Source organism: Verrucomicrobiaceae bacterium (assembly GCA_016713035.1).
Classification (GTDB): Bacteria; Verrucomicrobiota; Verrucomicrobiia; order Verrucomicrobiales; family Verrucomicrobiaceae; genus Prosthecobacter.
In genome coordinates this window covers 1-115,343 of the sequence record JADJPW010000007.1, presented here as the reverse complement: position 1 = coordinate 115,343, position 115,343 = coordinate 1, and the positions used below count along the sequence as shown (strand labels likewise).

The following is a 115,343-nucleotide window of genomic DNA, read 5'->3' as shown; positions in this document are numbered from 1 at the left end:
GGTCGTGGCGCGGTCATCGCGGCGATTTCGGCGTTGTTGGTCTTGTGGTTCGGCCCCCAATGGATCGGCATTCCGCTTTCACACGGGCAGCCGCCAAAGAAATGTGCGGACACCTGGCAGCTCGGCACCGCCACCGCGATGCGTTCATCCAGAGCGGCGGTGAGGAAGGTCTGCGTGGCACCACCGGAGTTGCCGGTCATGCCGATGCGCTTGGGATCGACTCCTTCGATGGATGAAACGAAATCGAGAGCGCGAATGCAGTTCCACATCACCAAGCGCTGGATCTCCGGCACTTTGCCATGGTCCCAGCCCGCCTTTTTCGAGTCGCCATAGCCCACCATGTCATAGTGGAAAACCACCGCCCCCATTCGGGCCAGCACCGCGCAGCGAGTCTGCCGCGACGGCAGGAAGCGACCGCCATGCCCATGCGCGGACACGATGCCCGCATACGGCGGTTTCATATCGAGAGGCCGATACAGCGTGCCAGTGACATAGAAACCGTGCCAACTTCGGATATGCACGCTCTCTGCGGTGTAGCCTTCATAGGTCCGCTTGTTGGTGAAGACCGGATCAAGCGACGGCTTCTCCGGTGGATTCGCCAGCCGCGCCCCTTCGAGGATGCCCTGGCGGATCGCCGCCTTCCGCTTCTCCCAGCTCGCCAGATCCGGCGTAGCCTTTTTGAAGGCCTCCAGCTCCGCGATGGCCTCCTCCGGTGTTTGCGCATTCCCCATCCGCAGATGCCAGCCCTCAGGCAATGCCTTCGGCGTTTCCGCCCCGAGGAGTGACTGGCCCCACAAGCCACTCAGCAACGCGGTGCCTGACTGCGTGATAAAAGAACGCCGGCTGCGGGATGTCGGGGAAAGAGTTGGATGCATCAAAAGCGAGGGTTGGTGTGGATGATGGATGCTTGGCGAAGTTGAGTGCGCTGGGTTTCTACGGGCCGCACGGCCTAGTTCTATGGGCGAATTGGGTTGAGAAACTGGAGCAGTTTGCCTTCGCACAAGCGCTGATCGTTGCAGTGCATCCTGCTCCAGGACACGAGACCTACTGCAAGTTGTCCAGCACAGAATCGAATCTCCATCCGTGGAAACCTATCTGTCCAGAGATCAAGTAGTCTGGTACAACGACCTTCAGCACGTCAGCCCCATGCGTCATTGCATCTTCCATCATGCATTCCTCTTCGGCTGTCCGCTGATCAAACCAAGCGGGCGAGTATGCAGTGTTCTCACAACCTTTCACCACAAGTCCGAACAGTAGATCTTCAACACTCTGACCTCCTCTAATCGCAGATTGAAGTGTGGAAATAAAGTGACGGCACACATTGTCACTGGCTATATGCCATGCAAAAAGAAATGCCCAGCCCGCATCTGTGGGGGCAAACGAGAAAGTTAACAAGGCGCGACGTGTCGCTCGGTCCGCCAAATTCTGAATGGGTTCCCCGTTGAAGCCCCAGTCAGGGTAAATTTGACCGGAAAAAACAGCCGTGGGAGGCTGCGACTCTTCAAACATGACATACCGGATGTCGTCGAATTTCCCCTGTCGATATGACACATCGTAGTTTGCCTGTTCGCTCTTCAGTCCTGCAAGACCCAGTTGGTTCCCCTCTTTGCAGCCTTCGAGAAGATCTCTAGTAGCACTTGTCCCGCCAAAGACCTTGAGCTGCTGATCGAGGGTCTCGACCACACACTCTTTAGCGAAGCGTTCTTTGAGAATGCATCGATAAGCGTAAAGGAACACCTGTTCGTCAGTGGGCTTTAGTTTCTCCAAATCAATTGGACGAAAGATGAGGCTGTCATGGTGGTGACATAGGCCCCGAAAGACCGACATGGCATTGATGTGAGTTTTAGTCAGCGTGAGCCTGCCCTTGCTTCTTTTTATATCGGAAAATTTGGACGAGGTCGAATATACGTAGCCGTCACGAGCGATCATCGACAGAGCCCCGTTCTTCTGAATAGAGTGAGCGTCGATAACCTCACTGCACTTGTCAGTGGTTTGGTAAAATAAACATCGTCCTTGAGACCGAGCAGCGTGTTGTGCTCGAATGAAATCATGCAGATCAAACTCCTTGTGTCGTTTCTGTCGTATCGGCTCTGCCGTTTGAAGGTCCTCGGCTGGCGTATGTGCAACTGTAAACACAGCGATTCCGTGCTCTTGAGCTTCAAGAAAAGCTTTTTCGCCCAGATCTCGTTCACGAAAGTCTTCCAAACGCACTGGGATGGGCTCAGTCTCGAGTGCTTTGATAGCCCATCCACTCTGTTTAATCCGATAGGTTGCTTTCACCAAGGCCGAGATAGGGTCGTCTTCGACAACCCAGCAATGAGCCTGACCACCTACGATTCTGCTATCAACCAAGCCTTCGTCGCTTGGAGCGACTCCGAAAGATAAAAAGAAGGTTGTTGGCATTTGGGGATGTGGGCTGACTGGAGACAGAATCGAAGGAGTTTGCAATTTAGCCGATTCTTTAGCCGATTTTGACCGATTCCAGCTGGCAGAGCAATCGAGGAGGCTTTGTTGTTGATCCAAGGGCTACAGAACATCGAGCGCCTTGCTTCGCCTGTGCGGCACCGCCCACATCTACAAACGAACCGGGTCGAGCTGGTCCAGCCCGAGTTCAGCGATCTCGATGGGTGGTGGCTGCGGAACGGCGATTTCTGCGGTGATGTTCAATGTCCTGCCATACACCTGCTCGAAGAGGTCGAGGACGTTCAACTTGAACGAATTCAGCGTTCCATCGAGCGGAGTGCGCAAGTGGGCCTCACAGTTTTGGAGTTCGGCCACCATTTGTTCCGCGCTGGGATTCCCGTCGAGCATCTGACGGACCTTGCGGAAGGCACGCAAGTCTTTGGCCACCAGTCCAGACTGCCCTTCCACCCGCGAGCGGTGGAGCTTGGCCAGAAGAATGTCCATGAGATGAGGGATCACGATCTGGAGTCCATGCCGGGTCTCCACACGCGCACGCTGCAAGTAGTGCGGTGATGGGATGAAAAGAGACGGCGGGCAAACCTGGACATGATAGCGCCCGCGTTCGGATGAGGGCGTGTGGGCCAGGTTCCTCAGCGCCTGCACCTCCGTGAAGACCATCACATCGACATCCGCGCTCGCAAACTCGGCATCCAGACAGAGCTGAATGGGAGCCGAGCCAAAAACCGTCAGCGGTGAGCGGTAGTTGGGAAGCTGGTTGGAGACTTGTGCAAAGAACTCATCCAGCACACGGCCAGCGAGCGTGTTCCACCGGGGATTCGGAGTCTCAAACATGCTGGTTCCTCCGATCCAGCCAGTTCATCGCCTGCCGCACCAGCCTTGGCTCGACCATGCCATGAGCGGCGAGCGTTTTTGCCAAAGCACACCACTTGGCCCGCTGCCGAAGGCGACGGCTGACCAGCACACGCGCCACCATCCGCGCGAGCTGGTAGGGAGCCACCACACTGTCGGATACCTCCGTCTCCCTGAGCAAATGCAGGGCCAGCGGACTTTCAGAGGGAAGATGGTCAGCAGGTGAGTTCATGGCGGTGGTCGGCCTGAATCACCCAAGGCGAAGAAAAGCAAAAAACCAGCCCAAATTGGTGATCGCCTCGGGCCTCCGCACAGAAACCCCGACAAAAAGCCCGAAGCCGCAGGGTATTACCCCCATGCGCTTCTTTGTCCTCTCACTGCTCATCGTCTCCTCTGCCGCCATCGCTTCTGCCTCGGAGCTTCATGTGGGGGCGGCTACGGTGGACATCACGCCTGATCGGCCGGTGGCGCTGGATGGGCAGATGCATGTGCGCATCTCGGAGAAGCCGGAGACACAGATCTATGCGACCGCGCTGGCCTTGGAATCGCGTGAGGGCGACAAGGTGCTGGATCAGGCCATCATGGTCTCCTGTGACATCGTGGGCATCCGCACTGGGCTCATCGACCTGGTGCGCGAGAAGGCGAAGGACAAGCTGCCCGGATTTGATCTGAACAAGCTCGTCCTCAATGCCACGCACACGCACACCGCGCCGGTGACGATGAAGGGGGATCGTTACGCTTTGATCGGCAAGAAGGTGATGATGCCGATGGAATACACCGAGTTCATGGTGGAGCGCATCGTGGAGGCGATGGTGCAGAGCTGGAGCAACCGCAAGCCATCGAAAGCAGGCTGGGGCCAAGGACAGGCGGTGATCGCGCAGAATCGTCGTGCGACTTACGCGGATGGAACGGCCAAGATGTATGGTGCCACCAATGTGCCGGAGTTTCGCGGCATCGAAGGGTATGAGGATCACAATCTCGATGTGCTGTTCTTTTGGGACATGAATGACACGCTCATTGCCACGGCGGTGAATGTTCCGTGCCCCTCGCAGGAGGTCGAGGGCCTCAAAGTGATCCACGCCGACTTCTGGGACCCGGTGCGCCGCCAGTTGCGCGAACGACATGGCAAGGACCTGCACATTCTCGCCTGGACCGGAGCCGGTGGCGATCAGGTGCCGCGGCCGATGTATGGCAAAGCAGCGGACGAGCGCATGCGTCGTCTGCGTGGGCTCACACGGCTGGAGGAAGTCGCCCGTCGTGTCGTGCGTGGCTGGGAGGAGGCGTATGAAGGGGCCAAACTGGAGCCTGTGAGTGGTGCGGTGCTTCAGCACCACGCGAAGAAGATCGATCTACCTTGGCGGAAGGTCACCGAGAAGGAGCTGGCCGATGCGCAGAAGGCTGTCGCTCAATACAAAGACGATCCGAAGGAGCAGTGGAAGTATCTTTGGAACCAAAGTGTGGTGGATCGCTACGATGCTGAGAAAGCTGGCACTGTCGGTGTCTTCCAAATGGAACTGCATGCCCTGCGCCTCGGCGATGTGGCCATCGCCACGAATGAGTTTGAGCTCTACACCGACTACGGCGTGCAGATGAAGGCCCGCAGCCCGGCGGTGCAGACCTTTCTCATCCAGCTCACCGGCTCCGGCGGCTATCTCCCGACACCTCGCGCCGTGGCCGGAGGCAGCTACAGCGCCATCATCCAAAGCAGCCGCGTCGGCCCTGAAGGCGGCCAGGTGCTGGTGGATGAGACCGTGAAGGCCTTCAACGAGCTGTGGCCTGCACCAAAAAACACCGAGACCACGAAATGAAATCGCCAAACCATCACATCACCCGACGACAACTCCTCGGCACCGCGATCTCGGGCGCTGCCGTGCTGATGAATGAAAAACGACTGCTAGCCGCAGATGCTGATCCGCGAGTGCGCGGACCGTTTCCGATTCTCTCGACGCCGTTCACGGAGACGGGCGCGGTGGACTTTGAGGTGCTGGCGAATGAGGCGCGGTTTGTCGATTGGGGCGGCTGTCCCGGCATGATCTGGCCGCAATCGGGCGACAGCGTGGATCTGCTGACGATGGAGGAAAAGTTGCACGGCATGGAGGTGCTGGCGGAGGCTTCTCGCAGCTTCAAAACATCGGCGCTGTGCCTCGGCGTGCAGGGCAAGGACACGGCGGAGATGCTCGTGTATGCGCGACATGCCGAAAAGCTCGCGCCTACTGCCATCATCTCGCGTCCACCGGACTCGGGCCGCACGGAGGACGATCTGCGGCAGTATTGGCGTGAACTCGCGAAGGTGGCGAAGCGTCCGGTTATCTTCCAAACGACCGGCGGCGTGGCTTACAAAGGTCCGGTGCCGTCCGTGAAGCTCATGATCGAGCTGGCGAAGGAGTTCCCGCACTTCGGCTACATCAAAGAAGAAGCCGCGCCGATCATCGCCCGCACCAAGGAACTGTGCGCGGCGAAGCCGGTCATTCGCCGCGTCTTCAGTGCGCGTGGTGCTCATGGGTGGCTCTACGAGTCCCATCTCGGCACCGAGGGGCTCATCACCGAGCGTGCCGTGTATGCGGATGTGCTCGCGAAGCTCTGGCAGCTCATGGACAGCGGCAAAGACCCCGACACCGTGCGCGACATCCACGCGAAGCTCATACTTCTCTTCAATCTCGGCCAGCACCTCCCCGGCGGCGACCTGCGTGGCTTCCAGCTACACCTGTGGAAAAAGCGCGGCGTCTTCAAAAACATGATCTCACGCCAATACGGCCCGAATCGCAGCATCCCCGACAAACCCATCTTCTCCGAGCTCGCGCTCACGACCGATGAGCTCGCTGAGATCGACTTTCGCTTTGAAGCGCTAAGGCCGTATTTGAAGGCGGAGCGGAGGTAGCTGCTGTCACTTTTCCCTAAGATGTCATGGCGGCAGGCGTGCGAAGCATGAGATTTGGTAACATCAAAGCCCCTTCTGCTTGCGGAACAGGGAAGCTTGGCGGCGGGAAATTTCGATTTTGTCACCGGAGACGAGGGTGACTTGGAGGCCGCCGCTGAACCATTCGGAGACATCGGTGATGGCTCGGGTGTTGATGAGTTGGGCGCGGTTGGCGCGGAAAAAAATGGGGTGGCTCAATCGCTGCTCCAAGGCGGCTAAGGAGCGCGGCAGCAGGACTTTTCCGCCCTCAAAGAAGACGTGGGTGGAGTTGCCCTCGGACTGGAGCAGGTAGATCGAGCGCACAGGCACGAACCATGTTCGTTGCTCGCCTTTGAGCAGCACGCGGTCGGTTTCGCGGAGGGGCGTTTCGTCCTGCGTGCCTGTGTCGGATGGCGGTGTGTCGTGCAGTCGTTGAATGGTTGCGGCTAGGCGTTGGGGATCGACGGGCTTCAAGAGATAGTCCACGGCGTTGACCTCAAAGGCACGCAAGGCGTGGGCATCGTAGGCGGTGCAGAAGATGATCTGCGGGGAGTGTTCGCCCATGGCATTGACGAACTCGAAGCCGTCCATTTCGGGCATCTGGATGTCGAGAAAGAGCACGTCCGGTTTCAGCGATGGCAGCAAGCTGAGCGCGGCATGACCGCTGTCGGCCTCACCGACGATTTCGATCTCGGGATGCGCTTCCAGGAGGCGGCGCATCTCGCGTCGGGCCATGCGTTCGTCGTCGATGATGAGGGCTTTCATGGGTTCTGCGGGAGGATGACGGTTGCCTCGACTCCGTTAGCGGTTTGTTGGATGGTCATCGTTGCCTTTTCACCAAACAACAGTGCGAGCCGTTCCTGCGTATGCGCCAAACCGATGCCGCCTTTCTGCTGCCAGTCGGCGGTGAGTGTCCCTGAGTTTTCTACACGGAGGTACAGGCTGCCATTCTCTAGCTGAGCCGTATAGCGGAGGTGGCCAGGGCCGAGTTTGGCAGCTACACCGTGCTTCACGGCGTTCTCCACCAGGGTGACGAGCAGCAGCGGTGGCACGAGTGCTCTTTCGCAGCCTTCGCCCACCGTACGCTGCACATGTAGGCGATCTCCGTAGCGGATCAGTTCGAGGTCGAGCAGGGCATTCACCGCAGTGAGTTCGTCGCGTAGAGGGATCAGCTTTTGATCGCTGGAGGACAGGGAAGCCCGCAGCACGAGGGACAGTTGCGTCACAGCATCACGCGCCTGCTTGGGGCTTTCCTCAATGAGGGCGCGGACGGTATTGAGGGAATTGAAAAGGAAGTGTGGATTGAGCTGCGTGGCGATGGTTTGCAGACGCGCCTCTTTGATGGCGGAATCACTGCGCAGCGTGGTGATTTCCATTTGGTGCAGGCGTGTGAATGCGTGGCAGGCATAATAAAGCGCCGCCCACATGCCGAGTAAGAAGAACGTGATGATGCTGGTGGAAAACACTTCCATCAGCAGCCCGGTGCCCACTATCCGCAACCCAAAGCCGGGACCAGCGGAGAAAGCTGTAATGCTGTGGATCAACAAAGATATCGTCAGCGCGAGCATCATGCAGGCAACCATCACCACGGGCAGCAGGCGCCTGAGCGGCGACAGATCCCAGCGGCGCCGCAAGGTCAGAACATGCAGTAAATGTGTGGCGAGGATGCCGCAGATAGTCATCACCGCGTTGTGCATCCACATCACGGGTTGGAGTGAGGCGAACGCCTTCTTGATCGCCCCTTCCGACTCCTGCGGCATCTCATCAAAGGAGATGGAGGGCGGCCCTGAGAGGACCGTGACTGTCACGGTGAGCACGAACAATGCCCAGAAGCCCGCCTGCATGAGACGGTAGCCACGCCCGGCAAAGGGAGGGGTGCTATCAGCAGCTTTTTGGGCATCTTTCATCCACACAAGCTTGGGACAACGCTGTGAATTGTCAGCCAGGAAATGACAGACTGCCTGCTGGCATGATGAACGGCAGCAGAAGCCGATGAACGGTGATCGCCGCTCATCCGCCGCCAATACCGTTGATCACGGTGATCCATCCGCCGATCCCTATATCAGCGCGAGATGCGGGGAAGGAGTGAAAATGAAGCATGTCCCCCATAAAGCAGTTTCACTCATCGCCCATGACTAGGCGTGCGGCGCTGGCCCTTCTTGGCTGCCAGGTGCTGATCGGCTGCACGTTCATCCCAAAGTTGAACCTACCCGACGCACCCGTGAGTCCACGTTATCCTGGTAGCGGCAAAACGAGCGCGGCCAGCAGCGAGATCGCATGGCGGAAGGTGTTCAATGATGCTCGTCTAGTCCGGCTCATTGACATCGCGCTGGCAAACAATCGCGACCTGCGCATTGCCATGCTGCGAGTGGAGGAAGCTCGGGCGCAGTATCGCATCGAGCGCTCGGCGTTGCTGCCAAGCGTCTCGCAAAGCAGTGATTTCAGCCGGTCGCATCAGTCCGGGATGACGAGCAATCAATGGCAGCTCAATCTCGGCACCTCCTCGTATGAGCTTGATTTGTTTGGCCACATCCGCAGCCTGAGCGCGAAAGCACTGGAGCAATACTTTGCCAAAACCGAGGCCCAGCGTGCCGCGCAAGTGACGCTCGTGGCCGAGCTGGCCACGCAATACTACACGATGCAGCAGTTTGAGGAACTCATCGCCAACACGAAGCTCACGCTGGCAGCGGTCGAGGAAAGCTATCAACTGAATGACAACATCTTCAAAGCAGGCGGACTGCTGGAGCTTGATCTCCGCTCTGCCGAAACCCAGGTGCTCACTGCCAAGGCGAACTTGATTGCTTATCAGCGTCAGCGAGACCAGGCGGAGAACGGCCTCGTGCTCATGCTCGGCCAGCCGCTGCCGACCAACTTGCCTGCGGGCAAATCGTTGGCCGATGCACCCGTGAAAGCCGTATCCGCAGGCGTGCCGTCCGAGTTGCTCCAGGGCCGCCCGGATATTCAGGAGGCGGAGCGCACCTTACGTGCAGCGAATGCAGACATCGGAGCCGCACGAGCCGCGTTCTTCCCCAGCATCAAACTCACGGCTCAGGAAGGCACCGTCAGCACGGAGCTGACCAGCCTGTTCAGCAAAGGCACGGCTGCATGGAGCTTTGCACCGCAGATCACGCTGCCCATTTTCACTGGCGGACGCAATCGCGCCAATCTCGATGCCGCAAGAATCCGCACCCGTATTGAGATCGCAAACTATGAAAAAGCCATCCAGAGCGCCTTCCGCGAAGTGGCGGATGCACTGGCCGCGCAACGTGCGGCAAAGGAGCGAATCAGCACCTTGCAGGCGCTCGTGGCAGCCCAGCAGCGGCGCTATGATCTCGCCGCAGCGCGAGATCAGCGTGGCGTATCGAGCTATCTGAACGTCGTCACCGCGCAGCAGGACCTTTTCTCCGCACAGCAAAATCTCATCTCGGCCCGCTACGATGCCGTGACCGCCCGCATCAAACTTTATCAAGCCGTCGGAGGAGGTTGGAAATGAAAACACGCATCTTCGTTTTGTTGTCACTTGTTCTTCTATCAGCCTGCAAGCCTCCGGGAGCAGGCGTGGCACGCTTTGAAACATCACCTGTCACACGCGGCAATCTGCGTGCTGTGGTCACTGCCAGTGGCACGCTGGGTGCCGTGGTAAGCGTGGACGTGGGCTGCCAAGTCTCCGGGCGCATCATGAAGCTTAATGCCGACTTCAATACCCTCGTGAAGCGTGGTGATCTCATCGCGGAGTTGGATACCTCCATCTATTCTTCCAAGGTGAAAGCCGCTGAAGGCGAACTCGCCAGTGCTGGTGCCAGTGTGACGCTGAAGAAGCAAAACCTGGATCGCAAAAAATCCCTTCTTCCACTGCGAGCTGCCACTGAGCTGGATGTAGAGCAAGCCGTGGCTGAGCTGACGCAGGCTGAGGCCACCGTGACCATCAAAGAAGCGGCTCTCGATCAGGCAAAGACGGACCTCGGCTTCTGTCGCATCACCGCCCCCGTCGATGGCATCGTGGTTTCCAGGAAAGTCGATGTGGGTCAGACAGTCGTCGCAGCGATGAGCACGCCCGTTCTTTTCACCATCGCCCAGGACATCAAAAAGATGCGGATCACCGCCACGGTCTCCGAGGCCGACATCGGCGGTGTAAAGAAGGGAAACCAGGTGAACTTCACCGTGGATGCCTTCCCGGATGATGTCTTCGGCGGTGAGGTCGTGCAGGTGCGTATCGCGCCCACGACCACTGAAAACGTGGTGACGTATGAGACGCTCATCGACGTGGAGAACCCCGAGCAGCGACTCTTTCCCGGCATGACGGCGGATGTCTCCATCCTCACCGCTGAGCGAAACGACGTGCTCAAGGTGCCGAACACCGCCCTGCGTTTCACCCCGCCGGATGGCAGCAAGATGACCGGCACCACGAATGCCAAGCTGCAACGCAAACAGCAGCTTGTTTATGTATTGGAAGGCACAGGCAAAGAGCAAACGCTGCGTGCCGTCATTGTCACCACCGGCATCACCGACAATTCAGAGACGGAGATTCTCGACGGACTTGATGCCTCAGCGCTTGTTGTGACGGCAACGCTTGGCGGCACCAAAGAGGCTGCGGGCGGACCACCGCCATCCATCTAAGTCATGAACACGAGCGTCATCGAGCTGAACAACCTCCAGAAAATCTACCGCGCTGGCGATGTCGAAGTGCGTGCGGTGAACGGCGTGAGTCTGCGCATCGAGCGCGGGGACTTCGTCGCCATCATGGGCTCCAGCGGCTCCGGGAAATCCACGCTGATGAACATGCTGGGCTGCCTCGATCAACCCACCGACGGCCAATATCTCCTCGATGGCATGGATGTGGCCCGCCTTGGACGATCCGAGCTTTCACGTCTGCGGAATCTGAAGATCGGATTCGTTTTCCAGAGCTTCAATCTGCTCTCTCGCACCTCCGCGTGTGAGAACGTGGAGCTTCCCCTCTTTTACACCAGCCCCCATGTGCCGCTGCGTGACCGTCGTCAGCGGGCGATCGAGGCATTGCAAAAAGTAGGTCTGGGTGAACGCCTCAACAATCATCCCAATCAGCTCTCTGGCGGCCAGCAGCAGCGTGTGGCCATCGCCCGGGCCCTGGTCAACAAGCCCGAACTTGTGCTGGCGGACGAACCCACCGGCAATCTCGACACCCGCACCAGCATCGAGGTCATGGGCTTGTTTCAAGCGCTCAACGATGCCGGGATCACCGTGATCATGGTGACGCATGAGCTGGACATCGCTGCCTACTGCAAACGCATCATCGTCATGCGCGATGGCAAGATCATCCGTGATGAAGTCAATGAATCGCGCCTCTTTGCCAATGATCAACGGGCAGTGCTCGATGCCTCAGAACAACACGCCAGCCTCTCTTGATCATCATGATTCAAGCACTCACCTCTCCGCTGTTTAGTGTGGGCCTCACGGCCATGATCGCCTTCCGTGCCCTGCGCCGAAACAAGCTCCGCAGCACCCTCACAGCGCTGGGCATCATCATCGGCGTGGCATCCGTCGTCTCCATCATGGCGCTGGGACGCGGCACACAGCAGCGCATTCAAGACCAAGTGTCATCCCTCGGATCGAATCTGCTCATCGTCTTCTCCAAAAGCCGCCGCACCAATGCCGCCGCCGCTGGCAGCAGCCAATCCAGCAACCTCACGTTGGCGGATGTAGAAGCCATCCGTCGAGAAATCAGCAGTGTGAAGGCCCTGAGCCCCGAGGTCACGCTCACTGCGCAGGCTGTCGCCAACGGGCGCAACTGGAGCACCACCATCGCTGGTGAATCACCCGACTATTTGCACATCCGCGACTGGCCGCTCGCACGCGGCAGCATGTTCACCGAGCGCGAACTACGCACCTCTGCCCGCGTGGCGGTGATTGGTTCGCGCACATCGCGCGAGCTGTTCGGCCCACTCGATCCCGTGGGCCAGACCGTGCGCATCAAGAACATGCCCTTCACCATCATTGGCCAGCTTGAAAGCAAAGGCGCAGGCATGGGCGGAGCCGATCAGGATGACCGCATCGTCATTCCCTACACCACTGCCATGCGACGACTCACGGGTGAAAAATATCCGCGCCTCGTGACCCTGCAAATCAGCAGCGACGATCTCATGAGCGCCGCCCAGGAGCAGATCACCGCGCTGCTCCGCCAGCGTCACCGTCTCACCGAAGGACGGAAAAACGACTTCGACATCGTGAACCAGAAAGAGATCGCCGACACCGTGAACAGCATCACCACCACGCTCACCTATCTGCTCGGCGGCATAGCTGGATTGTCACTGCTCGTCGGTGGCATCGGCATCATGAACATCATGCTCGTCAGCGTCACCGAGCGCACCCGGGAGATCGGCACCCGCATCGCCGTGGGCGCACAGCCACGCGACATTTTGCTCCAGTTCCTCATCGAGTCCATCACCCTCTGCCTGCTCGGTGGAGCCATCGGCATCGCCCTCGGTTACGGCGTCAGCGCCGCCGCCACCATGATCCCGAACTTCCACCCCTCCGTCTCCTCCGGCAGCATCGTTGTTGCCTTTGGCATCAGTTTCGTCGTTGGCGTTTTCTTCGGCTTCTACCCAGCCCGCAAAGCTGCGAACATGAATCCGATAGCAGCACTGCGGTTTGAATAAAACCGTGAAAGTACCATCGACTGGACATCGAACTAATTCACGAGCGGCTTCTCCGGCATCGTCACCGCATCGACATCAGCGAGCCGCACTTTGAGCAGCTCGACGCTTTGTTTGCCGCCGGCGAAGGCAATGTAGAGGCTGTCGCCGTGCTCGATGACGTGCGGGTAGTCGATGTGACGGCCGCCGACGAGGTAGAGCATCTTCTTGAAGACGAGGCCGTCGTCGCTGATGGAGAGGGTGAGTGGATCGCGCTTCTTCGGGTTGGGATTTGAGATGAGGACGTAGCGGCCATCGCGGAGGCGCAGGCCGCTGATTTTCGAGGTGGCGTCGGGGAAATTGGTTTTCTCTGGCGTGCTCCAGGTGCGGCCGTCATCGGTGGATAGAGCACGATACAGGAAGCCGCTGCGGCGATTGTCGCGAAAGACGGCGGCGAGGGTGTTGTCGGGCAAGATCCACCAGTCGGGCTCCTCGGCCTTCAATTCGGCGGCGCTGCCGAGCACGGGGTAGGAGCGCCAGTCGCTGAGTGATTTCACGCCACCGACGAGGAAGTGCACGCCGCTCGTTTTGTAGTCATGCGGGCGGCGTGACATCATCCAGTCGCCCGTGCGCAGCTTCAGAGGAGGGAAGTTGTTGATGGTGTCGTCGAAGACGACGCCTGCATCTTGCCATGAGCCATCGCTTTGAAGGCGAAAGGCATGAAGTTCGAGGCTGGGGCCGAAAAAGCCTGCGGCTTCATCCAGCGAGGCGAGTGCGAGCAATTCGCCATCACGTTTCCAAAAACCACGCGAGATCCAGCGCATGCCTTTGTCCGTGCGGGTGCCGTAGTGCGGTGAATCAGGGCCGGAGCCCGGCGGGATGGGCGTGAGATACTGCGACGTGCTCCATTTCAGGCCATCGGGACTGGTGGAGAACTTCACTCGCTGGCCGACGCGATCCTCGATGCCGGGTCCATCACTCCACATGGCCCAAAAGCGGCCGTCGTGGTGCACGAGGTAGTTGTGCTGGTTTACGCCCTTGGTCGCACGCACGTCGTTGATGACGATGTGCTCGCTCTGCACGCGGGGTAGCGAGGCAAAGTCGAGTCGGTGCGTGTCCTCTGGCACCCACGGGCCAGAGAGCATCAGCGGTGCAGCGGCGGCGGAGCTGCATAGGAGTGAAAAAAGAAGCGAGGCTCTCATGCGGCGAGAGATGGGTGAGGTGGGCATCATCCCCAGTGCTGGGCGATTTTCTTTTTCAGGAAATCGACGCTGCGGGCGAGTTGGGCCATGCCATCGACGCCGTCTTCGATGCTGATCCAGCCGTCGAAGCCTTTGCTGCGTAGCTCGGTGAAGATGGCGTCGTAGTCGTTGAGCCCTTTGCCGATTTCGCCGTGGCGGAGGCGCTTGGCGTAGCCTTGGGCACCGCCTTCTTCGCGGCGGAGGTCTTCGAGTGTGCCCTCAGCGAGGTAGCGATCACTGGCGTGCATGGTGACGACGCGGTGGGAGACACGCTTCAGCAGCTCGATGGGGTCTTCACCAGCGAGGTAGGTGTTTGAGGGGTCGTAGTTCACGCCAAAGTGCGGATGATTCACGGCATCGACGAGCTTGCAGAAGATGTCCATCTTCTGGGCGAACTCGGGATACTCCCAGAAGTCGTCTTTATAATGATTTTCGATGATGAGGGTGATGCCGCGCTCCTGCGCATAGGGTAGGCAGGCATGGATGGAGTCTGCGGCGAGGCGCACGCCTTCGTCGATGCTGAGCTGGGGGCGCTTCTGACCACTGAGGACGCGGCAGTAGCTACCGCCGAGTGCGTGGGTCATGTCGATCCAGCGTTTTTGCTTGGCGATTTCGCGTTCGCGGAAGGCTGCATCTGGATGGGTGAAGTCCGGCGAGCAGCACATCATGGGGATGACTTTGCCCGTGTCCTCGACCTCTTTGCGAAAGCGCGGCCAGTTGCGCTCATCGGCCATTTCGAGGAAGCCTGCGTACCATTCCAGGCCCTGCACATCGAGCGTGGAGGCGAGATTGATCCATTCGGAGACGGTCATGCTGCCGTCTTTGCAGAGGGCGACCATGAAGGCTTTTGGGAAGGCGGCTAGGCGTGGCATGGGAAGAGGTAGTTTTGTGAGGTGCGGAGTTAAAAGCGCAGGTTCTATGGGACGTCACGATAAAGTGTGTGTGAATGAGGGTGGAGCGGCGTCTTGGAGTGACGGAAACTTTTTCTTCACGGAATGACTTGGACTCAAAATTACGACCCGCTCGGCAATCTGCTCTTTTCGTCGCTCGTGGCGGCGGTGCCGGTGGTGACGCTGCTGGGGCTGCTGGCTTTCTGGCATGTGCGGGCACAGATCGCAGCGGCGGCGGGACTGCTGGTGGCGCTGGGGATCGCGGTTTTTGTGTATGGCATGCCTGTGGCACTGGCGGGCACGGCGGCGGGATTTGGCGCGGTGTTCGGGCTGTTTCCGATCGGCTGGATCGTGCTGAATGCGATGTTTGTGTACAATCTAAGTGTGGAGACGGGACAGTTTACGGTGTTGCAGCGGCAGATCGCGAGTGTGTCGTCGGATCGGCGGATTCAGGCACTGTTGATCGCGTTTAGTTTTGGGGCGTTTATCGAGGGTGCGGCGGGTTTTGGTGCTCCGGTGGCCATTACGGGTGCTTTGATGATCGGTTTGGGCTTCAAGCCGCTGGAGGCAGCCAAACTGGCGCTGATCGGAAATACGGCTCCGGTGGCTTTTGGATCGCTGGGGACGCCATTGACGACTTTGGCCGATATTACCGGCCTGGACCTGCTGGAGCTGAGTGCGATGGTGGGACGCCAACTGCCACTTTTCTCACTGATCGTGCCTTTTTGGCTGGTGGCGGCGCAGGTGGGCTGGCGTGGCATGCTGGGTGTGTGGCCGGCGTGTCTGGTGACGGGTGCGAGCTTCGGGGGGATGCAGTTTGTGATGAGCAACTACCACGGTCCATGGTTGGTCGATATCGCGAGCGCGGTGGTGGCGATGGTGGTGCTGGTGCTCTTTATGAAAGTGTGGAGGCCTGCCGCTGCGGCGGCGGCGGCGGAAAAAACGCCTGGAGCATGGAAGGCGTGGCTGCCGTGGATTTTCCTCACGGGTTTTGTTTTCACCTGGGGGATGCCTGCGGTGAAAAATGGGCTGAATGGTGTTTTTAATACCGAGATCGAGGTGCCGCTGCTGCACAAGGCGGTGGAGAAGGTGCCACCCGTCGTTCTGCATGCAGAGGTGGAGAAGGCCGTGTTTAAACTCAATGCGCTGAGTGCCACTGGGACGGCGGCACTGCTGGCGGGTATGCTAGCGGGTCTCTGCCTGGGGCTGAGGCCGCTGCGAGTGCTGAAAATCTATGGTGCGACGATGTGGCGGCTGCGTGTGTCTTTGCTGACGATCTCGCTGATGCTGGCACTGGGCTATGTGACGCGATACAGCGGCACGGATACGACGATGGGGCTGATGATGGCGGGGACGGGCTGGTTGTTCCCCTTTTTCAGCCCGATCATCGGCTGGCTGGGTGTGGCGCTGACGGGCAGCGATACGTCCGCGAATGTGCTGTTTGGGAATCTCCAGCAGGTCACAGCGAACCAATTGCAACTCTCGCCGATCCACATGGCGGCATCGAATAGCAGCGGCGGGGTGATGGGGAAAATGATCGACGCCCAAAGCATCGTGGTGGCGAGTGTGGCGACGGGTGGCCATGCGGATAGCCCAGATGCGGGCACGGTGCTGCGCAGTGTCTTCTGGCATAGCATCGCCCTAGCGCTGCTGATGGGCGTGGTGGTGATGGTGCAGGCGTATGTGCTGCCGTGGATGGTTGTGAGGTGAGGTTCTCGGTTCGCTGTTCGCTGTTCCCGGTTCGCGGTTCGCGGTTCGCGGTTCGCGGTTGCACAAGTCGTGGGGGGGACTGAGCACTCAGCACTGAGCACTTTGGCGAGAAGCTCTCGAAAACAGCGTGAGGTGAGAATGGCGAACTACGCTCGCTTCTCCAAGCGCACGGAGCCCTCTGCCACCTTGACGACGCGGTAGAAGCAACTGGGGCGCTTGGTGTGGCAGCAGCCGCCGCCGTGCTGCTTCACGCGGAGGATGAGCGCATCCTGGTCACAGTCGGTGCGGATTTCGACGATCTCCTGGAACTCGCCGCTGGTGGCACCTTTATGCCAAATGGTCTTCCGACTGCGGCTGTAGTACACGGCTTGGCCGAGCTCGAGGGTCATGCGCAGCGTCTCTGCATTCATGTAGGCGAGCATGAGGGGCTCGTTCGTCTCGGCGTCGATGGCCATGGCGGCGATGAGGCCGTGCTCATCGAATTTGGGCGCGAAGAGCAGGCCCTCTTCGATGGCTTCTTTGGAGTCGCGTGGGGCGAAAGTGATCTGGGCGGACATGGTGGTAGGCTCTTCCTTTGGCAAAAAGTGCTGTGGGTCAAGAAATGGTCTGCTAGGGCGAGAGTGGTGGCTGCCGCTGCTGCCCTGTGGTAAGGCGGGCTCCCGGCGCATGGCCGGAGTGACTCATGAACGCTCAATCCCGCCGCATCTCCCTGCTCACTGCCACGGCTGTCGTCGTGGCCAATATGGTCGGCACGGGAGTCTTTGCCTCGCTGGGCTATCAGGTCGGTGGGCTGCCATCGGGCTTCGCGATTCTCGCACTTTGGCTGGTGGGGGGCGTGTGTGCTTTTTGCGGTGCGGTCTGTTATGGTGAGCTGGCGGCTGCCATGCCGCGATCTGGGGGCGAGTATCATTTTCTCGGTCGCATTTTCCATCCGTTCGTCGGCTTCCTCGCGGGCTGGATCTCGGTCACGGTCGGTTTTGCGGCTCCCATCGCGCTGGCGGCGATGGCTTTCGGGAAATACCTCAGCGGGGTGTTTCCGGGCCTGCCGATCACGCTTTGCTCCATCCTGATGGTCACCGCCGTCACGCTGGTGCATCAGTGTGGGGTGGGTGTCGCCGCACGGTTTCAGAACACGGCTACTTGGCTGAAAATCAGCCTCATCATCGTCTTCATCACCGCTGGCTTTCTCTTTGGTGAAGTGCAGCCTGTGAGCTTCCTGCCCGCAGAGGGCGATCTGGGCCTCATTCAGAGCCATTCCTTTGCCGTGAGCCTGGTCTATGTGATGTACAGCTACGCTGGCTGGAATGCGGCCACCTACATCGTCGGCGACATCCGTGATCCGCAGCGGAATGTGCCCCGCGCCATCGCACTGGGCACGCTGCTGGTCACGGCGCTGTATTTATTGCTCAATGCGGTCTTCCTCCGCGTCACGCCGATGGCAGAGCTCAAGGGAACGCTCGATGTCGGTCATGTCGCTGCGGATCACATCTTTGGCCTCACGGGTGGAAAGATCATGTCGGGCCTGATATGCCTGGGGCTGATCTCCTGCGTCAGCGCCATGACATGGCTGGGACCACGCGTGCTGGCCACCATGGGCCAGGATGTGCGCAGCTTGGCCATTTTTGCCAAAACGAGCCCCCAGGGCACTCCTACGGCTGGATTGATCATGCAGCTCCTCATCGTCATCGTGCTGATCGTGACCTCCACCTTTGAAAAAGTGCTCACCAGTGTGCAGTTCGGCCTCCAGCTCGCCTCCTTTGCCACCGTCGTCGGCCTCATCGTCCTACGCGTGCGTGAGCCCGCGCTAGCACGGCCCTATCGCTGCTGGGGCTATCCATTCACGCCGCTCATCTTCCTCATCATCAGTGCCTGGATGATGTTTTACATCATACGGGATAAGCCGCAGGAGACCGCCGCAGGCCTCCTCCTGCTCGCTGTGGGAGCGGTTATTTACCTCCTCGGTGGTAAGAAAGCCGCCGCGCAATGATGCGCGAGTCTGTTGTTTTCCATCTTGACCAAGCGCCTGCGAATCGTCCATCCTGACATTCCCACTGCCTCACGGATGAATTTACGCGAACAGCTCCGCCAACTCCCCCCAGATCTCCTCCCGGATGATCCGGCGGATGCTATCAAAGGCACGGAGCTCATCCGCCTCGTGCGTCTGCGACTCGGAGAGGGATATAGCGACGCCACGCTGCGCTACCACTTCTCCATCCTCAGCTACGATCCATCCTCACCCATCGCGAAAGTCGATCAGGGCCAGGGCTACTACCAGAGGCAGAAAAAAAGCACTGGTGCCTCCGCCTCCACACGCCAGGGCTTCTTTGATGAGGCGAGTGAGGGCGATCAGGTCTGGTCACGCCATCTACGCGTCGTCGCCATCTACGAGCGGCTCTGCCTCCTGCGTGGGCGCTACCCTTTCTTGCTCAATCGCACCACCAGCGGCGCACCCAGCATGGAGGGCGAGTGGGACGTGCCCGACCTCGTCGTCGCCGAGTGGGATCTCGATCCCGCAGCGGAGGAGGGCAGCGTGCGTTTTGATGACAGCATGCTGAATCTCCGTCGTCATCTCGGTGGTCCGGAAGTCGCCCTCAGCGGCGTGCAGCTCAAGCTCAGCCTCTCGCTGGAAAACTTCAGCGCCGAGTTCTTCCAAGCACTCAGCGCCACACGCTGGACACATCAGAGCGAGCTCGTCATCGCCGAGCCACTCGCGGATGAGGCCCTCGTCGATGCCTTGCGCAGCCTCGGGCATCAGTTTGGCGTGGGTATCAGCACTCTCGGCATCCAGCTCGGCCAGCTCGATGCCTTGCCATCCTCCAAAGAAATCCGCGCCATGCCTGCGGATGCCTTTGAGCATGTACACAATCGTCTCCGCATCCAGCGCATCACCATCGCCAATCCGCGTCACGCCATCGACTGGTCAGCCCTCTCTGCCCTGCGCAAAAAGCATGACTCCGCAGCCAATATGGTCCGCTGGCTCTCCGACTGCCTGGCCAAGCGCCAGCCCGAGTGGGCCAATGGTGTGGTGAAGTGAGGTGAATGAACGAAGCACGCTATCCACCTGCGTGCATCTCAGAGCAGCGATACGGGATCGACGTCCCATACCACGATGACTTCCTGCGGTAGATCCGTGCTGCGGATGGTTTTCTGAATGTGGCGGGCGAGGGGGCGGATTTTTTCGCTGCGCAGGAGGAGCTGGAAGCGGAACTGGCCGTGCGACTTCGCGAGCGCTGCGGGGGCGGGCTCTCCCATCACGGAGCCTTCTGGCAGTCCCTCCGCCAGGCGACGATGCAGGGTCTGGAGAGCGAATTCCGCGAGCGTTTGGTTTTTGCTGCGTGCGTGAATCAGCACGACGTGCGTGAACGGTGGGTAGTGAAAGGCCTGGCGGTGCTCGATCTCTTGCTGGGCAAAGCCATCGAAGTCGTTGTGCCGGGCAAACTGCACTGCGGGCGTATGCGGCGCGAAGGTCTGCACCATGACCTCCCCCTTCACCTCGCCGCGACCTGCGCGGCCTGCGACTTGGACGAGGAGCTGGAGTGTGCGCTCGGCGGCGCGGAAGTCGGGCATGTTCAATGCGATGTCGGCATTCAAAACGCCGACGAGGGTGACATTCGGGAAATCCAGGCCCTTGGCGATCATTTGTGTGCCGATGAGGATGTCGAGCTTTTGAGCGCGGAAGTCGCGTAGGAGGTCACGGAGCTGATTTTTGCGCTGGATCGTATCCGTGTCCACGCGGGCGATGCGGGCCTTTGGGAAGACCTCGCGCACGACTTCCTCCACACGCTCCGTGCCGTAGCCGGCGAACTGGATGGAGGGATCACCGCATGCGGGACATTTCTTCGGTTGGAGGCGGCGTGCGCCGCAGACGTGGCAGACGAGGCGCTGGTCTTTTTTGTGCAGCGTCATGGGGATGCTGCATTCCTGGCATTGCACCGTCTCACCGCAGGCGGTGCAGGAGACGGAGGTGTTGAAGCCGCGGCGATTGAGGAAAAGAATGGTCTGCTCGCGCTTTTCGAGCCGTGCATCGATGGCTTTGCGCAGTAGCTCACTGAGGATGCCTGCATTGGCGATGCTCGTCCCCGTGCCTTTGCGCCGCTGGAGCCGCATGTCGATGATGCGGATGTAGGGCATGGTTTTGCCATCCGTGCGGCGGGTGAGGCGCAGCAGCTCGTATTTGCCACGGCGGGCGTTTTCATAGCTCTCGAGGCTGGGTGTGGCGCTGCCGAGCAGGACCAGGCAGTGTTCGATTTTCGCACGCACCACGGCGAGATCGCGGGCGTGGTAGCGCGGTGTCTCATCCTGTTTGTAAGAGGGCTCGTGCTCTTCATCGACGATGATGATGCCCAAGTTCTCCAACGGGGCGAAAATGGCGCTGCGTGCTCCGATGACGATCTCTGCGCGGCCTTCCTGCACCTTGAACCATTCGTCATGGCGCTCGCCCTCGCTCAAATGGCTGTGCAGGACGGCGATGCGGTCTTTTTTAGCGGAGAAGCGTGCCTTGAAGCGCTCGATGGTCTGCGGTGTGAGACTGATCTCTGGAACCAAAACGAGGGCGGTTTTGCCCTGAGCGAGCACTTTGTCGATGATCTGGAGATAGACCTCCGTCTTGCCACTGCCGGTGACGCCGTGGAGGAGGATGGGGCGTGCCTCATCCGCCTTCGGGAGTGATGCGGAGATGGCGTCAAAGGCACTCTGCTGCTCCTCGGTGAGCTGGAGCGGCGCAGAGGGCATGAATTCTTCATTTTGGAAGGGGTCACGCTCCACGCGGACTTCACTGCGGGTGATCCAGCCGTTTTTGAGCAGGGATTTGATCACGGTGGTGGCCTGTGGCAGCTCGCGGCGCAGCTCACTGAGGCGCAGCTCGCCACCAGCGCTGCGTAGCATGTCGAGGATGCGGATTTGCAGGGGAGCGGTCTTTTGCAGCTTCTCCCATTTTTCCGCATCGGGCATCTGGATGAGCTGGAGGCGGCTATCGCTCAAAAAAGTCTCTGGTTTCGCCCGCACGGCCTGGGGGAGCATGGTGCGTAGCACCTGATGATGCGGCACCACATAGTAATCAGCGATCCACCGCGCCAGCTTGAGCAATCCGGGCGTGAACATCGGTCGGGTGCCGATGAGTGAGGCGATCTCCTTTAGCTTCCCGCGATGCGGAGAGTCAGCGAGCACGGCGATGACGACGGCGGCGACTCGCTGGCCCTGGAGTGGCACATTGACCCGGGAGCCGACGATGATCGCTGCATCCAGCCGCTCTGGGACGAGGTAATCGAGCTCGATCGCCGCAGAGCCCTCTAGCTGCACGCGGACGACGCGGCCGTGCTGCTCGCTGGCGGCAGCAGCGGTCTTTTTCTCCACCTTTTCCACAGACACGCCGAACAGATCGACCTGTGCGGTGGTGGTGGTGGATGTGGGCTGGGGCATGGATCGCTTATGGAGCTTTTTTGGCTCTCCGCGATTCTTTCTTCTGACCGGAAAGAGTGAGCTTACTCCGCTCCTTTGCAGGTAAACCCGCCACGACGAGCTGGTAGGAGTGCTCCACCAGCTCACGCACGAGGCGTGGCGGGACGCTGCCGTCGAGCATGATGGTGTTCCAGTGTTTCTTGTTCATGTGCCAGCCGGGGCGGATGCCTTTGTATTCATCACGCAGCTCCACGGCACGCTCGGGGTCGCACTTCAGATTGATGCGGGCGGGAAAGTCCTCTGGGATGGTGATGGCGAACATTTTGCCAGCCACTTTATAAACGAGCGCTTCAGGGCCAAAGGGCGTCGTCTCCTCTGCACTTGGCAGACTGAGGCAGTGAGCGATGACATCGGGCAAGTCCATGATGAAAAAGCAGGCTACCTCCGCGCCAGCATGCCGATGAGCAGCCGCTCGAGTACGAGCTTCGGATCGAGTGATGTGGTGACGAGCTTCACGTTCGCATCGAGACAGGCTTTGAAGGCCGCGTGGAGTTCATCGAGGCTGAAGTTGCCCGTCTCTGGCAGGGCTAAGAACATGGGATAGGCATTGAAGCCGGTGCCATCTTTTTTACGCGGCAGATGCGCCGTGGCGGCCTGTGGCAGGCCCTCCAGTGAGGCGCAGAAGCCCTGGTAGTTGAATTTATTCAGCTTGTAGCGGCTACCCAGATCTTTGATGAGCAGGAGGCTGCGCACACGCGGCACCACGGCTGCGAGCAGCAGACCGATGGCGTTTTGGCCCTGATACATCAGCGTGCCGAGCAGATCGAGCGCACGCTGGAGGTCACGCTTGCCGATGGCGTTGCCCAGATCCCAGAGCACGCCGGCGCGGCTCATGGAGACGAGGCCCTGCACGGTCTTCAGCCCCGCGCGGCGGCGCTCACCGAGGTAGAGGTCTATTTTTTCGAGTTCGTTCTCCATCTGCCGTGTGTCGTCACCTGCCATCTGCACCAGCAACTCCAGCGCCCCAGTTTCAAAGGTGATGCCGAGCTCTTTGGCCTTTTTTCCGGCGATGGCGATGACCGGGCCCTCCCAGCCAGCGCGGGAGGTATCTGGCTTGTCGAAGATTTCGATGTTGGCCAGCTTCGTGACGCGTTTGAAGGCGGTGCGGCGTTTGTCGATGCCATTGGTGCTGATGACGAATTTCACATCTGCGCCTAAACCGGCCTCCACGACGCTGAGAATGCGCTCAAAGCCCTCCACAGCAGCCTGCGCTTTGCCAGTTTGTGAATCATTGAGGAAGTTCGCATTCTTCAGCCACACGACTTTGGCACCGCCAAAGAAGGGCAGCGTCTGCAGCGCCATGCACACGTCTGAGCAGATGCGGCCGGCGTGGTCGGCATTGTCAGCGGTGCCTTCGATGATGTCGTTCGAAAAATCCCCCGCCTCAGGTGGCGTGAGCTGGCGCACCAGCATGAGCGCGGCCTCTTTCACCCGCGCCTCATCACTGCCCATGAAAACATGGACGGGTCCGGCTGGGGTGGTTTTTTGAGGGGCTGGCATGGTGCGGCGGGATGGATGCAGAGAAGGGGGCGCGGGGGCAAATGCTGAATGCCGAAAAGACAGACTCCGAGGCAGCACCAGTTTGAGCCGATATGAAACGAACAGCGGTATTGACTTCCAGGGTGCGATTTGGTGCAATCCGCCGCGACAACCCAAACAAACACTTATGAAAACGACGTTCTTCCGTGTCTGTGCCGTTCCCACGGCAGTCCTCATGATGATGGCTGCCTCTCCTGCTGCTGATGACCTCAATGCGATCTACCAGCAAGGCCGCGCCGCCTTTTACAAAGGTGATTTTGTCACTGCGAAGGAGCACCTATCCAGAGTGGCTGCCGCTGCGCCGAATCACGCCGAAACGCAGAATCTCCTGCGCTACATCCAAGCCAATGCGAAAAATACAGCTCAGTCCCCAGAGCGCAGTTATGCCGCCGTCATCCTCCCAAAGGTCGAAATGACCGATGTGACTCTGCCCGATGCGCTCGATGGTCTGCGCCTGCTCACCCAAAACGCCTCCCAAGGTAAAGTGACGCCGAACATCATCGTCAAAGGCACCCAAGTGAAGGAAAAGAAATTCAGCCTCACTCTAGCGAATGTCCCCCTCACCGAGGCACTGCAATACATCGCTCAACTCAGCGGCGGAAAGCTCACCTACGACAAAAACGCCGCCGTCATCAGCGACCCCGCCCAAGCAGAGGTTCCCAACGCCGCCGCTCCATCGCCAGCCAAGGCGAAGTAGTGAGCCTTTCTGTCATCCGCTGTTTCTATGTCACCATGCTGGACATGCGGTGTGCCAGAGAGCGATCCTGGGCTTCTCCAGTGGCGGACCTTTCATCACGCTCAAGGTTTCAGCGTGATTTCCACCCAGCCTTCTTGGTTGTCAGGTAGCAGCCAGTAGGTGCCAGGAACTCCATCCGTGAGCGTGGAACCGGCATGCTTGGGATTATTCTCCCAAACGGCGCTGGTTTTGACCTCCGCAAGTTTGGCGATGTTTTTGCCGCCTCGGATGAATTCGATCTCACTGAGGCCGCCACGGTCATTGACCGCTTCGGTGATTTCGACGCGGATTGTATCCGCTGTCAGTCTAGGAACAGAAACTTCCACAAAGCCTTCCTTGATTGCATCCCATTCGACTCTGACGGCTTTTCGACTCCAAACCTCACGACCTGCTGCAAGGAGGCTGATGTTCACTTTTTTGGTGCCACGGTCGCCTTTGCCGTTGTTGTTTTGGTTTCTGATCACGATTTTGTCGCTCTCGAAACGCTCGGAAGCTTTTGAAACAGCCGCGATGGCATCCATCTCCTTCTGCACGGCTAGAGCACCTTCTACATCACCTTTGCCCCCAAGCCGTCTTTTGAGATCGTCCAGAAAGCTGAGGTATCGGGCATTGATCGGCTCGGTGGCTGCCTGAATTTGTTTTTGGTAACTGGCCCTGACGGAGACCAGCTCCGCAGGCTCTTCACCAAAAGCGGCAGAAACCAAAGAAGCACACCAGTAGATCAGGAGAAACTTTTTCATATGCACAAGAGTGCTATCAAAACGCACCGTGCGCATCAACCGAGATTTAGAGAGTGGAATATCTCCGGGCTAAACCCGAGTCGGGCTTTCAGAGTTGGCTCTAGATCGCGAGTGCGCCGCCTTCGCAGAATTCGGCTTTACCGAAGGTCTGGATGTCGTGGCCCATGGCGTGGGCGACGCTGAGCCAGAGGCGGTTGTGGGCGGCTTTGTCGAACTGGAGACTGCGGCCCATTTTGAAGCCGAATCCGCCACCGATCATGACGTAGGGGATGTTATCGAGCGTGTGGCTGTTGCCTTTGCCGAGTTCATTCGTCCAGACGAGGAGGGTGTGGTCGAGCATGCTGCCGCCGCCGGGGCCGGGCTCAGGCGTCTCGGAGAGGCGCTTGGCGAGGTGGGCGAATTCGCCAGCGAACCAGGTGTTGATCTTTTTGAGCTTTTCGTAGCTGTCTTTTTTGTCGTCGGGGTCGTGGGAGAGGCTGTGGTGCCCTTCTTCGACTCCGAGCCAGCGCATCTGGGCCATGCCGACGCTGCGCATGTATTGCAGGGTGGCGACGCGGGCCATGTCGTTGGCGAGGGCGTTGACGAGGAGGTCGATCTGGATGCGGCTGATCTGCGGGGTGTTGTCGTTGACCAGCTCGATGCCGGGATCGACCTGCGGGACGGGGTGGCTGAGGGCTCCTTGCTTGTCTGCGGCGGCGAGATCCTGCTCCAGGCCACGCACGAGTGTCATGTGCTGATCGAGGAGGGCGCGGTCGCGTGCGGCGAGCTTTTTGGAGACTCGCTGGAGGTCGGTGCGCACTTCATCGAGGATGCTGACGAGGCTTTCTTTGTCCTTCATGCGCCCATAGAGCTTTTGGAGCATCTGATGCGGATCGTCGATGGGTGCGACGGGCTGATTGGCCCCCATGTAGGACATGCGTGTCCAGGGATCTGCACGGCGTGGCACAGCGACGCCGAATTCGAGTGAGCCAAAGCGGGTGCGTGTCTCTGGGCGTGCTTGGAGGAAGTTTTTCAGCTCTTGGTCGATGGAGATGCTGCTGGCCCAGCCTGCGGGATTGCCACCACCACCGACGATGTTGCCTTTGAGGAGCTCATCGCAGGTGAGGAGGCAGCTCATGCCGCGCATGTGGCTGTCGCCATCGCCGCGCACTTTGTTGGCGATGCCGTGGAGGACGAGCATCTGCTTTTTAAAGGGCTCGAGCGGCTGGAGGATGGATTTGAAGCTGAAATCCGCCCCTTGCTGATCCGGCCAGAATTCGCCGGGCAGTGTGCCATTGGGCGAAAACATGATGACGAGCCGCTGACGCGTGCGTGATGCTGCAGCAGCCGGTGCGGCCCTGAGGGAGGGCAAACCTGCGAGGAAGGGTAGGGCAGCGGCGGAGACGCCGAGATCACGTAGGAAGTCGCGGCGGTGGAGGGGTGTCATCATGTTCTCGGATGCAACGCCGCAACGTGGAGCTTGTTTGCAGCGAGTGATTTGTGTTTTCGTTAGCGTGGTGTTTCCGCCTAGCACGGGCAGAGGCGCAGCCTGCTGTCAAAAACGCAGTTTAAAGCCAGCATACGCTCCGGTGCTCATGGCGGGGAAGCCGGGGATTTCGGCATATTTTTCGCCGAGGAGGTTTTCGATGCGGGCGAAGAGCTCGAAGCGCTTGCTGAGGCGCCAGTTTGCACTCAGGCGGAGGGCGAGGTAGTCCTCCACGTCCTCGGGGGCGAAGCTGGTGGGATAGAAGTCCTCGCGGCCGAGCACCCAGTTCGCTCCGAGGCTGAGGCTGACATCACGATGTGGCTGGAGGGTCATGTTCGCGGCAATGGTGTGCTGCGGACGGCGGACAAGGCGTGCCATGTTCGTGTCATCATAGGCATGCAGCCAGGTGTGGCTGAGATGGAAGGCGAACTCGCGACAAGGTGTCCACGCGAGGCTGGACTCGATGCCGTAGGTGGTCGCTTCGCCGATGGCCTGGGGGATGAAGAAGGGCGGCGGGTATTGATAGGTGTCTCGTAGATCATTGCGGAAGCCGGTGATGGCGAGATGCAGCGTGTTTTTGAGCATGGGTTGCTCGATGCCGATCTCCCAGCCGCGACTGCGCTCTGGCTGGAGGAGGGCGGGATTGCCACCGAAGACGGGTGTGATGTCCTGCGGTGAGGGTGGTGTGAAGGCGGTGCCGTAGTTCACATGCAGCACGGTCTGGGTGATGGGCACGCGGTAGCTGATGCCGCCACGCCAGGTAAGGAGGTCTTCGAAGTCTGAGTAGCTATCGAAGCGTAGCCCGCCCGTGAGGTGGAGGCCGGGGAGCACCTCCGCCTGGCTTTGGAGAAAGAGAGCGAGGTTTGTCTGATTTTCGTCGATGTCGAGCCGGCCTGCGGTGTCATTGTAGCGGCTGATGGTCTGATCCTGGAGCCAGGCTCCGGCGGTGAGGCTCCATTTCTCCGTGAGGCGCAGGGTGCTCTGGTATTCCAGCCAGTCGGTGCGTGCGCTGACGCGATTATTGACCTGCGGTGGCGTGGTAAAGCCGGTAGCGACCTGGCGAAACTGCGTGTGGGAGTACGTGAGTGAGTGCCGCCAGCGATGGCCGTCATCATAGACGAGTCGCGGGCTGATGGACCAGAACTCGGAGAAGACGTGGTCGTTCGGGTCATTGGTGCCGGTGTCTCGCGGGGTGCCGATGCCGGTGGTGAAGTAGCGTGTATCGAGATCGAAGCGCAGCGCTTCACTCAGCGTGATGCCGAAGCGGCCTGCGGCGTTGTTTTGCTGGAGCTGGGTATTTTGGCGCTGGCCCTGCATGTCGGCGCGGCTGCCCTCTAGGCTCCAATCCAGCATGCCCGCGCTACCGAGCGTGCTCAATCCTTCGCGGAAAGTGCCGTAGCTGCCTGTTTCCGCGTACACGGTGCCCTGCGGCGTCTCGACGCCTTTGCCACTGCGGGTGATGATGTTGATGACGCCGCCGAGGCTGCGCCCGCCGTAGAGACTGGCCGCTGGGCCGCGCAGCACCTCGATGCGCTCCACATTGTCGAGAGCCATGCTTTCGAGATTGAAGGAGCCGGCGAGGTTGTTTGGCACGGGACGTCCATCGATGAGCAATGCGGTGTCCTTGGTGGTGGTGCCGCGTGACATCACGGTCGTGACCGTGCCTGGAATGCCTGGCGTGGCGAGGGTGAGGCCGGGGACTTGCCGCAAAGCTTCGGGGAGCAGGCGAAATTGGCCGTCTTCGATCTGCTGCCGCGAAATGACGGTGACACTGCTGGCGGTGTGCCAGCGCTCGGTTTCGGTCTTGGTGGCTGTGACGACGGTTTCGGCCAGTTCGTTGGTGGAGGCCGGTTCAGCGGCCTGGAGGCCGGATAGGGCGAAAAGGAGCACGGAGGCCCTTCCTCGCGATAGGGGGAGGTACATGGTTTTTTACGGGTTCATTGGTTCGATGAAGACTTCGCAGGGAGATGTTCGGACTCCGGGTTTCCCGGCTGCTAGGCAGCCTGCCTCGCCCCCGCCTTCACCGGGCTTTTTGAAGGCCCGATTGGCTTTGTTCCGTGCGAATGAGCACGAATGGAGGTCTGTAACCCGATACCGCAGCGCCACTGTGGCCGGTTCTCACGGCCTTCCCTGCATCTGCGAAGAAAAGAAAACGCGGAGGGTTGATTCTCCGCGCCATGCTCACGCCATAAGCGCGTGCGTGCTCGATAACAAGCAGAGAGATAGCCCCTCTCTGCTAGCGCTGCACCTGGAGTACGCCCGCAGCGCCCTCTGGCCATTTTGCGCCCTCGCTGACCCATTTTTTCAGGATGTCGTATTCATCATCCGTGAGTCGATCACCTACGGCGGGCATGACGCTGACGTTTTGGTGCCCGCTACGCACATGGGAGATGAGCAGGCTCTTTTCCGGGTGCCCTGGGACGATGTAGGCACCCAGGGTGCCGGTGCGCATGGCGGCGCGGCGATTTTCCAGGCTCATGTGGCCGGGTAAAGTAGCGCGGTTGTGGCAGATGGCGCATTTTGACTCCAGGACCGGTCGCACATGGGCGGCGAAGTCCACGGGCCCACTCTTCGCAGCGCGGATCTGATCGCGGGTGAGGGCATTTTCGCCCAGTGGCTTCGTTTCGGGGTCAGAGACTCCTGCGCAGGCAGCGAGCAGCAGGACGGTGGCGGTGCAGGTGAGGAGATGCTTCATGCAGTGCATGGAACGCATACCCGTCGTGGATGCAATGGCGGTGATAACGCCTCTTTTGCGTGTGTGGATCACTTCACCAGCTTGCGCAACTTCTGAGTCACCTCATCGCGGCTCAGGACTCCCGCAGCCACCGCGAGGGTGAGGTTTTCCCATTCATCGACATCAAGCTGCTCGTTTTTCAGGAGGCCGTTCTCGCTGAGAAAAACAAGGCAGGTGGCCAAAGCGGCACGTTTATTGCCATCCACAAAGGCATGGTTGCTGCAAAGGTAGAACAAGTAAGCGGCAGCGATCTCCATAGGATCACTGATCATCGGCACACCCATCATCGTGGCTTGCGGCGCGGCCACCGCTGACTCCAGCAAGTCACGCGAACGCAGTCCTGGGCTCCCTCCATGCGCAGCGAGGACTTCCTGGTGAATGGCGAGGACAGCGTCGATCGTCGGATGCAATAACGACTGGCTCATGACAGGCGGCGAAACAGTTCATCGTTCGTTTTGATCAGTCGTTTAGCCGTTTCAGCGGCCTTGGCGGCTTCAATTTTAAAAGGCTCCATCGGCGTAATGCTGATCGTGCCGCCGCTATGCACCTCCACATTGACCTTGTCGCCGATTTTGAGCCTTGTGAGCTGGAGCAGCACGGAGTCGATAATGATGCCTTGGGAATTGCCGATTTTGGAGATGGTCTTGATCATGGTAAAACTATGTATGACGGACCAAAGCCTGTCAATCACAGCCTCCCCGGATCAGCCCGTCGTGCGTAGGCCAGAGGCGATGGCATTGATGGAGATGAGCAGATCGGGGATCATCGCATCGGCGCTGGCTTGATCGCCTTTTTGCAATAGGCCACGCCAGTCCTTCAGCAGATCGATCTGCTGAAGGTGCAGCACACGCAGCGGCTCCTCGCGGATGTCCAGCGTGTAGGCCAGTCGCGGACGCCGCTCGGCGAAGGTGCCTTTGAAAATGTGCTCCAAAATGACGCGGGTAGTCTCATGCTCACGCAGGATGAGGCTGAGGAAGCGCTCACGCATTTCCACATCTGGCACCAGCGCTGCGTAGGCTCGCATGAGCCCGATATTCGCACTGACGAGCGAGCTTTCGATATTCGTGAGCACATACTGCACGAAGGGAGAGTGCGGCAGCGCGGTGATCAGTGCTTCGAGGTCCGCTGGGCGCTCCGTGCGTAGCTTTGCCAAAGCGGAGCCCGCTCCGAACCAGCCTGGCAGGTAAAAGCGTGCCTGCGTCCACGAAAACACCCACGGGATGGCTCGCAGGTCATCCAGCGTGGCTTGGCCTGTGCGCCGTGCGGGGCGTGAGCCGATGCGGGAGTTCTCCAGCGCATCAATCGGCGTCGCAGAGCGGTAAAACGGCACAAATCCCGGCGCTTGCAGCAGGGCGCGGTAAGCATCGCGACTGTCCGCCGCGATTTGATCGAGGATGGGCTCGATGGAGGGCGTCTCACGCTTCGCGAAGCGATGCCGCGCCGTCGTCGCTGCGGCGGAGGCGATCAGCAGCTCCGCATTATACACTGCGGAGCCCAGGTGAGCGTATTTTTGCGCGATCGTCTCTCCCTGCTCCGTCATGCGCATGCTGCCGCTCAGCGAGCCATGCGGCAGCGCCTCCATGAACCAGTGCGTCGGCCCTGCGCCGCGTCCCACCGTGCCACCGCGTCCGTGGAAGAAGACGGGCCGTGCACCATGCTCGGTGATCGTTTTCGTCAGCGCCGCCTGCGCACGATGCAGCGCCCATTGACTGGCCAAGATGCCGCAGTCTTTGTTCGAGTCCGAGTAGCCCACCATAACCTGAAACACCGCGCCCTCGCCGCGGATGCTGCGCCGTGTCACCGGATGATCGAGGAAATCGTGCACAATGCCTGGACCGGCCACGAGATCATCCATCGTCTCAAACAAGGGCACCACTGGCAGCGGGCAGCGCAGGCCGTCTGTCGTCCATTCGGCCAAGCCAGCCTCACGAGCGAGCAGATAGACGATGAGTAAATCCTCCACGCGTCGTGTCATCGACACCATGAGTGAACCGAGCCCCTCCGTGCCATGGGCGGCGATGTGCGCGGCCAGGACGCGGTGGCTCGCCAGCACGGTGTCTGCCTCTGGCCCAGCAGAGATGCCCGGTGCCAGAAAGGGCCGTGGCGAGCGCAGCTCGCGGTCCAACAGCGTGCGTTTTTCCTCCACACTCCATTCGATAAAGCTGCGTCCATCCAGCAAACCGGCAGCGCGGAGCAGTTGATCGAGTGCTTTCTCATGAAAGGCAGAGTTTTGCCGTACATCGAGCGCTGCACCGTGAAAGCCAAACGCCAGCACCCGCTGCCGGAAGGGCACGATCAGGTCACTCACCAGCGCAGAGGCACCCACCTCATGCAGCGTGGCCGCAAAGGTATCCAGATCAGCCAGGAGCTCCGCAGGCTGCGCATACGCCGCATTCGATTCTGGCTTCTCGATAGCGAGCAGCACCTTGGCACGCATCAGATAGACCACGCAGCGCCAGGGCTCTTCTTTGTTCCGCTCCAGAATGTAAGCCAGGTCCGTGTGCGGCTCTGCATGCAGCGAGGAGGCCAGTTTTTCATGCAGCTCTGTCAAAAGCGGCGGCTTCACCTGGAAAAGCATGCTCAGGGGCAGATTCGTCGCCAGGGACTCCAGTGAGCGGCGATGCACGCGCAGGGCATTCCGACGCATCTGCCGCAGCGCATGTGCGGTGATGTCTGCCGTGACAAAGGGGTGCCCATCGCGGTCCCCGCCGATCCAGGAGCCAAAGCGCAGCAGCGGGCGCAATTCGTCGATTTTCCGTGGATTGAAGCCCGCCGCCTGCCAGCTCTCTCGCAGCGTGATGTGGGCACGGCTGAGTGCCTCTGGGAACACCTCCCGCAGGTAATGCAGCGCATTTTGTAGCTCCGCCTCGATGCTCGGCCGCGTGACATGGATCTCCCCTGTGCGCCACAGGCACTCGAGCTGCGTCTGGAGCTGGCGGTGGATGCGGTCCTGCTCACGCGGCGTGTAGGCGGCATTTTCATGCCGATTCATCAGGCTGTAGATTTCCAGATGCAGATCACGCACCGTCTCCCGCTTCGCCTCCGTCGGATGCGCCGTGAGCACGGGCTCCACGGCGATGCTGCGTAGCACTCCCAGGATGTCATCTTGGGAGAGCCCTAGAGCGATCATCTCCTGCAAATTGTCCGGCCACAGACCTTTCTCCGACTGCGGGCCGAGCTGCTTCTCCCGCAGACGCCGCACCTGAGATGCCGCACGCTCCTCCACGATATTGAGGAGCTGAAAAGCGATCGAATAGGCCTGTCCCAGTGAGCGGCTGGGCTTTTCATCCCCCAGCTCCACCTCATTGACCCACGGCAGCCGCGCTGCCAGTCCAGGCTCCCCCATGCGCCGCAGCACCTCCGCAAAGGCCTGCATGAGATAGCGCAGATCGTCTTCGAGAAGCTGAAAACCGAGAGAGCGGAGCGATGGGGCAGAATGGGCGGCAGGCATGAGAAATGGTCACTTCACCGTTAAGCAGGACTCAGGCCGGGCAAACGATGAATCGTGAATCACTTGCCACGCTGGGTAGGATTTGTGCTATTTTCCCAGCGCTATGATGAAAAACATCCTCACCTACTCCCTTCTGCTCATGCTCGTCGCGGCGGCACGGGCTGAGCTAGCGCTGGAAACGCCCGTCATCGAAGTCAAAGCCAAGCCTGTGGACGAAGAGGTGACCTCCGTCTTCAAATTCCGCAACAAAGGCAGCAAACCCGTCAAAATCCTCAGCCTCCATAGCGGCTGCTCATGCCTGAAAGCTGAGCTGGACAAAACCGTCTATGCACCCGGTGAGGAAGGCAGCGGCACCGCTGTTTTTAGCCTCGGTAGCTTTGTCGGCCGGCACGAAAAAATCCTCCAAGTCATGACGGACGACCCAGAGCAGGCCGAATGGGAAATCACCTTCGTCCTCGACATCCCAGAAGTCGTCAGCATCGAGCCCAAGACGCTGCAATGGTGGATCGGTGAAGAACCCACCGAAAAGACCACCAAGATGCTCATCCTCGGCGATGAGCCGATGAAGCTCCTCAAACTGACCTCCACCCGCGAAAATGTGGACTTCTCCTGGAAGGAAGTGAAGCCCGGACGCGAGTATCTCATCTCCATAAAACCAAAGACGACGAAGGAAGTCACCCTCGGAGCACTCAAAATCGAAACCGAGAGCAAAGTGCCAAAATTCCAGCGCCATCTCGCTTTCTTCAGCATCTACAACAAGCCAGCAGATGCCGCCGCGACACCCTCTGACACGAAATGAAGGCCCTCTGGCAAGCTGCCGTCATTTTGGCTCTCAGCGCCATCGCTGCGCTCGCTGTGCATGCATGGCATCCGCGTGCTCCAGCGCTGCATTTGGTCCAGGAGCCTCTTCGGGACGATGAAGTCTCCATCCCGATGATCCAGGAGCGTTTCGGCGGTGCTGTATTATGGATCGACGCACGGCCCCAGGAGCTCTACGACGCCGGCCACATCCCTGGAGCCCTCCTTTTGAACGAACAGGCCTTCGATGACCAGATCCTCTCCCTCCTGGAGACACTCCAGCGCAATGACAAGCCCGTCGTCATCTACTGCAGCGGCCAAAAATGCGAAGCGAGCCGCAAAATCATGGAAAAACTGCGTGAGCTAAGCCTCGTGCAGCACGCCTTTGTCCTCAAAGGCGGTTGGACTGCCTGGGAAAGCCGCGAGCAGTGAGCCTCTGCATCGCAGAGCGACAAAAACGACAGCCCTCCTTACCATCACCGCATCCACGCGATGGACTCAGTAGGTGAAGAGATCGCTCACACCATATTCACGCTCAATGGTGCGGCCTTGCAGCGAGATCACGCGGTTCAGCGCAGCGGCGACACGCTGCTGCATGTGCGGAGTGAGGCGGCGGCCTTTGCGGGCCCGGGCAATGGCTTTGTGCGTGATGGGCTCTTCACTGGCGGAGACGAGGTCGTGGTTTCCCAGTGCCATTTCGTTGAGAATGGTCTCCAGAGGTTGCACACCCAGGTTGCGCTCGATTTCGTTTTGTCCCATGCTTTTCCTCTAAGTCCGATTTCAGAATTCCCAAATCAAAATCCAGCCCATGCGCATCCTCCTGACCACCACGAGCTACCAAGACACTCCCGGCGACCATCACGCCCTACTGGCGGCACAGGGCTATGACATCCATCGTGAGCGTGGCCCCCTGCCAGAGAAGCGTATGTTGGAGCTCGCGGGTGATTTTGACGGTTTCCTTTGCGGTGATGATGAGATCACCCTCGCCGTGCTGGAGAAGTCCGCCCCGCGTCTGCGGGTGATTTCAAAATACGGGATCGGATTGGATAAGATCGACGTCGCAGCCTGCACCGAGAGGAAAATGCCCGTTTTGTTCACCCCAGGCGTGAATCACACCACGGTCGCAGAGCACACATTTTGCCTGCTGCTGGCTTTGGTGAGGAATTTGGTCGATTCGGCCAATTCTGTCCGCAATGGGCAGTGGAAGCGAGTCACCGGGCATGAGATCTGGAATAAAACCATCGGCATCGTCGGTCTCGGCCGAATCGGCCAAGAAGTGGCGAAGCGGGCGCTGGCTTTTGGCATGAAAGTGCATGCGCTAGATCCCTATTGGCCTGAAAAATTCGCCACCGAGAATGGTGTCAACCGCCATGAGCAGATCGAGACGATGCTGCCCCATCTCGATGTCTTGAGCCTGCATGCGAACCTGAGCGAAAGCACGCGGCATCTCGTCAATGCTGCTCGTCTAGCTCTGTCTAAGCCGGAGCTGCTGGTGGTCAATACTTCCCGTGCAGAGCTGGTCCACATGCCAGACGTGATCGCTGCCCTGGATGGCGGCAAACTGGGCGGTTATGCGACGGACGTGCTCGACGAGGAGCCGCCGCCTGCGGATCACCCTCTCCTGAAGCATCCGAAAGCACTGATCACGCCGCACATCGGCTCACGCACCTATGAAAGCGTGCCTCGTCAGGCGATGCGGGCGACGCTGAATCTGGTGAATTTCCTCTCTGGGCAGCCAGATGTGATCCAGGCGAATAAATTCTGAGTATCGGAGTGCCTTACTTGCCTGTCTGGGCCGCTTTGAGCCGAGGATCGTCGAGATCGAGCCGGTACATGAGCTGATTGTAGTCGTAGCGGGGCGTCGGTGTGGGATTGCCAGAGAATGTCTCCGCGTAAGTGCCTTCAAAGAAAATGAAGCGGCCATCCTTTTGATCGAAGAAGTCGTGATGATCTGGATTGTAAAAAGAGTAGCGCGGGTGGCTGGCTATTTTCACAGCCTTGCGCCACGGGCCTTCGATCTGTGTGGACTCCGCATACCAGACCTCACCGAGATAGGACTCTGCACCTTCCTGTTGGACGGCGATGAGCACCCAGCGCTGGCGGTGTGCATTCCACCGCACACTGCCTGCATGCAGGTGCAGGAGTTTGCCCGTCGCGGCGTCGGTGACTTGGAGCAGGGCTTTGTCTAAGGGCATTTTTTTGCTGCGCACGAGTGCCGCTTCCTGCTCTTGGGTGAGCGGTGGCTGCGCAGATTGCCACACATGCCGCTCTGCTTCCTGGGACCAAATCAGTGCTTCATAAGAGGAGGGATTCATCACTTGATCGTAGATGGCTGGGACTCGCGTGAGGCAAAAGGGGCCAGCGAAGTAAAAGTACTCCCTCTGGGTGCCGTCCTGCGCAGTGCCGCTGGCACGGACAGCCTGGTGCTGGGGATACTGCCACTGGAACTCCTCCCCGAGCTGGGTGCTGCGGATGAAGATCCGCTTCGACTCATCATACTCCGCGAGTCCATGCTCCACGCGTGTGCCGAGATCTTTTTGCCGCGAGTAGTGGGCGACGAGATGCTCCGCCCCATCACTGTCCTGCACGGTGAGCATGCCAAAGAGCCACACGGGGCCGGGCTCCTTCACCGGGATCATTTTCGCCACACGTCCATCCTCACCTGTGATGTGCTCAAAGTGGATACCCAGGGCAGGATCGACGCCGCCCTGATCCGCCAGATCGCTCCATGCGGCGGTGCTGTGGAAGTTCCCCAATGGATACTCCGGGCGGTTCGTATCTCCCCAGATCCAGAAGAGGCGGCCACGCCATTTCGCCACCTGGACGGAGTCCTGGCCCATCACATCCGCAAAGAGATTCGGACGTGGCAGCGGGGACTCCAGGCCCAGTAGAGTGCTGTCGCGGTAGATGCCCTGTCCCGTGATGCGGTAGAGCCGCTCGGCGATGTTCACCCGCGTCACTTTCACCACGCTTTGCTCGCCGTGACGCGGCGTGAGCCGCACCCCAGCAATCCCAAAGCCATCCTTCGCCGCAGCGTAGCCGGGGCCGCTGACTTTGAAGAAAACCTCTCGCTCCATCAGTCCTGGCTCGTCAAAGGCGATCCATCCGGCGCTATCGCTCGTGTGAGTGATGTGGTTGGTCGTCGTCAGGGTGATCAGCGGCACTCCGCGCCCAGTTTGCTCATCCACCACCTGGATGCCGAAGGGCGTCTGTGCCACCAGACCGGATCGGAGCAGTAAAAAAGCGGCACAGAGGAGGCGGGTAGGGAGCGACATGATCCCATGCTTTAACATGGAGAGTGCGGCGCTGTGAAGCCTCGACTTTGACGAAAAATATCCGCTTTTCCGAAGCAAAGTGCCGCACCTCTGCCATCCATCTGCACGTCTGCAAATGCCCACACCGCACCCCAGCACCACCTGCCCCGTCCTGCATGAGGACCGGCACCTCCTCATCGTGGACAAGCCGCATGGCGTGCTCTCGCACCCGAACCCGAAAAGCGCCAAACCACAGCGCAGCGCCTTCGAGGGCCGCTACGATGCCGAAAAGCGTGTTTTTCACTCTCCGGGTGGCCCCGTGCATCTCATCCACCGGCTCGATCAAGACACCTCCGGCGTGCTTTTGGCCGCAAAAGACGAAAAAACGGCCGACAGCCTCCGCGCGGCCTTCGAGGCCGAGCAGGTGCGCAAAACCTACCTCGCCCTCTGCGGCGGCGGTGGGCTGAAAAACGACGGCGTCTGGCTCGATCACCTCGCCACCGAGCACGAGCGCCACCAAGTCCGCACCGCCGTGAAGCGCGGCCTGCGACCGAACGCCGAAGCGCACTATCGCCTCCTTCATTACAGCACCGCGCATCGCCTCGCCCTACTGGAAATCGACCTCATCACCGGAAAAACGCATCAAATCCGCGTCCAGGCCGCCTCGCGAAACCTGCACCTCATCGGCGATGACGTGTACGGCCACTTCGAGCGCAATAAGGCCATGCGGAAGACCCTCGGAGCACGACGCTTGTTTCTTCATGCGCAGATTTTGCGGCTGAAACACCCTGCCAGTGGGCAAAACCTCGCCATCACCGCCCCGCTGCCGCCGGACCTCATCGCCGTGCTTGCCGCCGCACAGATTCCATATCAGACTCCGTCACCATGAAACACCTCGCCCTCCTCCTCGCCGCTGTTCTTGCCTTCGCCGTCCAATCCTTCGCCGTTGATCCAGCGACGACTTATCAAGGCGACATCACCGGCGTCGTCTGCGCCGCATGCAGCGCCCACGTCACCGAGGCCCTCACCGCCAAGCTCCCCGGCGTCGAATCCATCAAGATCACCAAAGGCGAAAAAGAAGGCGTGAACAAAATCACCATCGTCGCCAAAAACGCTGCCGTCACCAAAGACACCGCCATGGCCGCCCTCGGCGACCTCGCGAAGGAATACCAGATCACCTCGCTGGAGAAGAAAAACTGAATCCCAAGACCGAGCGGCCATGAAAAGCGACCTCGGTCCTTTGTTCTACCGTGCGGGCATCATCGGTATGATCGTGCTGATCCCTGTTTCGGCCTTTTTATTGTTTATAGGGCCGTCGTTCGGCAACGACGCCGTAAAGTGGGTCGTTTTTTCGCCATTCGCAGCCTTCTGGCTATTCATGAAGGGCCGCGAATGGCGTGATGAGGGCTACTGGTCCTAGCAGGAGGCCTATTTTTGGCCCTGCGCCCCATGCTCACAAGATCGGTAGCTAAATCGACAGAGATGCGCGTTTGATTTGGCACCAAAGCTGCGCACTCAGGAGGTTCCCATGGAATCCCCCGCTAATTGCCCGCCCTCCGACTCGACTGAAGCCCTCAAACTCTCCATCACCAATCACCTGCGTTTCACGCTGGGTGCTTATGTGAAGTCTGCTTCGGAGAATGACTGGTTCGTCGCCACCTCGCTCGCGGTGCGTGACCGCGTGATGGACATGGCCACGAAGTCCCGCACGCTGCACCGCCAGGAGGGGGTGCGCCGGGTGCATTACCTCTCGCTGGAGTACCTCATGGGCCGCTTGCTGGAGAATAATCTGCGCAACTCCGGCCTCTATGATCACACCAAGCAGGCCCTGGCGGCTTGTGGCAAGGATTTGGACACGCTGCTCGCACGGGAGCCGGATATGGGCCTCGGAAACGGCGGCCTCGGGCGTCTCGCTGCGTGCTTCCTCGACTCTCTCAGCACGCTGAACCTGCCCGCCATCGGCTACGGCATCCATTATGAGTTCGGCCTCTTCCGGCAGGAGTTCGTGAATGGCAAACAGGTCGAGCATCCAGACGCCTGGATGCGTGACGGCTCCCCCTGGAAGATCGCACGGCCATCGTATCGCCAAAACATCCGCCTCTATGGCCATGTGGTGCAAAAATTCGACGATGTCGGGCATCCACACTTTGAATGGATCGAGGGCAAGCGCCTGCTCGGCCTGCCGTGGGACATCCCCATCGTCGGCTATGACTCGCACACCGTGAATGTGCTGCGCCTGTGGGAAGCACAGGCGGATGAGGACTTTAATTTCCAAGTCTTCAACGAAGGCAGCTACACCGATGCCGTGCGTGAAAAAGCCATCGCCGAGACCGTGTCCAAAGTGCTCTACCCGAACGACAGCACCGAGTCCGGCAAGGAACTGCGCCTCGTGCAGCAGTACTTCTTTGTCGCCTGCTCGCTCGCCGACATCATCCGCCGCTTCAAAGGCGGCTACAACCTGCCCTGGAGCGAATTCCCCACCACGGCCGCCATCCAGCTCAACGACACGCATCCTGCCGTCGCCATCCCCGAGCTCATGCGCATCCTCGTCGATGAAGAAAACCTCGATTGGGCACAGGCCTGGGATATTTGCCAAAAAACCTTCGGCTACACGAACCACACCCTCCTCCCCGAGGCATTGGAGACCTGGAGCGTCAGCCTCTTTGAGCGAGTCCTGCCACGGCATCTCCAGATCATTTACCAGATCAATCAAGCCTTCCTCAGCGGCGACGTGGAGGCCAAGTGGCCCGGCGATAACGAAAAGAAGCGTGCGCTCTCCCTCATCGAAGAAGGCAGTGGTGGCCACAAAGCCGTGCGCATGGCCCACCTCAGCGTGCTGGGCTCCCACGCCACGAATGGTGTCGCTGCACTGCACACACGCCTGCTCTGCGAGCGGCTCTTCCCAGAATTCCACGCTCTCTACCCCGAGCGCTTCCTCAATCTCACCAACGGCGTCACCTTCCGCCGTTGGCTCGATGTGTGTAACCCTGAGCTCTCCACGCTCATCACCGAGAGCATCGGCCTCGGCTGGCGCAAAGACGCGGACAAGCTGCGTGAGCTGGAGCGCTTCGCCACCGATGCTGCCTTCCAGAAACGCTTCCACGACATCAAGCGCGGTCACAAAGTCCGCCTCGCCAAAATCATCCAGGACACCTGTGGCGTCTGCGTCAGCCCGGATGCGCTCTTTGATGTGCAAATCAAGCGCCTGCATGAGTACAAGCGTCAGCACCTCAACCTCCTCCACATCGTCAGCCTCTACCGCCGACTGCTGCTCGATCCGCAGCTCGACACAGCACCCCGCGTCTTCATTTTCGGCGCCAAGGCCGCCCCCGGCTACTACCTGGCCAAAAACATCATCCACGCCATCAATGCTCTCGCCGCAAAGGTGAACAATGACCCCCGCATCGGTGGCAAATTGAAAGTCGTCTTCCTCCCGAACTACGGCGTCACTCTCGCCGAGCGCATCATTCCCGCTGCGGATCTCAGCGAGCAAATCTCCACCGCTGGCAAGGAGGCCAGCGGCACTGGCAACATGAAGCTCGCCCTCAACGGAGCCCTCACCATCGGCACGCTCGACGGTGCCAATGTCGAAATCCTCGAAGAAGTCGGCGACGACAACATCTTCATCTTTGGCCTCACCGTCGAAGAAGTCACCGAGCTCCGCGCCAAAGGCTACAACCCCATGGACTACTACTGGGCCAGCGAAGACCTGCGCCTCAGCCTGGACTGGCTCACCAGCGACGCCTTCACCGGCAACGCAGATGACTTCAAGCCCCTCCGCGACAGCCTCCTCCACCACGGCGATCCTTTCCTCGTCCTGGCTGACTACGACGCCTACGTCGCCGCGCAGGAAAAAGTCAGCGTCGCTTACCAAAACACCTCCGAGTGGACACGGAAAGCCATCCTCAACACCGCCCGCGTCGGCAAATTCAGCAGCGACCGCACCATTCTGCAATACGCCGAGAAAGTGTGGAACCTGCCGCAAGTGGCCGTGCCATAACCGCCGTAGGCGAATCCTACTCGTCCTCGATCAAACTGCCCCGCTAGGCCAATCCGCGGCCTAAGCGGTCACACCCTGCGAAAAACGCGACAGCGTCCTGGAGTGCTCCACCCCTGTGGAGCTTTTCGAGCGTCCACAGGCCTGCGCAAAGCTCCAGAGGACTGGAGCACTCCAGAACGCTACCGCGCTCTCGAAAACCCGGAAAGTAGCCAGACTTAATTGAATGAGCGTTGCTGAGGCTGCCTGAGTAGGAGCGTGGAGCTGTTTTATCCACTATTTCGGCATTGCTAGCGCACAGGCCCGCTCTACCCGGACAGGCATGACTCTCACTCTTCCGCGATGGTTTGACCTTCACACGCACTTCCGCCAAGGCCCAGCGATGGCCGCTTATATCCAGGCCCATCACGACATGGGCTGCGCGGGGGCTCTGGCGATGCCCAATACGCAGCCTCCGGTGGCTCGCGTGTCTGGCGCAGCGGAGGCAGATGCCTGGTCCATCGAGAGCTACTCGGCCGAGCTGCGGGCTGCGGGTGCGGGTGGTTTTGAGCAACTGATCGTGCCGCTCTACCTCACCCGACAGACGACTGCGGCGATGATCCGTGAAGGAGCTGCCGCAGGCATCCTGCGGGCCTGCAAATACTACCCTCCGCATGGCACCACGAATGCGGAACACGGCTTGCCGATGGATGATCTCATCGGCGGTGAGGTGCTGAAGGCGATGGAGGACGCGGGCGTCATCCTCTGCATCCACGGGGAGCAGCATGCACTGAGTGGGCCGGATTACCTCGATGCACAGCAGAATGCAGAGACGCAGTTTTACCGTGAGCGCATGCCACGGCTGCTCGCAGCGCATCCGAGGCTGCGCATCGTCTGTGAGCATATCACCACGCGTGTGGCGGCAGAGTTCGTCGCTGCTGCACCGAGTCATGTCGGCGCCACGATCACGCCACAGCACCTGCTCTACACGTTGGGGCATCTGATTCAGGGGCTGAAATACCACCTCTACTGCCTGCCGATCGTGAAGTTTCAGCAAGATCGCGCGGCTCTGCGTGCGGCGGTCACCACGGCTGGCCAAAGCAAGTTTTTCGCCGGCACGGATAGCGCTCCTCATGCGACGAAGGCCACGGCCTGCGGCTGCGCAGCGGGTTGCTTCACCGGTGGATGTGCGCCGCAGCTCTATGCGATGGCTTTTGAGCAAGCAGGAGTCGATCTGGGCACGCAGGATGGGCAGACACTCTTCGAGTGCTTCCTGTGTCTGAACGGTCCGGCCTTTTATGGCTTCCCGGCCTCGGAGCAGTGCTTTCAGATGGAGAAAGCCCCTTCGCAGATGTCGCTGCTCGATTCACCGGCTGGCCCCATCACGCCACTACCGCTGGGCATGGGCCTGGAGCTGACCTGGCGGCTCTTGGGGCCAAAGGCGTGATTTTCATGCTGGCATCGGCTGCGCCTTCCGTGCACAATCCGGGCCATGAAAACAGTACTGCCACCAGTTCTGGAAACCAAGCTCGCTGACTTCCGCCGCAGGGTCTGGATCGTGAAGCTCCTCGAAGGCGTGCTCGCCGGACTCGCCGGCCTGCTTGTTTCTTGGTTGCTGCTATTTGTGCTCGATCGCGTCATCGACACGCCGGTTTGGCTACGCTGGACGCTGATGCTCGCCGGTGTGGCAGTGCCGGGTCTGGGACTGCCGCTGAAATGGCACCGCTGGGTCTGGCGTCAGCGCCGCCTGGAGGACGCGGCGCGGCTGCTGCGTCACAAATTCCCACGCCTCGGCGATCAGCTCCTGGGCATCGTCGAGCTATCACGGCATGAGGATGCCTCACGCAGCGAGCGGCTGGTGCAGGCCGCCATGGATCAGGCCGCTGAGGCCGTGCGGGACAAGGACTTCTCTCACGCCGTGCCAGAGGCGCGGCATGCCTTCTGGGGCCGGGCGCTGGCGGGTGCAGCGGTGCTCGTGGCGGCTGCCGCTTTTGGCGTGCCGGAGGCTGCGTGGAATGCGGCGCAGCGCTGGGCCATGCCGTGGCGTGACATCGCACGCTTCACCTTTGCACGCATCCAGCCCTTGCCGCAGCGCCTCGTCATCCCACTGTCCGAGCCGGCGCGGCTAAAGGTGACTCTCGATCCCAGCACTCGCTGGTCGCCAGAGCAGGCACGCGCTCATCTCGATGGCCAACCCGCCATCCGCGCAGCATTGAAAGACGGCTCCTACTCACTGCCCCTGCCACCGCTGAAGCAGGACACGGAACTCAGCCTCTCCCTCGGCGATGTGCGTGAGACGCTGCGCATCGAGCCAAAGCCTAGACCCGAGCTGACGACACTGGCCGTCCGCACCCGACTGCCTGCTTATTTAAAGTATCAAACAGAGCCCGTCACCGAGGTGCGTGGCGGCACGGTCAGCGTGCTCCGTGGTGCTCAAGCCGCCTTGGAGGCCACCGCCAGCCGTGAGCTGGCCACCGCAGAGCTCGATGGCGCCGCGCAGCACGTCTCTGGAGAAAAAGTGACCACCACTTTCAGTGAGATCACCGCAGACGCAGAGAAAAAGGTCACCTGGCGTGATCGCGATGGCCTAGAGCCGCGTGAGCCACTGGTGCTGCGTCTGCACGCCGTGGCGGATGAGGCGCCGCGTCTCTCCGCTCGTCGCGAAACGCCGGAGATGGTCGTCTTGGACCATGAAGTCGTCGCCTTTGAGCTCGATGCGGAAGATGACTTCGGAGTGAGTCGCGTGGGTCTGGAGTGGCACGGTGTAGAGGGCTCCAAAACAGCCGGTGAAAAAATCGCCGCCGCTGGTCAGCCAGAGAAGCGCTCCCTCGCCGCCAAAGCCACCTTCAGCGCCACACGCGATGGCGTGGAGCCGCAGATGATCGAAATCCGTGCCTGGGCAGAGGATTATCTGCCTGGCCGGAAACGCAGCTACACCTCGGCCTTCCAGCTCCAAGTGCTCAATAAGACAGATCATGCTCTGTGGCTCACCGAGCAGTTCGGCAAATGGCTGGAATCCGCCCGCGAGACCTATGAGCGCGAGCAGCAACTCCACGCCACCAATCGCGAGCTGCGGCAGATGAGCCCCACGGATCTGGACCGGCCGGAAAACCGCCGCAAGATCGCCCAACAGTCCAGCGCAGAGAACGCCAACGCCACACGGCTCACTGCGCTGAATCAAAGTGGTCGCAGCCTCGTGCAACAGGCCACCCGCAATGATGAATTCGATGCCAAACGGCTCGAATCCTGGGCCACGATGCTGAAGGCTCTGCAAGACATCTCGGACAAGCGCATGCCGAGTGTGGCCGATTTATTGAAGCAGAGTGCCGGAGCAAAAAATGGCGACACAAAGGCCTCCAGCGCATCACCGCAGGCCCCTCAAGCGACCAAAAACAGCGAAACTGCCAAATCGACTCCCGCAGGCCAAAACAGCCCCTCAAAGCCCTCTGCGCCACAAATCGCCAATGGCCCCGAATCGCCCAAAAGTGGCTCAGCTAGCTCCAAGGCCTCTGACAAGCCGCAGACCAAAGAAAACATGCCCAGCATCACCGACCGTGAAGGCAGCATGAGCAAGCCCGCAGAGGCCAAAAAGGACCCCAATGCCGCTCCCGCAGCACCGAAGCCCAGCGTGATGAAATTACCCACCACACAGATGGCCGCTGCGGCACCGAAAGAGGATGGCAAAGCCCCGCAGGCCGCACCACCACCGCAAACACCCGCCCAGGAAAAAATGGACGAGGCTCTCAACGAGCAAAAACTGCTCCTCGCCGAATTTGCCCGTGTTTCGGACGAGCTCGCGGCAGTGCTCGCGAGCCTGGAGGCCAGCACTTTTGTCAAACGGCTCAAAAAAGCCTCACGCGACCAAATGGTGGCCGCCAAAGACCTCAATACGAAGACCTTGGTCGCCTTCGGCCTGGAGAAGCAACCCGTCAGCGATGCTGCACAGATCGCTGGGCATGAAAAGAAGCAGAGTGAGATGGTGCGTCTCATTCAGAGTGATCTGGAGGCTTACTACGCCCGCAAACCGGAGATGCACTTCAAGACCGTCATCGCCCAAATGAAGGACACGCAGGTGGTGAAGGCTCTGCACAAGCTCGGTGAGCAAGCCGAGGTGAACCTGAGTGGCAGCAGCATGGTGGGCGCAGAGTTCTGGGCCGATACACTGGACCGCTGGGCTGAGGAGATGGTGGCCGCTAGCCAGTGCAAAGCATGCAGCTCATGCAGCGCCGAGAGCCTGCCGCCAGAGATCGTACTGAAGGTGATGAAAGCCCTGCGCGATGAAATGCATCTGCGGGATGAAACACGCGAGGTCGAAAACGCTCGCCCTGCACTCGAAGCCAAATCGTTCGCCAAGCAGTCAGCGGATCTAGCCTCGAAGCAATTTGGCATCGGACTGAATGTGCGCGGTGCCTTGGATGACATCCTGCACTTGCCCAATGGGAATGAGAAGTTCGGCAAAGAGCTGAAGCTGCTCTCTGCGGTGATTCAGGTGATGCAGGAGGCCGGCGGCATCCTGGACAAGCCGGATACGGGTGCGCCCGCCATCGCCGCAGAGACGGAAGCCATCGAGCTGCTGCTCCAAGCCAAAAGGCCCAATCCTAAAGGCGGTGGTGGTGGCGGTGGCAGCCCTGGCGGTGGCGGCGGCTCTGCCACGACGAGTGTGGCCGCTTTGGCCGAGCTGGGTGACGCGGATGACTCCGCTACAAAGGTGGAGGCCCGCCCAGTCGGTCAATCCACCGGCAAAGCAGGCCGCGAGCTGCCAGAAGAATTCAAAACAGGCCTGGATAGTTACTTCAACAAGTTGGAGTCGAAGTAGTCTGCTTAAAACCAAGAGCGGGAAGGCTTACGGTTTCCAGTTCAGAGCGGTGTCACGGACGATGAAGAGTCCGTGGAAGGGCTTCATGAGCGGGGCTGCGAGGGTGTTCTCACTCTGCGGTGTCCACTGCGGAGCGGTCTCGGAGGATTGGAGGAAGAAGCTGCTGTAGCCCGCGAGCTCAGAGGTGATGTCGCCATTCCAGATGCGGAGGCGGTCTGCTGAATCGGCGGTAGGACCGCTAAGCAGGCCGGTCGTGGGCACTGGGGCTGCGATGGGTAGGCCTGGGGCGATGAGCTGTGTGCCCGCAGTGAGCGGGATGCTGTGTGTGGCAGTGGCGGCACGCACTTCACCCGTGAGGACGACGGTGATGGGCTGCTCACCACGCACGGTGACGAGGACTGCCTCATGTGGGTGAAGGATGCGGTCGATGCTCCAGCCAGATGCGGTCAGCGGGATGGTGGCAAAAGCTCCTGCATCGAGGAAGCGAACGGTATCGCTAGCTGCGGTGAATCGCTCTGCTGGCAGCAGTGAGGTGAGATGCTGGTGGGCACGGATGGCGATGCGGGCACTGGTGAGCGTGGCTGGCGCGGAGGTCTGGAGGGTGACGTGAGTGGCATCGACGTGACCGATTTCCAAGCGGAGGCCAGCGTGGGTGCCATTGAGGACTTCGAGATAATGCGGGCCAGAGATGGCTCCGAGTGCGGAAGTGAGTGTGACGCTATCTGCGGTGATGTCTGCGGTGCCGATGTAGGCCGCAGCGTTGAGGAGCGGCATGCTGAAGGTGCGTGTGCCTGGGGTGAATGCCTGGCGTGTCCAAGCCTGTGCAGCACTGTGCGTGGTGGACTCTGGTGTGCCGTCTTTATCCGCATCGAGGTCGATACGCAGGCGGAGGAAGCCGAGTGCCGTGGTGGAATCTGCGTCGATGGCGGCGTAGCGGCGTGTGACGGTGCCGTCTTGATTGAAGAGAGCAGCAGCAGGCAGCGCGAGAGTCTTCCAAGCCGCATCATCAAGGATGGAGGCGGCCTCTAGTGTGACGCGGATGTCCTCACGTCCATCCACAGGGCGAGTGACGATGGCGTCGATAGCATCGGTCGTCGTATTGTGCTCCAAGCTGAAGTGGGTGGTGATGAGACTACTGCGTGGATCGGTGCCGAGGGCGTATTCGAGGAGGTTCGAGGCACTATCGGCGTCCGCATCGGCCTCTGCGCCGCTGATTTGATTTTCAGCGCTCCAGGAAGCGAAGGTGATGGCGGTGGTGGAAGATGTCGATTCGACTTCCTCAGGCATTTCAGCCGCAGGCGTGGTCTGTGGCTCGAAAGCGGGTAGCGCGAGTGTATTGGCGATGCTGATGGCATTCGCGAAGCCGGTGCCGCTGCCATTGATGAAGCCGAGGTCGCGAGTGAGATCGACGCGGGTGTCGGTGGCGTCATCGGTGCTGGCCTCAAAGCCTGCTTCATTGACGCCTGCGGGGCAAAGCGTGGGTCGCAGGCTGATGATGCCCGTGCTGGCACCCGTGGTGGCTGGTGTGGCGGCAGCGAGGAGGTCCTGACCCGTGGTATCATCTCCAGCGACGATGCTGCTCATCGGGACGTAGCCCTCCAGCGGCATGCTGGCGGCGAACTGTGAGGATGGAATGTGCAGGAAGTAATTGCCCGGATTGAGCCCGGTGATGAGATAGCGGCCTTTATTATCAGTGAAGGCGACGCCAGCAGGTGTGGTGACACCGACGGTGCTACCCTGTGTGTAGATGAAGACGAGGACGCCTTCGAGGCCCTCATTCACATCGAGGTTGCCATCGCCATTGAAGTCAAAGAAGACGACGTTGCCGACGGAGACGCTGTTCCAGAAGCCGAAGTCGAGAGTGGCGTTCGTGTCGGTATTGGTTGTGCCTGCGGCATTGGTTTCTGCGCCGATGGCGAGATTGATGATGGGGCTGAAGACGGGTGTACCTGGGCCGCCGGGCTGACTGCCGTCGTTGTTGTTATTGACGTTGTTGTCCGTGGTGGCGGGTGTGCCGCTGGTTTCGGCGTAGTCGGCAGGTTGTGTGACTTTGATGAAGTAGTTGCCAGGGGTGATGTTTGTGAAGCTGTAAGCCCCCGTCGATGTGGTGACGAAGTTTGAGCCTATCTGGGTATCTGCATTGGCCGCGCTGCCGCCGATGGCATTGTCCGCACCGGGACTCCAGAGCTGCACGGTGGCTCCTGCGATGCCAGGCTCGCCGGCATCGAGAGTGCCATTGTCGTTGCTGTCTTCAAAGATGGTGTCGCCGATGGTGAGGCCACGGACATTGATGGTGTAGAGCTGGCTACCCTGGCAGCCACCACTGTCGGTGACATTGACCGTGAAGGTGACGCTGGTGGCGATGGCGGTAGGAGTGCCCTGGAGCTGTCCGGTGCTGGTGATACTGAGCCATGCCGGTGCGCCGCTGAGTGAGTAAGTGTATGGAGAGGTGCCATTGGTGACAGCCGCACTCGTGCTGCCAATGGTGCTGTAATTCACCCCGACGACGGCGTCTGGCATGCTGGCCGGCAGATTGAGCACGGGGCAGACGCGGAAGCTGACGATCTTGATATGGGCACAGGCAGCAAAGGGAGCCACTAAATTCGCCCGTGCGCTGAGGCTGTAGAGCCCTGGAGCCACAGCGCTGGTCACACTAAGCTTGCCATCGGCGCTGTTGATGCTGAACCCAGCAGGCGGTGACAGCAAAGACCAAGTCACGCCGACACCATTGCTGGTGGTGGCACTGAAGCCTGTTGTTTGTGTGTAGGCGGTGCCCGCAGTGCTCTGTAATGCTGCGCCGTCGGTGATGACGAATGTGGGGCAGACTGGAGCGATGCTGTAAGCAAAGGAAGCACTAGGGCAGCCATTGGCATCGGTGGCAATGAGGGTGATCGTGCGGCCTGTGGTCTGCGTAGGTGCTCCTGACAGAGTAGCCGTCGTGCTCGTGACAGCGGATGTGAAGGTCATGCCACTGGGTGCCGGGCCCGTAAAAGACCAAGTGTAAGGCCCGACTCCGCCGCTGGCGGTGAAGGTGATGGTGGTGTTCGTGCCGATGACGGGTGCAGCAGGGCTAGCCACACTCGGCGTGATGGTAATGATCGGACAAACGCGGAAGGAGACAGCTTTGGTCTGAGAACAAGTGGTATAAGGTGCGACGAGCGTCGCACGCACAGTGAGTGAGTAGACTCCTGCGGCTACGGCCGAGGTCACACTGACTTTGCCATCGGTACTGTTGATGCTGAAGCCGGCGGGTGGGCTGTCGATGCTCCATGTTTTGCCGATGCCATTGCTGACGGTGGCGCTGAACCCTGTCGCTTGCGTGTAAGCGGTGCCAGTGGTGCTCTGCATGGCCACGCCGTCCGTGATGGTGATTGTCGGACAGGCGGGTGTGATGGTGTAGCTCGGCGAGATGCCGAAGCAGCCATTGGCATCGGTGGCGCGGATGGTGAACGTGGCTGCGGTGGTGGTGTTGGGTGTGCCACTGAGCACTCCTGCCGCTGTCAGTGTGGCCCAGGTTGGCAATGCGCCGCTGTTCAGCGTGTAAGTGATCGGTGTGGCGGCGCTTCCGCTCTGGGTGACGCTTTGGCTGTAAACCGTGCCCACCGTGGCGCTGGTGCTCGGCAGTGTGACGGTCATCACTGGGCAAACGCGCAGCGATCCAGGCAGTGAGCCCGAGCAAGTTGGATAGCTCGCACTCGTCGCCACGATGTTGAAGCTATTGTGCAGGCCTGCGGGTGTCGCGGCGGTGGTGGAGAGTTGTCCAGTGCTGCTATTGATGGTGAGTCCTGTCGGAATGGTGCCGGTAAGCGACCAAGTAAAGGTGCCGCTGATGCCCGAGGCACTCGCACCTGTGGTTTGTGTGCTGGCGGTGCCAAATACGGGCTGGAACGCCGATCCGGCAGTGACAGTGATCGTTGGGCAAGCTGGCGTAATCGTGTAGCTCGGTGAGATGCCGAAGCAGCCGTTCGCATCGGTAGCGCGGATGGTGAATGTGGCGGCGGTGGTGTTGTTTGGCGTGCCACTGAGCACTCCTGCGGCGGTCAATGTGGCCCATGTTGGTAATGAACCGCTGTTCAGCGTGTAAGTGATCGGCGTGGCCGCGCTTCCGCTCTGGGTGACGCTTTGGCTGTAAACCGTGCCCACCGTGGCGCTGGTGCTCGGCAATGTGACGGTCATCACTGGGCAAACACGGAGCGATCCAGGCAGTGAGCCCGAGCAAGTTGGATAGCTCGCACTCGTCGCCACGATGTTGAAGCTGTTGTGCAGGCCTGCGGGTGTCGCGGCAGTGGTGGAGAGTTGTCCAGTGCTACTGTTGACGGTGAGTCCTGTCGGAATGGTGCCGGTAAGTGTCCAAGTGAAGGTGCCACTGATGCCCGAGGCACTCGCACCTGTGGTTTGCGTGCTGGCAGTGCCAAACACGGGCAGGAAGGCTGAGCCTGCTGTCACGGTGATCGTCGGACAGGCGGGTGTGATGGTGTAACTCGGCGAGATGCCGAAACAGCCATTGGCATCGGTGGCGCGGATGGTGAACGTGGCTGCGGTGGTATTGTTGGGTGTGCCACTGAGCACTCCTGCGGCGGTCAGTGTCGCCCAGGTTGGCAACGAACCGCTGTTCAGCGTGTAGGTGATCGGCGTGGCCGCGCTTCCGCTCTGGGTGACGCTTTGGCTGTAAACCGTGCCCACCGTGGCGCTGGTGCTCGGCAGTGTGACGGTCATCACTGGGCAAACGCGCAGCGATCCAGACAATGAGCCCGAGCAGGTCGGATAGCTCGCACTGGTAGCCACGATGTTGAAGCTATTGTGCAGGCCTGCGGGTGTCGCGGCGGTGGTGACGAGTTGACCGGAACCATTGATGGTGAGTCCCGTCGGGATCGTACCAGTGAGTGACCAAGTGAAGGTGCCACTGATGCCCGAGGCACTCGCACCTGTGGTTTGCGTGCTAGCGGTGCCAAATACGGGCTGGAACGCCGATCCAGCCGTGACCGTGATCGTTGGGCAAGCTGGCGTAATCGTGTAGCTCGGCGAGATGCCGAAGCAGCCATTCGCATCGGTAGCGCGGATGGTGAATGTGGCGGCGGTGGTGTTGTTTGGCGTGCCACTGAGCACTCCTGCGGCGGTCAATGTGGCCCATGTTGGTAATGAACCGCTGTTCAGCGTGTAAGTGATCGGCGTGGCGGCGCTTCCGCTCTGGGTGACGCTTTGGCTGTAAACCGTGCCCACCGTGGCGCTGGTGTTCGGCAGTGTGACGGTCATCACTGGGCAAACGCGCAGCGATCCAGGCAGTGAGCCCGAGCAAGTTGGATAGCTCGCACTCGTCGCCACGATGTTGAAGCTGCTGTGCAGGCCTGCGGGTGTCGCGGCAGTGGTGGAGAGTTGTCCAGTGCTACTGTTGACGGTGAGTCCTGTCGGAATGGTGCCGGTAAGTGTCCAAGTGAAGGTGCCACTGATGCCCGAGGCACTCGCACCTGTGGTTTGCGTGCTGGCAGTGCCAAACACGGGCAGGAAGGCTGAGCCTGCTGTCACGGTGATCGTCGGACAGGCGGGTGTGATGGTGTAACTCGGCGAGATGCCGAAACAGCCATTGGCATCGGTGGCGCGGATGGTGAACGTGGCTGCGGTGGTATTGTTGGGTGTGCCACTGAGCACTCCTGCGGCGGTCAGTGTCGCCCAGGTTGGCAACGAACCGCTGTTCAGCGTGTAGGTGATCGGCGTGGCCGCGCTTCCGCTCTGGGTGACGCTTTGGCTGTAAACCGTGCCCACCGTGGCGCTGGTGCTCGGCAATGTGACGGTCATCACTGGGCAAACACGCAGCGATCCAGACAATGAGCCCGAGCAGGTCGGATAGCTCGCACTGGTAGCCACGATGTTGAAGCTATTGTGCAGGCCTGCGGGTGTCGCGGCGGTGGTGACGAGTTGACCGGAACCATTGATGGTGAGTCCCGTCGGGATCGTACCAGTGAGTGACCAAGTGAAGGTGCCACTGATACCCGAGGCACTCGCACCTGTGGTTTGCGTGCTAGCGGTGCCAAATACGGGCTGGAACGCCGATCCAGCCGTGACCGTGATCGTTGGGCAAGCTGGCGTAATCGTGTAGCTCGGCGAGATGCCGAAGCAGCCATTCGCATCGGTAGCGCGGATGGTGAACGTGGCTGCGGTGGTATTGTTGGGCGTGCCACTGAGCACTCCTGCCGCTGTCAGTGTCGCCCAGGTTGGTAATGCGCCGCTGTTCAACGTGTAAGTGATCGGCGTGGCGGCGCTTCCGCTCTGGGTGACGCTTTGGCTGTAAACCGTGCCCACCGTGGCGCTGGTGTTCGGCAGTGTGACGGTCATCACTGGGCAAACGCGCAGCGATCCAGGCAGTGAGCCCGAGCAAGTTGGATAGCTCGCACTCGTCGCCACGATGTTGAAGCTGCTGTGCAGGCCTGCGGGTGTCGCGGTGGTGGTGACGAGTTGACCGGAACCATTGATGGTGAGTCCCGTCGGGATCGTACCAGTGAGTGACCAAGTGAAGGTGCCACTGATGCCCGAGGCACTCGCACCTGTGGTTTGCGTGCTAGCGGTGCCAAATACGGGCTGGAACGCTGATCCGGCAGTCACGGTGATCGTTGGGCAGACAACTGTCACCGACCGAGTAATGCTACCCGTGCAGCCATTGGCGTCTGTCGCATTGATGGTGAAGCTGGCAGATGCAGCACTAGCAGTCGGTGTACCGCTCAACTGGCCGCTGTTGTTGATCGAAAGCCACGCAGGAGCACCACTGAGGCTGTATAGACTAATGGATGTGTTACTCGTCGCCGTAATGGTCGTTCCCGCCGTCAGGTTGTAATTCGATCCCACCGTAGCGTTCGGCAGCGATGCAGGAGTCCAGGTGAAGACGGGGCAAACACGGAAGTTGACTGCCTTGTTCTGTACACAGGCGGTGTAAGGAGCAACCATCGTCGCACGGACCGTCAGCGCATGGAGTCCTGCAGCCACTGCGGAGGTCACACTCACTTTCCCATCCGCACTATTGATGCTGAATCCAGCTGGCGGTGTCACCAGGCTCCATGTGACGCCTATTCCATTGCTCACCGAGGCACTGAACCCTGTCGTCTGCGTGTAAGCTGTCCCCGTTGTGCTCTGCATCGCGACTCCATCAGTGATCGTGATCGTCGGGCACACTGGAGCGATGCTGTAAGCAAAGGAAGCACTAGGGCAGCCATTGGCATCGGTGGCAATGAGGGTGATCGTGCGGCCTGTGGTCTGCGTGGCCGCTCCACCCAGAGTAGAGGTCGTGCTGGTGGCCGCTGGGGTGTAGGTCATGCCACTGGGTGCCGGGCCCGTAAATGACCAAGTGTAAGGCCCGACTCCGCCGCTGGCGGTGAAGGTGATCGTGGTGTTTGTGCCGATGACGGGTGCAGCAGGGCTAGCCACACTCGGCGTGATGGTGATGATCGGACACACGCGGAACGAGACAGCTTTGGTCTGAGAACAAGTGGTATAAGGTGCGACGAGCGTCGCACGCACAGTGAGTGAGTAGAGCCCAGCGGCTACGGCCGAGGTCACACTGATTTTGCCATCGGTACTGTTGATGCTGAAGCCGGCGGGTGGGCTGTCGATGCTCCATGTTTTGCCGATGCCATTGCTGACGGTGGCGCTGAACCCTGTCGCTTGCGTGTAAGCGGTGCCAGTGGTGCTCTGCATGGCCACGCCGTCCGTGATGGTGATTGTCGGACAGGCGGGTGTGATGGTGTAGCTCGGCGAGATGCCGAAGCAGCCATTGGCATCGGTGGCGCGGATGGTGAATGTGGCGGCGGTGGTGTTGTTTGGCGTGCCACTGAGCACTCCTGCGGCGGTCAATGTGGCCCATGTTGGTAATGAACCGCTGTTCAGCGTGTAAGTGATCGGCGTGGCGGCGCTTCCGCTCTGGGTGACGCTTTGGCTGTAAACCGTGCCCACCGTGGCGCTGGTGTTCGGCAGTGTGACGGTCATCACTGGGCAAACGCGCAGCGATCCAGGCAGTGAGCCCGAGCAAGTTGGATAGCTCGCACTCGTCGCCACGATGTTGAAGCTGCTGTGCAGGCCTGCGGGTGTCGCGGCAGTGGTGGAGAGTTGACCGAACCATTGATGGTGAGTCCCGTCGGGATCATGCCAGTGAGTGACCAAGTGAAGGTGCCACTGATACCCGAGGCACTCGCACCTGTGGTTTGCGTGCTAGCGGTGCCAAATACGGGCTGGAACGCCGATCCAGCCGTGACCGTGATCGTTGGGCAGGCGGGTGTGATGGTGTAACTCGGCGAGATGCCGAAACAGCCATTGGCATCGGTGGCGCGGATGGTGAACGTGGCTGCGGTGGTGTTGTTTGGCGTGCCACTGAGCACTCCTGCGGCGGTCAATGTGGCCCATGTTGGTAATGAACCGCTGTTCAGCGTGTAAGTGATCGGCGTGGCGGCGCTTCCGCTCTGGGTGACGCTTTGGCTGTAAACCGTGCCCACCGTGGCGCTGGTGTTCGGCAGTGTGACGGTCATCACTGGGCAAACGCGCAGCGATCCAGGCAGTGAGCCCGAGCAAGTTGGATAGCTCGCACTCGTCGCCACGATGTTGAAGCTGCTGTGCAGGCCTGCGGGTGTCGCGGCAGTGGTGGAGAGTTGACCGGAACCATTGATGGTGAGTCCCGTCGGGATCGTACCAGTGAGTGACCAAGTGAAGGTGCCACTGATACCCGAGGCACTCGCACCTGTGGTTTGCGTGCTAGCGGTGCCAAATACGGGCTGGAACGCCGATCCAGCCGTGACCGTGATCGTTGGGCAAGCTGGCGTAATCGTGTAGCTCGGCGAGATGCCGAAGCAGCCATTGGCATCGGTGGCGCGGATGGTGAACGTGGCTGCGGTGGTGGTGTTGGGTGTGCCACTGAGCACTCCTGCCGCTGTCAGTGTGGCCCAGGTTGGCAATGCGCCGCTGTTCAGCGTGTAAGTGATCGGTGTGGCGGCGCTTCCGCTCTGGGTGACGCTTTGGCTGTAAACCGTGCCCACCGTGGCGCTGGTGCTCGGCAGTGTGACGGTCATCACTGGGCAAACGCGCAGCGATCCAGGCAGTGAGCCCGAGCAAGTTGGATAGCTCGCACTCGTCGCCACGATGTTGAAGCTATTGTGCAGGCCTGCGGGTGTCGCGGCGGTGGTGGAGAGTTGTCCAGTGCTGCTATTGATGGTGAGTCCTGTCGGAATGGTGCCGGTAAGCGACCAAGTAAAGGTGCCGCTGATGCCCGAGGCACTCGCACCTGTGGTTTGTGTGCTGGCGGTGCCAAATACGGGCTGGAACGCTGATCCGGCAGTGACAGTGATCGTTGGGCAAGCTGGCGTAATCGTGTAGCTCGGTGAGATGCCGAAGCAGCCGTTCGCATCGGTAGCGCGGATGGTGAATGTGGCGGCGGTGGTGTTGTTTGGCGTGCCACTGAGCACTCCTGCGGCGGTCAGTGTCGCCCAGGTTGGCAACGAACCGCTGTTCAGCGTGTAGGTGATCGGCGTGGCCGCGCTTCCGCTCTGGGTGACGCTTTGGCTGTAAACCGTGCCCACCGTGGCGCTGGTGCTCGGCAGTGTGACGGTCATCACTGGGCAAATACGGAGCGATCCAGGCAGTGAGCCCGAGCAAGTTGGATAGCTCGCACTCGTCGCCACGATGTTGAAGCTGCTGTGCAGGCCTGCGGGTGTCGCGGCAGTGGTGGAGAGTTGACCGGAACCATTGATGGTGAGTCCCGTCGGGATCGTGCGCCCGTGGCTGCATTAAGCGATGCCCATGTGGGCAACGAACCGCTGGTCACTGAGTAAGAATAGGGACCCGTGCCACCACTTGCGGCCGTGCTGCCACTATAAGGAGAACCTACCGTAGCAGTACCGAGAGCACCGAGTGTGATCGTCGGACAGACCGAAGTGACCATGTAATCTTCCACCTCACCATTTGGTGCAGTCTCTGTTAAGCTAGCTGCTGTGGATAACCTGAAACGAGCCCCTGTGGAGGAAAGAACGGCACCAGCGGGAACGGTTCCCGTGACAATCACATTTTGCAGGGAAGCTGATGAATTGACGACCACCACCGCAGGCTGCTCGCTAGCATCCGCAAAATCACCGTCCCCATTCCAGTCTAAATAGCTGAATAGATTCGCCGCAACGCCCAGGTTGTTGTAAACAGAAACAGTGATGCTGAATGGCTGGCCGCGGGCAAAAACAGGCATGGAGATAATGCCATTTTCATCTGCCCCATCTCCTGTAGCTGTCGAGTTTGGCTGACCATCGCTTTCTGCATCCACGGATGAACCAAGGCGTAGGTTGGCATTGATGTAGTGACGAGGCCCGGAGTCTGAGGCGAGTGTTTGATAGTTCCCTGGACTAGTACCAGAGCCCCCCCGAAATCAGGAAGATCACCCCAGTCACTGTTGGAGTTAATCGTGATTGTGAAGGTTTTAATTGCTGTACAAGAGGGAACCGGATCAGGTATGATCTGAACATCGTCAATCGCACCCCCTTCCATATCAAAGGCGAACTTCAGTGAACCTTCTGGCGGTATGAAACTGAACTCCAGCTGAGTCCAGGTATCGAAGTTTTGCGCTACCGGTGGTGGTGTAGTGTATCGGATGGAGTTAAAAACATGGTTATTGTTACTGCCACGATAGATAGCGATGCTGACCGGATCGCCCGTAAATGGCGGCGGCGGATCGGGTGGCGGCGGATCGGGAAAGGCGTCCCGCAAGGCATATTTGAACCGCACCTTATAGCCGGCCCCTGTAGTAAAACCGCTCACGCTCTGATGCATCCAGCTCGGCACGAAAGGTGAAGCGACAAACTGGCTACCAATAGTCGTATTGCCGTACTGAACGATGTTGTTATGAATACCGTAAATCTGCGCGGCACTTCCGGTACCAGCCAGCGTAGGATTGCCATAGGTCCATCCTGTCACCGATGTTTGAGGTGCAAAGGGGATGCCGTTCCAATTTTGCGTTTCAAAGGAAGGATTAGCCACGGTGACTGCGGATCCTGTGACACCGGAATCGTCCACGGCTACCTGGAAAGTATATGTGCCAGAAGTAGTAGGGGTACCAGTAATGACGCCCGCAGGGGATATAGTCAGACCTGAAGGGAGTGCACCGGTATAAACACGCCAGTTCCCATAAGGTGGTGTTCCCCCAGTGGCAGCAAGGGTCGTGGTGGGATAGACAGCCTGCTCCGTTCCAGTAGGCAGCGAGCTGGCTGTGGTAATGCTAAAGGGTGGACAGACGGCCAGTCGGATTGTGGTTTCGTTGTTACAGCCAAGAGCATCCGTAACTCGGATTGTGAAGACGGAATTTCCATTGGTGGTGCTGGTGCCCGTAAAGACACCTGTTGTGCTCATCGTGATGCCTGGTGGCAGAGTCCCAGATACGACTGAGAATGTGTAAGGATCCTGCCCTCCAGAAGCCGTCAGCGTATAGTTGTAAGCGACGCCATTCGTAGCAGAAGGCAAGGTGGTTTGAGAGACTGAAATGATGGGACAGGGGAGCAGACCGACATCAATTGTGCATTCCTGATTGCCTTGGTTTGTGTTACCAGGTTCTGCACCAGATGATAATGTGAAAGGATAAGAGAAAATCGGCGAACCAACACCTCCAGCTGTCACGATACTTGTGTCATTGAATCCCGAGGAGGTTTGGAATCCGTTGTTATCATCATCCACCCCATCATCGTTACGATTGGACACACAGGTCACGATCGGATAATCGACATTGATGTTATACACCACAGAACCCATATCAAACTGACTCGTGAAGAGCTTATTGGAGACAGGATTTACTTTGATGTAGTAAACCCCGGAAGGGATTTCAGTGAACTCATATTCCCCATTCCAATCCGTAGTAGCAGTTAAGGTTCCAAAGCCACTTTTAATCCCCCCCAAAACTACCCGCCATGATCAATCCACCAGAATTGAGCGTAGAGGCCTTACCACTGCTGACAGGGACATCGTCCTGAGTATTCACAAAGCCATCAGGGCCAGGTGTCCAGAGCTCGATATCAATATTGGGAATTCCAGGGTCTTTAGGCCCCCTGATGCCGTCCTTATCGCGGTCATAGAAAATTAAATTGCCAATCTTGAAGCCACTGGCACCCACAACGAGTGTGTAGTTCTTATCAAATCTGCACCCCGTAGAAGTGTCTGATACACGCACAACAAAGGGATAGCTTCCATTAGCACTAGAGATCGTACCACTGAGCAACCCCGCAGTTGAAAGAGTCAGGCCTGAAGGCAATGCGCCAGATTGAAGCGAGTATGAGTACGTTCCAGAACCACCAGAGGTCGATAGAGTCTGGCTGTAAAAGTCAAACTGAGTACCGTTCGGCAGACTGGCGGGCGAAACTGTGAGAGTCGCACAACCGATGGAAATGAGATGATCCTCGATTTCACCACCATCTCCGGTGCTGACTGCCGTAGCAGAATTGATGGTCGAGACGCGGAATCTAGCCTTCACAGGGCCAAAGGCTGTTGCCGTGCCAAAAGAGAGACTGATGTCCTGCTCCGCCGCACTGGATGCTACAGTAACAGGATTGGTCTGAGCAGCCTCGCCCGCGTCGAGGTTACCGTTCCCGTTCAGATCGACCCAGCCATAGAGGAAGCGATTAACACCCGTGTTATTCAGCACTCGGAGTACCACGTTACCGCTGCTACCTTGAACCAAAGTAGTGCTCAGAACACCATCTTCGTCATCTGTGCCGGTGGTATCGTCAAGGTTAGCGGTAGCGTCTCCAGACTGTGAGGCTTCTCCATCGGGTGCCACACTACCTAGGCGTAAATTTGCCGTGATCGTTGTGCTGGGTATCGGCGTAAAGCCCGTCCCCGTCACGTCTCCGAAATCTAAGGTTGATGCCCCCGCGTTAACGGTAACTGCATAGTCTTCGACTTCGCCTTTGAGAGTGGACGTTCCGCTGAAGGCTGGAGCAGTGCTACCTTCCGTAACTCGAATTCTCAGGTATTTGGTGCCAGCGCTTGTGCCAGCAGGTGGAGTCAGGCTGAAAGTGATGCTGCCTGTGGCAGTGACAGGCTGGGCTGTTTGAGTCTCGCCAGGATCAGCTACATCGCCATCACCATTCCAATCTGCGAATACATTAATGCGGGCCGTAGAATTGCTCAACACGGCTGCACTTGGCAGCACTACTGGGATGACTAGGTTCGTCGCACTGCCAACCGTGAAGGTTGGCATGCTCACGTCGTCATCATCTGCTCCTGTGGTATCGTCCGTATTAGCCGACCCAGTGGTAGGGTTAGATGCCTCTGCGTCCGTAAAAGTTGACCCCATGAAAAGATCAGGCGTGGCCAGCTGGCTCGCTGATGCAAAGCCGGTATGATCGCCAAAATCACTAGCTAAACTCAGAGGAGCTGCACACATTTGGAAATTATCGATCGAGTAATACGAGTCCGGGTTACCAACTCCATTGCTGCCAGCATCAGGATAAAAGAAGCCATTCAACTCCCAGATGTCTCCAAGCAATCTCACGGTATTGGTGCCGGGCATGATGAAAAGATTCTGCGTCATTGTTGCCGTGTAGTCCGCGTAGCCTGCCCGAGTGACCCTCAGTGTATCAGTAGCAAAATCGAGGCTCACAGATCCCGTCCCGAGCTCTCCGTCCACTATAGGAGATGGAAGCACTTGCCCCGTCCCAGTTTTGGTTGATGGAAGCGGCACATTTAATGTCCAAGAGCCGATTCTAAGACGAAGTTTTGCCTCTGTTTGATGTCCCAACACACGGTAATCTAAACTCATGCGCGAAACCTCATACTGGGATGTTCCGGTGAGTGTGAAGTCACCTTTCACCCCCCAGCGGAAGCCAGTTTGTCCAAAGGGCACATTCAGTTGAGCGCTACCACTGCTGAAATCTGCATTGGGCATGTAGCCTCCAGCGGTGATCTCCGAATTATTAGTCCAAGGCTGGATATTAGTCACTGCGGGATTAGCTGCGAGGTCATTTGGATTGGAGGCATCCCATGCCAAATTGAGAAAGTCAGCGCAAGGAGTGACCTGAATGGCATGATCCTCGACTTCTCCTTTCAATGACTGGCTTCCATTGAATAAGGGAGCCGTAGTTCCTTCTGTAATTCGTAGGCGCATATACTTTGTACCAAGCGAAGTGCCCACGGGAGGCGTCATCGAAAAGGTATAGACTCCTGTAGCATTCACAGTCTGCGGAGTGATTGCCTCATTGGCATCTAGAACATCACCATCTCCATTCCAATCAGCCCAAGCCGCGATACGCGCAGTTCCACCGCTCAGCCCGGCAGGATTAACTGTGACAGTGATCGGCACCGATGTGGCACTACCCACTGGAAAGGTTGGCAAAGTCGCTTTTTCATCATCAGTACCAGTCAAATCGTCCATGTTGGCATTGGCATTCGAAGGATCGCTTGATTCTACATCCACAAGGTTCGCGCCCATGCGAATATCCGCACTTACCAACTGTGACGCACTGCTCGATGCATTGTAGTAATGGTCTCCGAAGTCTGTGGATGTCCCAGACACTGTCACCAGATGGTCCTCGATCTCGCCGCCATCTCCTGTGCTCAACGCCGTGGCTGTATTCACCGTCGAAATACGGAATCGGGCCTTCAGAGCCCCGCTTGCTGACGGTGCAGAGAAACTCAGCGCTATATTTTGCTGTCCAGCCATGCTCGATACCGGAACAGGATTATTAGACGAAAACTCCGCTGCACCGAGATTGCCGTTCCCATTGAGATCCAGCCAGCCATATACATAACAGGTAGCCCCAGTATTGTTCAAAACGCTAATGGTCACAATCCCCGCTGCCCCTTGAACGAGAGTGGTGCTCACAAAGCCATCTTCATCATCCGTTCCAGTGGTATCATCCAAATTTGCTGTTGCATTGCCAACTTGGGAGCTTTCACCATCAGGGCCGACAGTACCTAGCCTTAGGTTTGTGGTAATCGTTGTGCTCGGTATTGGCTCGAAGTTGGTCCCCGTCACATCGCCAAAGTCCAACGAGGGCGGTGCTATAGCGATGGTAACTAAATGGTCCTCGATCTCTCCCTGATCCCCCGAGCTCAGCGCGGTGGCGGCATTGCTGGAGGAGATACGAAAACGGGATTTGATACTTCCGTTGGCGGTTGGTGCAGGGAAATTCAGATTGATGTTTTGCTGCGAGGCCGAGGTGGAGACGGAAAGGCCGTTGTTGGTGGCGGCTTCTCCGGCGTCGAGCGCCCCGTTTCCATTTAAATCTACCCACCCATACAGGTACTTCGCGCTGCCAGTGTTGTTTAGCACACTGAGTGTCACAGAGCCGGCTATGGACTGAACGAGATTGACTGTGACGATGCCGTCTTCGTCGTCCCCAGTATTGTCATCCAAATTTGCAGTGGCGTTACCGGCCTGGGATGCTTCTGAATCTGGGGCCACCGTTCCTAGTTGTAGGTTAGCGAGGATATTGGTGCTCGGTATCGGTGTAAATCCCGTCCCAGTCACATCGCCAAAATCAGTGGTGGAAGCTGGTGGGGCGATCGTCAGGGTGAAAAACTTCATCCCTGTGCAGGCCGGAGAACCGGCTGGCGTGATTTCGATCGCATCGACAGCACCACCCTCCATGTCGAATGAGAATACCATACCTGACTGCGCAGGTACAAAAGGCACGTCCAGAGTGGTCCAGGTATCAAAATTCTGCGCAACTGGCGGCGGTGTCGTGTACCGGATCGTACTAAACACTGGGGCCAGTCCAGAAGAGTTATAGCCCGCGACACTGACAGGGTCTCCCGTAAAGGGCGGTGGCGGACTGGGTGGTGGAGGGTCAGAGAACGCATCTCTCAACGCATAACGAAAGCGCAGATTGTATGGCCGGCCCACGGTGAATCCAGTGACTGTCTGCGATAGCCAGCTCGGCACAAATGGTGAGGCAACATACTGCACTCCTTGGCTCGTGTTCCCATACTGAGTCACGTTGTTATGGATTCCGAAGAATTGTGAATTGGTGCTCGTACCTGCCAGCGTTGGGTTACCGAATGTCCATCCAGTGACGGACGACTGCGGAACAAATGGGATGCCATTCCAAGCCTGACTTTCAAAGGAAGCATTGTTCAGTGCAACCGCACTCCCCAAGGAACCAGTATCATCGACGGCGATACCGAAATTAAAAGTTCCATTCACCGAAGGCGTACCACTAATCACCCCCGTGGACGCATTGATCGTCAATCCGCTGGGCAACAGACCTGAATAGACTCTCCAGTTGTTGTAGGGAGCGGTTCCGCCTGATGCATTGAGTGTGGTGGAATAAATCACCCCCTGCGTCCCCGGCGGAAGGGGACTACCACTCGTGATCGTGATCGCTGATGCACACACGGACATCGTCATTGTCGCGATCCCCTCGCAACCCAATGCATCCGTCGCTTTGATCGTAAATGTATAAGTACCGAGTGACGAGGTGGTGCCAGAAAGCGTATCCCCACTCAGAGTCAGGCCTGCGGGGAATGCCCCCGAGATAAGCGAGTAGGTGTAGGCTGCTACCCCACCGGACGCTGTAAACGTATAGCTGTAGGCTACCCCCGATGTGGCAGATGGCACCGTGATTCCAGGAAAGGTGATCACCGGGCATGGACGGAGTCCGATATCGATAGAGTATTCATCATCTGCTCCTCCACTCGGCCCAGGCTCTGTGCCTGCGAGCAACGTGAATGGCATGGTATAAATGGCGTCTCCCCTTACACCTGCCACCATATCAAAAGCTCCCGCGAAACCACTCGATGTTTGAGCACCATTATTATCATCATCAACACCGTCGTCATCACTATACCAGACACTGCTGGCTAACGGGTAATCTAAGTTTAAACTGTAACTACTACCTGCAAAGTTGCTTGCAAATGCATCTCGATCCTTGCCAATGACTTTTAGATAATATGTGCCTGGATTGATTTCTGTGAATTGGTACTGCCCGTACCAGTCCGTGGTAGCTGTCAGGGTCGAGAAACCAGATTTTATGAACCCATTTGCCCCTGCAACTCGGGAGCCGGACGCCGTATCGATATCGCTCGCACTCCCAGATGTCACCGCCACATCATCGCCCGTGAATACCTTGCCATCTGGTCCGATATCCCACAGTTCGAGAGTCACGCCCGGAATACCGATTTCATTCACGTCACGGCGTCCATCGTTGTTTTCATCGTGGAAAACCATGCTCCCGATGGATAACAAAGAAGTCGCTCCGATCGTGATACTTAAATCTGCCCGTTGGTTACAACCGTATTGGTCAGTCGCACCTACGGTAAATGGAAAGGTCCCAGTATCCACTGCGACGTCGCCGTATATTTCGCCCGAACTTGGGTCTAAGCTTAACCCATCAGGCAATACCCCGGCGATTACTTCCCAGTACATTGTTTGTGCGTATCCCGCTCCAGACACAGAAAGGGATGCCCTATATGTTTCTTTAGAAACTGCGTTTGGCAGTGTCGTTGGGGATATCGTCAAGGTCGGGCAATTGACCGTCACCGGGATATCCTCCACTTCGCCTCGGTTCGTAAGCGCTGTGGTATTTGTGAGAGTGGGCGCAATATCTTCCTGCACTCGGATACGCATGTAGTAGGTGCCTGGTGTAGCAGAGGCAGAGCTCGGCATCGAAACGAACCTCTGCCCGGTGGAAGTTACGGAGATCAATGCAGACCGCTCATTGTTCGTCGTTTCGATGGTTCCATTACCATTCCAATCGACCCACATATAGCCGCGAGTTCTTGCATTCAGCCAAGAGCTTGCCGTGCCGCCGATGTAAATCGAGACATCGCGCGGACTTCCCGCATCAAAGGCCGGGCCGACGATGGTTTCATCATCACCTACCGCATCATCTCCGGTTGCAGTCCCATTGGCTGGATTTGCCGCCTCTGCATCTGCTACGGGGCCTGCCGAGGATCCACCGATCCAAAGGATGCTATTGACCGGATTACTTGCCTCACCGAATCCGTTGTAGTCACCGTAATCTCGTGTGGCTTGTGCAAAAAGGCTCGTCGCCAGCATCAATAGGCAACTCTGCACGACCCAGTACAAACGGCGACTTTTGGAAAGCTCTGAAGCTACCCTCGTCGTTTGTAGATGCTTTGGTTTTAGTGCGTTCACAAAGTGCGATTCAGATTTTTTGGTTTCAGTTGCCTTTGTTCTGTACGCCCGCGCCTCATTGCTAGGAATCCCACCACCACCAGCACTAGCCCTGATGGCTCAGGCACTTGATGTGTCTGGATCGTAAAGGCTCCACCCGGCAGCACATGCGCGATTCCCGCTCCCTGGACGCCGTTCACAGCCCCAAAAATCACTGTGTCCAGATCGCGTGTCTGCCAGTCGAATAGGTCATCTTCCGTCTGGAGCGATGGGTCAGGGAAAATCCAATCGTTGAGGATGTTTGATGCCGTATCTGTGTCCGTCAGTAGCGCCCACTCTGTATTGGAATCCAGCGTCATCGTATTAAACACCCACAGATAGGCCTGCGTCCCCTCTGGGAAAAAGTGTGTGGGGTTCGATCCCGAATAGGACGATGTCGAATTCGACTGATGATTCACTATGCCTTCCAAAAACTGGTCGGCGACATTCCAGCCGCGACCAGTGTATGCGCGGTCAAACACCTTCCAGTTCGCTTGCCACGAACTCATGTTCTCCGCTGTCGGAACAAAGGCAGGGTCAAAAGCCCCCAGCTCAAAGGTGAATCCGGCATCCAATGGGTTCGCATAACTGTCCAGCAGTGTGTCATTGGTTATCGAGCACCAATAAATCGTACTGGCTGACGCCCCGCTCTCATAGAGACAAAAAATTCCCATTACCGCCGCCATGGCATGGCAACGCCAGGCACTGCATCCCTCCCACAAACCTCCTGCACGCATAATGCCCGGCCAGGTGGCTGATTCAGCACCTTCCGTAGCTCCTCGAACAGAGCTGGGCATTTTTATAAATTTTGTATTTAAGTCCATTTTCAGTGAAAATCGACGTGTCAGCGAATTGTCTTCAATTTGTCATTAGTGAAGGTGTAAAAACATAAAGGCAGGCCACCAAGGGAGGGCGAGCTGGGCTTTTTGTCAGTTTTTAGCATGAATATTATAATTAATATGAAACCATTGTATTTTTATCGGAGATCATTGCAACAACTTTGTCCTGATAATTACAGTTATATTGATAAACATGTTTTAACCTATTAAAATTTAAAAATTGAGCTGTAATGGCGATCATGGTAAGCCGCCGCCCCTTCCATTTGAGTCCTTTTCTACTCTTTGAAACCGCCCTCAGCCTATTTGAGCTCTCCATTTAGCCGAGCGTTCCCCTTCCCTTGCCCCGGTCACTGAGCCCCCTCTCGCCCTTGTGGCAGGCTCCAAGTGAGGCCTCCTGCCAATTTCCTGGCCAGCAGGTATGCTGTGAGATTACAGTGCATTTGCACCTTCCTCATGTGATCTCACCAGCCTCCAGATTTACAGTTTATCAGCCGCTCATCGTCTCCCTCCTGAGCCTCCTTTTGGTCGCCTGTGGGCCCCAGCGGCAGCGGGCGGACTTGGTCTTCGTGCAGAGTGCTGAGCCAGAGACCATCGACCCCGCGCTCGTTTCGGATCAGGTCAGCATGCGCCTCGCCTCGGCACTCTTTGAGGGCCTCTGCCGCCTAGACGCTGCTGGCCAGCCAGAGCCCGGCATGGCCCACCGCTGGGATATTTCCCCGGACCGAAAGACTTACACCTTCCACCTGCGCCGGGGCATCACCTGGACAGATGGCAGGCCCATCACTGCGCAGGATTTTGTCACCTCCTGGCTCCGCGTGTTGCGTCCAGAGACCGGTGCGGACTACGCCGCTCTACATCACGTCATCCGGGGTGCCAAAGACTACACCGAGGGCAAAAAGCCTGCCCCAGACTGCGTCGGAGTCCGTGCCGTGGATGAAGAGACCCTCCACGTCGAGCTGGAGAATCCGGCGCCCTACTTCATCGACCTCTGTGCCTTCCCCACCTTTGTCCCCGTGCGGCAGGATGTGATCCAGCGCCACGGCAGCGCCTGGATCAAGCCCACCCACCTCATCGGCAATGGAGCCTACCTGCTCGATGACTGGCGGATCGACGACCACATCCGCCTTCGCAAGAACCCCGCTTACTGGGATGCCGCCCACGTCAAAATGACCACCATCGAGGTCAAGCCCATCCAAGACGCCAACACCGCCCTCAATTTCTTCCTCACCGGCCAGTGTGACCTCCTCATGGATAAAGGCATGATGCCGCCCTCCCTCGCGGATGAGCTCAAAAAACGGCCCTGGTTCCACACGGGCACCTTCCTCGGCACCTGGTTCGTCCGCATGAATACCACACGCCCGCCCTTCACCGATCCACGCGTCCGTCAGGCCTTCGCCCTCGCGGTGGACAAGCGCCGCATCGTCGAAAACATCACCAAGCTCGGCGAGGCACCCGCCAGCAGCCTCACGCCACCCGGTGCCGGGCAGAATTACCAGCCCCCGCCCGGCCTCGATCTGGATATAGCCCGCGCCCGCCAGCTCCTCGCCGATGCCGGCTTTCCTGGCGGCAGAGGCTTCCCCCTCGTCGAATACCTCTACATCCCCATCCCAATCGAGCGCAGCCTCGCCATCGAACTCCAGTCCATGTGGGCAAAGCACCTCGGCGTCCAAATCAGCCTCAAAAAGCAGGAGCAAAAAATCTGGCTCAACAGCATGCGAGACCTCGATTACCACCTCTGCCGCAGCAGTTGGGTCGGCGACTACAATGATCCCTCCACCTTCCTGGACATGTTTCACTCCAGCAGCGGCAACAACCACAGCGGCTGGAAAAATCCCACCTACGACGCCCTCCTCGCCGCCGCCGCCCGCGAAGGCGACCCCACCCAGCGCAACGCCCACTTCCAGCAGGCCGAGCAGCTCCTCATCCGCGATCAGGCCGCCATTTTGCCCATCTACTTCTACGTCGGCATCCAGTTCTACCACGACCGCCTCACCGGCGTGCGGCCAAACCTCATCGACGAGCACCCCTCCCGCTGCATGGCCTGGAAATAAGCCCAACGCCTGCAAAAAGACCACGCTGCCATCGTTCCCAGCACCTCATGAAAAACATCACCCTCCTCTTGCTCACGCTCTCCACCGCACTCCCCGTGCTCCGTGCAGAAGACACCCCACTGCTCGCCATCCCTGGAGCCGTCATCTACGAATCCAAGCTCGACGCTGCCCCCGCCGCCCCGTGGAAGGCTGCCAAAGGCAAATGGGAGCTCAAAGACGGCGTCACCCGCGGCTCCGAGCTCGTCGAGGACAAGCACGGTGCCGTCTCACGCCTGCCCAACAAGCTCCAGGACTTCACCATCGAATACGAGTTCAAATTCGAAGGCGCACGCTCCACCAGCCTCAGCATCAATGCCGTCAAGGACCACATGGCACGCATCATGATCACCCCCAAGTCCATCACCATCCAGCGTGACGACAATGACCACGAAGGCCCCGATAAAGCCATCGTCTTCGCACGCTTCCCCGCCGATCTCGCTCCTGGCACCTGGCACAAAGTCCGCCTCGACATGGTCGGCGACACCATGTTCGGCAAAGTCGATGACCACGCCGCTTGGGGCAGCAGCGAGCTCTTCAAAACCGCCAAATCCGCACCCGGCTTCACCGTCGGTGGCCAGTCCGTCGATTTCCGAAACTTCACCCTCCGCTCGGCTGCCCTCAACCCCGCCTGGGAATCCATCAAAGCCACCCTCCCCAAGCCCGGCGAAAAAGTCGCCCCAGCCGCCGCCCCCAAAGCCGCCGCCCCCAAAGCCGCCGCCCCCAAAGCCGGGGCAGGCAAAGCAAAAGGCAAAGGCAAGGCCGCTGCCAAAAAGAAGGCTGAATAAGCCGTATATAGCTGCGTGCCCACCCACGCCACTATCCTGATCGTCCTCCTCACGACCGCCTCCGCCACCACGGTGAAGGCGGTCGATTATTTAAAGGACATCAAGCCCCTCCTCCGTGAGCGCTGCTACGCCTGCCACGGAGCCCTCAAGCAAAAAGGCGGCCTCCGACTCGACACCGTCACCACTTTAAAAACCGGCGGCGACAGCGGTGATGCCACCCAGCACCTCCTCGACCGCGTCCTCACCACCGACCTCGACGAGCGCATGCCGCCAGAGGGCGAAGGCTCCGCCCTCACCCCCGCCCAAGTCGCCCTCCTCCGTGCATGGATCAGCGCCGGAGCCCCCGGCATCCCTGGAGAGCAGCCCGAGGCAGACCCCCGCGCCCACTGGGCCTACCAGCCCATCAAAAACAGCGGAAAAACCATCGACGCACTCCACACCGCCCACCTCCGCGCTCGCAAACTCCAGCCCCAGCTCCCAGCTCCGCACTCCATCTACCTCCGCCGCCTCTACCTCGATCTCACCGGCCTCCCGCCCGATCCCGCCGCCCTCACTGACCCCGCAAACACATCCGCCGAACAAATCACCGACCGCCTCCTCGCCTCTCCCCAATACGGAGAGCGCTGGGCACGCCACTTCATGGACATCTGGCGTTACTGCGACTGGTACGGCCTCGGCGATCAGCTCCGCCACAGCCAAAAACACCTCTGGCACTGGCGTGACTGGATCATCGAAAGCCTCAATGCCGACAAAGGCTATGACCACATCATCCTCCAGCAACTCGCCGCCGACGAGCTCGCCCCTGAAGACCGCGCAAACCTCCGCGCCACCGGCTACCTCGCCCGCAGCTACTACCTCTTCAACCGCACCACCTGGCTCGATGAAACCATCGAGCACACCTCCCGCTCCCTCCTCGGACTCACCATGCAGTGCGTCAAATGCCACGACCACAAATACGACCCCATCGAGCACGCCGACTACTACCGCCTCCGCTCCATCTTCGAGCCCCTCCACGTCCGGCTCGATCCCCAGCCAGGCAGCACCGATCTCGAAAAAAACGGCCTCCCCCGCGTCTTCGACCTCCACCTCACCCGCCCCACCTACCGCCACATCCGTGGCGATGACAAAAACGAGGACAAAACCCGCCCCATCACCCCCGGAATACCCGCCGTACTCGCCTTTGCCAGCTTCCAGCCTCAAACCATCACCCTCCCCCAAGCCGCCGCCCAGCCCTCCACGCTCTCCTTTGTCCTCCCAGACCAACTCCAGGCCACTTTGGCCGAAAAAGGCCGCCTCGGGCAACTCCACGCCCATCTCATCCAATCCATCGCCGCAGCCGAAAAAGACCCCAAATACGCCCAAGCCGCCGCCATCGCCCAAGCCGCCTACAACCTCGAAAAAGCCCAAATTCAGCTCACCCAGCTCGATCCCAAAAAAGACCCCAAAAAGCACCAAGCCGCCCAGACCGCCCTCACCGCCGCCCAAAAGCAATTCACCGCCCCTGGCAGCTCCTACACACCGCTCCCCATCACTCTGAAGGCCCAAGAAGGCCCCGATGAAAAAACCAACGCCACCATCCAGACCTACCCCACCACCAGCACCGGCCGCAGACTCGCCCTCGCCCGCTGGATCACCGACAAACGCCATCCCCTCACCGCACGCGTCCTCGTCAACCACGTCTGGACACGCCTCACCGGCAGTAGTTTCGTCCCCGACGTCAGCGACTTCGGCCTCCGTGCCCCCGCACCCGCCCAGCAAGACATCTTAGACACCCTCGCCGCTGGCTTCATGGACAACGGCTGGAGCCTCAAATGGCTCATCAAACAAATCGTCCTCAGTGACCTCTACCGCCGCAGCTCCAGCAACGCCGCCGCTGACCCTGCCACCCTCGCCGCCGACCCCGACAACACCCACCTCTGGCGCATGAATCCCCGCCGGCTCGAATCCCAATCCGTCCGCGACGCCCTCCTCCACCTCAGCGGCCAGCTCGATCTCACCCTCGGCGGCCCCAGCCTCGATCCCGGCAAATCCGAAACCATCCCCCGCCGCAGCATCTACTTCATCCAGACACCCGACACCGAGCACCGCTTCCTCGGAGCCTTCGACAACGCCAACGTCCTCGAATGCTACCGCCGCAACGAAAGCGTCGTCCCCCAGCAAGCCCTCGCCCTCACCAACAGCCAGCTCAGCCGCAAAACCGCCGACACCCTCGCCGCCCAGCTCGGCAAACTCCCCCCCACCGACTTCATCCACCACGCCTTCCTCAGCATCCTCAACCGTCCCCCCACAGACAAAGAGCAGCGCATCAGCCAAACCGCCCTCCAGCACCTCCACAACAACCACGCCCACTTCATCCAAGCCCTCCTCAACCACAACGACTTCGTCACCCTCCGATAACCGCACCATAGGCAACAGATCAGATCCAAGTCAGCCCCATATCCACGAGCATGATGTCGGGTGCTGATGATGCGTTGCCGGAGATCCAGAGAAAGTGCTGCCATGCTTGCTTATAAAGCTCTCACATATTCATTCCTCATTATTACTTAATTTGCTCTAACTCACTCCGGTGAATGCGCGACTATCATATCTTTGTCGAAACGCTGATCGCTACCGTCTGCAAAGTATATCACGGAGAGCTTAGGGCACGAGTAAACAAAGCGAATCTCTGCGGCTATCTCACCGTTTTTGACTTCGCGGTAAAACAAAGTGCCGCTTGTGCAGATTAGGTCCAAGTCGACTTTAGCGTCACGCTCCAACTTTTGTATCAGGTCGTTGAAGGTTGAACCGGGTTGAAAAGAGGGATCGATTTTGCTCCGCAGCATGACTTGGCGGTTCAAGTGCCGCAGAATTGCTATCGCGACCTCCCTCTGAGCATCAGGCCGAGGCCCAAAATCGATGCAGAAGAGTGCGATAACAACCGCCAAAAAAAGGAGGCTCAGTTTGGTGCGCATAGAATAAAAAAGTGCCCACGTCACCCGATCGCCTCATCAAACCGTGCGATCAGCTCCTGGGTATCCTCCAAGCCCGCAGAGACACGGATCAGCCAGCGGCTCACACCCACACTCTCCACCCACGGCAGCTCATCATAGTGCGCTAATAGCGTGTAGGGGCACACCAGCGTGAAGTTCGTCCCCAGGCTCGGGCCTTTACAGAGGCGCAGCGCATCATAGACACGCGGACTCATCGTCTCTGGATTCTTCAGCGTGAAGGAAAACAGGCATCCGTAGCCGCCATCCGCACGCCGGATGAACTCATAACCACGGCCTCCCTCCCACCGCGCATGCCACACGCGATCCACCGCTGGATGCGCCCGCAGATGCTCCGCCAGCGCCAGCGCATTCGCACTCATCACCGCAGCACGTTGTACGAAGTCGCGGCTATTGGCCTCCAGTGCCACCGCATCCCCGCGCCATAGCTCATGGTCTGCATGCGCCTTCAAAAAGGCAGAAAACGCCGCGTAATGCACCGAGCGCCGATTCAGCACCACACCGCCCGCCAGCACATCTCCTTCGCCGGAGAAACTCTTCGTCAGACTCGTCGTCACCACATCCGCCACGCGATGCGCATCCACATGCGCCACCGTCGAGATCGTATCATCGACGATCAGTGGCACCTCGGGCCTCGTTTCCGCCCGGATCGCCAGTAGCCGCTCAAAATCCACGCAGCGCAGCAGCGGATTGCTCGGTGCCTCGCAGAACAGACCCGCCAGCGGCTCTCGCAGCATCAGCGCACGCAGCTCCTCATACTCAGCATCATGCGTCATTGGCAAAAAGTGCGCCCCACTGCCGAAGCGCTGCTGCAGCTTCAGCACATCCACATACGGGAAATCGAGCTGCGCCGTCTTCCGCCCCGGAAACAGCGTCGTCAGCATGCGGTGCACCGCAAAATTCGCCGCCATGCCACTGGGAAAGAGAAACACATCCTCCGGCCCCTGACCCGCCAGCGCCGCGATGCGGGCACGGATCACTTCATTCGCCACACGGCCCTCCTCCTCCGTCACCGTGCTCCGCCAGGTGCCCAGCGCATCCGCCGCCTGCCGTGTGCTCACGCACTCACCGCAAAAGCGCCAGAAGCGCCGTGCCTCCGCATACGTCTCCGCTGGAAAAATCGCCACACCCAACTCCGCCGCCGTCCAGCTCAGAGAGCGGCCACTTTGGATAAAATCCACACAGCGCTGCGCATGCACCAGCCTGGGGAAAACCAGGCAGCGCTCCCCCTCGCGGGCGAATTCACGTTCCGCCGCCAAAAACAGCGCACTGATCGCCGGTGGGCAGCAGAAGCGCGGATAGCCGCTCTGGAATTTTGACACGATATCCGCGTCGCCTTCCTCATAGCCGATCACATGCCGCCACAGCGGCAAGCACACCGAAACGCCAAACTCATGCGGCGGAATCGCCATCCCGAGATCCTCGGCATGGCACAGCGGATTTTGGAGCAAGTCGATCATCGCTGTGTTCCTCATTTCCCCTTCAGTGCACGATCAATATCCGCCCATAGATCCTCCACATGCTCGATCCCCACGGAGAAGCGCACCAGACTATCGGTCACGCCAGCCGCCTCGCGGACATCTTTCGGGAAAGATGCATGCGTCATGCTCGCCGGATGCGCCACCAGGCTCTCGATCCCTCCCAGGCTCTCCGCCTGCGTGAAAAGCCGCAGACGGCGGATGAAATCGAGCGTCTTCGCGTAACTCAGGCCGAAATCCGCCAGCAGCATGCCACCGCCCAGCTTCATCTGCTTCTTCGCCAGCTTATACTGCGGGTGACTGGTCAAAAACGGGTACTTCACGCCTTTCACCCCTTTGCGGCCTTCCAGCCTCTTCGCCAATTCCAGCGCATTGGAGCTATGACGCTCCATTCGCACCGCCTCCGTCTTTGCACCGCGAGCGACCAGCCACGCATCAAACGGACTCGGCTGCAAACCGAGTGCTTTTTGCGCAAAAATCATCTTTTCCTGCCACTCCGCATGGTTCGTGCACACCGCACCTCCCAGGCAATCGCTGTGGCCATTCGTGTACTTCGTCGTACTGATCTGTGAAAGGTCCGCGCCCAGATCCAGCGGCTGCTGGAGCAAGCTGGAGGCAAACGTATTATCCACCGCCACCACGCTACCCACCTTATGCGCCGCATCGGAGATCGCCTTGATGTCCAAAACCTTCAAAAGCGGATTCGTCGGCGACTCCAGCCACACCAGCGCCGGTTTCAGGTCCTTGATGAGCGCATAGTTCGCCGGATTGGTCAGGTCCGCGTATTTGATCTTGATATCAAAACGGCGCAGCACCCTCTCAAACAGCCGATACGTCGCACCGTAGATCTGTTGCTCACTGAGGATCGTATCCCTCGCTTTGAGCGAAAACATGATCGCGCTGATGCTGCTGATGCCGCTGGCGAAAATGGTGCAATGCTGCGCATTCTCCAGGGAAGCCAGCGTGGCCTGTAGGTTGCGGAAATTCGGGTTACCAGAGCGCGTGTAATCAAAACCGCCCGGATTCCCCGTCTCGAAAGTCGAGGTCATATAAATGGGCGGGATCACAGCGCCCGTTTCACTACGCCAATCCTGCCCGACGTGGATAGCGCGGGTCTCAAAGCGTGCGTCAGCGGGGATAGTGGGATCGTCCTTCATGCGCCTGCATGCATGGCGCTCAGAATTAGCTTTGCAAGGGGGTGGATGCAGTTCGCGACCGTGCGAGTTTTGCCGGATTCATCGTTGCACATCCTTGACGAGATGTTCGATGGACTTGGTTAGGCCTTTTTTCTTCGCCAACCACCAGAGAATGATTTGGCGATGTTTGCCTTCGGGGAAGAAGGCGCGGGAGGGATGCGAATCGTCCGAGCTTTGCAGCCAGTGCTGCGCGGCGGTGGGGAAATTGTCTCCCTTTGCAGCACACATGGCGGCGAAGTGGCGAAGGATCGGTTCTTGTTTGCTGCCATAGGCGTCCAGCACTAGCGGCAGGACCTCTTTTTCAAAGGAGTCGGATGCCTTGGTGAGCATGGCATGCTGCGTGGCAAAAACAGCAGGGTGGAGATGCGGGGGGTGCGCTTTGTCAGCCGTGAAGAGATGGACTCTGATGATATCCGGGGATTTGCGGTCCGTGATGCGGTGGGCTTGTAGGAGCCGCAGAGCCTCTTGGTAAAATGGCTCCAAATCGTCGCCATTTGCCCATGCGGCGGTCATTCCAAGTGAAAAGCCGGTGACGGCGAGTTCGGGGAACTTCAGGTAGGCAGCACGAAGTCCGTGGAAGGCTTTACGGAAGTCTTCTGGGTAAGGATTGCCCGACTCGTAAGATAACGGAATAAGTCCGACGAAGGTCTTAGCATACGGATCACCTGATGAGCATCCAATCAGGCCCCCATCGAGCCAGTGTGTTTGTTGAAGAGGTTTGCGAGCTGTGTGACGTCTCTCCAACCATGCGGTGAGAAGATGTATGCTGGCGAGTCGGGCTTCCGGTGAGTTTACGGCACCATTGCCTGCGCCACACTGGGTCGAAAGAGCTTGGAGGCACAACGGTAATTCGGAAGGTGGGATGCTCTCCATAAGCGCAAGACCTGCGGACACGTCCTTGCGGGCACGCATGACGGCAAGTCTGCGCAACAAATGCGGGTGCCTATTACCTTCCTGGTAGGCAGTCTCGTAGGCAGCGGTGGCTTCATCGCAGCGCCCGCGCATTTCGAAAATAGCGCCACGATGCGCAGCATCTGCGGTTCCGGCATAGCGAGTGATCGCGTCTTCGATTAGGGCAGGCTCTCGCGAAAGTGGTTCGTAATCGAAATGCAGGCCGACATAGGCCCCGTCAGCTGGGGAGAAGCTGAGCCAGGAGTCTGCAGCGAAAGCGAGATAGCGACGCAGCTCCTCGGCAGCGGCGGGCTTGTTTTTGTTCTGCAGATGTTTGTCAACGGTGTTGCGGCTGACACGGGCCACTTCACGGCTGGCATGGATCTGGTCGTGAGCGTTTTTGCTGCGAAATGATTCTCGGCGCGAACTGCGCGGGCGACTCCCCAGCCTGGAAAAGTCCGATAGTTGTTGAAGAACATCGTGCCCGCCGCATTCACGCTGGCCCAGCCTGGACGGGCCTGGGCCACCCCGAGCAGTGCGGCGAGTTTTGGGTGAGCTTCTTTGACCTGACTAGCCAGCTCCGAGAGGCCTTTCTCCGAGTGAACAGGGATGCGATCCTCCTCCAGCCAGCGAGTGATGCGTTCCGCGATGGCGCTGCGAATGATGTCTGCTTTCGGAAGTCGGGCGAGATCAGCAAGTGTGCCGGGCGAGGCAAAACCGAGTCTGGAGATCACACCGGGCAGTTTTTGCAACGTCTGCTCGGATTTCGATGTGTGAGCCGCTGCATTCAGGGCGAGTTCGGGGTAGTCCGGGGCGAAAAGCTCGAAGCAGTGACGGAGGCGCTCAGGAGTGGGCTCATCGCCGGGGAAATAATAAATGATGCGGCTTGTCATGCCTCCAGCGCCCTGAAACTGATCTTGATCGAGATACCATGAGGCATGCAGGGCGACGTTCGAGGCGTGTTTGCGGAGATAGGTGCCGTCCACACGCGGACGGTACTCTTCGATCGGAACGAAGAGGAGGTCTTTCGCATTTGGGAAGCCTAGGCCGTGCAGCCTAACATGGAGTACTTCTTGTTCCTTGGGTGTGAGCAGATGCACGAGTGAGCGTAGGTGGGTGAAGGCGTGTAGAGGAAGCTCGTCGAGCGACCTCGGCAAGGTGTGGTCATCCGTCCATGGGTACATCTGGCCTTTGGCACGGGATTCGATGCGGTAGCGGTAGGCATAAGCGTCGCTGATGACTCCTGCGATATATAGCCAGATATATGTATCTCTCGGCAGCGGGACATGGCTCCAGGCAGGGATGGAAAGTCTTCGAGGCAAGCTGCGGTCTGCTTTTTTCATGTCTAGCAGCTCCAGCCATGTGTGCACAGCTTCGTGGACGAGTCCTTCCTCCTCCTGGGTGATCGCGAGCATGGTACGGAGCCGGAAATCGCCTGGATGAGCCACGCATTGCTGCTGAAGCAGGGTGAGCATTCGCTGCCATTCATTGCAAACAAGCAGCGCCCCGGCCACGCGCAGCACATCCTCGGCATCCCAAACCGATTCGGGCTGCGATTGTTCGTAAAGACGCAAACCTTGCTCCACACTTCCCCAGGTCAATTCGTCCGCCGCGAGCCAGCGGCGTGCTCGCGTGCACGTGTCCAACTTCACGGCCGATTCGAGCGTAGCGTGCATGGATTCAAACAGCAGTGACTCCTCCTGATAGCGAGCGAGTTCGAGTAGAGTGTCCACTTGCTGGCTAGGGAGCTTCGCGGCCTCGCGGACGCATTCATCCTGCTTTTTCTCATCGCCTGCGCCGGCATGAAGCGCGGCGAGTCGGAGCCAGTGGATGACATCTGGCGGCTGCGCGCCCCATTCGCGTAGAATGCGGTCGAAATCGTCTGTGGTAGCTGCATTCGCCCCGATGAGGCGTGCATGCCTGAGCTGATCACGCAGGCTTTGAGCCTCTGAGTAAAGGACCAGGTGGCGCTGGAGCCTCTCTGGGGAGTTTTCTTCGAACGCGGCGATTTCGGCTGCATCCTGCCGGAGTTGTAGGTCCTTTGAGAAACGCTGCTCCGCCTCCCTCAACACGGCCATGGCCTCCGGCGCAGCTCCTAGTCGCATGAGGCGCAGCGCCTCGTCACTCCAAGCACGCGAATCCTGCGCAGAAAGGTGCTTCCACCACTTTTCATGTTGAGTGTGGCTTTGAGCTAAACCGGTAATCGTAGCCGCGAGGAGCAGGAGAAGTGCAAAAGCGGTTTTCATGGCATGCAGTGCAACAGCGCTGCATCTTTTACTCCCTCCAGCACCAAAGCGGCCAGCTTTTTCATCGAGTTCTGTTTTGAGGTCGAAGGCGGGACTCCGCACGGCGTTTCCCATTCGGATTCTTCGCCCGAGTAGAAATGCCTTTGCAAGGCCCCATGCGGCATGCTTTATGGTTTAACTTCGATCTTCTCCATGTCCGATTCATCTCCTCGCAAATTCCGTCGTGTCCTTCTCAAACTCAGCGGTGAGGCTTTGAGGCAGCCAGGAAGCACAGACAATATCAGCCCGCCCATCGTCGAAGACATGGCCGCTCAGATCAAGGCGGCCCACCAGACGGGGCTCGAAATCGCCCTAGTAGTCGGTGGCGGGAACTTTTGGCGTGGTGTCAGCGCCAGCAATAAAGGTATGGAACGTGCCACAGCGGACTACATGGGCATGCTAGCCACCGTGATGAACTCCCTGGCCGTGCAGAGTATGCTGGAGGCCATGGATGTGCCTACACGGGTGCAGAGTGCCATCAAAATGGACAACGTCGCAGAGCCCTTCATCCGCCGTGTAGCCATGCGGCACCTAGAACTCGGCCGCGTCGTCATTTTCGCCGCAGGCACCGGAAACCCCTTCTTTTCGACGGATACGACTGCGGCGCTGCGTGCGAGCGAGATCAGCGCTGATATCGTTTTGAAGGCTACAAAGGTGGATGGCATCTACGACGCCGATCCGAATAAAAACCCCAATGCCGTCAAATTCGACCGCATCAGTTTCCATGAGTGCCTCACCCGCCAGCTCAAGGTCATGGACGCCACCGCCTTCTCCCTCTGCATGGAAAACAACATGCCCATCGGCGTTTTCAGCATGAACGAGCCCGACAACATCCGCCGTGCCCTCACAGGTGAGCACATCGGCACCCTCGTGGACGCGACGGGTGTTTAGCATAGTCTGCTCAACACTTTGAGACGTAGGATCGCTTCGCTGGGCCCTTCCGCATCAACTTGCCGTATAATTGCGATTTCAAAGGCCTGGGAGACGACATTGAAGCCCCTCGGCAAGAACTCGCCATCGTTCTTCTCGTGTTGCATCTGTAGTATCATCTTTCTGCAATGCGGATGCATCGGCTCGGCGCTGATTATTTCCAGCAGGCGGTGAGACGACGCTGACGATGCGGTAGAGCCCACTCAAACCGCTTGAGCTTCTCGTCTGCCGCATCGAAGAAAGGCGACAATTCAAACCTGACCTCTTTATGGACGCTGAAATGACCATCCTCGAATGCGAAGAAGCCATGACCAAGGCTGTCGAGCATGCTATCCACGAATTCGCCTCGGTGCGGACCGGGAAGGCGAACCCTACGCTCGTCGAAAACCTCGATGTGCATGTGCATAGTTACGGTAGTCACATGAAGCTCAAACAGCTCGCCATGATCACCACGCCAGACGCTAGGCTGATCCGCATTGAGCCTTTCGATTCGAGCACCCTCCAGGACATCGACCGTGCGATCCGTGAGTCGCGGTTGGGGCTCAATGGCAGCATCGAAGGCAAGGTGATCCGCCTGCCCATCCCGGCCCTGTCGCAGGAGCGGCGTGAGCAGATGGTGAAAATGTGCAAACAGCTAGGTGAGGAGGCGCGAGTACGAGTGCGCAGCGCGAGACGCAGTGCCCTAGAGGCGCTGAAAGCGGCTGAAAAGGAAAGCAGCATCACGGAGGACGATCTGCATCGTATGGAGAAGGATGTGCAGACCATGACGGATAAAAAAATCGCCGAAATCGATCAGCACGTCGTCTCGAAAGAGAAGGAAATCCTCACGGTCTAATCCCTTCGTCACCTGCCTTGAGCGCGGAACTGAAATACCACTTCGCTTCGGACAATACGTCAGGCGTTTGTCCAGAGGCTTGGCGGGCGCTGGAGGAGGCGAATCACGGCTACCAGCCTAGTTACGGCGCGGATGAGATCACGGCGGAGGCGTGTGAGGGTTTTCGGCGCTTTTTTGAGACCGAATGTGATGTGTACTTTGTCTTTAATGGCACAGCGGCCAATTCCCTGGCTTTGGCCTCTCTCTGCCGCAGTTACAATAGCATCATCACCGCGCATGAGGCGCATGTGGAGACGGACGAGTGTGGGGCTCCGGAGTTCTTCTCCCACGGCTCGAAAATCCTCCTCGCACGTAGTCCGTTGGGCAAGCTGGACCCGGTAGATGTGGAGCGTATCGTGCTCAGCCGCAGCGATCTGCATTTCCCTAAGCCGCGGGCACTGAGCATTAGCCAAAGCACGGAGCTAGGCACGGTATATCGCCCCGGTGAGATCAAAGGTCTCGGAGCCCTGGCGAAGCAGCATGGGCTAGGCATCCACATGGATGGTGCACGGTTTTTTAATGCGCTAGCCAGTCAGAGCTGCTCGCCTGCGGACATCACCTGGCGTGCGGGGGTCGATGTCCTGTGCTGCGGAGGCACGAAGCTTGGGATGGCGGTGACCGAAGCGGTCGTGTTTTTTAATCCAGAGCTCTCCCGGGACTTCCAATATCGCTGCAAGCAGGCGGGGCAGCTTTGCTCAAAGATGCGCTTCATCTCTGCGCAGTGGCTACGGATGCTCCGTGATGATACCTGGAAAAAACACGCCTCCAGCGCCAATATGCTCGCTAGGAGACTCAGCGACGCCTTGGGGCATTTACCTGGCGTGCAGATTCTCTACCCTGTCGATGCGAATGCGGTCTTCGCCAAGCTGCCAGATCCAATGAAGAAAGGGCTCAAGGAGCGTGGCTGGGTCTTTTATAGCTTCATCGGCGGGGGCACACGACTCATGTGCTCCTGGCGCACGACGGAGGCAGATGTCGATGCATTCGTGAGTGACGCTACCTCCTTGGCCTAAGCGGAGCAGGGAAGGGAGGGTGGGAAAGTAGCTAAAAGCGGCACCTGGACCGCCTTTGCTGCCACCGTGGAGGGGGGGGGCGGCCCCCTATTTCCCATAGGTTTGGCAGGCGGAGAAAGGCTTCGCGGCCTTGAGAATGTAAATATTTAACTTTGCCAAAATACCGAATTTGTGCCAATTTTCTCTAATTGGCATAATTCCCATGCAAATCAGCTCGGGTAAAATGCCGACTGCCTCTATGGCCCAGCTCCAATCATTCTCACTTTTAGGTCCCCCTGATCGGCTGACCAAGGGCGGCAGCTTGGTCGCGTTTATGCAGAAAAGTCAGGTATTGCGCCTATTAGTGGCACGGTCATGAATTCAGCTCCTCTTCTCATCACTGGCGGTGCCGGCTATATCGGTTCCCACACGGTACGGCACCTACTCGAGCGGCACGAAAGCCTGATCGTGCTCGATAATCTTGTTTTTGGCCACCTAGAATCTCTACCAGTGGACCGCGTCACCTTTGTCCGCGGGAGTCTCTCAGACACAGCCGTCATGGAGTCCATTTTTGCGGCCTACAGTCCATCTGCGGTACTGCATTTCGCTGCCTATGCCTACGTCGGTGAATCCGTGACTGATCCACTGAAATACTACCGCAATAATCTCGCCGCCCCCCTCACACTGCTGGAGGCCATGCAGAGGTATGAGTGCCGACAGTTCATCCTTTCCTCCACCTGTGCGACGTATGGCAACCCGGTGAAGATCCCGATCGACGAGAGCAATCCGCAAATGCCAGTGAATCCATACGGAGCCTCCAAGTGGATGCTCGAGCGAGTCCTGCGTGACTGCGATACGGCCTGGGGGCTCAAATCCGTCTTTCTGCGCTACTTCAATGCCAGCGGTTGCCATCCCAGTGGCGAGATCGGAGAGGATCACGACCCTGAGACGCACCTCATCCCGCTCGTGCTCCAGACGGCGCTAGGCCTGCGCAGTGCGATCACCGTCTTTGGCACAGATTACCCCACCCCAGATGGCACCTGCATCCGTGACTACATCCACGTCTGTGACCTCGCCTCAGCGCATGCGCTGGCACTCGATTACCTGCGTAAAGGGGGGGAGACTACCGCTGTGAATCTCGGCACAGGGCATGGCTTTAGCGTCAAAGAAATCATCCGCACAGCTGAAGACGTCACCGGTAAAACCATCCCCGTCGTCTATGGAGAGCGCCGCTCTGGCGATCCCGCCGAGCTCATCGCAGATCCCGCCCTCGCCGCACAGCTCCTCGGCTGGCGTGCCCAGCACCTCGATCCGCGCGAGCACATCGAGAGCGCTTGGCGCTGGATGAACCAGCCGCACCACGGCCGATACAAGAAAGACCACCGCACAGGCCCGCAGAGGCCGAATTGAGCGTAATTTCGAGTTTCCTCGCCGCCGTTCCGCACCACTTTGGCGGCCCATTTTTCCCAATTCCGACCCGTGAGCCAATCACACCCCACAGACGACCTCCGCGTCGCAGACATCCTCCCGCTCATCCAGCCCGCGCTCCTCATGCACGAGTACCCGCTGGGTGATACAGAGGCCTCATTCGTCGAAAAATCACGCAAACAGGCCGAAGCGATTCTCAATCTCCACGACGACCGCCTCCTCGTCGTCGTCGGCCCCTGTTCCATCCACGATACCAAGTCCGCACTCGAATACGGTCGCCACATCCTCGCTGCGCGGGCGAAACACGGCGCAGACCTGGAAATCGTCATGCGTGTCTATTTTGAAAAGCCCCGCACCACCGTCGGCTGGAAAGGCTTCATCAATGATCCGCACCTCGACGGCAGCTATGACATCAATAACGGCCTACGCGGCGCACGCGGCCTGCTCATCGAGCTCGCGCAGATGGGCATCCCCGCTGGCACCGAGTTCCTCGATGTCATCACGCCGCAATACATCGCCGATGTCGTCGTCTGGGGAGCCATCGGAGCCCGCACGACAGAGAGCCAGGTGCACCGCCAGCTCGCCTCCGGCCTCAGCATGCCCGTCGGCTTCAAAAACGGCACCGACGGCGGCATCCAGGTCGCCCTGGACGCCATCGAGGCCGCCAAAGGCCAGCACAGCTTCCTCTCAGTCACCAAAGACGGCGTCGCCGCTATCGTGAACACCAAAGGGAACAACGCCTGCCACGTCATCCTGCGCGGGGGCAAAGCCGGCACCAACTTCGACGCAGCAGCGATCAAGACCACCGCCGACCAGCTCGCCGCACGCGGACTGCCCGCCAGCGTCATGATTGATTGCAGCCACGGCAACAGCCTCAAAGACTACCGCAAGCAGCCGCTCGTCAGCGCCTCCCTCAGCGAACAACTCGCCGCTGGCAGCAAAGCCGTCACCGGCGTCATGATCGAGAGCCATCTCGTCGAAAGCCGCCAAGACTGCAAACCCGGCGTGCCACTCACCTACGGCCAGAGCATCACCGACGCCTGCGTGAACTGGTCCACCACCGAGGCGATGCTCGACGAGCTCGCCGCCGCCGTGCGCCAGCGTCGCAAACAAGCATGAACTTCTCCCGCCAATGCCTCGCGAACATCGCGAAGTGCCGCATCCTCGTCATTGGTGACGTGATGCTCGACCACTTCATCTGGGGCCATGTGCGTCGCATCTCGCCAGAGGCCCCCGTGCCTATCGTCGAGGTCACTCGTGAGGAATTTTATCCCGGTGGAGCCGCGAATGTCGCCCGCAACATCGCGCCCTTCTCGCCGCACACGCACCTGATGGGCCGTGTCGGCAAAGACAGCGCCGCAGATCGCCTTCGCGATCTTTTGATCACCGACAAAGTCGATCCGGCGCCGTTGCTCGTGCACGATACGCTGCCCACCATCTCCAAGGCCCGCGTCTCCGCCCGCCAGCAGCAAATCGTCCGCGTCGATCGCGAGAAATTGCTGCCGCTCACCGCCGACGAACTTGCCGAGATCGAGAAGCGTCTCCGCCACCTCGCGCCCGACCTCGACGCCATCATTCTCGAAGACTACGGCAAAGGCTTCATCACCCACGAATTGATGAAACTCGTCTCCAAGATCGCCGCCGAGCACGATTTGATCGTCACCGTCGATCCCTCACCGCGAAATCCACTCCCCTGGAGCGGCGTCACACTCGTGAAGCCCAATCGCCTCGAAGCCTTCGCCGCCGCCGGCCTCGAAGACCACCTCCTCCCAGGCGATCCCGCGCAAAACACCGAGCTACTCGAAGTCGGCCGCATACTGCTCGAAAAATGGTCCGTCAATAGCGTCCTCGTCACCCTCGGCGAGCACGGCATGATGCTCTTCGAGCGCGGCAAAGCCCCGCATCACATCCCCACGCGTGCCCGCGAGGTCTTCGACGTCTCCGGAGCAGGCGACACCGCCATCGCATTGCTCACGTTGGCCCTCGCCGCCAAATTCAAGCTGCAAGACGCCGCCGACATCGCCAACCACGCCAGCGGTATCGTCGTCGGCAAGCTTGGCACTGCGACCCTAACGCCAGATGAACTCCTCACCGCCTTCACGTGATATGTTTGACAGTCTGTTCCAAACCCATCTCACTGAGCACCAAGACGCCATCACTCGCCTCAGCGCCATGAGCGATCAAATCGCCCCGCTGGCCGACGCCTGGCTCACAGCCCTCAAAAACGGCAAAAAGATCATCTTCTTCGGCAACGGCGGCAGCGCTGCAGATGCCCAGCACCTCGCCGCCGAGCTCGTCGTTCGCTACCGCAAAAATCGCCCAGCACTGGCCGGCCTTGCCCTGACGACCGACACCTCCATCCTGACCGCCCACAGCAACGATTTCGGCTTTGAAACCGTCTTCGCCCGCCAAATCGAAGCCCTCGCCCAACCCGGCGATGTCGCCCTCGGCATCTCCACCAGCGGAACCAGCCCCAACATCCTCGCCGGCCTCCGAGCCGCCAACGAACGCGGCTGCATCACCATCGCCTTCACCGGCGAAAAAGACTCCGAGTGCTCCAAATTGGCCCAACTGGCCTTCCGAGCACCTTCAGCCATCACCGCCCGCATCCAAGAGTGTCATCTACTGATCGGACACCTGCTGTGTGATGTGGCAGAGCAGACGCTGTAATTTCTTCGCATCCCTGCGGAACTTGAGAGTATGAGATCGAATCCTTTAGCGATTTTGATCGCCTTTGCGGTCGCGATGTACGCCACGGTGGACATCATGACCGGCTACACTGGGCCGCTGGCAGCGAGCGCGAAGTGGATTGGCGTCTTGATGGTGCTGGCGAGCTTCGTGAAGCCGATGACTGGACTCTATTTGCTGAGCTTCATGAGCTTTTATGGCGACTTTTACAAAAAGCTGGCAGTCGTGTACGGATCGGCTTCGATGGAGGCTGTGATCGAGGTGCTGGCCGTAAACATGGCCATCGTAGGGGCGATCATTGCGGGTACGATTAACCAAATATTGACGACGGGTCCGAAGCCGAGCCGACCGGTTGTGATTACGGCATTGATCTCTTTTGGTGTCACCGGGTTAATGATGCTTTCGAGCGGCCCATTGACGGGTCGAGTTCAGATGGCGGTGAACGGCGGCCTGTATTTGGCAATCGCGGCGGTGATTGCGCATTACTACAGAACAGTGCCAGGTAGCAGTCTTCGCTTGAGCCGCTTCCACTTCATCCTGGGTATACCCTGGGTTTTGGTAGCGGTGTATCAGTACTTCTTCGGCTTTGCGGACATGGACTATGTGTATGCCCGCACGGGTTTGTCGCCGGTCTATAGCGCCTCCTTTTTTCAGCCGGAGCCGCGAGTCTTCGGCTTGGCTGGCAGTGGCTCAGCCTACGGTGCCATCTGTTTCTGCTTTATTTATGGAGTGTGGGCTTGGAAACGTCTTCGAACGGAACGAATGCTCTATTTGGTGGGAAGCTTGCTTTATTTTATCGGTCTGGTCGTATCTAAGCAGCGCACGGTGTTGCTTCTGCCATTCATTGTGCCGGTGGTTTACATCATGTTTTTGACACCAGGGCGAACGAAGTTGTTATATATCATGCTCGTTGTAGTGGTGGTGACATTGATTGGCTCTTCCAATTTCCTTATGTCACATTTGGCTTCGGCAAATGAGGGCTTGGCGAGCACCACAGGTGAAGGGGCTGGGCTGGTAACGTGGTCCGTGTGGGGACGTCTCGGACCGCATACGGGGTTGGACGCGACTGCTCAAACCGGAGTCGTATTCCTTGTTTGGCACGGGCGCTAGCGAGGAGGTGGTGACACAAGCAGATGAGGACTTCGCGCATGATCCGATCAACTCGATCTTGATCAATCATGGCGTCGTGGGACTGCTCTTGGTGCTGGTGAGTCTGATTGTCATTTTGCGCACGGTTCACACGGCGATCTTCCGCACTCATTCTGCGGAGGATAAGCACCTTCTAGTGTTTGTGGTTGCTACTTTTAGTCTCACGCTTTGGTTAAGCATGATGGGTGGGAGCAACATGCATACGGTACCATATAATCTCATCCTCTCCACGCTGCTTGGCCACGCCCTAGCCGTCATTAACCGACAGTCTAAGTCGATCTCAGTCTCGCCGACATCCCCAGGTAAGCTCACTGAGCCACAGGCTGAGCGGAATAGGCTCATCAAGAATGGGGGCCGTTTTATCCCCAATCGCAATGCAGGTTATTGAACAAAATGTCCCGGATGAAGCGGGCGGCTTGCCCGCTGTGAGCACTTTGCGTAGGCTGGGATCGAGTTTTGGATGGTTTGGTTTCCAGCGGCTTTTTGTGATGGCGCTGGGAATTGCCACGTCGGGGCTTCTCGCACGGCAACTTGGGGCCGAAAAAATGGGCATTTTGGCCTCGGCCCAAGCCTTGGTGGGTTTTGTCGGCATACTTAGCATGGGAATCGATCCCACAGTGTTTACAGACTGCCTCCACCGCCACCCAGAGCGTGAGAACGGCATCATGGGCGGTACGACGATCATTTTGGCGTTGTCCAGTGTGGTAGCGTGGCTTGTGTTGGCGTGTTACATGCTCCTTTTTTGGCAAAAGGACATGGTGTTGCTGACTACGACACTGGTCTGCGGTTTGAAGCTGTTCATCTCGTTTCCAGCACCGGTGGCTTTTTGGTTTCAGTCGAGGCTGCTGACTCGACACATCGTGGTACCCAATACGATTGGCACTCTGGTTTTGCGTGGATGGCAGTGGGTGACCGGGCTTCTGCATTGGGGAGTGCCCTGGGTAGCGCTGGGTGAGGTGATTTCCTTGTTGTATGTGATGGCGGCTTCCTTTGGCGCTTATGGGAAGCTGGGGAAACGAATCCGTGATTGGTGGTGTGACTGGCGCAGTGGCTGGGAGGTGTTTATTCATTCCATACCCGCCTTGGTCGCGGGCACGCTGGCCGTGTTTCTCAACCGCATGGACCTGATCATGCTGCGCTGGCTTTCAGATGAGCGTGAGGTCGGCTTCTATGCCGCTGCATCGGCTTTGACGGAGAGTCTGCTGTTCGTGGGAGGTATTTCGACCTCGGTACTGACACCGCTACTGCTACAAGCGCGGGGAGAGGATGTGGCGCACTATGCGCGTACGCGGCAGGTGCACATGAGGATGAATACACTGGCGGGTTGGCTGCTAGCGGTGGTGCTTTCCCTGACGGCTGGAATGGCGGTGTCCTTGGTCTATGGAGCCGAATTTGCACGCAGTGGGGAGTTGCTGTCCTTGCACGCCTTTTTGCTGGTTCCTTGTCTAGCGGGTTCGGCGCTGCAATGTCATCTGTCCTTGGAGCGGCAGCTTGCGCAGATGACCGTTGCTTTGGTTTTGGCCCTGGGGGTGAATTTTAGCCTGAACTGGCTGCTGATTCCTCAATGGGCGGGCATGGGTGCGGCAGCGTCCACTTTGTGCGCCACGCTGGTTGCACATGTGTTAGCCCCACTGCTGTTGCCACTCACTCGTGCGTATGGGAAGGAGGCATTGGCTGCGGTGCTCTGGCCTGTGCCAAATATTCGATCTCTGACGGCTCTATCCCTCCCCTCTCACTGATAAGATGAAGACTTTGTTCAGAAAAATCGCCGGCTCAGTCCCAGGCATGAGCGTGGTGATCACTCCGCTCACGGGACGCTGGCGGTCTTGGCTTCAAAATGGCCGTACTGTACGAAGAATCGCGAGAGCGCTGCATAGCTCCAAAGGAGAATTGCGGGTGCTGACCGGACACTTTGCCGGTCTGCGCTATTTTGATCGTCATATTTGGGGAATGATCACCAACAAGTGGCTTGGCAGCTATGAAGCCGAACTCGCTTCCGTGATCCCGGCGATCCTCCACAAAGGCTACCGCCGCATCATAGATGTCGGCTGTGCGGAGGGCTGGTATGTCGTCGGACTAGCTGTGCGCATGCCGAACACGGAGTTCGTGGCCTTTGACATCGACCCGATCTCACGGGGTCAGTGCCGTAAACTGGTACGGTTGAATGCTTGCTCCGCGCGTGTTCGCTTCGCAGGTGAATGTACCCACGCTGATATGAACACGCTGGCAGGTGCTGGCACATTGCTCATCTGCGACATTGAGGGCTTTGAGCGCATGCTGTTAGACCCAGCCAAGGCACCCGCGCTCATGCAGACGGAGGTGCTGGTGGAGGTGCATGAAGATGGAGCGGACTCCAGAGACCTGAATCAGCTTCTGCGTGCGCGTTTTGATGCCACACACCGCATCCAGGAAATCTGGCCGGAAGACCGCCAGGCATGGGTGAGACAAAATCGGCCCGCCGTTCCTGCCACTATCGATGACGGCCTGCTGCTCGCCGGGGTTCAGGAGCACCGCGCACCTGGAAATCACTGGCTCTGGATGACCTGCCGATGAAAATTGTCATTACAGCGAGGAACTACTTTCCGGTCTGCGGTGGGGTCTCCGTTTATGTGCGCATGCTGGCCACGGCGTTTCAGCAGTTGCAGCATGAAGTCGTTGTGATCACATCCACACCTGCGGACGACACGGATGAAGGAGAGGATGCTTTTCTGGTCGTGCGCAGGCCGGACCTGGCCTCACTCATACGCTGGGCCGGGTGGGCAGATGTTTTGCTGCAAGCCGAGCTGGGGGTGAAGTTCCTCCTGCCATTCCTAGTGCGGAGAAAGCGCTGTTTTGTCTCCCACCACACGTATTTTACCGGTGAAGATGGACACACACCGTGGTGGAAAAAGATTCAGGGGCACCTCGCCGCGAATCACTGTCAAGCCATCTCCGTGAGCGAGATCGTGCGCACGAACTGGGGCGGCCACGGCGTCATCATCAGCAATCCATATGATGAATCTCTCTTCTGGGTGAAACCGGACCCAGAGAAGAGGAAAACAGAGCTGCTCTTTGTCGGCAGACTGGCGGAGGAAAAAGGCCTCGGGGTGCTGCTCCAAGCCCTTGTTCATTTGCGTGAGTGCGGTAGCCGACCAGGGCTGACGGTCATCGGTGACATCGGCATACCCGGTAAGAGCGCGTTGCCGCGTTGGCGGGAGGAAGTCGTAGCTCTGGGCCTTCAAGATCAGGTCAGCTTCATGGGCCTGAAGCCCGCTGCCGATGTCGCTGCCCACATGCGACGGTCTCAGGTACTGGTCATTCCATCGACCTGGGAGGAGCCTTTTGGACTCATCGCGCTGGAAGGGCTGGCCTCCGGGTGCGTGGTGGTCGCTTCTCGTTGCGGCGGCTTGCCAGAGGCCTGCGGCGGTCACGCCATTCTCTTCGAAAAAGGGAACGCAGCCGAACTCTCGTCGGCATTGATCCAGGGGCTAGCAAAGGCTGCCGAGCAGGCCGGAATCATCCCGCAGCCAGTGTGTGAGCACCTCGCGCGACACCAACGGCGGCCTGTAGCGGAAAGGTACCTGCGCCACTTTTCTGCTCCGACGACTTCTTTATCATGAACGTCATGCTTCATTGCCCCTTGCCACCCGTGCAGGACTGGCCGTCTTGGCTGCGCCACCTGCTGAGTGAGCGTTTCAGCGGCAGGCAGCAGCTCTTGCTGGCCAGGATCACGCGACCGCTTTCTCCTGCATTGCTCCGCCATGTGACAGCCTATGCCGACGCGGTGCTGGTGCCCACCGAGTTGGCCGACATGGTAAAGCTGCCCGCAGAAGACCTCTTGGTGTATGCGTCCGAGGAGGACTTGGCCAGTCGATTGCCCGCCTTTATCCAGCGGCGCACGGAGTGCGCGCAGCGTGAGGTGCTGTGGACAGACCCCGACATCATTATGCGCAGCCCGGCCATGAAGCCCCTTGTTCTCAATGCGCTGAAGCTGGTTCAGGAGCGCGGATGGCGCATCCGCCTATGGTGCCAGCAAACCACATTGCCACCCGAGATGTTCCGCACCGACTTGATGCCCAAAACCGGCCTGCACTGGGTATTCAATTTGATGTGCTTTGCGCCACAGGTCACATGGCGTCAATTCATGTGGTGGCTACTGCGCGGGCGTCGGCCTGCGCGGCTGGTACACGCCTGCGGGCCGGGTTTTGTGCATGCAGACATGACCACCGTTCACTTCATCAACTGGGCTTGGTGTAAAACGCTCGCCACACGGCTGCTACGGCCTGCGGTCATCCCTCACATTCTCGTCTCCTGTTACAGTGCCTTGATCGAACTCATTTACTTTCGCTGGTTTCGGCCGGATTTATTGCTGGCTGTCGGACGCGGTGTGGCACGTGGTTTGCAAAAGATCGCTGGTGACACAGCACGAGTCGGTGTGCTGCCCTCTAGCTACGATGAACAGGAGTTTCACCCCGGCAGGCGTGAGGTCGACCGGCGGAAGATGCGCAGCCATTGGGGATTTCGCGACGACACCTATGTGCTCGCTTTTGCCGCGCAGGGCGGCTATGAACGAAAGGGTTTTTACATCCTAGCCAGTGCGCTGGAGGCACTATGGGAGCAGGGGCAGCGCAGCTTTCGCGTTTTGCTGCTTGGCGGTAGCAAAGACGGCATCAAACGACTCCAGGAAGACCTCGCTGCCCGGTTCCCACACCATACCGAGTGGCTAATGATCGCCGGTTGGGTCGAGTCACTCGCCGAGGCCATGGCGGCTGCGGATGCTTTTGTTTTCCCCTCCTACTTTGAGTCCTTCGCCGCAGTCGAGGCAGAGGCATGCGCACTCGGCCTGCCGCTGGCTCTCACACCACACTGGGGCAGTGAGATGGTGCTGCGTCCTGGTGAAAATGGTGTCTCGCTGCCCTGGGATGTGCCGGGCATCGCCGCCGCGTTGCTGGAGCTGCGCCAGCGCACGAGCGAATGGAAATCCATCCTGCCGGAGGCCACGCCCCTCTCGCAATACGGTGAGCGTCTCCACCAGCTCTACACCGAAGCACTCGCAGCCAAAAATCACTCATGACCGCATTCACTCATCATCTCGTCACAGGAGCCGCAGGCTTCATTGGCAGTCATCTCATCGACCACCTGCAAGACCTCGGCATCCGCGTCACCGGCGTGGACAGCCTCAAACTGGGCCGTGCAGCCAATTTGGCCACCGCAGGCCAAAAAAACAGCTTCAGGCTCATCCAGGCCGATTTGAATGACATCCATGCCTGGAACGATGAAGTGAGCCGACTCCACCGCGAGCAGCCCATCAGCCTCGTTTGGCACATGGCGGCCAATTCCGACATCCAGGCCGGTGTACGCGACGCGCGTGTCGATTTGCAGGACACTTTTATGACCACCTTTCACGTCCTGGACTGGATGCGGCGTGAAAACGTGCGTGAGATCGCTTTTGCCTCCAGCAGCGCCATTTACGGCCCGCTAGAGGGCTTCATCGGAGAGTCCGCAGGCCCTTGCCAGCCCGCCTCCAATTATGGCGCGATGAAGCTCGCCTCCGAAGGCGCGATCTGCGCCGCTACGCATGCCTTCTTGGACCGCGCCACTCTTTACCGCTTTCCCAACGTCATCGGCCCACGCTCCACGCATGGCGTCATCCATGATCTGGTGAAAAAAATGCGCTCAGGGCAAAACCCGCTGCAAGTGCTAGGCGACGGCACCCAAGAGAAGCCCTACCTGCACGTCACCGAGCTGGTGGACGCCATGCTCCACATCCAGCGCCACGGCACACAGCGCATCAACTGCGTCAACATCTCCCCCGCTGACACCGCCACCGTGCGCTTCATCGCCGAAGCCGTCCGTGACGCGGTCGATCCCTCTGCGGGCATCCAGTTTGGCAGCACACCGCAGGGTTGGGTCGGCGACGTGACGAAGTATGCCTTCGACACGCAGCTCCTCACCCGCCTCGGCTGGCAGGCCACTTTTTCCTCTCAAGACGCCGTGCGTCGCGCCGTGCGCGAGATTGCCGCTGAAATCCAAACCGCCTGAAAACGCGATGATCATCACACAAACACCCTTGCGTGCCAGCTTCGCCGGTGGTGGCACCGACCTACCCGCATTCTATGAGCGCGAAGAAGGTGCTGTGGTCAGCACCGCAATAGACCTTTACGTCTATCTCGCCGCGCACCGCCTTTTTGAGCCTAAAATCTTTCTCAAATACTCCCGCACTGAAGTCGTCACCCGGCTAGATGAGGTGCAGCACCCACTCATCCGCGAGTGCATGCGCATCTGCGGCTGCGAAGGCCCCATCGAACTCACCAGCTTCGCGGACATCCCCTCTCAGGGCAGCGGACTCGGCAGTTCCAGCTCCTTTGCCGTGGGCTTGATCAATGCCCTACATGCCTTCCAAGGTCGCACCGCCTCTGCCGAAACCTGCGCCGCACTGGCTTGCGAAGTGGAGATTGGCAAGCTGCAGGAACCCATCGGCCGTCAGGATCAATACGCGGCTGCCTATGGCGGACTCAATCTCCTGCGCTTCCGCGCGGGCGGTGGCGTCGAGGTGAATAAAATCCCCCTCGGTCGCGACGCACGCCAGCACGTCGAGCAGCGGATGCTCATGTACTACACCGGTATCACTCGCAGTGCCTCTGACATCCTCGCCGAGCAGAGTCGCAACACCCAGTCCCAGGAGGATAAATTCAATCTCCTGCGCCGCATGCGTGATCAGGCCTACACCCTGGCGGAGCGCCTCCAATGCGGTGAATACCACGCCATCGGTGAAGTCATGCATGAAGGCTGGCTCATGAAGCGCCAGCTCGCGCAAAAAATCAGCAACCCAGAGATCGACACACTCTATCAGGCCGCCATCGACAGCGGGGCCACGGGCGGAAAGCTCCTCGGTGCCGGTGGCGGTGGCTTCTTGCTCTTTTATTGCGAGCCGGAAAAGCAACCCGCGCTCCGGCAGGCCCTTTCCGCCTTACGAGAGGTGCCCATCCACCTAGAAAACCAGGGCACCCGCGTCATTTTCTACAACGACTGATGCCAACACGCACAGCCATCACCCAGGCCGTCATCCTCTGCGGAGGAAAAGGCACACGCCTCGGGCCACTCACTCAGAGCTGCCCCAAGCCCATGCTCCCGCTCGCGGGCAGGCCACTGCTCGATCACACGCTCGAGTTCCTCGCTGCGCATGGCGTGCGCCACGCCATCCTCGCCGCAGGGCATCAGTCGGAGGTGATCGCCGATCATTATGCCACGGGCAGTGCCAGTGGGATCACCATCCACGTGCATCAAGAAAGTACCCCATTGGGCACCGCAGGGGCTTTGCGCGAGTTTGCCGCGCACTTGCATGAGCGATTTTTCGTCATCTATGGCGACGTGTTTCTCGACTTCGATCTCACGGCTCTAGGCCTCGCCCACTGCGCCTCCAGTGCCACAGGCACGCTGCTGGTTCGCGCCTCCGATCACCCCTGGGACTCCGACCTCGTCGAAATGGATGCCCACAGTCGCATCAGCGGCTTTGTCACCCGACGCGAGTCTGGCCGCCTCTACCGCAACGTCGCCAATGCAGCCGTGTACGCCCTAGAGTCCTCCCTCATCGACGCCATTCCCGCCGGGCGGGCCTCCGACTTTGTGCATGACGTATTTCCGACCGCGCTCACCGCTGGTGCTGAGTTGCGCGGCCACTTCATCGACCCCGCTGGCTTCGTCAAAGACATGGGCACGCCAGATCGCCTAGCCAAAGTGGAGACCTACCTGACTTGGCGAGAGCGCAGCCGTACTGCGCGCGTGCACCCAGCGCCCGTGCGTGCTGTCATCCTCGACCGCGATGGCACCATCAATGTCGAGCGCGGTCTGCTCACGCGGGTGGAGGACTTGGAACTGCTCCCCGGAGCTGCTGAGGGCATTTCCAGCCTCTGCGCAGCAGGGTTGCGTTGTTTTATCGCCACGAACCAGCCCGCGATCGCCCGTGGGCTGCTCACCGAAGAAGGCCTCCACGCCATTCATGAGCGACTATGTGCCGAACTGGCCACTGCGGGTGCCCACATCGAAAAAATCTACCACAGCCCCTTTCACCCCGAGACACACCATGGCGAAGGCATCCCCGAGCTGCGCCGTGACAGCGACTGCCGCAAACCTAAGCCCGGCATGCTCCGGCGTGCGGTGGAGGAGCAGGGTCTCGACCTCGCTGCCACCATCATGATAGGTGACAGTGACGCCGATCGCCTCGCGGCACAGGCCGCAGGCATGCGCTTCATCGGCGTGGGACCAAAATGGGCTGCCCATCCCTCCCCGCCTGCTGTTTGCCTGCCCGACCTCCGCGCTGCCGCATTATATCTTCAAGAACATGGGATGAACCCGAACACTTCGTCTTAAAACATGATCGACATCGCCTACAAGCTCCAAAGTCTCCGCAAGTTGTTTCAGTTCGACAATCCCTGGCAGCTCCTACTCAACCACATCCTCTTTCCACGTAGTTTGCTGACCTACAACTGGCGTGGCCGGAGACTCCTGGTGGATGGACAACGTGCGGAAACAGCAGGTGGCATTCATGCCGTTCTTGCAACCGATGAGTATCGGCAGTTCCTACGCCTAATGAAACCTGAGGCCGTCCGCACGATCCTGGACCTGGGGGCCAATATCGGCAGCTTTTCCATCCTGGCCGACGCCACCTTCCCGCAGTTGGAACGGATTCTTGTCGTCGAGGGTGACTCTAGTGTGCTGCCCCGCTTGCAATTCAATCTGGGGGCCGCGCTCGCGAAGCGTGCTCAGATCTTGCACGCCGCCGTCAGCGGCAGTGAAGGCACTCTGACCTTTGTACAAAGCACCACCAGCGTCGGCTCGGGCGTCTCCGGTGTCTCCGGCCATAGCGGTAAGACGGAAGAAGTCACAGCGATCACCCTTTCCAAGCTCCTCGCTCAATTACCTGCCGGAACCACCGTCGATCTGTGTAAAATGGATATCGAAGGCAGCGAGTATGAGACCCTCGCCGCACTCCCTGACGCGGAGCTTGATCGTTTTCAGGCATTCGTGATCGAGCTACACGGCACGGAGCAACAAAACGAGATCGTCACGAACCGTTTCAAGGCCTTCGGCTTTCAGCACATTGCCGACGGCGGAAAAGGCAATCACCGCACACCGTTTTTTGCGCGCGCATGCATGCTTTCCAGTTAGTTTGTCCCCACCCTATTATGAACGCTCACACCCCACCCGAGTTATGGGTACAGGAATATGTCCAAAAACATGTGCAGGCGCTTAACGCGCTCAATCCAGCGGCCGTCACCCGGCTCATCGCCCTGTTGCGCACTGCTTTAGATGAGAAGCGTCAAATCTTCGTCTTTGGCAATGGCGGCAGTGCTGCGAATGCGTCCCATTTTGTCACCGACTTAGGAAAAGGTGCCTCTGACGCACTCGGCAAGCGCTTCCGCGTCCTCTCACTCAACGACAACGTCAGTTGGATGACCGCCATCGGCAACGACTACGCCTATGAGGACACATTTTCCCGTCAACTCGACAACTTCGCCGCCCAGGGCGACATCGCCCTCGCCATCTCCGTGAGCGGAAATTCACCCAACGTCGTCAAAGCGCTGCGCATGGCTGCCGAGCGTGGACTAACCACCATCGCTCTCGTCGGAGGTAAAGGTGGTGCAGCCAGCGAAGTCGCTACGCACGTGATCCGTGTCGAGGACACGCACTATGGCCGCGTGGAGGACGTGCAGATGACCATCCTGCACATGCTCTGCTACGCCTTTATGGAAAAGGCTGACTAAGGCTCCCCCTCATGCCAGAACAACCTACCATCGTGCTCCTCTCCAAAGGACTCGCGCGTTACCGGTATAACTTCACCGAGCATTTTGCTGCTGCATTACCACCAGAAGTTCGCGTGATCGCATGCCCGCTGGGTAGCGAGCTATGGGAGGTGGACTGGCCCGCTCTCAAAGCCACGAACGGTAGGGTGGAGTATCGTGAATTTCCTCGCTCCCTCGCAGAATTGGCCGCCTGGAGACCCACCGTGTTATGCACCATGGAGTATCCGCAGCAGATGCTCATGCCGATGTTTTGGGCCAAAAAGCATGGCGTTCCGGTCATAGTCTTTAGCGATTTAGGCGTGCACCCGCCTTTGCAAAAACAGATTCCATTTCACACGCGGCTTCAGCACCGACTTTTTGCCCACTTCACCGACGCGCAGGTCGCTATGGCGCCTGCTGCGCTCACACCACACGGCGCACGTCATCGCCCTGTTCACTTCGCCCCGCATTCGATCGACACCCACGAGTTTTCCTTTCGCCCTGCTTTACCAAGAAGGGAGGGGCCTTGTCGCTTGCTTTATGTGGCCGGTTATCTGTATAACAAAGGTCATGATCTTCTATGTAAAGCTATCCAACGCATACAGTCTGAGGTGCCGGTGGACTTTGAGCTGCGCTTAGTTGGTTATGCTTCTTCTGACTGGGTTAGCAGTGTAGTTCAGGAACATGGCCTCACCTCAAACACTGTGATTACCGGGATTAAGAAGGGACTAGAACTCGTCCAAGAGTTTCAAAATGCCGATTTATTCGTTTTTCCAACTCGCGGGGATACCTATGGTGTCGTAGCCCAAGAAGCAGCAGCTACGGGTTTACCGCTGCTCATCAGTCAGTTCGCCGGTGCATCCTACAACTTGGTGCAAGAAGGGAAAAATGGTCACATCTTTAATCCATATGATGTCGAAAGCTTTGCCCGCACACTTGGATCCTTGATGAAAACTCCAGCCCGCTGGGGGCCTATGGGGGCTGCCTCTAGATCGATCGCGGAGAAATTTTGCGTGAGACAGACATCTGCCAGCACTGCTCATTGGATTTTGGGTCAATGGTTATCAGGTCAAAGTCAGCATAAATATGAATCAGCAAACTAGAAATAACGACTGGCAAACCTCGCCTTTCACTTTTCGCCTTCTTCATGCCGTGGCGAAACGGTGGCCATTCCTGCGGGGCAGGGATTGGCTTATGCGTAAAACCTTCGGACGCGCATTTGGCGACTATTTAGCCAAATCATGTTCTTGGGTGGATACGCGTGGTGGTTGGACTATGAGAGCGAATAATGGTATCGATTACACCTCTCGTTCTCTGAAACTTTTTGGTGAAATGGAGAAAACCACTTCACAGTTTCTTTTGAAGCATATGCCTGAACATGGCTGCTTCCTCGATGTTGGTGCCAATGTGGGATACTTTTCACTCGAGATTGCTCATAGGCGACCTCATGCACAGGTCATAGCCATCGAACCGAATCCTCAAATTGCAGCTCTTTTATCCGAGTCTATTGCACACAACCAACTCACCGAAAGAATCCATCTACATAGCGTCGCGGCTTCTGATATCACAGGGGAATTGAAATTTCGCTTGGATCAGGAAAACACGGGGCACTCACGCCTTGCAATGGAAACGATTCAGGATGCGATCATCGTTTCATCAGTCATTCTTGACGATTGGCTTCCCTCTCATCTTGGAGAACTGCCCTTATCTGTTGTGAAAATCGATGTCGAAGGAGCTGAGCTTCGTGTTCTTCGGGGAATGGCGAGGCTTATAAAGCAATTTCACCCCACTCTTGTCATCGAAGGCTATGATGACCATCTTAGGGAGTTCGGTGACAGCCTCTCCGCTTTGGTGAAATGGCTGGATGACGCGGGATATAAAGAAGTTGAGCCTCGGGATGGAAATCTTTACCTAATTCACCGCGAAGCAAACTAACCAAGCTCTGGAACCCTGCGCCGCACGCGATTGAAGACCTCCTCCACCGTCCATCGCAGCATGCATATCATCGGCTGAACCTTATTTTGACATGCATTCACCGGATGCGTAAGCAAATCACAAGGTTGACAGCTAAGTGCGGAGTCTCGCAGCAGTTCAAACCGTTCAGCATGCCAAGGTGGATCCCAATTCGGAGTGGATGGCCCATTAAAAATCGTACTGGGCACACCTAATGCAGACGCCAGATTCATGGGGCCAGAGTTGTTGCCGATAAAATAAGATGCGCCTGCCAGAAGTCGCACAAAGCTCCCAAGGCTGCCTGCGCTCAGTCGTTGAACCCCCGGATGAAGCGCCTCCTCCTGCGAATGATTTTGATCCATCCAAATCACTTTGTTTTGCCTTGCCAATCGATTTGCCAGTTCCACGTAATTTTCGAGCGGCCAGCGCTTGTAAGCGCGGCTAGCACCAGCGTGGATTACGATGGCACCATGATCTTCGCGACCAAAAAAACTCAGATCTGGCGGCGGAGGCGCTGCTGGCAACTCAGGCAGCCCAAGACGGCGCAGCAAAACTTGAGCAATCTCCCAATTATGCCAGGCCACGTGCATTCCGGGTGGTGGAGGCACTCGCTCGTGGAGCAAAACATTTACACGTACTTTTTTCGTGAGTGGTCCCACGCATATCTTCGCTCCAGATAACCGAGCGATGAGGTGCGCCACATTTCCCTGGTCATCTCCCAAGAGGCACGCATCGGGCTTCAGATCACGCATGGTTAGCGTCAATCGTTTCAGTTCGAGGGGGCTGCGCCATGCAGTATTAAAATCCTTCGTAACCTTCTCTACAATCTCCGCATTTGGACAACAAATCTCATAGAGAGTGGATGCTGCGCTGCTCGTTACCACGACGATCCGCCAATGTGGCAGGCATGCTCTCAGGGCCTGCACTAACGGCAGAAATACCACGTTGTCCCCCAGTTGATTCACTTTGAATATGAGCAGAGTCATCTCGAACCTTCTCTTCCAAATGTTGCTTTTATGCAACGCCAAGTCTCGTCTGAACGCGCGCGCTAAATGAAGTCAAAGTTCATCCCCTGCTCGCTCCTAGCCATCTCTGCCGCATTGCTCACTCGCATGCTGCCGTATGCGGCTGGCTACGGTGCCGAGAAAAAGACCATCCTCGCGAATATTGCGATGTACTGGCAGAATCCCACGTGGCAGCACGGAGCGCTGGCACTGCCGGTGGCCTTGTTCATCCTCTGGCGGCGGCGTGAGCAGATCGCGGCGGTGCCTGCTCGGCCATCCAATGTCGGTTTTGCCATCGTCATCCTGGGACTGCTATTCTACTTCCTCGGTTATCTGGCGAATATCTTCTACTTCGGCTACGCAGGCATCATGCTAGTAGCAGCGGGCATGGCGGTGGCGCTAATGGGCTTGCGGCGTGCTTGGGAAGGTGTTTTCCCTTGGCTCATGTTAGGTTTTGCCTTCCCCCTCATCTTTTTGGAGAGCAGCCTTGCCATCAAGCTCCGTTATCTCATGCTCGATCTCACAAGTGGCGTGCTCAGCCTGCTCGGTGTCGGCGTGGTGCAGGAAGGGACCTCGCTTCTATCGCCTCCAAACGCTGCTGCGGGACGCGAATTGGGCGACGTCTTCAGTCTGAACATCGAAGGTCCCTGCTCCGGCATGCGCAGCCTTTTTGCGCTGATGTTTGTCGGTGCCTTATTCAGTTATTTCCGCCAAAACGGGCTACTGCAGCGTTGGGTGCTCTTTTTCACCACCTTCCCACTCGCCATCATCGCGAACATGGTGCGCATTCTCATTTTGCTCGGCACCTCCACCTTCATGGGGCAGGAGTTCGCAATAGGCAGTGCAGAGCAAGAGGTCTCCACCTTTCACTTCCTCACTGGCATCGTGACTTTCCTCGTTGCCTTAGCTGGGCTTCAGAGCATTTCCTGGCTCATGGACCGCTTTTGGAGCCGCAAACCCCAAACCGGAGCTCGTACAGTCTCCCGTCGCGTTAGCACTGCTGTTCCATGATTTGGCGTTCTTTACTTATTTTTGTCCTGTGTGCAGCGACAGCACTCCTGTGTCATTTTTCTGCCTCAGCACGTGGAGGGGACGATAGTGGGGTGATATCTCAGCTTCCGTTTGTAGCTGGTTCTTTTGTCGGCAGTGAGGAAAAAGCCTCCGAGATGGAAATCAAGCTTCTCCCGGCTGACTCCACACTCATTAAGAGAGCTTACCGTGATGCAGCAGCCAATGACACACTCCATGTATCCCTCGTCATCGCTGGGCAGGATACGCGGGCCATACATCGGCCTGAAGTCTGCCTCCCCGGCCAGGGTTGGACCATCACCAGCTCCACCGTCCGCCCTATTGAGATGAAAAACGGCACCACGCTGCATGTCCGCGACCTCGCCCTCGAAAAGCTCGATCAACGCACGGAAGGCAAAAAGCGCCTCATCCGCGCCCACTACATCTACTGGTTCGTCGGCAAAGGCGTCACCACCACCAGTGACTTCGCACGCCAGTGGCTTAGCTTCAAAGACAGCGTCTTCTCCGGCATCAATCACCGCTGGGCCTATCCCTCCGCTATGGCCTTCGTCACCCAAGGTATGGACCCACGGAAGACTGGCGAGCGTCCGCGTGACGACGCCGAGACCCTACGCATGCTCCTCAGCTTCATCCGCGACATCACGCCGAAATTCCAAAAAGACCTCGCCACCGGCACTCCCTGATGCAGCACCTCAAACAGTTCATCCTTCGGCACTTTGCCAGCAAGATACCCACCCTACTTCAGAGACCACTCTGGCAGTCCCTCATCACCTGCCGCAGGCTCTTGTGGAAACTGCGCAACTTCATCCCCGGCGTCCTCCTGCGGCGACTCCCCGGATCATCCCTCCAACTTGGTCCACCCCGCCACATCGCAGTCACCGTCGAGGAAGCCACCGGCCTGGCCACCTGCATCGAGGCATTCCCCGCCGGCCAAGCCCCACCCATCCAGCCACCGCAAAATCACATTCGCCCAGATGGCAAATCACTCATCGACAGCCTGCTCACACACCGCGACTACGAAGCCGCCAAAATCGCCATCCTCGAACAAGCTCGCGTCTATGGCCCCAACGGTGCCGTCATCAGCAGCTCGGACCAACTCATCGCCGAACTCTCCATGGAAATGGCACGCGCCTTCTCCCCGGAAACCCTCTCTAACCACTCCATTTACAGCCAGTGGCGGCTTCCTCCTCCCACTCAGCTCAGGGGGCTCACCGTCAGTCTCCTCGCTCTCTCCGTCAGCAATTACTACCACTGGATGCTCTTCGCCCTGCCCAAACTCGCACTCCTCCCCGCACTCGCACTCGACCCCGCATCCGTCGATCATTGGCTCATCCCCGCCTCGCCCGCCCGCTTTCATCTCGAGACCCTGCGAATGCTAGGCATCTCACCGGAAAAATGCGTCCCCACCTCCCCTCGCGGCCACTTCCAGGCACACCAACTCGTCGTCAGCAGCCCCTCCCTCATCAAACGCGGCATTCCGCCCTGGCTCTCCGCCTTCATGCGCGACTTCGCCCGCACACACCGCACGCCGACTTCACCCGTAGCCTCACGTCGGCTCTACATTTCCCGCCAAGACGCCTCCTACCGCCGCGTCCTCAATGAAGAGGCACTCCAGTCTAGGCTCCATGCCAGAGGCTTTCAGACTGTACAGGCAGACTCCTTCTCCGTCGCCCAGCAGATGGCCCTCTTTGCCGAAGCCGACCTCATCGTCGCCGTGCATGGTGCAGCCCTCGCCAATCTCGCCTTCTGCCGACCCGGCACCGCTCTCATCGAGCTATTCGCCGGTGCCTACGTCAACAATTGCTACGCCGTCTATGCCACCCAGACCGGTCTGCGTTATGGCGCAGTCATTGATCAAACAACTGAAGCCCAAGGAAATCTCGCAGCCAATCTCCAAGTCGATCTCGCCACTCTCGACCAAGTCCTCGATCAATTTGACGCCTGAAACACAGCTTCAATCGCTCCGACAATGGCTCCACCCCCTCGGCCAAGTCGTTGTCGCCTACTCCGGAGGCGTAGATAGCACGCTCGTGCTCAAGGCAGCCCTGTACACGCTCGGTCGTGAAAACGTCATCGCGCTGCTCGCCGTATCTCCCAGCCTTTCTCAAAGCGAAAAGCAAGAGGCCATCGCGCTCGCACAAAACCTTGGTGCGCGCTTAGAACAGCTCCCCACGACTGAAACGGACGATCCGCAGTATCAGGCCAATGCGCCCAATCGCTGCTACTTCTGTAAAGATAACGTGTACCGCGCCCTACGTCACTTTGCGGCTCAAAACGGCATCCCACATGTTCTGGATGGCATGAACGCCGATGACACGCTCGACCTACGCCCAGGCCGCGCGGCGGCTCGTGAACTCCAAATCCTCAGTCCACTCCACGAACTCGGTTTCACCAAAAAAAACGTCCGTGAAGCCGCTCAAGCACTCGAACTGCCGAATTGGGACAAACCTGCCGCAGCCTGCCTCGCCTCCCGCGTGCCCTATGGCACGGCGGTGACGCCGAAACTGCTCTCCACCATCGAACAAGCCGAAGCCGCGCTCTATCACCTGGGCTTCCGTGAACTCCGTGTCCGTCACCATGGCGATGTAGCACGCATCGAAGTGCCAGAGGCTGAACTCAGTCATGCCTTGGAAGAACGTATCGCCATCACCACCGCCCTGAAAGCCCTCGGGTATGTGTACATCACCCTCGACCTCGTTGGCCTGCGCTCTGGCAGTATGAACGAAGTCCTCACCGCTCGCTCCGCATGAACGAAGCCCGCCTCCGCGATCTCCTTTCCCAAGTCAGTCAGGGCAAACTGGCTGCGGATGCCGCGCTCGAGCGCCTGCGCACGCTCCCCTTTGCCGAAGTGGGCGACGTGCTCACCGACACGCACCGCCTCATCCGCCAGGGCTTTCCCGAGGCTGTCTTTGCAGAGAGTAAAACGCTCAACCAGATCACCGACGCACTCACTGCGCTGCTCGCCGGGAATGGCAGCGCCCTCGCCACGCGAGTCAGCGCACCAATCGCCGCCGAGCTCGCCCAGCGCTTCCCCACGGGCGTGTATGATAGCGTCTCGCGTCTCTACCGCATCGGCCAAATGGAGCGTGACTTTAAACAAGCCCCCATCCTCGTCGTGAGCGCAGGCACCAGTGATCAACCCGTTGCTGAAGAGGCTGCGCAGACGCTGGAATTCGGCGGAGCCAAAGTCACCCGCATTTCGGATGTCGGCGTCGCCGGTCTGCACCGCCTGCTTTCCAAACTCGACCTCCTGCGCAGTGCCAGCCTCATCATCGCCGTCGCAGGCATGGACGGGGCATTGCCCAGCGTCATCGGCGGCCTCGTCGCCGCGCCTGTGATCGCCGTGCCGACCAGCGTCGGCTACGGGGCCAGCCTCGGCGGCATTGCCGCATTACTGACCATGCTCAACTCCTGCGCCAGCGGCCTCACCGTCGTCAACATCGACAACGGTTGCGGTGCCGCCATCGCCGCGCTACGTTTTCTCCACCTCCATGCAACTGCATAAAGCCGGACTCCTCAATCGTGCCGCCAAAAAGGTGTCGCCCCTTCTTTCCAGCATCCTCACCGCAGGACCGCTCGAAAAGATCACCCGTGGCATCGACGCGTATGTGAACTTCCTCCTCGGACGCGGCTCCGGCACAGGCTGGGACCTGGAGTCAGAAGTCGCCTGTGCCAGCCAGCAGATCACCTCCAAAGCGCCCGTCATCTTCGACGTGGGTGCCAACATCGGGGAATGGTCCGTGTTCATGCACAAGTATCAGCCCCAGGCGCGGCTCTTCCTTTTTGAGCCTTCGCAGGAGTGCATCAAGCAGCTATTCGACAAGCACATCCCCAACGCCACCATCATCGGCAAAGCGTGCTCCCACCAAAGTGGTGTTGCCGACTTCTACGCCTCCAGTCCCACCGACGGCTCCGCGTCCCTGCACGCCCGTGGCGAATCCTACTTCGCTGAGGAAAAGTATCTCGTCAGTAGCGTGCCCACCACCACGATCGACGAGATCATGCACCTCGAAAGCTTGACGACCATCGACTTCCTAAAAATGGACGTCGAAGGCCATGAATACTCCGTGCTCGAAGGTGCTGCCGCAGCGCTGAAAAACCGCCGCATCCGCGCCCTTTCCTTTGAGTTTGGCGGTGGCAACATCAATTCCCGCACTTACTTCCGCGATTTTTGGAATCTGCTCACCTCCAGCGGTTTCAAATTCTACCGCGTCACGCCCGGCGGACGGCTTTTGCACCTCGACCACTACTACGAAGACCAGGAGTACTTCCGTGGCGTCTCGAACTACGTCTGCGTGCTTCAGTAGGAATCAGGTGCCCGCCGCGCTGCGAGTGCTGCGTTGACTTTCCTTTCCCGGCTCATACCCTCGTCGCATGACAACGACCTACACCCTCGATCTCGAGACCTCCACGGTCATCAGCCGCCTTGCGCAGCTCTGGAATGCCCCAGAGGCTGAAGTCATCAAGCGTGCGGTCAAAGCGGCCGCCCCCGCATCAAATTCCGACATCGCCATTCGCCTCGAAGCAGCTGAAAAGCTGCAAAAAAGTCTCGCTGCGCGCGGAGTGGACTTCGATGAGTGGCAAAGAGTCGTCCACGAATCTCGTCGCTGATCTCCTCCTCCTACGATGATCATTCATCTGGACACAAATTTTCTGATCGGGGCGCAAAAACCTGGAACAGTCCCAAATCAAAAGTTCTTGGAATGGCTGGCTTGTGGCGACCTCTTTGAAATCAGCGTCCTCGTTTGGGCAGAGTTTCTCTGCGGCTCACTGACTCATGAGGAAGAAGCCAGCGCTCGGTTGCTCATCAGTGCTCAGCACCCGATGAGCGATGGCCAAGCAGAACTTGGCGCGAAACTTTTCCGTGAAACAGGTCGTCGCAAACGCTCACTCGCCGACTGCCTCATCGCAGCCTGTGCCATCCTCGCGGACGCACCACTTGCCACGGAGAATCGCACGGACTTCGAAAAATTGGTGCCCCTTGGCCTCCGCCTCGCCTGAGTCCCCGCGTGCCCACCGCATGCACCTCGAAGACAGCCTCTATCCGCTACTGAAGCTCTATGAGAGTGCGCCGCAGCCTGTGAAGCTGCTCGCGGGCACGGTCTATCGCGCCATCCCGGCCTCGTGGCGGAATGGACCGGCATTTCCGACCTTTCAGCGTGACGCACGCGAGGTCGAAAACTGGGACGCAGACGCGATTCGTCGCTATCAGACCGCAGCGGTGCGTGAATCGCTCCTCGCGGCTTCAAAGGCTCCTTTTTATGCCAAACGCTTCGCCGAGCACGGCGTCGATCCCACGCGGTTTGAGTCGCTGGAGCAGCTTTCGGCCTATCCGCTGCTCACCAAGGACGAATTGCTCCGTGAACGCGAAAACCTCGCCAATCCCGCTTTGCGTCATGAACGCCTCCCCATGACCACCGGCGGCTCCAGCGGCATTCCAGTCGGTTTTGATCTGCATAAAGGCATCAGCCGACCCAAAGAGCAGGCCTACCTCGACGCCACCTGGGCACGCTGCGGCTATCGGCACGGAGACCGCGTCGCCGTCATTCGTGGCGGCGTCACCTCCACCCGTGCAGATGGCACCATCCGCTATCACGACGCCACACGCGACTGGCTTGTGCTTTCCTCTTCCCACCTCACTGCGGCACGCCTCAGCGACTATGCACGTGAGCTGAACCGCTTTCAGCCAAAGCATCTGCTCTGCTATCCCAGCGCCGCGCTCATGCTCATGCAGTTGGGCATCAAACTCGACTTTCCGCTCACCTCCTTGCTCTGCGGCTCTGAAAAACTCAGCGCCGAAGCGCAGCGCCTGCTTGAGGCTTACTTCAAAGTGCCCATCATGCACTGGTATGGCCACAGCGAGCGCGTCGTGCTCGCCGCGCAGCGTCCCGGCAGCACCGCGCTGCATTTTTGGCCCACCTACGGCCTCGTCGAGTTCGGTGAAGCCGACGCCGCTGGAAACCGCGAGATCATCGGCACCTCGTTTCATAATCACGTCATGCCGCTCATCCGCTACCGCACCGGTGACTTCGCCAGAGTGGCCGAATCTGCCTCGTGGCGTGTCGTCGAGGCCATCACCGGTCGCGATTACGAATTCCTCATCAGCCGCACCGGTCGCCGCATCTCCCTCACCGCCATCAACATGCACGACGACCTCTTTGACGGTCTGCTCGCCGTGCAGTTCCATCAGCACCAACCCGGAGAGGCCGAATGCCACCTTCTCCCCTCTCCAAACTGGTCCCGCGACCGCGAAGCCGTCATCCACAGCGGCCTGATGCAAAAACTCGGCGATGATTTCACGCTCACTCTCCGCGTCACCGATCACGTCGAACAAACCAGCGCCGGCAAACACCGGTGGCTAGTCACTTCGTTGAAATAACCGCTCATGTGCTCCATCGCCGGCTTTCTCAACTGCGGTGACTCCACTCTGCTGGAGCGCATCAACGCAACCATGCGCCACCGCGGACCCGACGCTTCCGGCGTGCAGTGGTTCGCGGAGATGAACAGCGGCCTCGCGCACAACCGCCTCGCCATCGTGGATCTCTCGCCCGGTGGTGCGCAGCCCATGCGCAGCAGTTGCGGCAGGCACTGGATCAGCTTCAACGGCGAGATCTACAACTACCGCGAACTGCGCCGCGAGCTGGAGGCCAAAGGCCACACCTTTCGCAGCAGCAGCGACACCGAAGTGCTCCTCGCTGCGCTCATCGAGTGGGGTGAAGGCTGCCTGAACAAACTCAGCGGCATGTTCGCCTTCGCGTGGATCGATTTGGACAAGCGCAGGCTCTTTGCCGCTCGTGACCAGCTCGGCATCAAGCCGTTCTACTTCACCAAAACCAGCGGCGGTGGTCTCGCCTTCGCCTCCGAGATCAAAGCGCTGCTCGCATGTCCCTTCGTCACCGCGCAGCGCGATGACGAGGCGCTGCGCAATCCGAACCGCTTCCTCATCGCCCCCAGCACCGGCTTCCTTGGCATCGACAAGCTCCCTGCGGGCCACACGCTCACCTGGCAGGACGGTAAACTCGAAACGCGTTGCTACTGGCAACTCGAGCCCACCGAGACGCTCACCGACGAAAACGAGGCCATCGAGCAGATCGGCGACCTCGTCGAAAAAGCCGTCGAGATGCAAATGATCGCCGATGTGCCGGTGGGCACTTTTTTGAGTGGCGGACTCGACTCCTCGCTCATCAGCGCCCTCATGCGTCGGCATAACACGGGCCGCATCGACGCCTTCACGATCAAATTTTCATCGCAGGACCAGAAGTTCGAAAAAGCCAGCGACGACGCCACCTACGCCCGCGTTGTGGCCGACAAGTTCGGCTTCAAGCTGCATGAATTCGAGATCGAGCCGAAGATCACCGAACTGCTGCCGAAGATGGTCTGGCACATGGACGAGCCGCTGTCTGATCCCGCCGCCGTGAACACCTATCTCATCTCGCAAGCCGCACGCGACATGGGAATCATCGTTTTGCTCAACGGCGTCGGTGGTGACGAAATCTTCGGCGGTTACCGCAAACACCTCGCCTGCCTCCACGCAGGCCGTTTCCAGTCCCTCACGCCTTCCTTCATCCGCAGTGGCATCTCACGCATCGTGGATGCCTTGCCCGTTGCGACCAAGAGCCGCGGTCTGCTGCTTCCTCGCATGATGAAGCGCTTCATGAGCTACGCCTCGCTCCCCGAGGCCGAGCGCTACCTCGCTGCCGACCTCGCACTCACACCACAGCGCTTCGCGGAGCTCTATCGCGGTGCCAATTACCACGCCACACCCTTCTGGCTCCGCCAGCAGGCCGCGCTGAACGCCCCCGGCCTCAGCTACCTCACGCGCATGTGCTTGAACGACACGCAAGTCTTCCTGCCGGAGCACAACCTCACCTACAGCGACAAAGCGACGATGGCCGCCAGCATCGAGACACGGCCACCCCTTGTCGATAAAGACGTCGCCGAGGCCATGTTCCGCGCCGCGCCGCATCTGCGCATCCAGGGCAGCATCCAGAAGCATCTCCTCAAACGCATCGGTGCCAAACATCTGCCGCACGATGTCGTCTATCGCCCCAAAGCCAGCTTCAACAGCCCGCTGCGCAGTTGGATGCGCGGCCCGCTGCGTACCGTCATCGACGAATTCCTGTCCGACACCCAGATCAACTCCCGCGGCCTCCACGACGCCAAAGTCGTCCGCCGCATGATCGAAGACGACCGCGCCGGCCGCGAGGATCACAGCATGTGGCTCTGGACGCTGCTCACCACCGAGCTCTGGCACCGCACCTTCCTCGACAAAACGCCGAGCGGTCCTGTGACGCTGTGACTTCGTCCTCGTCCTCCTACTCGAACTCGTCCTCGATCCAGGCACTCCGCCATAGTCCATGAACTCCGCACTTCACAAGCAAACTCTCGAAAACCCGCGCCAGCGTCGTGGAGTGCGTGCGGCAGAGATGCCGGAGCCATCCGGCATCGGCGACGCCGCTGTCGAGTGCGGGAAGAACGCCCTGAGTCCTTAGAAAACCGCCAAGCACGCGACAGCGGTGTCGCGCCAAGGCTTGCCACCGCACTCCACGACGCTGACGCGCCCAACGATCACCGCTTAACAGAAGTCCTCTCCATACCCATCGCCCACGCTACGATCGAGGACGAGTTCGAGTAGAAGGACGAAGACGACACAAACACTCTCCGCTTCTTCCCCCATGAAACAACTCGCTCAATACCAAGACGGACGCCTTGAACTGCAAGAGGTTGCCGTGCCGGTGCCGCCGCCGGGTGGGATCGTCGTGCGCACGACGTGCACGGTCATCTCACCGGGCACGGAGAAGATGAAGGTCGATCAAGCACGCATGTCCTTGCTCGAAAAAGCCCGCGCTCGGCCGGATCAGGTGCGCAAGGTGCTCGATACCGTGCGCACACTCGGCTGGAAGGCGGCGCTCGAAAAGGTGCGCAATCGTTTGGAGTCGCCCACACCGCTCGGTTACTCCGCGGCGGGTGTCGTCGTCGCGGTGGATGAGGCGAATCCGCGATTCCGCATCGGCGACCGCGTCGCGTGCGGCGGTGCGGAGTGTGCTCACCATGCCGAGATGCTCGGCGTGCCCGATTTGCTCGCGGCGAAGATTCCCGATGGCGTGGAAGACTGGCAGGCGGCTTACACGACGCTCGCCTCCATCTCGATGGAAGGCGTGCGGCAGTCCGGCGTGCGATTGGGCGAGCGCGTGCTCGTCATCGGCCAAGGATTGATCGGTTTGCTCGCCACGAGCTTGCTCAGAAGCGCAGGCGCACGCGTGATGGCCACCGATTTGAACGAAGGAAGGCTCCAAGTCGCCACCGCAATGGGCGCGGAGCGTGTCGTCACCACCGGCGTCGAAAACGCCGTGCGCGAATGGACGGATGGCGTCGGCGTGGATGCCGTGCTCGTGTGCATCGGCGGCAAAGGCGGCTCCGTTTCGCAAACCGTGATCAACTGCCTGCGGGATCGCGGCACGATGGTCATCGTCGGCATGCACGATGCCGAGCTGCCGTGGAAGACCGCCTACATGAAGGACATCACGGTCAAATACAGCCGCAGCTACGGCCCGGGCCGCTACGATCCGCAGTATGAATGGGGCGGTCGCGATTACCCCATCGGCCACGTCCGCTGGACGGAGAACCGCAACTTTGAAGCCTGCCTCGAACTCATGCGCACCGGCCAGCTCGATCTGCGCCCCGTGACGACGAAGCACATCGCCTTCAGCGAGATTACGACAGCCTATGACCAGCTCGCAGACGCAGTGGGGATCGTGGTCGAATATGAAAGTGCTCAGTGCTCAGTGCTTAGTGCTCAGTCGGAGGCTGCAGAGGTAAAACTAAGCACTAAGCACTCCGCACTAAGCACTTTGTCTTCAGCCTGTTCGTCACTCGACGTCATCGGTGCCGGCAACTTCGCCCGCACGATGCTGCTGCCGCATTTGAAGGGCAAAATTCCGTTCGGGACTATCGTGAATGGCACGGGGCTCTCGGCGCGGCATGTAAAGGAAAAGTTTGGCTTTGCTGCGGCGGAGACAGATGCCTCCAAAGCGACGGGAAAGGCCGTTTTGATCGGCACGCGGCATCATTTGCACGCGCAGCAGGTCATCTCGGCGTTGAAGGCCGGGAAGCAGGTGTTTGTCGAAAAACCGCTTTGTCTCACCGAGGCCGAATTGGCCGAAATCGACGCGGAAATGGCCCAAACAACCGGCAGCGTCATGGTGGGCTTCAATCGACGTTTTGCTCCTGCGGCCATCGAAATGAAAAAACGGCTCGATGCGGCTCCAGGCGTCAAATCGCTCGCCTACCACGTCTGCGCGGGCGTTTTGGCCCCGGATCACTGGTATGCGAATGTCGAGGAGAGTGGTGGCCGCGTGCTGGGTGAGGCTTGCCACATGCTCGACCTCGCTTGTTACCTGCTCGGCACACCCAAACGCGTCAGCGCCCAGCCACTCGGCCCGGACACCGCCGCCGCGCAGGTCGAGTTTGAAAACGGCCACACCTTCCAGCTCATTTACACCGCCGAAGGTGACTCCTCCTTCCCCAAAGAAACCATCCGCGCCTTCGCCCCCGGCCTCATCCTCGACTGCGAGAACTTCATGAAGCTCAGCATCTGGAAAAGCCGCAAGCAACAGACCCTCAAATACACCAGCAAAGGCCACGCTGAGGAAATGGCCGCCTGGAGCAGCTATTTGAACGGCGAACGCGACCACCCGCTGCCGTACGCGCAGTCATGGCAAAGCATGGCGCTGACCTTTGCGGTGCTGCGGAGCATCCGAGAAGCGCACACCGTGATGCTTGGTGCCTAATTTGGACAGGATTCACAGGATTACAGGATTATGCAGGATTAGCTCTTCGTGGTTCGGGTATTTGTTCGCGTATGAGAATCCAGGACGAAAGCAGCGCATCATATCGAAAGGAGTTCCGAACTACAAACCCGTGAATCCTGCATAATCCTGAAAATCTTGTTAATCCTGTCCTATCAGCCCTCTGTTCCTCACAGACTTTCTTCTTCACCTCCATCTCTTTCTTTTTCATCATGAATGTCTCTATCTTCGGTCTCGGTTACGTCGGCGCGGTCACAGCGGGTTGTCTTGCGGATCAAGGGCACACGATCATCGGCGCGGATGTGCAGCAGGGGAAGGTGGATGCCTTCAACAGCGGTGCTTCGCCGATCATTGAGCCGGAATTGGATGACTTGCTGCGTCGTGCACGGCGTGAAAACCGGCTGCGGGCCACGACGGACGCAGCGGAGGCCGTGGAGGCGAGCGAGGTGAGCATCGTGTGCGTGGGCACACCATCGCTAGAGTCGGGAAGGCTCAATCTAGACTTTGTGCGCAAAGTTTCGCAGCAGATCGCGGACGCGATCGCGAAGAAGGAGCGGCCGCATGTGCTGATCTTTCGCTCCACGATGCTGCCGGGCAGCACGCGCGTCATGGTGCGTGACTTTTTCGAACCGCTGCGGGCTGCGGGCAAAGTGCGCATCTACTACTGCCCGGAATTTTTGCGCGAAGGCACGGCGGTGAAGGATTTCCGCGAGCCATCGCTGGCCGTCGTCGGTACGCACGATGGGCAATCGCCCGAAAGCGATGAAGCGCGTCAGCTTCTCGGCGGCAAACCGGCCGTGCTGGCCTGGGAAGGCGCGGAGACGATCAAATACGCCTGCAACTACTTCCACGCGCTGAAGGTCGGCTTCGCGAATGAGATCGGCCGCGTGTGCAAGCACCTCGGTGAAGATGGCTCCCGCGTGATGGAGGTGGTGTGCGCGGACACGAAGCTGAACATCTCGTCGTATTACATGCGACCGGGGGAATCCGTTCGGCGGCTCGTGTTTGCCGAAGGATGTGAGTGCGTTGAAGTCTTTTGCTCGCATGGAGGGCATCAGCCTGCCGCTGCTGGAGAACACGCTCGATACGAACCACGCGCACCTCGATCAGCTCATCAAACTCATCCTCGGCAAAGAGAAGCGCCGCATCGGCCTGCTCGGGCTCGCCTTCAAAGCGGACACGGATGACCTGCTCGGCAGCCCGATGGTCGCCGTGGCGGAAACGCTGCTCGGTCGCGGCTACGAGCTCTCGATCTACGATCCGCAGCTCAATCTCGCCCGCCTGATCGGTGCGAACGCGAATGAAATCCAACGCCGCATGCCGCATCTCGCGTCCCTGCTGCGCCAAAGCCCGCGCGAGGTGATCGAGAGCAGTGAAATCATCGTCGCCAGCCAGCGCTGTGCGCGATTGGATGAGATCGTGTCATCCGCGAGGGCGGAGCAGACGGTGATCGATGTGAATGGCTGGCCCGATTTGAAGAATGGGGCGTGGAGGTATGAGGGGCTTTGCTGGTGAGGGGTTTGAATGGGTTTGGAGGGCCTATGATGCTTGAAACTATCCTCAAAAGCGTTCTTGAGCTGGGCAGAAAAACGATACACTTAACTTCATGAGTGCAGCTGTAGCCCATCTCCTGAACGAAGCCCTGCTTTTGCCGACCGAGTCGCGGATCGAACTCGTGGAGGCTGTTTTGGAGCGTTCGGAGCCTTCGCCGGAGTTTATCAGTCAGCAGATGGAAGTGGTGGCGCGGAGGATGGAGAATGTGCGAACAGGGGCTTCTCGTTTGATTCCTGCCGAAGAGGCGCATCAGCGTGTTTTGGACAGCTTGAAGCTTCGTGCATGAATGTTCGGTTCGAAGAGGAAGCTTGGATTGAGTACCAGGAGGCGGCGCAGTACTCGGAAGATCGCTTTGGGCTAGGCAGGCAGTTTGTGGCGGCAGTTCAGGTAGCTTTGAGTGACATCGCCAAGGATCCCGAGCGGTATCAGAGGGTCGGGCAAAGAGTCCACATCTTCCGCATGAAACGGTTTCCCTATTACCTGTTTTACCAGCACGAAGCGGAGCAAGAAACAGTGACTATCTACGCAGTGTCACACCACAAACGCAGGCCGGATTATTGGCGCGGCAGGCTTTGGGATAATTGATCCAAACACTCTCTTCATGCGCATTCTCATCATCGTCGAAAATCTCCCGGTGCCGTTGGACCGGCGTGTTTGGCAGGAGGCGTGTGCGTTGCGGGATGCGGGGCATGATGTGACGGTGATTTGTCCGCAGATGCGCGGTTACACGACGCCGTATGAGGTGCTGGAGGGGATCACGATCTACCGGCACTGGATCAGTGGCGAGGCGAAGGGCGTGAAGGGCTTTTTGATGGAGTATGCTTCGGCGCTTTGGGGCGAGCTGTGCTGCGCGGTGAAGGCGTGGCGGACGAAGGGCTTTGATGTGATCCACTTGTGCAATCCGCCGGATTTGCTGTTCCTAGTGGCGCTGCCGTTCAAGCTGCTGGCGGGCGTGCGCGTGATCTTTGACGTGCACGATTTGTGGCCGGAGATGTTTGAGGCGAAGTTCGGCAAGCGTGGGCTCATGTACTGGGCGGTGCGCGCGGCGGAACGCGGCACGCTGGCGCTGGCAGACGCGGTGATGGCGACGAATCAGAGCGTGCTGGCCGCCGTGAAGCAGCGCGGGCGGAAGGCGGATGATGAAGTCTTCGTGGTGCGCACGGCGCCGAACAAACTGAATACGAGTTTGCCTGAGGACGCGGCTTTGAAGAAGGGAAGAAAGTACCTCGTGGGCTACATCGGCGTGCTGGGGAATGCGGACGGCGTGAATTACCTGATCGAGGCCGCGAAACACATCGTGCAGACGCGGAAGCGTGAGGATGTGCAGTTCCTGCTGATGGGCAGCGGCCCGGAGCATGCGGATCTGGTGAAGCAGCGTGATGAGATGGGCCTCGGGGCCTTCGTGGACATGCCGGGGCGTGTTTCGAACGAGTTTTTGTTCGCCGGTTTGAAGACGATGGACCTAGGCGTGGCCTGTGACCCGATCAATGACTACAACGACCACTGCACGATGAACAAGACGCTGGAGTACATGGCCTTCGGCAAGGCGCAGGTAATGTTTGGCACGCGAGAGGGCATGTTCAGCGCGGGCGACGCGGCGCGGTATGTGATGGAAAACAGCGCGGAGAAGCTGGGCGATGCCATTTTGGAAATGCTCGACGACCCAGCCGTGCGTGAGCGCATGGGGAGGATCGGCTACGAACGACTGACAACAGAGCTGTGCTGGGAGAAGTCGGTGGAGCTGAGCCTGCGGACGTATGAGCGGGCTTTAGCTGCGTGAGTCACTGCTGGCGACTTTGGCAAAGAGTGATTTTTGGCGGATGAAGATACCTCAAAGACGTGATACGAAAAAGCGGCGATGGCCACGGTCAGCGCTAGCGTGAGCGGGTAATGAATCCAGGGCGAGAAAGGCGCGGCTTTGACCGAGGTGAACGCCAAGACGATCGCCACGGGATGCCACATGTAGATGCCGTAGGAGATGCGCCCGAGGTAGTTCATCACCCTGGTTTCCAGGACAAGCGATGCACGGCGATCTTGGACGATATTGAGAAGGATCACGGCGAAGCAGATTGAGAGGGCGATAGGGTAGTAGCTAGGTGCCTTTTCGCTGCGCAAGAAAAGCCAAGCTGCGATCCCCGTGGAGATGAGGTATGCGGAAGGGCTTCGCAGGTATTTTAGAAAAGGGTGATTGGTATGCAGTAGCCAAGCTGCTAGGCTGCCAAAGGCCAGGGCATCGATGCGAAATGTCACCATGAATTTGGCCAGTGGCATGAGGCTATCGATGGTCGAAGCACTTTGCGTGCTCAGCCAACTGAAAAAGCCGTGGAATAAGAGGCCGTAGCCAACGCAGATGCCGAGAATGATCAAGATTCTGCGTTTGAAATACCTTCATCAGCACGGGCCAGACGAGGTAGAATTGTTCTTCGACGCCGATGGACCAAGTCTGGCCTGCAAAAGGCAGTGGATGAAGAAAAATGGCAGCCAGATTGGGCAGCAACAAGGCATAGCAGGCGAGTCCTGCGATGGAATGGCGAATAGCGGAGGTGTGCTCTCCTGCGATGATGGGAAAGAATACTGGCCAGACAAAGAGCGCTAGGGCTACGACCAAAAAGTACAATGGCCATGTGCGCAGTATTCGCCGCACATAAAAGTGTCTGACGGAGATGGTTCCGGTTTTGGTTTCTTCCTCCAGCAGCAAGTAGGTGATCAAAAAACCGCTGAGGACGAAAAACAAATAGACGCCGCCTTTTCCTAATAAGGTGATCGTGTTACTGCCAAGTGCACTAGGAAGGCCGACTTCGGTTTAAACTGCTCCACATGATGAATGATGACCCCGAGTGCCGCGAGAAAACGGAGGCCGTTCAAATTGGGGAAATACAGTTTTGGCATTGAAGAATTAGGAACTTAACGGGTTGGCGCTCAAGGTGTCAATCCATGTCGAACATGAAACCTCTCTCGAAACTCCACTGGCTCTACCACCGGCTCCGCGCGATGCCGCTAGGGAGATCGCGGGCCGTGTGCGGGCAAAGGCGGTGGAGGCGGCGGTGCCGCTCGCGAAGAAGGGCTGGGAGATGTTTCAGCTCGGGGCGGTGTGTGAGTCTTCTTTGAAGCTGCCGGTGAAGGAGAGTGCTCCGGCGGTGCTGCGTGAGGCTGTGCGGGCGGATGCGGTGCGGATTATGGAGGGGCGATTGCTGCTGCTCGGCTGGAAGGAGGCACAGGTGAGCCGCCCGCCAGTGTGGAGCCGCGATGAAGTGCATGACGTGGCGATTCCGATGACGGTGAAGGATTACCGGCATCTGGAGGGTGGTGCGGATGCTCGCTGCGCATGGGAGATCGCGCGGTGGAGTGAGATGGTGCGGCTGGCGCAGGATGCGTGGCTGAATGGCGAGCTGGTGTCGCTAAAGACGGCCCAGATGTGGATGCACGATTGGATTGAGAAGAATCCGGTGGGGCAGGGGATTCACTGGACGAGCCCGCTGGAGGGGGCGCTGCGGTTGATGAATTTTTGCTGGATCGATGCTCTAACGCGGGCCTGTGGGGACGAACAGATGATCGCGGAGCAGGAGCGGATCGCGCAGGCGTTTGTGCCGATGCATGCGTGGTGGGTGTGGCGGAAGAGGTCGTTTGGCTCCTCGGCGAATAATCATCTGATGGGTGAGCTGGCGGCGCTGGTGATGGTGACGAAGCGCTGGCCGGAGCTGGGCAAACGACTGCGCGATGCGGAGTCGATTTGGAAAATGCTCGAGACCGAGGTGCTGCGGCAGCTTGCGGAGGATGGTGGGAACAAGGAGCAGGGTTTGCATTATCATCTCTTCGCGTGGGAGATGGCTTGGCAGGCTGGAAGAGTGGTGGATGGGCTGCGTGGACCGGTGCTGGAGCGTTTGCGGGATGCGGCGCGGTTTTTCTGCGATCTGTCGATGGGTGGATGGGATTTTGGCGACAGCGATGATGCGCAGATCACACCGCTGACTCTGGAGCGTGCGCATGCGGAGCGTGAATGGCGTGCGTGGATGCTGGGCGAAGCTGGGGGAGTGAGTTTGAGGTTTTGGCTGGGCGATGCGCCGAGGTTTGAGGCTTCGGCATCGCGGAGATGGCTGCGCTACGCGGAATGCGGGCAGGCGATGTGGCGTGATCTGGCATGGACGGTGCGCGTGGATGGCTCGCCGCTGGGTTTTGGGCCGCTGGCGGCGCATGGGCACCTGGATGCGCTGCATGCGTCGATTTGGGTGCAAAACGTGCCGCTGGTGATCGATCCGGGAACGGGCTCGTATTACGGGAATGCGGCTTTGAGGTCGAAATTGGCGGCTTGGGAGGCTCACAATGGGCCGGTGCCAATTTCGGGCCGAGAGACGCCGAAACGTGCGGGGCCGTTTTTATGGATGAATCATCACGCGAGGCCGGATTTGGCCGTGGAAGGCGAAAAGTGCTCGGTGGGCCTCGATGGCGTGCAGCGTGTGGTGAGCGTTTTGGAGGCAGACAGGAGTGTCTGCATCACAGACACGTTAAACGATGAAATAGAGCACGTCGTGACGTGGCAGTTTTCGCCGGATTGGGCGGTGGAGGCGATTTCGAAGCATTATTTCACTTTGAGGCATGTGGGAGGCCTGACGGTGAATTTGACGGTGAAGGGGGATGGCGTCGGATCGACGGAGGTCGTGCTCAATACGGTTTCACCTCGGTTTGCGCAGGTGAGTGATGCCGCGGCGGTGCGGGTGAGGTTCACGGGCAGTCTGGCGAGCACGTTCTCGCTCTGAGGTGGCTGCGGGCTGTGAGGAGGTGGTGACTGATGGCGGTAGCTTTGGCCTGAACGGACGAAGCGGATGCTGCGGAGGATCAGCGCTCCAGCCACAGTGTGCTGGTGCGGAAATCGAGGGTCATGCGATAGTTTTGCCAGAAGCGGCTGCCGATGCGCATGGGGCC

90 protein-coding genes, 10 pseudogenes and 1 riboswitch (1 of these 101 running past the window's edge) are annotated in these 115,343 nt (G+C 59.0%); of the genes and pseudogenes, 57 read left to right on the top strand and 43 right to left on the bottom strand.

Features of this window, described 5'->3' with window-relative positions:
- The 4 genes from IPK32_19880 to IPK32_19865 all read right to left on the bottom strand — a co-directional run.
- Positions 1-875, bottom strand: partial view of an acetylxylan esterase gene (locus IPK32_19880; protein MBK8094157.1) — the 5' portion only. It extends 340 nt beyond the left edge of the window; the window shows 875 of its 1,215 coding nt (coding positions 1-875); the start codon lies at positions 873-875; its stop codon lies off the left edge, out of view.
- A 169-nt stretch (positions 876-1,044) separates the two neighbouring features.
- Positions 1,045-2,523 (bottom strand): hypothetical protein, encoded by a 1,479-nt coding sequence (locus tag IPK32_19875; GenBank protein MBK8094156.1) that lies wholly within the window; start codon positions 2,521-2,523, stop codon positions 1,045-1,047.
- Positions 2,524-2,574: 51 nt separating this feature from the next.
- Positions 2,575-3,255 carry a hypothetical protein gene (locus IPK32_19870; GenBank protein ID MBK8094155.1) on the bottom strand — a complete coding sequence of 227 codons (681 nt, stop codon included), beginning with the start codon at positions 3,253-3,255 and terminating at the stop codon, positions 2,575-2,577.
- Positions 3,248-3,505 (bottom strand): hypothetical protein, encoded by a 258-nt coding sequence (locus IPK32_19865; GenBank protein ID MBK8094154.1) that lies wholly within the window; start codon positions 3,503-3,505, stop codon positions 3,248-3,250. The genes IPK32_19870 and IPK32_19865 overlap by 8 nt, the downstream gene beginning before the upstream one ends.
- A 124-nt stretch (positions 3,506-3,629) precedes the next feature.
- Between IPK32_19865 and IPK32_19860 the strand changes: the two genes are divergently transcribed.
- Entirely contained in the window at positions 3,630-5,081 is a 1,452-nt protein-coding gene (locus tag IPK32_19860; GenBank protein MBK8094153.1) for a hypothetical protein, read from the top strand.
- The gene (locus tag IPK32_19855; protein ID MBK8094152.1) at positions 5,078-6,151 is read left to right on the top strand and encodes a hypothetical protein; all 1,074 of its coding nucleotides are present in this window, start codon (positions 5,078-5,080) and stop codon (positions 6,149-6,151) included. Before IPK32_19860 ends, IPK32_19855 begins: the two co-directional genes overlap by 4 nt.
- A gap of 63 nt (positions 6,152-6,214) precedes the next feature.
- On the opposite strand, the gene IPK32_19850 is transcribed toward IPK32_19855, so the two are convergent.
- Both IPK32_19850 and IPK32_19845 read right to left on the bottom strand, forming a co-directional pair.
- On the bottom strand, positions 6,215-6,934 hold the full coding sequence (locus IPK32_19850; GenBank protein ID MBK8094151.1) for a response regulator: 720 nt from the start codon (positions 6,932-6,934) through the stop codon (positions 6,215-6,217).
- Positions 6,931-8,076, bottom strand: a complete 1,146-nt coding sequence (locus tag IPK32_19845) for a histidine kinase (GenBank protein ID MBK8094150.1) — start codon at positions 8,074-8,076, stop codon at positions 6,931-6,933. The genes IPK32_19850 and IPK32_19845 overlap by 4 nt, the downstream gene beginning before the upstream one ends.
- 224 nt (positions 8,077-8,300) lie before the next feature.
- Between IPK32_19845 and IPK32_19840 the strand changes: the two genes are divergently transcribed.
- From IPK32_19840 to IPK32_19825, 4 genes are read left to right on the top strand one after another with little or no spacing between them, the layout of a single operon-like run.
- On the top strand, positions 8,301-9,662 hold the full coding sequence (locus IPK32_19840; GenBank protein MBK8094149.1) for an efflux transporter outer membrane subunit: 1,362 nt from the start codon (positions 8,301-8,303) through the stop codon (positions 9,660-9,662).
- Entirely contained in the window at positions 9,659-10,786 is a 1,128-nt protein-coding gene (locus tag IPK32_19835) for an efflux RND transporter periplasmic adaptor subunit (GenBank protein ID MBK8094148.1), read from the top strand. Before IPK32_19840 ends, IPK32_19835 begins: the two co-directional genes overlap by 4 nt.
- A 3-nt stretch (positions 10,787-10,789) precedes the next feature.
- Entirely contained in the window at positions 10,790-11,551 is a 762-nt protein-coding gene (locus IPK32_19830) for an ABC transporter ATP-binding protein (protein MBK8094147.1), read from the top strand.
- Between the two features lie 5 nt (positions 11,552-11,556).
- Complete coding sequence (locus tag IPK32_19825) at positions 11,557-12,801, top strand: ABC transporter permease (GenBank protein MBK8094146.1); 1,245 nt, start codon at positions 11,557-11,559, stop codon at positions 12,799-12,801.
- 32 nt (positions 12,802-12,833) lie between these two features.
- Here the strand turns inward: IPK32_19825 and IPK32_19820 are convergent, their stop codons facing one another.
- Both IPK32_19820 and IPK32_19815 read right to left on the bottom strand, forming a co-directional pair.
- On the bottom strand, positions 12,834-14,009 hold the full coding sequence (locus IPK32_19820; GenBank protein MBK8094145.1) for an exo-alpha-sialidase: 1,176 nt from the start codon (positions 14,007-14,009) through the stop codon (positions 12,834-12,836).
- On the bottom strand, positions 14,006-14,890 hold the full coding sequence (locus IPK32_19815) for a TIM barrel protein (GenBank protein ID MBK8094144.1): 885 nt from the start codon (positions 14,888-14,890) through the stop codon (positions 14,006-14,008). The genes IPK32_19820 and IPK32_19815 overlap by 4 nt, the downstream gene beginning before the upstream one ends.
- Before the next feature lie 123 nt (positions 14,891-15,013).
- Between IPK32_19815 and IPK32_19810 the strand changes: the two genes are divergently transcribed.
- Positions 15,014-16,618, top strand: a complete 1,605-nt coding sequence (locus IPK32_19810; GenBank protein ID MBK8094143.1) for an L-lactate permease — start codon at positions 15,014-15,016, stop codon at positions 16,616-16,618.
- Positions 16,619-16,764: 146 nt separating this feature from the next.
- On the opposite strand, the gene hisI is transcribed toward IPK32_19810, so the two are convergent.
- Complete coding sequence (gene hisI / locus IPK32_19805; protein ID MBK8094142.1) at positions 16,765-17,175, bottom strand: phosphoribosyl-AMP cyclohydrolase; 411 nt, start codon at positions 17,173-17,175, stop codon at positions 16,765-16,767.
- A 125-nt stretch (positions 17,176-17,300) separates the two neighbouring features.
- Here hisI and IPK32_19800 point away from each other — a divergent pair, with 125 nt between their 5' ends.
- Entirely contained in the window at positions 17,301-18,605 is a 1,305-nt protein-coding gene (locus tag IPK32_19800; protein ID MBK8094141.1) for an amino acid permease, read from the top strand.
- A gap of 24 nt (positions 18,606-18,629) precedes the next feature.
- Complete coding sequence (locus IPK32_19795) at positions 18,630-19,652, top strand: hypothetical protein (GenBank protein ID MBK8094140.1); 1,023 nt, start codon at positions 18,630-18,632, stop codon at positions 19,650-19,652.
- 38 nt (positions 19,653-19,690) lie between these two features.
- Here IPK32_19795 and priA read toward each other — a convergent pair whose 3' ends face one another.
- Genes priA through holA form a run of 3 tightly spaced genes read right to left on the bottom strand, consistent with a single transcriptional unit; the run spans position 19,691 to position 23,575 of the window.
- A complete protein-coding gene (gene priA, locus IPK32_19790; protein MBK8094139.1) occupies positions 19,691-22,036 on the bottom strand; it encodes a primosomal protein N' in 2,346 nt (781 codons plus the stop codon).
- A 7-nt stretch (positions 22,037-22,043) separates the two neighbouring features.
- Positions 22,044-22,439 (bottom strand): MmcQ/YjbR family DNA-binding protein, encoded by a 396-nt coding sequence (locus IPK32_19785; protein MBK8094138.1) that lies wholly within the window; start codon positions 22,437-22,439, stop codon positions 22,044-22,046.
- Positions 22,440-22,453: 14 nt separating this feature from the next.
- Complete coding sequence (gene holA, locus IPK32_19780) at positions 22,454-23,575, bottom strand: DNA polymerase III subunit delta (protein MBK8094137.1); 1,122 nt, start codon at positions 23,573-23,575, stop codon at positions 22,454-22,456.
- A gap of 166 nt (positions 23,576-23,741) precedes the next feature.
- Here holA and IPK32_19775 point away from each other — a divergent pair, with 166 nt between their 5' ends.
- Positions 23,742-24,311, top strand: coding sequence for a hypothetical protein (locus tag IPK32_19775; GenBank protein ID MBK8094136.1), 570 nt, complete (start codon positions 23,742-23,744; stop codon positions 24,309-24,311).
- A gap of 101 nt (positions 24,312-24,412) precedes the next feature.
- Here IPK32_19775 and IPK32_19770 read toward each other — a convergent pair whose 3' ends face one another.
- The 7 genes from IPK32_19770 to IPK32_19740 all read right to left on the bottom strand — a co-directional run bounded on the left by IPK32_19770 (position 24,413) and on the right by IPK32_19740 (position 32,740).
- Positions 24,413-25,090, bottom strand: a complete 678-nt coding sequence (locus tag IPK32_19770) for a hypothetical protein (protein MBK8094135.1) — start codon at positions 25,088-25,090, stop codon at positions 24,413-24,415.
- Between the two features lie 100 nt (positions 25,091-25,190).
- A complete protein-coding gene (locus tag IPK32_19765) occupies positions 25,191-26,516 on the bottom strand; it encodes a DUF1552 domain-containing protein (protein MBK8094134.1) in 1,326 nt (441 codons plus the stop codon).
- A 108-nt stretch (positions 26,517-26,624) separates the two neighbouring features.
- The gene (locus tag IPK32_19760; protein ID MBK8094133.1) at positions 26,625-28,478 is read right to left on the bottom strand and encodes a TonB-dependent receptor; all 1,854 of its coding nucleotides are present in this window, start codon (positions 28,476-28,478) and stop codon (positions 26,625-26,627) included.
- Positions 28,479-28,520: 42 nt separating this feature from the next.
- Positions 28,521-28,687: riboswitch (cobalamin riboswitch) on the bottom strand.
- A gap of 104 nt (positions 28,688-28,791) precedes the next feature.
- On the bottom strand, positions 28,792-29,250 hold the full coding sequence (locus IPK32_19755) for a hypothetical protein (protein ID MBK8094132.1): 459 nt from the start codon (positions 29,248-29,250) through the stop codon (positions 28,792-28,794).
- A 68-nt stretch (positions 29,251-29,318) separates the two neighbouring features.
- Positions 29,319-29,714 carry a type II toxin-antitoxin system death-on-curing family toxin gene (locus tag IPK32_19750; protein ID MBK8094131.1) on the bottom strand — a complete coding sequence of 132 codons (396 nt, stop codon included), beginning with the start codon at positions 29,712-29,714 and terminating at the stop codon, positions 29,319-29,321.
- Positions 29,711-29,941 (bottom strand): AbrB family transcriptional regulator, encoded by a 231-nt coding sequence (locus IPK32_19745; GenBank protein ID MBK8094130.1) that lies wholly within the window; start codon positions 29,939-29,941, stop codon positions 29,711-29,713. Before IPK32_19745 ends, IPK32_19750 begins: the two co-directional genes overlap by 4 nt.
- A 51-nt stretch (positions 29,942-29,992) precedes the next feature.
- A complete protein-coding gene (locus IPK32_19740) occupies positions 29,993-32,740 on the bottom strand; it encodes a phosphoenolpyruvate carboxylase (GenBank protein ID MBK8094129.1) in 2,748 nt (915 codons plus the stop codon).
- A 103-nt stretch (positions 32,741-32,843) separates the two neighbouring features.
- Here IPK32_19740 and IPK32_19735 point away from each other — a divergent pair, with 103 nt between their 5' ends.
- Together IPK32_19735 and IPK32_19730 are read left to right on the top strand one after the other, a co-directional pair.
- Positions 32,844-33,539: a DUF1573 domain-containing protein gene (locus tag IPK32_19735; protein MBK8094128.1), complete on the top strand. Its 696-nt coding sequence runs from the start codon at positions 32,844-32,846 to the stop codon at positions 33,537-33,539.
- A complete protein-coding gene (locus tag IPK32_19730) occupies positions 33,536-33,970 on the top strand; it encodes a rhodanese-like domain-containing protein (protein ID MBK8094127.1) in 435 nt (144 codons plus the stop codon). The genes IPK32_19735 and IPK32_19730 overlap by 4 nt, the downstream gene beginning before the upstream one ends.
- Positions 33,971-34,036: 66 nt before the next feature.
- On the opposite strand, the gene IPK32_19725 is transcribed toward IPK32_19730, so the two are convergent.
- Positions 34,037-34,297 (bottom strand): hypothetical protein, encoded by a 261-nt coding sequence (locus tag IPK32_19725; GenBank protein MBK8094126.1) that lies wholly within the window; start codon positions 34,295-34,297, stop codon positions 34,037-34,039.
- A gap of 49 nt (positions 34,298-34,346) precedes the next feature.
- On the opposite strand from IPK32_19725, the gene IPK32_19720 reads away from it, so the two are divergent.
- Complete coding sequence (locus IPK32_19720; protein ID MBK8094125.1) at positions 34,347-35,303, top strand: phosphoglycerate dehydrogenase; 957 nt, start codon at positions 34,347-34,349, stop codon at positions 35,301-35,303.
- 13 nt (positions 35,304-35,316) lie between these two features.
- On the opposite strand, the gene IPK32_19715 is transcribed toward IPK32_19720, so the two are convergent.
- On the bottom strand, positions 35,317-36,813 hold the full coding sequence (locus IPK32_19715; protein ID MBK8094124.1) for a hypothetical protein: 1,497 nt from the start codon (positions 36,811-36,813) through the stop codon (positions 35,317-35,319).
- A gap of 79 nt (positions 36,814-36,892) precedes the next feature.
- Between IPK32_19715 and IPK32_19710 the strand changes: the two genes are divergently transcribed.
- The 6 genes from IPK32_19710 to IPK32_19685 all read left to right on the top strand — a co-directional run bounded on the left by IPK32_19710 (position 36,893) and on the right by IPK32_19685 (position 45,584).
- Positions 36,893-37,681, top strand: a complete 789-nt coding sequence (locus tag IPK32_19710) for an RluA family pseudouridine synthase (GenBank protein MBK8094123.1) — start codon at positions 36,893-36,895, stop codon at positions 37,679-37,681.
- A complete protein-coding gene (locus tag IPK32_19705; GenBank protein ID MBK8094122.1) occupies positions 37,678-37,992 on the top strand; it encodes a hypothetical protein in 315 nt (104 codons plus the stop codon). Before IPK32_19710 ends, IPK32_19705 begins: the two co-directional genes overlap by 4 nt.
- 19 nt (positions 37,993-38,011) lie before the next feature.
- A complete protein-coding gene (locus IPK32_19700; GenBank protein MBK8094121.1) occupies positions 38,012-38,212 on the top strand; it encodes a hypothetical protein in 201 nt (66 codons plus the stop codon).
- A 108-nt stretch (positions 38,213-38,320) separates the two neighbouring features.
- Positions 38,321-40,792 carry a glycogen/starch/alpha-glucan phosphorylase gene (locus tag IPK32_19695; protein ID MBK8094120.1) on the top strand — a complete coding sequence of 824 codons (2,472 nt, stop codon included), beginning with the start codon at positions 38,321-38,323 and terminating at the stop codon, positions 40,790-40,792.
- Positions 40,793-41,111: 319 nt separating this feature from the next.
- Positions 41,112-42,215 (top strand): dihydroorotase, encoded by a 1,104-nt coding sequence (gene pyrC, locus IPK32_19690; GenBank protein MBK8094119.1) that lies wholly within the window; start codon positions 41,112-41,114, stop codon positions 42,213-42,215.
- A gap of 45 nt (positions 42,216-42,260) precedes the next feature.
- On the top strand, positions 42,261-45,584 hold the full coding sequence (locus IPK32_19685) for a hypothetical protein (GenBank protein ID MBK8094118.1): 3,324 nt from the start codon (positions 42,261-42,263) through the stop codon (positions 45,582-45,584).
- Positions 45,585-45,611: 27 nt separating this feature from the next.
- On the opposite strand, the gene IPK32_19680 is transcribed toward IPK32_19685, so the two are convergent.
- The 14 genes and pseudogenes from IPK32_19680 to IPK32_19615 form a co-directional block, all read right to left on the bottom strand.
- Positions 45,612-47,660 carry a hypothetical protein gene (locus IPK32_19680; GenBank protein MBK8094117.1) on the bottom strand — a complete coding sequence of 683 codons (2,049 nt, stop codon included), beginning with the start codon at positions 47,658-47,660 and terminating at the stop codon, positions 45,612-45,614.
- Between the two features lie 240 nt (positions 47,661-47,900).
- Positions 47,901-48,932, bottom strand: a pseudogene (locus IPK32_19675) (putative Ig domain-containing protein).
- A 72-nt stretch (positions 48,933-49,004) separates the two neighbouring features.
- Positions 49,005-49,220, bottom strand: a pseudogene (locus IPK32_19670) (putative Ig domain-containing protein).
- A 324-nt stretch (positions 49,221-49,544) separates the two neighbouring features.
- Positions 49,545-49,760 (bottom strand): annotated as a pseudogene (locus IPK32_19665) (putative Ig domain-containing protein).
- A 324-nt stretch (positions 49,761-50,084) separates the two neighbouring features.
- Positions 50,085-50,300: pseudogene (locus IPK32_19660) on the bottom strand (putative Ig domain-containing protein).
- A 321-nt stretch (positions 50,301-50,621) separates the two neighbouring features.
- A pseudogene (locus IPK32_19655) lies at positions 50,622-50,837 on the bottom strand (putative Ig domain-containing protein).
- Between the two features lie 324 nt (positions 50,838-51,161).
- A pseudogene (locus IPK32_19650) lies at positions 51,162-51,377 on the bottom strand (putative Ig domain-containing protein).
- Between the two features lie 321 nt (positions 51,378-51,698).
- Positions 51,699-51,914 (bottom strand): annotated as a pseudogene (locus tag IPK32_19645) (putative Ig domain-containing protein).
- Between the two features lie 318 nt (positions 51,915-52,232).
- Positions 52,233-53,267, bottom strand: a pseudogene (locus IPK32_19640) (putative Ig domain-containing protein).
- 72 nt (positions 53,268-53,339) lie between these two features.
- Positions 53,340-53,555: pseudogene (locus IPK32_19635) on the bottom strand (putative Ig domain-containing protein).
- Positions 53,555-55,168, bottom strand: a complete 1,614-nt coding sequence (locus tag IPK32_19630; GenBank protein MBK8094116.1) for a putative Ig domain-containing protein — start codon at positions 55,166-55,168, stop codon at positions 53,555-53,557. The pseudogene IPK32_19635 and the gene IPK32_19630 overlap by 1 nt, the downstream one beginning before the upstream one ends.
- Before the next feature lie 532 nt (positions 55,169-55,700).
- Positions 55,701-57,485, bottom strand: a complete 1,785-nt coding sequence (locus IPK32_19625; GenBank protein MBK8094115.1) for a putative Ig domain-containing protein — start codon at positions 57,483-57,485, stop codon at positions 55,701-55,703.
- Positions 57,472-63,684 carry a putative Ig domain-containing protein gene (locus tag IPK32_19620; protein ID MBK8094114.1) on the bottom strand — a complete coding sequence of 2,071 codons (6,213 nt, stop codon included), beginning with the start codon at positions 63,682-63,684 and terminating at the stop codon, positions 57,472-57,474. The genes IPK32_19625 and IPK32_19620 overlap by 14 nt, the downstream gene beginning before the upstream one ends.
- On the bottom strand, positions 63,681-64,526 hold the full coding sequence (locus IPK32_19615; protein MBK8094113.1) for a hypothetical protein: 846 nt from the start codon (positions 64,524-64,526) through the stop codon (positions 63,681-63,683). Before IPK32_19615 ends, IPK32_19620 begins: the two co-directional genes overlap by 4 nt.
- A gap of 473 nt (positions 64,527-64,999) precedes the next feature.
- Here IPK32_19615 and IPK32_19610 point away from each other — a divergent pair, with 473 nt between their 5' ends.
- From IPK32_19610 to IPK32_19600, 3 genes are read left to right on the top strand one after another with little or no spacing between them, the layout of a single operon-like run.
- On the top strand, positions 65,000-66,592 hold the full coding sequence (locus IPK32_19610) for a peptide ABC transporter substrate-binding protein (GenBank protein ID MBK8094112.1): 1,593 nt from the start codon (positions 65,000-65,002) through the stop codon (positions 66,590-66,592).
- A 47-nt stretch (positions 66,593-66,639) separates the two neighbouring features.
- Complete coding sequence (locus tag IPK32_19605) at positions 66,640-67,416, top strand: hypothetical protein (protein ID MBK8094111.1); 777 nt, start codon at positions 66,640-66,642, stop codon at positions 67,414-67,416.
- Positions 67,417-67,449: 33 nt separating this feature from the next.
- Positions 67,450-69,813 (top strand): PSD1 domain-containing protein, encoded by a 2,364-nt coding sequence (locus IPK32_19600; protein ID MBK8094110.1) that lies wholly within the window; start codon positions 67,450-67,452, stop codon positions 69,811-69,813.
- Between the two features lie 161 nt (positions 69,814-69,974).
- On the opposite strand, the gene IPK32_19595 is transcribed toward IPK32_19600, so the two are convergent.
- The 5 genes from IPK32_19595 to IPK32_19575 all read right to left on the bottom strand — a co-directional run bounded on the left by IPK32_19595 (position 69,975) and on the right by IPK32_19575 (position 76,214).
- Positions 69,975-70,367 (bottom strand): hypothetical protein, encoded by a 393-nt coding sequence (locus tag IPK32_19595; protein ID MBK8094109.1) that lies wholly within the window; start codon positions 70,365-70,367, stop codon positions 69,975-69,977.
- Positions 70,368-70,387: 20 nt separating this feature from the next.
- Positions 70,388-71,863: a PLP-dependent transferase gene (locus tag IPK32_19590; GenBank protein ID MBK8094108.1), complete on the bottom strand. Its 1,476-nt coding sequence runs from the start codon at positions 71,861-71,863 to the stop codon at positions 70,388-70,390.
- An 11-nt stretch (positions 71,864-71,874) separates the two neighbouring features.
- Positions 71,875-73,038: a PLP-dependent transferase gene (locus IPK32_19585; GenBank protein MBK8094107.1), complete on the bottom strand. Its 1,164-nt coding sequence runs from the start codon at positions 73,036-73,038 to the stop codon at positions 71,875-71,877.
- 78 nt (positions 73,039-73,116) lie between these two features.
- Entirely contained in the window at positions 73,117-74,082 is a 966-nt protein-coding gene (locus tag IPK32_19580) for a hypothetical protein (protein MBK8094106.1), read from the bottom strand.
- Positions 74,083-74,147: 65 nt separating this feature from the next.
- Positions 74,148-76,214 carry a hypothetical protein gene (locus IPK32_19575; GenBank protein ID MBK8094105.1) on the bottom strand — a complete coding sequence of 689 codons (2,067 nt, stop codon included), beginning with the start codon at positions 76,212-76,214 and terminating at the stop codon, positions 74,148-74,150.
- Between the two features lie 192 nt (positions 76,215-76,406).
- On the opposite strand from IPK32_19575, the gene IPK32_19570 reads away from it, so the two are divergent.
- The 19 genes from IPK32_19570 (at position 76,407) to IPK32_19480 (ending at position 96,010) form a co-directional block, all read left to right on the top strand.
- Positions 76,407-77,144, top strand: coding sequence for a UMP kinase (locus IPK32_19570; protein MBK8094104.1), 738 nt, complete (start codon positions 76,407-76,409; stop codon positions 77,142-77,144).
- Between the two features lie 307 nt (positions 77,145-77,451).
- Complete coding sequence (frr, locus tag IPK32_19565) at positions 77,452-78,018, top strand: ribosome recycling factor (protein MBK8094103.1); 567 nt, start codon at positions 77,452-77,454, stop codon at positions 78,016-78,018.
- Positions 78,019-78,047: 29 nt separating this feature from the next.
- Positions 78,048-79,070 carry a low specificity L-threonine aldolase gene (locus IPK32_19560; protein ID MBK8094102.1) on the top strand — a complete coding sequence of 341 codons (1,023 nt, stop codon included), beginning with the start codon at positions 78,048-78,050 and terminating at the stop codon, positions 79,068-79,070.
- 354 nt (positions 79,071-79,424) lie between these two features.
- Positions 79,425-80,459, top strand: coding sequence for a UDP-glucose 4-epimerase GalE (gene galE / locus IPK32_19555; GenBank protein MBK8094101.1), 1,035 nt, complete (start codon positions 79,425-79,427; stop codon positions 80,457-80,459).
- Positions 80,460-80,528: 69 nt separating this feature from the next.
- Positions 80,529-81,596 (top strand): 3-deoxy-7-phosphoheptulonate synthase, encoded by a 1,068-nt coding sequence (locus IPK32_19550; protein ID MBK8094100.1) that lies wholly within the window; start codon positions 80,529-80,531, stop codon positions 81,594-81,596.
- Positions 81,593-82,582: a hypothetical protein gene (locus IPK32_19545; GenBank protein MBK8094099.1), complete on the top strand. Its 990-nt coding sequence runs from the start codon at positions 81,593-81,595 to the stop codon at positions 82,580-82,582. Before IPK32_19550 ends, IPK32_19545 begins: the two co-directional genes overlap by 4 nt.
- 1 nt (position 82,583) lies before the next feature.
- Positions 82,584-83,147 carry a D-sedoheptulose 7-phosphate isomerase gene (locus IPK32_19540; protein ID MBK8094098.1) on the top strand — a complete coding sequence of 188 codons (564 nt, stop codon included), beginning with the start codon at positions 82,584-82,586 and terminating at the stop codon, positions 83,145-83,147.
- Between the two features lie 30 nt (positions 83,148-83,177).
- Positions 83,178-84,275, top strand: coding sequence for a hypothetical protein (locus IPK32_19535; GenBank protein ID MBK8094097.1), 1,098 nt, complete (start codon positions 83,178-83,180; stop codon positions 84,273-84,275).
- Positions 84,276-84,688: 413 nt separating this feature from the next.
- Entirely contained in the window at positions 84,689-86,053 is a 1,365-nt protein-coding gene (locus IPK32_19530; protein ID MBK8094096.1) for a flippase, read from the top strand.
- 211 nt (positions 86,054-86,264) lie between these two features.
- Positions 86,265-86,867 carry a hypothetical protein gene (locus IPK32_19525; GenBank protein ID MBK8094095.1) on the top strand — a complete coding sequence of 201 codons (603 nt, stop codon included), beginning with the start codon at positions 86,265-86,267 and terminating at the stop codon, positions 86,865-86,867.
- Positions 86,864-87,913 (top strand): glycosyltransferase family 4 protein, encoded by a 1,050-nt coding sequence (locus IPK32_19520; protein ID MBK8094094.1) that lies wholly within the window; start codon positions 86,864-86,866, stop codon positions 87,911-87,913. The genes IPK32_19525 and IPK32_19520 overlap by 4 nt, the downstream gene beginning before the upstream one ends.
- On the top strand, positions 87,910-89,367 hold the full coding sequence (locus IPK32_19515) for a glycosyltransferase (protein MBK8094093.1): 1,458 nt from the start codon (positions 87,910-87,912) through the stop codon (positions 89,365-89,367). Before IPK32_19520 ends, IPK32_19515 begins: the two co-directional genes overlap by 4 nt.
- Positions 89,364-90,335, top strand: a complete 972-nt coding sequence (locus IPK32_19510; protein MBK8094092.1) for an NAD-dependent epimerase/dehydratase family protein — start codon at positions 89,364-89,366, stop codon at positions 90,333-90,335. The genes IPK32_19515 and IPK32_19510 overlap by 4 nt, the downstream gene beginning before the upstream one ends.
- Positions 90,336-90,342: 7 nt before the next feature.
- Positions 90,343-91,326, top strand: a complete 984-nt coding sequence (locus tag IPK32_19505; GenBank protein MBK8094091.1) for a GHMP kinase — start codon at positions 90,343-90,345, stop codon at positions 91,324-91,326.
- Positions 91,326-92,663: an HAD-IIIA family hydrolase gene (locus tag IPK32_19500; protein MBK8094090.1), complete on the top strand. Its 1,338-nt coding sequence runs from the start codon at positions 91,326-91,328 to the stop codon at positions 92,661-92,663. The genes IPK32_19505 and IPK32_19500 overlap by 1 nt, the downstream gene beginning before the upstream one ends.
- A gap of 3 nt (positions 92,664-92,666) precedes the next feature.
- The gene (locus tag IPK32_19495) at positions 92,667-93,461 is read left to right on the top strand and encodes an FkbM family methyltransferase (protein MBK8094089.1); all 795 of its coding nucleotides are present in this window, start codon (positions 92,667-92,669) and stop codon (positions 93,459-93,461) included.
- 17 nt (positions 93,462-93,478) lie between these two features.
- On the top strand, positions 93,479-94,057 hold the full coding sequence (locus tag IPK32_19490; protein ID MBK8094088.1) for an SIS domain-containing protein: 579 nt from the start codon (positions 93,479-93,481) through the stop codon (positions 94,055-94,057).
- 11 nt (positions 94,058-94,068) lie between these two features.
- Complete coding sequence (locus IPK32_19485) at positions 94,069-95,178, top strand: glycosyltransferase family 4 protein (protein MBK8094087.1); 1,110 nt, start codon at positions 94,069-94,071, stop codon at positions 95,176-95,178.
- Positions 95,162-96,010: an FkbM family methyltransferase gene (locus IPK32_19480; protein MBK8094086.1), complete on the top strand. Its 849-nt coding sequence runs from the start codon at positions 95,162-95,164 to the stop codon at positions 96,008-96,010. The genes IPK32_19485 and IPK32_19480 overlap by 17 nt, the downstream gene beginning before the upstream one ends.
- Here IPK32_19480 and IPK32_19475 read toward each other — a convergent pair.
- Positions 96,007-97,014: a glycosyltransferase family 9 protein gene (locus IPK32_19475; protein MBK8094085.1), complete on the bottom strand. Its 1,008-nt coding sequence runs from the start codon at positions 97,012-97,014 to the stop codon at positions 96,007-96,009. The two genes, IPK32_19480 and IPK32_19475, sit on opposite strands and share 4 nt — an antisense overlap.
- A 66-nt stretch (positions 97,015-97,080) precedes the next feature.
- Here IPK32_19475 and IPK32_19470 point away from each other — a divergent pair, with 66 nt between their 5' ends.
- From IPK32_19470 to IPK32_19400, 15 genes and pseudogenes are all read left to right on the top strand, one after another.
- A complete protein-coding gene (locus tag IPK32_19470) occupies positions 97,081-98,043 on the top strand; it encodes an exosortase/archaeosortase family protein (GenBank protein MBK8094084.1) in 963 nt (320 codons plus the stop codon).
- Complete coding sequence (gene epsI / locus IPK32_19465; GenBank protein ID MBK8094083.1) at positions 98,040-98,744, top strand: EpsI family protein; 705 nt, start codon at positions 98,040-98,042, stop codon at positions 98,742-98,744. The genes IPK32_19470 and epsI overlap by 4 nt, the downstream gene beginning before the upstream one ends.
- The gene (locus tag IPK32_19460) at positions 98,744-100,006 is read left to right on the top strand and encodes a glycosyltransferase family 61 protein (GenBank protein MBK8094082.1); all 1,263 of its coding nucleotides are present in this window, start codon (positions 98,744-98,746) and stop codon (positions 100,004-100,006) included. The genes epsI and IPK32_19460 overlap by 1 nt, the downstream gene beginning before the upstream one ends.
- Positions 99,900-100,811: an ATP-dependent sacrificial sulfur transferase LarE gene (gene larE, locus IPK32_19455; protein MBK8094081.1), complete on the top strand. Its 912-nt coding sequence runs from the start codon at positions 99,900-99,902 to the stop codon at positions 100,809-100,811. Before IPK32_19460 ends, larE begins: the two co-directional genes overlap by 107 nt.
- Complete coding sequence (larB, locus tag IPK32_19450) at positions 100,808-101,566, top strand: nickel pincer cofactor biosynthesis protein LarB (GenBank protein ID MBK8094080.1); 759 nt, start codon at positions 100,808-100,810, stop codon at positions 101,564-101,566. The genes larE and larB overlap by 4 nt, the downstream gene beginning before the upstream one ends.
- Positions 101,553-102,368 (top strand): FkbM family methyltransferase, encoded by an 816-nt coding sequence (locus IPK32_19445; GenBank protein MBK8094079.1) that lies wholly within the window; start codon positions 101,553-101,555, stop codon positions 102,366-102,368. Before larB ends, IPK32_19445 begins: the two co-directional genes overlap by 14 nt.
- Positions 102,369-102,435: 67 nt before the next feature.
- Positions 102,436-102,672, top strand: coding sequence for a hypothetical protein (locus IPK32_19440; GenBank protein ID MBK8094078.1), 237 nt, complete (start codon positions 102,436-102,438; stop codon positions 102,670-102,672).
- A 15-nt stretch (positions 102,673-102,687) separates the two neighbouring features.
- Positions 102,688-103,062 (top strand): PIN domain-containing protein, encoded by a 375-nt coding sequence (locus IPK32_19435; protein MBK8094077.1) that lies wholly within the window; start codon positions 102,688-102,690, stop codon positions 103,060-103,062.
- Positions 103,043-104,440 carry a phenylacetate--CoA ligase family protein gene (locus IPK32_19430; GenBank protein ID MBK8094076.1) on the top strand — a complete coding sequence of 466 codons (1,398 nt, stop codon included), beginning with the start codon at positions 103,043-103,045 and terminating at the stop codon, positions 104,438-104,440. The genes IPK32_19435 and IPK32_19430 overlap by 20 nt, the downstream gene beginning before the upstream one ends.
- Positions 104,441-104,446: 6 nt before the next feature.
- Positions 104,447-106,360, top strand: coding sequence for an asparagine synthase (glutamine-hydrolyzing) (gene asnB / locus IPK32_19425; GenBank protein ID MBK8094075.1), 1,914 nt, complete (start codon positions 104,447-104,449; stop codon positions 106,358-106,360).
- 376 nt (positions 106,361-106,736) lie between these two features.
- Entirely contained in the window at positions 106,737-108,851 is a 2,115-nt protein-coding gene (locus IPK32_19420; protein MBK8094074.1) for a bi-domain-containing oxidoreductase, read from the top strand.
- A gap of 230 nt (positions 108,852-109,081) precedes the next feature.
- Positions 109,082-110,384 (top strand): annotated as a pseudogene (locus IPK32_19415) (UDP-glucose/GDP-mannose dehydrogenase family protein).
- Positions 110,385-110,475: 91 nt separating this feature from the next.
- Positions 110,476-110,709, top strand: a complete 234-nt coding sequence (locus IPK32_19410; protein ID MBK8094073.1) for an addiction module protein — start codon at positions 110,476-110,478, stop codon at positions 110,707-110,709.
- Positions 110,706-111,008 (top strand): type II toxin-antitoxin system RelE/ParE family toxin, encoded by a 303-nt coding sequence (locus tag IPK32_19405; GenBank protein ID MBK8094072.1) that lies wholly within the window; start codon positions 110,706-110,708, stop codon positions 111,006-111,008. Before IPK32_19410 ends, IPK32_19405 begins: the two co-directional genes overlap by 4 nt.
- A gap of 16 nt (positions 111,009-111,024) precedes the next feature.
- A complete protein-coding gene (locus IPK32_19400; GenBank protein MBK8094071.1) occupies positions 111,025-112,203 on the top strand; it encodes a glycosyltransferase family 4 protein in 1,179 nt (392 codons plus the stop codon).
- Here IPK32_19400 and IPK32_19395 read toward each other — a convergent pair.
- Together IPK32_19395 and IPK32_19390 are read right to left on the bottom strand one after the other, a co-directional pair.
- Entirely contained in the window at positions 112,119-112,790 is a 672-nt protein-coding gene (locus tag IPK32_19395; protein ID MBK8094070.1) for an acyltransferase, read from the bottom strand. The genes IPK32_19400 and IPK32_19395 overlap by 85 nt on opposite strands.
- On the bottom strand, positions 112,699-113,157 hold the full coding sequence (locus IPK32_19390) for an acyltransferase (protein ID MBK8094069.1): 459 nt from the start codon (positions 113,155-113,157) through the stop codon (positions 112,699-112,701). Before IPK32_19390 ends, IPK32_19395 begins: the two co-directional genes overlap by 92 nt.
- 190 nt (positions 113,158-113,347) lie before the next feature.
- Between IPK32_19390 and IPK32_19385 the strand changes: the two genes are divergently transcribed.
- A complete protein-coding gene (locus tag IPK32_19385; GenBank protein MBK8094068.1) occupies positions 113,348-115,177 on the top strand; it encodes a heparinase II/III family protein in 1,830 nt (609 codons plus the stop codon).
- Positions 115,178-115,343 lie beyond the last annotated feature (166 nt).

Bases quoted from the DNA above. Each gene is read 5' to 3' on its own strand.
- IPK32_19870 (MBK8094155.1), bottom strand. From the start codon at position 3,255: ATGTTTGAGACTCCGAATCCCCGGTGGAACACGCTCGCTGGCCGTGTG.
- IPK32_19865 (MBK8094154.1), bottom strand. From the start codon at position 3,505: ATGAACTCACCTGCTGACCATCTTCCCTCTGAAAGTCCGCTGGCCCTG.
- IPK32_19860 (MBK8094153.1), top strand. From the start codon at position 3,630: ATGCGCTTCTTTGTCCTCTCACTGCTCATCGTCTCCTCTGCCGCCATC.
- IPK32_19855 (MBK8094152.1), top strand. From the start codon at position 5,078: ATGAAATCGCCAAACCATCACATCACCCGACGACAACTCCTCGGCACC.
- IPK32_19850 (MBK8094151.1), bottom strand. From the start codon at position 6,934: ATGAAAGCCCTCATCATCGACGACGAACGCATGGCCCGACGCGAGATG.
- IPK32_19845 (MBK8094150.1), bottom strand. From the start codon at position 8,076: ATGAAAGATGCCCAAAAAGCTGCTGATAGCACCCCTCCCTTTGCCGGG.
- IPK32_19840 (MBK8094149.1), top strand. From the start codon at position 8,301: ATGACTAGGCGTGCGGCGCTGGCCCTTCTTGGCTGCCAGGTGCTGATC.
- IPK32_19835 (MBK8094148.1), top strand. From the start codon at position 9,659: ATGAAAACACGCATCTTCGTTTTGTTGTCACTTGTTCTTCTATCAGCC.
- IPK32_19830 (MBK8094147.1), top strand. From the start codon at position 10,790: ATGAACACGAGCGTCATCGAGCTGAACAACCTCCAGAAAATCTACCGC.
- IPK32_19825 (MBK8094146.1), top strand. From the start codon at position 11,557: ATGATTCAAGCACTCACCTCTCCGCTGTTTAGTGTGGGCCTCACGGCC.
- IPK32_19820 (MBK8094145.1), bottom strand. From the start codon at position 14,009: ATGATGCCCACCTCACCCATCTCTCGCCGCATGAGAGCCTCGCTTCTT.
- IPK32_19815 (MBK8094144.1), bottom strand. From the start codon at position 14,890: ATGCCACGCCTAGCCGCCTTCCCAAAAGCCTTCATGGTCGCCCTCTGC.
- IPK32_19810 (MBK8094143.1), top strand. From the start codon at position 15,014: ATGACTTGGACTCAAAATTACGACCCGCTCGGCAATCTGCTCTTTTCG.
- hisI (MBK8094142.1), bottom strand. From the start codon at position 17,175: ATGTCCGCCCAGATCACTTTCGCCCCACGCGACTCCAAAGAAGCCATC.
- IPK32_19800 (MBK8094141.1), top strand. From the start codon at position 17,301: ATGAACGCTCAATCCCGCCGCATCTCCCTGCTCACTGCCACGGCTGTC.
- priA (MBK8094139.1), bottom strand. From the start codon at position 22,036: ATGCCCCAGCCCACATCCACCACCACCACCGCACAGGTCGATCTGTTC.
- IPK32_19785 (MBK8094138.1), bottom strand. From the start codon at position 22,439: ATGGACTTGCCCGATGTCATCGCTCACTGCCTCAGTCTGCCAAGTGCA.
- holA (MBK8094137.1), bottom strand. From the start codon at position 23,575: ATGCCAGCCCCTCAAAAAACCACCCCAGCCGGACCCGTCCATGTTTTC.
- IPK32_19775 (MBK8094136.1), top strand. From the start codon at position 23,742: ATGAAAACGACGTTCTTCCGTGTCTGTGCCGTTCCCACGGCAGTCCTC.
- IPK32_19770 (MBK8094135.1), bottom strand. From the start codon at position 25,090: ATGAAAAAGTTTCTCCTGATCTACTGGTGTGCTTCTTTGGTTTCTGCC.
- IPK32_19765 (MBK8094134.1), bottom strand. From the start codon at position 26,516: ATGACACCCCTCCACCGCCGCGACTTCCTACGTGATCTCGGCGTCTCC.
- IPK32_19760 (MBK8094133.1), bottom strand. From the start codon at position 28,478: ATGTACCTCCCCCTATCGCGAGGAAGGGCCTCCGTGCTCCTTTTCGCC.
- IPK32_19755 (MBK8094132.1), bottom strand. From the start codon at position 29,250: ATGAAGCATCTCCTCACCTGCACCGCCACCGTCCTGCTGCTCGCTGCC.
- IPK32_19750 (MBK8094131.1), bottom strand. From the start codon at position 29,714: ATGAGCCAGTCGTTATTGCATCCGACGATCGACGCTGTCCTCGCCATT.
- IPK32_19745 (MBK8094130.1), bottom strand. From the start codon at position 29,941: ATGATCAAGACCATCTCCAAAATCGGCAATTCCCAAGGCATCATTATC.
- IPK32_19740 (MBK8094129.1), bottom strand. From the start codon at position 32,740: ATGCCTGCCGCCCATTCTGCCCCATCGCTCCGCTCTCTCGGTTTTCAG.
- IPK32_19735 (MBK8094128.1), top strand. From the start codon at position 32,844: ATGATGAAAAACATCCTCACCTACTCCCTTCTGCTCATGCTCGTCGCG.
- IPK32_19730 (MBK8094127.1), top strand. From the start codon at position 33,536: ATGAAGGCCCTCTGGCAAGCTGCCGTCATTTTGGCTCTCAGCGCCATC.
- IPK32_19725 (MBK8094126.1), bottom strand. From the start codon at position 34,297: ATGGGACAAAACGAAATCGAGCGCAACCTGGGTGTGCAACCTCTGGAG.
- IPK32_19720 (MBK8094125.1), top strand. From the start codon at position 34,347: ATGCGCATCCTCCTGACCACCACGAGCTACCAAGACACTCCCGGCGAC.
- IPK32_19715 (MBK8094124.1), bottom strand. From the start codon at position 36,813: ATGTCGCTCCCTACCCGCCTCCTCTGTGCCGCTTTTTTACTGCTCCGA.
- IPK32_19705 (MBK8094122.1), top strand. From the start codon at position 37,678: ATGAAACACCTCGCCCTCCTCCTCGCCGCTGTTCTTGCCTTCGCCGTC.
- IPK32_19700 (MBK8094121.1), top strand. From the start codon at position 38,012: ATGAAAAGCGACCTCGGTCCTTTGTTCTACCGTGCGGGCATCATCGGT.
- IPK32_19695 (MBK8094120.1), top strand. From the start codon at position 38,321: ATGGAATCCCCCGCTAATTGCCCGCCCTCCGACTCGACTGAAGCCCTC.
- pyrC (MBK8094119.1), top strand. From the start codon at position 41,112: ATGACTCTCACTCTTCCGCGATGGTTTGACCTTCACACGCACTTCCGC.
- IPK32_19685 (MBK8094118.1), top strand. From the start codon at position 42,261: ATGAAAACAGTACTGCCACCAGTTCTGGAAACCAAGCTCGCTGACTTC.
- IPK32_19630 (MBK8094116.1), bottom strand. From the start codon at position 55,168: ATGACCGTCACACTGCCGAGCACCAGCGCCACGGTGGGCACGGTTTAC.
- IPK32_19615 (MBK8094113.1), bottom strand. From the start codon at position 64,526: ATGGACTTAAATACAAAATTTATAAAAATGCCCAGCTCTGTTCGAGGA.
- IPK32_19605 (MBK8094111.1), top strand. From the start codon at position 66,640: ATGAAAAACATCACCCTCCTCTTGCTCACGCTCTCCACCGCACTCCCC.
- IPK32_19595 (MBK8094109.1), bottom strand. From the start codon at position 70,367: ATGCGCACCAAACTGAGCCTCCTTTTTTTGGCGGTTGTTATCGCACTC.
- IPK32_19590 (MBK8094108.1), bottom strand. From the start codon at position 71,863: ATGATCGACTTGCTCCAAAATCCGCTGTGCCATGCCGAGGATCTCGGG.
- IPK32_19585 (MBK8094107.1), bottom strand. From the start codon at position 73,038: ATGAAGGACGATCCCACTATCCCCGCTGACGCACGCTTTGAGACCCGC.
- IPK32_19580 (MBK8094106.1), bottom strand. From the start codon at position 74,082: ATGCGCGGGCGCTGCGATGAAGCCACCGCTGCCTACGAGACTGCCTAC.
- IPK32_19575 (MBK8094105.1), bottom strand. From the start codon at position 76,214: ATGAAAACCGCTTTTGCACTTCTCCTGCTCCTCGCGGCTACGATTACC.
- IPK32_19570 (MBK8094104.1), top strand. From the start codon at position 76,407: ATGTCCGATTCATCTCCTCGCAAATTCCGTCGTGTCCTTCTCAAACTC.
- frr (MBK8094103.1), top strand. From the start codon at position 77,452: ATGGACGCTGAAATGACCATCCTCGAATGCGAAGAAGCCATGACCAAG.
- galE (MBK8094101.1), top strand. From the start codon at position 79,425: ATGAATTCAGCTCCTCTTCTCATCACTGGCGGTGCCGGCTATATCGGT.
- IPK32_19545 (MBK8094099.1), top strand. From the start codon at position 81,593: ATGAACTTCTCCCGCCAATGCCTCGCGAACATCGCGAAGTGCCGCATC.
- IPK32_19540 (MBK8094098.1), top strand. From the start codon at position 82,584: ATGTTTGACAGTCTGTTCCAAACCCATCTCACTGAGCACCAAGACGCC.
- IPK32_19535 (MBK8094097.1), top strand. From the start codon at position 83,178: ATGAGATCGAATCCTTTAGCGATTTTGATCGCCTTTGCGGTCGCGATG.
- IPK32_19530 (MBK8094096.1), top strand. From the start codon at position 84,689: ATGCAGGTTATTGAACAAAATGTCCCGGATGAAGCGGGCGGCTTGCCC.
- IPK32_19525 (MBK8094095.1), top strand. From the start codon at position 86,265: ATGATCACCAACAAGTGGCTTGGCAGCTATGAAGCCGAACTCGCTTCC.
- IPK32_19520 (MBK8094094.1), top strand. From the start codon at position 86,864: ATGAAAATTGTCATTACAGCGAGGAACTACTTTCCGGTCTGCGGTGGG.
- IPK32_19515 (MBK8094093.1), top strand. From the start codon at position 87,910: ATGAACGTCATGCTTCATTGCCCCTTGCCACCCGTGCAGGACTGGCCG.
- IPK32_19510 (MBK8094092.1), top strand. From the start codon at position 89,364: ATGACCGCATTCACTCATCATCTCGTCACAGGAGCCGCAGGCTTCATT.
- IPK32_19505 (MBK8094091.1), top strand. From the start codon at position 90,343: ATGATCATCACACAAACACCCTTGCGTGCCAGCTTCGCCGGTGGTGGC.
- IPK32_19500 (MBK8094090.1), top strand. From the start codon at position 91,326: ATGCCAACACGCACAGCCATCACCCAGGCCGTCATCCTCTGCGGAGGA.
- IPK32_19495 (MBK8094089.1), top strand. From the start codon at position 92,667: ATGATCGACATCGCCTACAAGCTCCAAAGTCTCCGCAAGTTGTTTCAG.
- IPK32_19490 (MBK8094088.1), top strand. From the start codon at position 93,479: ATGAACGCTCACACCCCACCCGAGTTATGGGTACAGGAATATGTCCAA.
- IPK32_19485 (MBK8094087.1), top strand. From the start codon at position 94,069: ATGCCAGAACAACCTACCATCGTGCTCCTCTCCAAAGGACTCGCGCGT.
- IPK32_19480 (MBK8094086.1), top strand. From the start codon at position 95,162: ATGAATCAGCAAACTAGAAATAACGACTGGCAAACCTCGCCTTTCACT.
- IPK32_19475 (MBK8094085.1), bottom strand. From the start codon at position 97,014: ATGACTCTGCTCATATTCAAAGTGAATCAACTGGGGGACAACGTGGTA.
- IPK32_19470 (MBK8094084.1), top strand. From the start codon at position 97,081: ATGAAGTCAAAGTTCATCCCCTGCTCGCTCCTAGCCATCTCTGCCGCA.
- epsI (MBK8094083.1), top strand. From the start codon at position 98,040: ATGATTTGGCGTTCTTTACTTATTTTTGTCCTGTGTGCAGCGACAGCA.
- IPK32_19460 (MBK8094082.1), top strand. From the start codon at position 98,744: ATGCAGCACCTCAAACAGTTCATCCTTCGGCACTTTGCCAGCAAGATA.
- larE (MBK8094081.1), top strand. From the start codon at position 99,900: ATGGCGCAGTCATTGATCAAACAACTGAAGCCCAAGGAAATCTCGCAG.
- larB (MBK8094080.1), top strand. From the start codon at position 100,808: ATGAACGAAGCCCGCCTCCGCGATCTCCTTTCCCAAGTCAGTCAGGGC.
- IPK32_19445 (MBK8094079.1), top strand. From the start codon at position 101,553: ATGCAACTGCATAAAGCCGGACTCCTCAATCGTGCCGCCAAAAAGGTG.
- IPK32_19440 (MBK8094078.1), top strand. From the start codon at position 102,436: ATGACAACGACCTACACCCTCGATCTCGAGACCTCCACGGTCATCAGC.
- IPK32_19435 (MBK8094077.1), top strand. From the start codon at position 102,688: ATGATCATTCATCTGGACACAAATTTTCTGATCGGGGCGCAAAAACCT.
- asnB (MBK8094075.1), top strand. From the start codon at position 104,447: ATGTGCTCCATCGCCGGCTTTCTCAACTGCGGTGACTCCACTCTGCTG.
- IPK32_19420 (MBK8094074.1), top strand. From the start codon at position 106,737: ATGAAACAACTCGCTCAATACCAAGACGGACGCCTTGAACTGCAAGAG.
- IPK32_19410 (MBK8094073.1), top strand. From the start codon at position 110,476: ATGAGTGCAGCTGTAGCCCATCTCCTGAACGAAGCCCTGCTTTTGCCG.
- IPK32_19405 (MBK8094072.1), top strand. From the start codon at position 110,706: ATGAATGTTCGGTTCGAAGAGGAAGCTTGGATTGAGTACCAGGAGGCG.
- IPK32_19400 (MBK8094071.1), top strand. From the start codon at position 111,025: ATGCGCATTCTCATCATCGTCGAAAATCTCCCGGTGCCGTTGGACCGG.